Origin of the sequence: Winogradskyella sp. J14-2 (assembly GCF_001971725.1) — a bacterium.
In the GTDB taxonomy this organism is placed as follows: domain Bacteria; phylum Bacteroidota; class Bacteroidia; order Flavobacteriales; family Flavobacteriaceae; genus Winogradskyella.
The window spans coordinates 2076172-2191514 of sequence record NZ_CP019388.1; the positions used below are offsets into that span (position 1 = coordinate 2076172).

Sequence of the window (115343 nt, forward strand, 5' to 3'; positions counted from 1 at the left end):
GGTTTTGAAGCAGGTGCTTCATTAAACGAAGTAGGAACAGTATTAACTGTTGGTGATGGTATTGTACGTGCTTATGGACTTTCTAATGCACAATACGGAGAATTAGTAGAATTCGAAGGTGGCTTAGAAGGTATCGTACTTAACCTTGAAGAAGATAACGTTGGTATCGTATTGTTAGGGCCTTCAAAAGAAATTAAAGAAGGAGCAACAGTAAAACGTACTAATCGTATCGCATCTATTAAAGTAGGTGAAGAAATGGTTGGTAGAGTTGTTGATACACTTGGTAACCCAATAGACGGTAAAGGACCAATCGGTGGTGATTTATACGAAATGCCATTAGAGCGTAAAGCACCTGGTGTAATTTTCCGTCAGCCAGTAGATGAGCCATTACAAACGGGTATAAAGTCTGTAGATGCTATGATTCCTGTTGGTAGAGGCCAGCGTGAGTTGGTTATTGGTGACCGTCAGACAGGTAAGACTACGGTTTGTATCGATACCATCTTAAATCAAAAAGAATTTTATGATGCAGGTGAGCCTGTATTCTGTGTATATGTTGCTGTAGGTCAAAAAGCGTCGACAGTAGCAAACATTGCAAAAACATTAGAAGATAAAGGTGCGCTAGCGTATACAGTTATTGTAGCGGCTAACGCATCAGATCCTGCTCCAATGCAGGTATATGCTCCTTTCGCAGGTGCTGCTATTGGTGAGTACTTTAGAGATACTGGTCGTCCAGCATTAATTGTTTATGATGATTTATCTAAACAAGCCGTCGCGTATCGTGAGGTATCTTTATTATTACGTCGTCCACCAGGACGTGAGGCGTATCCAGGTGACGTTTTCTACTTACACTCTAGATTATTAGAACGTGCTGCAAAAGTGATTGCAGATGATGAAATCGCTAAGAATATGAATGACTTACCAGAGTCATTAAAACCAATCGTAAAAGGTGGTGGTTCTTTAACAGCATTGCCAATTATTGAAACGCAAGCTGGTGACGTATCTGCATATATCCCAACAAACGTAATTTCGATTACAGATGGTCAGATATTCTTAGAGTCAGATTTATTTAACTCTGGTGTACGTCCTGCAATTAACGTAGGTATTTCTGTATCTCGTGTTGGTGGTTCTGCTCAGATTAAATCTATGAAAAAAGTAGCAGGTACATTAAAATTAGACCAAGCACAGTTCCGTGAATTAGAAGCATTTGCTAAGTTTGGTTCAGATTTAGATGCAGCTACTTTAAACGTAATTGAAAAAGGTAAGCGTAACGTAGAGATCTTAAAGCAAGCGCAAAACGATCCATTTACTGTAGAAGATCAGGTAGCTATCATTTATGCAGGTTCTAAGAATTTATTAAGAGATGTTCCTGTAGAGAAGGTAAAAGAATTTGAAAGAGATTACATAGAGTACTTAAATGCTAAGCATAGAGATACTTTAGATACATTAAAAGCTGGTAAATTAACAGATGAGGTTATTGATACTTTAACAAAAGTAGCAAAAGACCTTTCTGCAAAATTCAAAGCATAATAAATAGATTTTAGTATTGAGTAGTGAGATGTTATAGCACTCACTACTGAATACTCAATACTAATTACTAATTATGGCAAACTTAAAAGAAATACGCAATAGAATATCTTCGGTATCTTCAACGATGCAGATTACCAGTGCTATGAAAATGGTATCTGCTGCTAAATTGAAGAAAGCGCAAGATGCCATTACCGCAATGCGTCCTTATTCTAACAAGCTAACAGAATTACTTCAAAGCCTGAGCGCTACTTTAGATGCTGACAGCGGAAGTAAATTTGCCGAACAGCGTGAAGTTAATAAAGTACTTATAATCGCTATTTCTTCTAATAGAGGTTTGGCAGGAGCTTTTAATTCTAATATCATAAAACAAGCCAATACACTGTTGTCAGAAACTTATGCTGGCAAAGATGTATCAATACTTACTATAGGAAAGAAAGTAAATGATGCTTTTAAAAAGAAAACGAATATCGTTGCTAACAAAAGCGAAATTTTTGATGATTTAACTTTTGATAATGTCGCCGAAATCGCTGAAATGGTAATGAAAAAATTCACTGAGGGCGATTTTGATAAGGTTGAATTGGTTTACAATAGCTTTAAAAATGCAGCAACACAAATTGTAATGACCGAACAGTATTTACCAATTGTTCCTGTAGAGAGTGCCGCCAACACAAATCTAGATTATGTTTTTGAACCTGGTAAACAAGAAATAGTTGAAACATTAATTCCTAAGTCTCTCAAAACGCAGTTATACAAAGCAATTAGAGATTCTTTTGCCTCGGAACATGGCGCGCGTATGACAGCAATGCACAAGGCAACAGATAACGCAAAAGAGCTAAGAGATCAATTAAAATTGACCTATAATAAAGCAAGACAGGCCGCAATTACCAATGAAATCCTTGAAATTGTTGGTGGTGCAGAAGCATTAAACAACTAGGACGTATATTTTAAAAATAATACTAACCAGCTCAAAGAGGTGGTTTTTTTAGTATAAATCTTACAGTAAATTGCATTTAGTCGATTATTGTTTAAAATAATCGATATTATACATAGGTTTTAGATATATTGCTTTTCCAAATCTTAACCTACTTAAAATGAAGAATCTAAAAAAGGCAATATATGCCATCGTTTTCACTTTTACATTGTCTTCTTTTTTTCAGTGTGCTAGCCCTAAGGTAGCTACAACCAATTTTGAACAGCAAACACCTTTTACAGTGAAGTCTGTAGTATTTCAAGAGTGGTATGCAGGAATCAAAGTGGGAGGTACAGGAATCAATATTTTTGTTCCGGTTTCTAATGTTAATGACAATGTAGTTTTAAAAGATGTTTATTTTAGAAATCTAAAAGGAAAGCTAATTAAAACTGGAAATAAATACACGGCTGTACTTAAAAATCCTTCACAAAACTATACGTTTCATAAGGCAGAAAAACCTGCTGGTTACCCATTTGATCTTAAGGACAATGAGTGCGTTATTAGCTATTCAGAGAACGGACAAACCAAATATCATAAAATAGTTTCTCTAAGCGAGGTTGCAGGTACATACTATGAAAATGGACCGCCATCTATTTACTCAAGAGGCAATTCAAACAGCATGGCAACTCTAGATGACGATCTAAAAGACAATTAAAATTCAATAAACAATTGTAAAGCCTTACTTTTAGTGAGGCTTTTTTATTTGGGTAACCTTAGAGCCATTTATATTTAATATTTTTGAAATCAATTATAATAATCCAATTTGAGCGGTTTTAAATCACTTTTCAAGCAAACATTCATTTATGGTATTGCAACCGTATTACCTAGAATGTTAAGTTTTCTTTTGGTGCCTCTTTACACAAGTGAAGCTGTTCTCGCAAATCCTGCGGAATATGGAAAGGTATCAGTCATTTTTTCTTATTTCGTGTTATTCAATGTAATACTAGCCTATGGAATGGAAACAGCGTTTTTTCGCTTTTTTAACATGGAAGACGACAAAGAAAACGTAGTAAGCACATCGACCATATCCTTAATGCTTTCATCATTTTTGTTCTTCCTTGTTGCACTATTGCTTCAAAATCAGATTTCTCAATTAATTGATATTGATGCAAAATATGTCAGTACCGTTATTTGGATATTACTATTAGATGCACTAGTCATAATTCCGTTTGCTTGGCTAAGAGCAAATGCAAAACCAATGAAATATGCCATCATCAAGATTATGAACGTGGTCATTAATATTAGTTTGAATTTGTTTTTTCTTCTGGTATTAAAAGATTTAGCACAAAGCAATGGCATATTCAATATAATTTACAGGCCTAATTTTGAAATCAGCTATATTTTCATAGCTAACTTGGTTGCTAGTGCTGTCACGCTGATAGCTATGCTTTCGTTTTATGCAAAAATCAAATATAGTTTCGATAAAGTATTATGGAAAAAGATGATGCGCTACGCTATGCCAATTTTGGTAGGAGGAATTGCTTTTTCCATAAATGAAACATTTGATAGAATTTTACTCAAAGAGCTTTTACCAGCCGATATTGCAGATGGCCAAATAGGAATGTACTCTGCTTGTTATAAACTAGCACTGTTTATGACGCTTTTTGCCACAGCTTACCGCTTAGGCATAGAACCTTACTTTTTTAGCCACGCCAAGACTCAAAACCCACAAAAACATTATGCTAATATTTTAGAATTTTTTGTGGCATTTGGTTCTATTATATTATTAGCAGTAGTTGTATTCGCAGACGTCATAAAACCTCTTATAATTAGAAGTGAAGCTTATTGGGAAGCGATGTGGATAGTACCCGTCATTCTTCTGGCCAATTTTTGTTTGGGCATTTACCACAATCTTTCCGTTTGGTATAAAATTACGGACAGGACCAAATTTGGGGCGTATATTTCTGTTGTAGGTGCATTGGTTACTTTAATAATTAATGTTCTCTTTATAAAAACGTACAGTTATAAAGCCTCAGCAATAGCAACTTTAGTGGCTTATTCTTCAATGATGTTGTTATCTTTTTACTTCGGAAGAAAATACTACCCAATACCATACAACCTCAAAAAAATAGGACTGTACCTTTTTATTTCAATAGCATTATCAATGTTATCATTTTATCAATATAGAGGGCAATATCTTGTAGGTATTACAATGTTAATTGTATTTTTGGGATTCGTTATGTTGTTGGAAAAGAAACAACTAAAAAGAGTATTAAAACGATAAGAATGACCATTAAAATCATAAATAAATCCATTCACGATTTACCGCATTACGAAACTATAGCCTCCGCAGGTATGGACTTAAGAGCCAACCTTACCGAAGATAGAATTCTTAAACCACTTGAACGCACCATAGTAGGCACAGGCTTGTTTATAGAATTGCCAATTGGTTACGAAGCCCAAGTAAGGCCAAGAAGTGGACTGGCGGCAAAAAAAGGAATCACAGTACTCAATGCACCAGGAACAGTAGACGCAGATTACAGAGGTGAAATAGGAGTTATTTTAGTAAATCTTTCTAACGAAGAATTTATAATTCAAAATGGTGAACGCATAGCACAATTGGTAATCGCAAAGCACGAACGTGCAGAGTGGATAGAAGTTGAAGAACTTTCTGAAACAGATAGAGGAAAAGGTGGTTTTGGAAGCACAGGAACAAAATGATTGGAGAATTTCGATTCACGATTTTAGAATTGTTCCCTTGAGGGGACTTTAGGGGTGTTTTAAAAAAAAGAATAAAGAGATTCCTACTTTCGTAGGAATTAGGTTTAACATAAAAAAGATACCTGCTTTCGCAGGCAGTAAAAATGAAAATAATAGTACCAATGGCAGGTCGAGGCTCGCGTCTTAGACCACATAGTTTAACAGTTCCAAAACCATTAATTCCGGTAGCAGGTCAACCCATCGTACATCGTTTGGTAAAAGACATAGCAAAAGTATTAAAGCAACCTATAGAAGAAGTTGCTTTTGTACTCGGAGACCCAGCATTTTTTGGAGAAGATGTTGTTGAAAGTTTAACGGAGTTGGCTGAAGATTTAGGAGCTAAAGCATCGATCTACAGACAAGACCAACCATTGGGAACTGGCCATGCCATTATGAGTGCCAAACCGTCACTTTCAGGTCCTGCGGTAATCGCTTACGCAGATACCTTGATTAGAGCAGAATTCGATTTAGACCCAAGTGCAGATAGCGTGATTTGGACTAAGCAAGTCGATAATCCTGAGGCTTATGGTGTGGTAAAGTTAAACGAGAATCAAGAGATTGTTGAACTTGTTGAAAAACCAGAAACTTTTGTAAGTGACCAAGCTGTAATCGGCATCTATTACTTTAAAGATGTTACCGTTTTAAAAGTGAAGCTTCAAGAAGTTTTAGATGAAAATGTTATGAATGGTGGCGAATACCAAATCAACGATGGTATAAAACGCATGATGGCAGATGGTAAAGTCTTCAAAACAGGTACAGTTGATGAGTGGATGGATTGCGGAAACAAAAACGTAACGCTAGAGACCAATACCAAGATGCTAGGCTTTTTAAAAGCAGATGGCGAAGAGCAATTAGTTGACGATTCTGTCGTTTTAGAGAATTCAAAAGTGATTGAACCGTGTTTCATCGCCAAAGGAACGGTTTTAAAGAACGCTACGGTTGGTCCTAACGTTTCTATAGGTAAAGATTGCGTTATCGAAAATTCAACCGTTAAAAATAGCTTAATTCAGAATCAGACGACTATTAAAAACGCTAATTTAGACGAAGCTATGATTGGTAACCACGTAAAGTATAATGGAGAGTTTACCAAAATTAGTATTGGAGATTATACTGTAATTGAGTAACATTCCTGCGAAAGCAGGAATCTCATTATCAAATGTTTGGGACAACTTTTGAAACTAATATGTCATTCAGAGCGTTAGCGAAGAATCTAAACATGAAATTAAAACAACACATAACAAAACTTCTACTCGTACTATTTTTAGTACCAAGCTTTGCTATGGCTCAAGTTGATTTTAATAAACGACCAGATGACGATTTAGGCAATGTTGAAGACGAATTTCAAGAGCACTTTTTTGAAGCCTTAAAACAAAAAGGGATTGAGAACTATGAGAGAGCTGTTGAAGCACTTCACAAATGCTTAAATCTAGACTCTAAAAAGCCTATTATCTATTTTGAGCTTGGTAAAAACTACAACAAACTCAAAAACTTTGGTGCTGCTGAGGACAATCTAAAAAAAGCCATCAGTATGCAACCAGACAACGAGTGGTTTTTAGATGAGTTGTATGATGTGTATTTTCAGCAAGATGATATAGATAATGCCATTAAAACCATTAAGCAGTTGGTAAAATATCATCCAGATTATAAAGAAGATTTAGCAAGTTTATACATTAGAGAGAAGCGCTACAGACAAGCGTTGAACCTTTTAGATGAGTTAGATGAAGAATTAGGTGTTAGCGAAGCCAGAGATGCAATGCGTAACGAGATTTATAGCATTACAGGCAATGCAGACGACCGAATTGAAAATCTGGAGCAACGCGTAGCCAATAACCCAAATAACGAAGAAAACCATCTTAAACTCATTTACAGATATAGCCAAACGGGAGACAGAAAAAAAGCTTATAAAGCTGCTCAAAATCTGTTGAAGATCAAACCAGACTCGAAGTTTGTGCATTTGGCATTGTATAAATTCTATTTACAAGACGGTAAAGTAGAAGATGCTATAAACTCTGTAAAAATAGCTCTAACTAGTCCAGAAATTAATGCAGATGCTAAGGCAAAAGTTCTGAAGGATTTTGTTGGTTTTGTAGCTAATAACCCAGAATATGAGTCAGATTTAGTCGAGATTACAGCCTTGATAGATGATAATAAAGATGCGCAAACACACAGTGACTTAGGGCAGTATTATTTAAAGTCAGGCGATAAGGCAAAAGCATTAGAAAACTTTAAAGAAGCGCTTAAACAAGACCCAAATGATTTTAAGCTCATAAAAGATGTGTTGTTGTTACAAATAGATCTTCAAGATTATAATGCAGTGATTAAGGGTAGCAAAGAAGCATTGGAGTTGTATCCTGCACAACCTATTTTATATTTAGTAAATGCAGTAGCAAACAATAAACAAGGCAATTTTAAAAACGCAATAGACAACTTAGAAATAGGATTAGATTATTTAATTGAAAACCCTAAAATGGAGTCCGATTTTTATACAGAATTAAGCATAGCTCACAAAGGCCTTAATAATATAAGTAAGTCTGAAGCGTTTGCTAAAAAAGCAAGAGACATAAAAGCACAACAATAAAATTTCCACGAAAGTGGGAATCTCATTAGAGAATGAAAAAACTAAACGACAAAATACATCATACATTCAAAATCGTATTTGCCTTAGCAATGCTGTTATTTGTTACAAACTGTAAATCCACCAAAAGCATTGTGGTTTCAGGTGAAGCAAGTGATAAGCTTTCGGCTAAGCAAGTGATAAAACAGCATCAAAAAAATAATGCAGATTTTAAAACGTTAAGTGGTAAAGTAAAAATAGAACTCATTCAAGACCAAAAAGAACAAGGACACACCTTTAATATTAGAATAGAAAAAGATAAAACCATTTGGTTGAGTGCTTCATTTGGTGTAGCACGTATGATGATAACGCCAGAAAAAGTGCGCTTTTACAATAAAATCGATAACGAATACTTTGATGGAGATTATAAATTGTTAAGTGATTTTGTAGGCGTGGATTTAGATTTCAACAGAGTACAGAATATCTTACTGGGACAGGCTATATTTGATTTAAAAAGTGAACCACACAAGGTTTCTGTTAACGAAAACTCGTATGCTTTGCAACCCAAAGACCAAAACGCATTATTAGAGTTGTTTTATTTAATTAATCCATCGCATTTTAAAATGGATAGTTTGCAATTGTTTCAGCAATTAAAAAAGCGTATTCTTCAGGTAGATTATAAATCGTATCAAGAAGTGAAAAATCAAATCTTACCAAAAGATATTAGAATTATTGCTGTTGAAGATTCAGACCAAGTAACCATTACTATGGAGTTTAAATCGTTAACATTGAATGAAGATGTTAGATTTCCTTTTAAAATACCAGCAGGATATAAAGAAATAGTTATTAAGTAAATTAAATGTCATTTCGACACAGTGAAGCATGAACGACGAGAAACCTCTTAATTTTAAAAAAATGAAAACTTTCATTTGTTTTGCATTTGTATTAGTGATGTTATTTTCGTCTAGCCTATTAATTGCACAGAGCGATAAACAGAAAAAGCTTGAAGCGCAACGTCAACAAATACTCAAAGAAATAAAGCAGTTTAAAGCGTTTTATGCTGGTAAAAAGAAAGAGGAGAAATCTGAAATTTCGTTAATAGAAGATCTTAACTATAAAGTACAACGAAGACAAAATCTCATAAGAATTACCAATGAGCAAGCCAATTTGCTTACCAGAGAAATAAATGCCAATCAGCAAGAAATAACAAGTCTTAGAGGGCAATTGCAAGAATTAAAAGACGATTATGCTGCCATGATTGTAAAGTCTTACAAGAGTAAATCTGAGCAAAGTAAAGTGATGTTTTTGTTGTCTTCAAATAATTTTAAACAAGCTTATAAACGCCTGCAATACATTAGACAATATGCTGATTATCAAAAGGAGCAAGGAGAACTGATAAAGAAGAAAACAAAAGAGTTACAAGACCTGAACTTAGAATTATCTAAGCAAAAAGCAGATAAAGACAAATTAATTCAAGAAAATAGAATTGCGAAACGAGAGCTTGAAAAAGAATTAGAGGATCGCGAAAAGTTAATGGCAATTATAAAGGCAGACATGACAAAGTTTGCCTCTCAAATAAAACAAAAACAACAAGAGGCAGATCGATTAGATAAGGAAATCAACAGATTAATTAGAGAAGCCATTGCTGCATCGAATGCTAAAGCAGGAAAGAATTCTAGTACCGGAAAATTTGTCTTAACTCCAGCCGACAAAATTGTTGGGGAAAGCTTTGAAGCCAATAAAGGAAGATTAGGTTGGCCGGTTGAAAGAGGAATTGTTAAAGGTAAGTTTGGTAAAACAAGATCGCTTACCGACAATACAGTAGAGGTTAATAATTCTGGGATTAAAATAGCAACAACAAATAATGCGGATGTAAAAGCCGTTTTTAATGGCGAAGTCTCAAGAATTATTGTCGTAAAAAATGCCAACCCAGGCATTATGGTACGACACGGAAATTATGTTACTATCTATTACAACCTCTCAAAAGTTTTTGTAAAACCTGGAGATAAAATTACTACAGGACAAGTCATTGGTAAGGTATTTACCAGCAAAGTTACGGGAGAAAGTCTTCTAGATTTTAGGCTGTTTAAGAACGACCAAAAACTAAATCCTGAGTATTGGTTAGCTAAGAATTAAACTCTTACCAGTACAAATCCATTTCTTGTTTTTCGGTAATGGTTGCCGTTAAAGAAATAATAGCGCTTCCCTTTTACTCTAACCACTTTGTATTGTCTTGGTAATTTCTTAACTACAGTTACTGATGCTGGTTGTGCTACAACAACACGTCTTGCACAAGAGCTTAAATTTAAAGCAAATACTAAAACTAAGGCGTAAACTAAATATTTCATCATTAATACATTTGATTGATGATAAGACTATTGGTTTTAGTAAAGGTTTAATAAGAATGAAAATAAGACACTAAAATAAATTCAGCCAGGCAGTTTTTCATTTCAAATCAATTTTGTCATTCTAAACCTGATTCAGAATCTACTACTCAAAAAGCGCCTTTAGTTCTGTTGCTTCAGAAGGTTTCATTTTACCTGCCAATACCAAACTCAATTGCTTACGACGTAGAGCTGCACTAAAGCGTTCTTTTTCTAAATCTGTCTCTGGCACGAGCTCCGGAATTTTTACAGGCCTACCTGTTTCATCAACCGCAACAAAGGTATAGATAGCTTCATTGGCTTTTATACACTCACCAGATTCACGATCTTCAATCCACACGTCCATATAAACTTCCATTGATGAGGTAAAGGCGCGTGATACTTTTGCTTCAATTGTAACGACACTACCTAGTGGTACAGATCTATTAAATGCAACATGATTTACAGATGCGGTTACAACAATACGTCTAGAATGGCGTCTGGCAGCAATACTCGCAGCCCTATCCATTCGTGCCAGTAATTCACCGCCAAAAAGATTATTTATAGGATTGGTTTCGCTAGGTAAAACAAGGTCTGTAACAACAGTTTTAGACTGAAATGCGGTTCTTGGTTGCATAAATTTTTAAAATTTGTGCAAAGATATGCTGATTTAAGTAAATAAAAGGATAAGAAAAGGTTAATCTAATTTTTTAATCAGTAACCAAGCATCTTTGTTGTGCTCATTTCTAATATTATAAAGTGCTTTTTGAGCTTCTGTTCTAGTCTCAAAGCTGGCATAAACAACCTCGTGCAAACCATAACGGTTTTTACCTATCTTTCTGGCCTTATAGCCTTTTTCTCTAAGCTGATTTACCTTTTTATCGGAGTTAGCTTCAACTCTAAAGGCACCGGCAACAATATGGTAATTACCAGTCTGTTTTTCAATAGATAAGGTAGCGGCAGGTAACGGACTACTGATAATAAAAGTGGCTTCTTGTACTTTAGCATCAAGTTGTGCGTTCGCTTCTTCCTGTGCTAATTGATTATGATTTTCAATGGTATTGTTGTAGTATTTAAAGACACCAAAACCGCTTAACCCTAAAACGATTACAGCTGCTGCGGCATATTTTAACCAGTTATTGTTAGCACGCTTTTCGGGTGTAAATGCAATAGGTGTAGTGTCTTCAATAGCTTCAACTACGTCTTTGTATACCTCACGCTTAATATCTGGGGACGTAAAATGCGATAAGCCAAAAGAATCTGTTAAGTAATTTATATGGTTAGAAGGATTAAATACTATTTTACCTTCAGTATTTAGAACAAGCTCTCCAATGTTTTTAAACTGAATAGTTTCACCTTCAACAAGATAAGATTTTATGGCTTTAACTTGTTTAACAATCTTGTCGTTAGCGGTTGCATATGGTACTTTTTCTACTTCGGCAATATAGTTGGCTAACAACCCATCATTATTTTGCAATTGCTCATTAAATGATAACACTTTTTTAGGTGGATAAAACGTGTGTGTAGTATCGTGCACTCTTGCCGAAACACGGTTAGTTAAAAAAGCACCCAATTGCGGTACGGTAATACAGTCGTATCTGTATAGTAGGTCGCTAATGTAAGTTTCTAATTGCATATAAAAACAAAGTTAAAAATTTTTAAAAGTGAAAAAAGTTTAAGTTAGTTTAGTTATTAACATCAGAAATTTTAGTTTCTTGTAAGTTTGTAAATCAATATTTTAAAAATGACGGAACAAGATTTAATTTATGCTCTAGCGCTTCAACACGTTCCTAAAATTGGTGCAACTACCGCAAAAAAATTGATTAATCACTGTGGTTCTGCAGAGGCTGTTTTTAAAGAAAAAAAGACTAACCTTTTAAAGATTGATGGTATTGGTACAGTGACTATAAAAGGGCTTTTTGATGCTATTCATATAGAAGAAGCCAAAAATGAATTACGTTTTATTAAAGAGAATAATATAAAGGTACATTATTTTACTGAAGACGCTTACCCAGAAAGATTAAAACATTGTATTGATGGGCCAATAGTATTGTTTCAATCGGGTAATATTAATATAAAAAATCAACACATCATTAGCATCGTCGGTGCACGAAAGATTACAACAAACGGTGTTGCCTTTTGTGAAAAATTAGTAGAATCTTTAGCGGTTTATAACCCAATTATTGTATCTGGTTTTGCCTACGGAACAGATATTACAGCTCAAAAAGCAGCCATAAAACAAAATTTACAAACCATCGGTTGTTTGGCACATGGTTTAAATCAAATCTACCCTAAAGTTCACAAAAAGTACGTTGCTCAAGTAGAAAATCATGGTGGGTTTTTTACAGACTTCTGGAGTACAGACGTCTTTGATAGAAACAATTTTTTAAAACGTAACAGAATTATTGCAGGGTTGAGTGAAGCCACCATTGTGATAGAATCTGCAGAAAAAGGTGGGAGTTTGGTTACCGCAGATATTGCTAATTCTTACGATCGAGAAGTTTTTGCTGTACCAGGACGAACAACAGATAGCCAAAGCGTTGGTTGTAATAACCTTATAAAATTTCAAAAAGCACATTTGTTATCTAATCCTTTAGATGTACCTTATCTATTGAATTGGCAATTAGAGGGTGATGCTTCGACAGGCTCAGCAAGCAAGCCAGTAGTGCAAAAGCAGCTTTTTGTGGAGTTAGAACCTGATGAGAAAATTGTTTATAACTACTTAAAAGACCACAACAAAGAATTACTTGACGTTATTGCGCATCAATGCGGAATACCAACCTATAAATTAGCGGGAATATTACTAAATATGGAATTAAAAGGTGTGGTAAGACCTTTGCCTGGTAAGCAGTTTGAGGTTATTTAATACCCAACCTTTTCCCTTACACGTTGTAATACCTCATCAGCAACAAGCTTAGCTTTGGCAGCTCCTTTGGCTAATACCTCATCTACCTCGCTGAGATTTTCCATGTAGTAACTATAACGCGATCTTGGCTCTGCAAAGCGCTCTAAAATAAGTTCGTAAAGTGCTTGTTTTGCATGACCATAACCGTAATTACCTCCTTCATAATTGGTTTTCATCTCAGTTATTTGTTCTTTAGAAGCTAGTAAACTATAAATAGCGAAGCAATTACAAGTGTTCCAATCTTTTGGGTCTTCTAAAGGTGTACTGTCCGTTTGTATGGACATAATTTGCTTCCGCAACTGTTTCTCTGGTAAAAATACATTGATAATATTCCCTTTGCTCTTGCTCATTTTTTCGCCATCAGTGCCAGGAATTAGCATTGTTTCTTTTTGTATATCAGCTTTTGGGAGTACAAAAACACCGTCGCCCATTTTTGCATGAAAACGAGATGCGACGTCTCGAGTCATTTCAATATGTTGTTCTTGGTCTTTACCAACAGGTATTATTTCGGCATCATACAATAAAATATCTGCTGCCATTAACATAGGGTAGGTAAATAAACCTCCGTTAACATCATCCAAACGATCAGCCTTGTCCTTAAAGCTATGTGCCAATTCTAAACGTTTAAAAGGAAAAAAACAGTTAAGATACCAAGCGAGCTCAGTAACCTGAGCAACATCACTTTGTCTATAAAAGACGCTTTTGTCTATGTCTAAACCAAAAGCTAACCAGGTTGCCGCTGTAGAGTAGGTGTTGTTTTTTAAAGTTTTGGCATATTTAATTTGGGTTAATGAGTGTAAATCTGCAATGAATAAATACGAATCATTATTTTTACCTTTTGCTTTTTCTATTGCTGGTAATATTGCACCTAAAATATTTCCTAAATGTGGTGTTCCTGTGCTTTGTATACCTGTTAATATTCTTGCCATAATATTACCTGTGTAAGCAGGTATCTTTTTAAAACTACGTTTTTAAATATTGTTCTTGGAAAAGCTGAGCCTGGCAATAAGTAAAAACGTAGCTATTAAACTTAATTTTTAATTAGAAAGCAAAGATAAATTTTTTAGCAGCACTATAAGAAGCTATTTGAATTAAATACTTAGTTTTGATGCCATGGCAGTAATGAAATATCCCTTTTGGCTTTTGTACCGTATCTGGTTCTATATTTTAGTAGCATTGCCAATTATTGTGCTATTTCCTATTCTTTTAATTTCAATATCTAGAGAAAAGTGGTATCCATTCTTTTTTAAGTTGGCGCGCCTTTGGGCTAAGTTTATTTTGGTAGGAATGGGGTTTCATTACAAAATATTGAAAGATCAAAATCTAGATCCCAAAAAAAGTTATATGGTTATAGCCAACCATACGTCTATGACGGATATTATGCTAATGTTGGCTGCTGTAAAAAACCCTTTTGTTTTTGTTGGTAAAAAAGAATTGGCTAATATTCCATTGTTTGGCTTTTTTTATAAACGCACTTGTATTTTGGTTGATAGAAGCAGTGCTAAAAGCAGACAAGCTGTTTTTTTAAGAGCACAAAGGCGATTGAAGCAAGGGTTGAGCATTTGTATTTTTCCTGAAGGAGGAGTGCCAGAAGAACACATTGTACTAGACACGTTTAAAGATGGTGCTTTTAGATTAGCAATAAATCATCAGATACCTGTAGTGCCTTTAACGTTTTACGATAATAAAAAACGGTTTTCATATACTTTTTTTAGTGGTGGTCCAGGAATAATGAGAGCGAAGATTCATCAGTTTCTTCAAACAGAAAACTTAAGGGTAGAAGACACAAAAGCATTAAATCAAAAAGCAAGATCAGTTATTTTAACAGAACTGAATAAAAGCTTGTCTAAAGTTTAATAAAAGAAAAAGCCACTCTAACCAGGAGTAGCTTTTGTCATCATTGCATTCATCATTGCTTTGTTTGTTTGCAATAACCTAACCTAAATATAAACCTAAAACTTATAACTTAATCCCGTATACAAACCAATAAAGAATGGTCTATAGTTACCAGAGGTGTTATTAAATGTGTTTATTTGATACTTGAACTGAGGTTCAAGATTAAAATTCCATTGTTTTGATAAACTATAATTAAGACCTAACCCAAGATTGGCACTAAAACTAGTGGTGTTCATATTGTTAGCTTCACCAATTAATGTAGTAGCACCATCAATATCTGCATACACTTCGTTCTGGTTTAAGAAGAACGTACTGAATCCACCGATAACGTTTACACCAAATTTTTTAGCTACCAAGCGGTATTCTAATTCTAAAGGAACTTCTATAAACCCAAAACGTTGCTCAATATTTCCAGATGCTCTTGAGTTAAATATTTCTGGGGCAGAATTTCTGTCAAACATATTACCGCTCATTAATGAAATATTTTCAAAACCACCTTTAACATCAATGTTTCCTCTGGGTACTTCTGCGTTTCTAGAAGCAAACTCACTGCCACTTAACGCAAATACATTAGAGGTACTTTGACTAAGGTTAACTCTATTAATACCTGCTCTTACCTTTAATTTATTGGTAACTGCATAAGAGCCTGTAATACCATAGCTCATATTAATATTACCACTCTTAGAGTTGTTGTTAAACTGCTGGTCTATTGATGAGCCTTGGCCAAGAGAACTGTAATAAACAGGCGCAACATTTGGTGCAATGCTCCACCTGTTTTGTTCATCTTCTTTTTCTTTTTCATCAATATTTTCTTCATTATTGCTGTTGTCAGCAATAGCATCTAGAATAGATTCTTTTTGGTTATCTTCTATTAATACGGAAGTGTCTTTTTCTAGCTCTTTGTTATTTTCAGTGTCTGAATTGTTTTCACTGTCATTAGGTGATGTATTGTCTGTTACTGCTGAGTTTTTATTATCAATAGTATTCTTGATAACAGATTTTATTTCAGAATCGTTAATGATTTGTTCCTCTTTTTTATTTTCAGAACGTTCATTGCTTGAAGCTATGGCACTGCTGTTATTTTCGTTATTCAGTTGAGTTATACTTTGATGAGCATTAGAAGTTGAATCGGTTTTATTTTCAGTTGAATTAGCAACAGTTTTTGACCTATTGGTTTTAGAAGAAATTAATTCTTTTGTATTGTTTTGTTCTATTAAAGATTGTTCGTTTCCGTTAGGTTTATATGATTCATTCTCGTTAGAATCTGCTACATTTATATCTTGTGAACCGCTATCCAAGCTGTTGTTGTGATCATTAGAACCTTTTAATTCAGTATCTTTTTTAGAGTTGTCTTCTATTTTTTCAGTATCTACAATTATAGGCAATACTTCACTGTCATCAGATGAATTAAATAAAGATACACCTGCCGTTAAAAGTAAGGCAATTACAGCAGCAACACCACCAATTTGCCACCACAGAGCTATAACTCTACGCTTTTTCTTTTTATTAGGCAGACTTTCGCTTATGCGATTCCAAACAGCATCGTTAGGCGTTACTTCAAAGTCTTTAAACTTTTCCTGAAAAAGTCTGTCTATATTTTTCTTCTCGTTCATTTTATAACGATTGCGAATTTATATTCGCTTTGTAATCTTCTATTTTTTCTTTTAAAATCATTCTGGCTCTTGCCAGGTTAGATTTCGAGGTTCCTGTAGAGATATTTATTAATTCGCTTATTTCTACATGAGAGTAGCCATCTAATACGTATAGGTTAAACACCAATCGGTACCTGTCTGGTAATTCTTGTATAATTTTTAATAAAAAATCGATACTTAAATTTTCGTTACTAATATCAACAGTAACATCTTCAATATTACCTTCGTTAACAATATCAAAAACACCAACGTTTTCTCTATAGCGTTGTAAAGAGGTGTTAATTGCTATACGTTTTAACCAACCTTCAAAAGAACCTTTATTTTTATACTGATCTATTTTACTAAATACAGTTATAAATGCGTCGTGCAGATTATCTTCTGCCTCTGCATAATTTTTAGAGTACTTAAGACAAAGCGAAAATAGTTTACTTGCATATTGCTTGTATAATTGGCTTTGAGCTTTAGCATCTTGATTTATACACTTTTTTATGAGTTGTTCTAAACTCACATTTTTAAAGGAATTAATTAATAGTTATTTCTTATTGACAGTTTTGGATGCTCTGTTACTAACAACAGGAACTTCTACTAAATGATACTGATCAATACCAAATTCATCTTTGCCCTGATAAAATTTAAATAAATAAATCTCATCTCCAGAGACCGTTAGGTCAAAACTTACAGTAGTTAATTCGTCTTGAATTGTACAGTTATCATTTTGGTAAACTGTATTTAAAATAGATACAGTTCTTTCGTGCCCTTCAATATCAAAAATAATATTGTTAAAAACATAGCAGGAGCTTGGTTTAAGGTAAGACATTAAAACTTCGTAAGTCTCTCCTTGAACAAAGTGATCTGGGACTGCTACATTAATAATGGGCATGAACTCAGTGCGAACTACTGGATCTTCATTGTCTACGTTGCAAGACGTTGACAAGCCAACAACAAGCACGAGAAGTAAATAAACATACGTTTTCATGACTTTTCATAATTAATTCCGTTTAATAGATGCAAAAAGAGTAAAAGGGTTGCGTCTTAAAACAAAAAAAATCCTGTTTTAGCAGGATTTTTTTTATAATTTACTGATTATCTTTAATTAAGGCTCGAACTTTTTCTTCCAATTCATCCATCAAATCAGGGTTATCTTTAATTAATGACTTAACAGCATCTCGTCCTTGTCCCAGTTTGGTATCTTCGTAACTAAACCATGAACCACTTTTCTTTACAATATCGTGGTCAACGGCCAAATCTAAAATTTCACCAACCTTAGAAACACCTTCTCCATACATAATATCGAATTCTGCAGTTCTAAAAGGTGGAGCAACTTTGTTTTTTACAACTTTAACTCTTGTTTTATTACCCATTACATCACCATTACTATCCTTTATCTGAGTAGAACGTCTAATGTCTAACCGTACTGAAGCGTAGAACTTTAGGGCATTACCACCAGTAGTTGTTTCTGGGTTACCAAACATTACACCAATTTTTTCTCGCAATTGGTTAATAAATACCATGGTACAGTTTGTTTTACTAATAGAAGCTGTTAGCTTTCTTAGGGCTTGAGACATTAAACGTGCGTGTAAGCCCATTTTAGAATCTCCCATTTCTCCTTCTATTTCACTTTTAGGAGTTAATGCAGCTACAGAATCCACGACAACGATGTCAATAGCTCCGGAACGTACAAGATTATCTGCAATTTCTAAAGCCTGCTCGCCATTATCTGGTTGTGAAATGATTAAGTTTTCTAAATCTACACCAAGCTTTTCAGCATAAAAACGGTCAAAGGCATGCTCTGCATCAATAAAAGCAGCTATTCCACCAGCTTTTTGTGCTTCTGCGATAGCATGTAATGTCAGCGTTGTTTTACCAGAAGATTCAGGACCATATATTTCAATAACTCTTCCTCTTGGGTAACCACCAACACCCAAAGCAATATCTAAGCCTAAAGAACCTGAAGATATAGCATCTACATCTACAATAGCTTGATCACTCATTTTCATTACGGTTCCTTTTCCGTAGGCTTTATCTAACTTATCTAAGGTTAATTTTAGCGCTTTTAACTTTGCATCTTTTTCACTACTCATTTCTTTCTATGTTCTAAATTATATTGTTATCAAAAATACCACTTATTTTATTTTTTTAAAGATTTGACGCAACCATTTTACACTTTTTACATCTACTAATTGAAAAAGGAAATAATTGCTATGAATATCTTAAGTTAAAAGTTAGGGATAGGCTGAATAGTTCTTTAATTTTCTATAATAAGGTATAGGTAATGAGGCTACTGGTTTTACCAGTAGCTGAGTGCCTAAGATAGATTTACTTTTTCAGAAAAGTTTTAAGTTAGTGGTTAGTTAAAAAGCATCTTGATAAATTCAAGGTGCTTTTTTATGCTAGTTGTCTAAAAATAATACCTTTGTGCCCAGATACATCATAGATTTAGCGACGATGTACTTTATAATTCTTTAACCTTAAAATTAGTATAGCATGCAACTGTACAATAACTTAAGTGCTAAAGAAAGAGCAGAACTTATCGAAAAAGCGGGAAAAGAACGCTTAACGATCTCTTTCTACAAGTACGCCAAAATTGGCAACACACAGATATTTAGAAACCACATGTTTTTGGCCTGGGATGAGCTCGATGTTTTGGGTAGGATTTATGTAGCTCATGAGGGTATAAATGCCCAACTATCTGTTCCGGCAGAAAATTTTGAAGCCTTTAAAAATCATTTAGATACTATTACATTTTTAGAAAATGTAAGATTAAACATAGCCATAGAGCATGACAATTTTGCTTTTTTGAAATTAAAGGTAAAAGTGCGCCATAAAATTGTAGCTGATGGTCTTAATGATGATACGTTTGATGTAACCAACAAAGGTATTCATGTCAATGCCGAGCAATTTAATGCGCTTATTGAAGATCCAGACACGGTTTTAGTAGATATGCGAAATCATTATGAGAGTGAAATAGGTCATTTTAAAAATGCTATTACACCAGATGTTGACACCTTTAGAGAATCTTTAGATTTAATTGAAGAAGATCTTAGAGAGCACAAGGAAGATAAAAAGTTAGTGATGTATTGTACGGGTGGTATTCGTTGCGAAAAAGCCAGTGCTTATTATAAACACAAAGGATTTAAAAATGTGTTTCAGCTAGAAGGAGGTATTATAAATTATACACGTCAGGTAGAATCTGAAGGTTTAGAAAACAAGTTTATAGGCAAAAACTTTGTGTTCGATCAAAGACGATCAGAACGTATTAGTGATGATGTTATTGCTAGCTGCCACCAATGTGGAAAACCAGCAGACACACATACCAATTGCGCTAATGAAGCTTGTCACCTATTATTTATTCAATGTGATGCGTGTAAAGAAAAAATGGACAACTGTTGTTCTTCACATTGCCAGGAAATCATAAAACTGCCTTACGAAGAACAAAAAGCATTACGTAAAGGACAGGGTAACAGCAATGATATATTTAAAAAGGGTAGAGCAGATCACTTACCATACAAAAAGGATTTGCGAAACATTTTTGAAGCACAAAGTAATACCGCTAAATAAATGAATATTTATAAGCTATTACAGCTCAACAGAAAAATAAAAAGCCATAGAATTAAGTTTTTAGGGCTTTATCTGCTACATAAATTCAACAAGCGCTATTTAGCGGTGAATTTAGATCCTGTATTAGCTTGTAACTTACGCTGCAAAATGTGTTATTTCACAGATGCAGATTATGTAAAAACACTTAAAGGACAGTTTAAAGAAGACGATTTAGAACAGGTTGCAAAAACGATTTTTAATCGTGCTTTAAAACTGCAAATAGGCTGTGGTACCGAGCCAACATTATATAAAAATTTAGTAAGAATTGTAGAACTAGGAAAACAATATAAAGTACCTTATATTTCTATAACTACAAACGCAAACTTACTAACTAAAGAAAACATTGAGCCGCTTTTAAAAGCAGGACTTAATGAGTTTACCATTTCGCTTCATGGAGTAACCAAAGAGAGTTATGAAAGCTTCATGAAAAAAGCCAATTACGAAAAATTTCAGAATGCTTTAAATGCCTTTGTTGCGCTTAAAAAAACCTATGATTTTAAGGTAAGAATAAACTATACCTTTAATAAAGATAACTTTTACGAACTCAAGGATTTCTTTAAGTATTTTAATGGTGAAAGTTTTGATATTCTTCAATTAAGACCAATTCAAAAGATAGGAAATACTGAGTATAATGACTTTGATGTTTCTTCTTTAGAAGATGATTATTTAGACCTTATAAAAAATGTGAGGCAACAGTGCTCTAGTCATCATATTACCTTAATGGCACCAGATAGTTTATCTGTATTAAAAGGAGAAAATAACTCTAGTTTTGTTTTCGATTACACCTTCTGCTATGTCTCGCCTAATAAATTTTGGAAGGAAGGTTTTAATTGGCGCAAAGAATCCTTTAATGATTTTTCCAAAAAGATAGGATGGAGTAAATTATTGTTATCTAATATATTTAAAACGAAGTCTCAACTAAAATCACTGTCTAACAAACTTAATTACGAAATAGAGTTTAATTAAGAGTTAAGGTGTTTGTGTAATATTGGGCTATAGCATAGTACCCGTAATCGTTTTAGTTAGTACTGTCACCATCTCAGATATTAAAGAAAAGTGCTTCAGTTTTAGTACTAAAGCACGCTTTTAATTCATAATATTTTACCTATTTCTTTATGAGTTTAACAGTTTTTTGCTCATTTTGTTTGCTATATAGTGTTACAAAATACAATCCGTTAGATAAATAAGATAAATTAACTTGTTTTATACCTTCAGAAGTGCTCTCTTTTAATTTTAAAACAGATTTACCAGACACATCCACAATTTCCAGTTCTTCAATTTTTATTGCAGAATTGATAGTTATAATGTCATTAAACGGATTAGGATAAATCGAAGTATTTTCAATGGTTACATCTTCAACACTTAATGTTCCTACATTAAAAGTATGCGTTATGGTTTCTCCCAAATACGTAACTTCCCACTTCCATTCGCCTTCGATGTTTGGAAAAGCATTCCACCTCCACCACGAAAACTGATAGTAGTCCGTTAGGCTGTAACTCCAATTAAATAAATCTGTATTATCTGGCTTTATAATTCTAAGATTTAATGAAGAACCTGGTTCTTGATCTCTAAGAAAAACAGTAAAGAAAACCTGATCATTTAGATTAAATTGATTACTAAGATTAGGAACTTCTGTTGTCGGGCAAGCATTAAATACTGGGTCTGCAGTGTGAGTTAATGCTGCATTTACAGCAGGATTTAAATAGGGTTTTTGAGATTGCCACCAAGTATCCATGTTCATGGTATTGCAATTGCCAGCATAAGGGTCTACTAATTGCGTATAGGAGCTGTTTGTATGCACCTCAAAATGCAAATGTGGACCAGTAGAAATACCAGAGCTTCCCATAATTCCTAAAAACTCACCCTGTGCTACCATATCTCCGACAGTCTTTGTGGTTAAAGATCCGTTTTTTAAATGACCATACCAAGCAATACTTCCGTCACTGTGTTGAACATAGACCGCATTCCATGGCGTTGTAGTGTTAAAGTCACAGCTACGATCAAAGTTGCCATCTCCCTTGGCAATTATCTGCCCGGCAGCAGCGGCAATTATTTCTGCCTGATCATTATCCATGGCGTACCAAGTAAATGGCCATGAAAAAATGTCTACGCCTTGGTGGTTATAACCGCTGGCAGTATCGTAAGTTTTGGTTCCACAATTGTAATCAGTAAGCTGGTTTGGTGCACCTGGGTTGTGATCTACATAGTTAGATATTGCCCAAATAGAATTATAGTTTACGTTAGACGCTTTCGTAACAGGCCATGTAAAGAGAGGATGATTTCCTCTTTTAGCACTATTAAAGGCTAGATTATTGTTGCGCTTTAATAATTTTAGATTTTCATTTATTTCTTTAAAAATAGCATTGCGTTGCTCATCTGTTATACATACTGAGTTGTCAGTATTTCTAATAAACTCTCCGCCATAGACTTTAGATGGAGAATTTTGAGAGTAGCCTAGCTTAAAAGCTACAAGTAGAGTTAATAAAGTAGTTTTTATATTCATGATTTTAAATGTTGATTTTAATTACATCGCAAGAATTTAAAAATGTGAGCATTTATACATTAAAATATTTAAAAAAGAGTTTTTTTACTTCTATAAAGTTGGCTTAGTTAACTAAAGAAATAATAGTATCTTTACTCATTAAATATTTTTATGAATCCTTTATTTAAGCACATATTGCTTAAATTCAATATATAGTTTTAATATGGCTTGCAACAGTTGCACAACTGATAAAGACGGTCAACCAAAAGGATGCAAAAATAATGGGACTTGTGGTACAGATAGCTGCAACAAACTCACTGTTTTTGATTGGTTGGCTAACATGTCGCTTCCAAACGGACAAGAACCTTTTATAGGTGTTGAAGTGCGTTTTAAAAACGGAAGAAAACAATACTACAAAAACACTGAAAATCTTACGCTGAGCATTGGTGACATCGTTGCTACACAGGCAAAATCTGGTCACGATGTTGGTATGGTAACCTTAACTGGCGAACTTGTGCGCGTACAGATGAAACGTAAAAAAATTGATATAAAGGACCCAGAAAATGTCTTAAAAATATATCGTAAAGCTTCGCAAAAAGATATAGATATTTGGTCTAAGTCTAGGGACAAAGAAGAAGCCATGAAGGTAAAAGCACGTCAATTTGCCATAGACCTTAATCTTAAAATGAAAATCTCTGATATCGAATACCAAGGAGATGGTAGCAAGGCAACGTTTTATTATACAGCAGAAGAGCGCGTAGATTTTAGAGAGTTAATTAAGGTGTTTGCCAGAGAGTTTAAAACAAGAATTGAAATGCGCCAAGTTGGCTTTAGACAAGAGGCAGCAAGACTCGGCGGAATTGGCTCTTGCGGAAGAGAATTATGTTGTTCTACTTGGTTAACCGATTTTAGATCCGTAAGTACTTCAGCAGCTAGATATCAGCAATTATCTTTAAACCCTTTAAAATTAGCTGGGCAGTGTGGTAAGCTAAAATGTTGCCTAAACTACGAGTTAGATGCCTATTTAGACGCCCTAAAGGCGTTTCCTAAAAACGACACAAAGTTACATACAGAAAAAGGTATTGCGGTGTGCCAAAAGACAGATATTTTTAAGGGTTTAATGTGGTATGCCTACGAAGGTGAATGGATGAATTGGCATGTTATTACAACAGATCAAGCCAATGAAATAATTGCAAAAAATAAGAAAAAAGAAAAAGTAGCTAGTCTCGAAGAGTATGCTGTAGAACACCTACAAGACACTAAAACAGAATTTGAAAACGTTGTTGGTCAAGACAGTTTAACACGTTTCGATAATCCAAAACCTAAAAAGAAACGTAACAAGAACAGGAACAGAAATAAAAACCGGAACAAAAACCGTAATCAAAAACAAAATGCAAAAAAGAACTAACGTCTTACTAGTAGTGCTTGTGAGTTTACTTTTGGCTTCAAGTTGCGACTCTAAAGCGGTGTTTGATGCATATAAATCGGTTCCAAGTAAATGGCATAAAGATTCAATAACAACGTTCAATTTTAAAGCGCCAGACACTACCAATTATTATAATCTTTACGTTAATCTAAGAAACAATAATGATTATGCATTTAGTAATTTGTTTCTTATTGTAGAGTTAAATTACCCTAATGGCAAAGCAATAAAGGACACTTTAGAGTATAAAATGGCTGCGCCAAACGGAGAACTCTTGGGTTCGGGGTTTACAGATATTAAAGAAAACAAACTTTGGTATCGAGGCTATAAAGCCCCATTTAAGTTTGCAGAAGAAGGATATTATAACATAAACATTCAACATGCCATGCGAAAAAACGGAGAGGTCAATGGTGTTGAAAATTTAGAAGGAATTACAGATATAGGTTTTAGGGTAGAATCAGCTCAAAATTAGGTGTTATGGCAAAAAAGAAGACAACAAAATCTAAAACAGAAACGGTAAATTTTTATAAATATATAAGATGGTTTTGGATGCTGTTTGCTGGTGGGATTCTAGTGGTTGTATTACTATTTCTCTTAGCATCTTGGGGACTTTTGGGGGAAATGCCAGACCATACCAGATTAGAAAATCCAGAAACTAATTTAGCCACAGAAATTATTTCTTCAGATGGTGTAACATTAGGTAAATTTTATTTCGATGATAACAGAACACCTGTAGGATATGACGATTTACCAAAGCACTTAGTCGATGCTTTAGTGGCTACTGAAGATATTCGCTTTTATGACCATTCAGGCATTGATGGAAGAGGAACCTTGCGTGCTATATTTACACTCGGTAGCGGAGGTGGTGCTAGTACAATATCACAGCAATTAGCAAAACAATTATTTACGGATCAGGTGTCTCAAAATAAATTAGAACGAGCACTTCAAAAAGTAAGAGAGTGGATTATTGCTATACGTCTAGAACGTCAATATACTAAAGAGGAAATAATAACTCAGTATTTCAATATTTATGACTTTAACAATCATGCAGATGGTATTCGTTCTGCTTCTAGGATTTATTTTGGAAAAGAACCTAAAGATTTAGACATTAAAGAGTCAGCTATGTTGGTTGGGATGTTCAAAAATTCTTCATTATACAACCCTAGATCTCATAAAAACCCTGTAGGTACTAAAAACAGACGTAATGTTGTTTTGGCGCAAATGCATAAGTACGGCTACATTACAGAAGAAGTTAAAGACTCTCTTCAAGCAACCGAACTAGATCTTAATTATACACCAGAATCTCATCGAGAAGGAATTGCAACCTATTTTAGAGAATACCTCAGAGCTTTCATGAAAGATTGGGCTAAAGAAGAAGGCAATAGAAAACCAGATGGCTCTAAATATGATTTGTATAGTGATGGGTTAAAAGTGTTTGTTACCATTGATTCGCGCATGCAAAAATATGCCGAAGATGCTATTGAGTTGCATATGCCAAGACTGCAAGCAGAGTTTGACCACCAAAACACACCAGATAGAAACCCTACGGCACCTTTTCTAGAATTAACAAAATCTGAGGTCAACGATTTGATGAAAGCCGGAATGCGAAGAGGTGAGCGTTGGAGGATTCTAAAACAGCAAGGTAAATCAGATAAAGAAATAGAAGCATCCTTTTATAAGCCTGTTGAAATGACAGTTTTTAAATGGATTGATGGTAAGCCTGGTGAAGTAGATACAGTTATGAAACCCATAGACTCCATGCGTTATTATAAATCCTTTTTACGTCCTGGTATGATGTCCATGGATCCTACTAACGGACATGTAAAAGCTTGGGTTGGTGGTATGAATTACAAGCATTTTAAGTACGATATGGTAAAGCAAGGAAAGCGACAAGTAGGCTCTACCTTTAAACCTTTTGTATATGCCACAGCCATAGATCAGTTACAGGTGTCGCCATGCGATTCTTTTCCAAGAACTCCAATTACTATAGAGGCCAATAAATTTGGAAATCCAGAATCTTGGACAACGAAAAATTCCGACGGAAATTATTCTGGCAAACAAACTCTAAAAGATGCGCTAGCAAGTTCTACAAATACTATTACAGCCCGTTTAATGAATGAAATAGGACCACAACCAGTAGTAGAAATGGCAAAGAAATTAGGAGTAGAACAAGATATTTTACCTGTACCAGCGATAGCTTTAGGCACACCAGATATAAGTGTTTACGAAATGGTTGCAGCATATTCAACCTTTGCAAATAAAGGTGTATATAATACACCCGTAATGGTAACACGTATAGAAGATAAAAACGGAACAGTATTATATCAAGTAGCACCAGAAAGTAAAGATGTATTGAGCGAAGAGGTTGCTTACGTTACAGTCAACCTCATGGAAGGAGTGACTCAAGCAGGTTCAGGAAAACGGCTAAGACATAATTCCGACTGGCTAAAAAAATCTGCAGTCTACAAAGAGATAATGACCGGCTATCCTTACGAATTTAAAAATCCTATTGCAGGTAAAACAGGGACTACTCAAAACCAAAGCGATGGCTGGTTTATGGGTATGGTACCAAACTTAGTTACTGGTGTTTGGGTTGGAGCAGAAGATAGAGCTGCACACTTTAAGTCCATTAACTATGGTCAGGGAGCCTCTATGGCATTACCAATTTGGGGATTATATATGAAAGCCTGTTATGCAGACAAAACATTAGATGTATCAAAAGATGAGTTCGAAAAGCCTTCAGAATTATCAATTAATATAGATTGTACGGCTAAAGACGAAGGAGACCTCAGTGACTATACAGATGAGAGAGAAGATGAAGACATTGAAATAGATTTTGAATAATAACTCCATAGTTATCTCCTTATTTATTTTACCAGAAACTATTAATTTATAGCATTGTTTTGTATTTTTCCAAAAAGGTAAAATACACAATCATGATTAATAAGAAAGTAGCTAATGTTACTGAAGCTTTGCAAGGTGTAAAGGATAATATGACCTTTATGTTTGGTGGTTTTGGATTATCTGGCATTCCTGAAAATGCCATTGCAGAACTCGTAAAGTTAAATGTAAAAGGATTAACCTGTATCTCCAATAATGCAGGCGTAGACCATTTTGGTTTAGGCCTCTTACTTCAACAAAAACAAATAAAAAAAATGATTTCATCTTATGTTGGAGAAAATGATGAATTTGAAAGACAAATGCTATCTGGTGAGTTAGAGGTAGAGTTAATACCTCAAGGCACTTTAGCTGAGAAAGCCAGAGCGGCACAGGCAGGTTTCCCTGCATTTTATACACCTGCTGGTTACGGCACAGAAGTAGCAGAAGGAAAAGAAACCAGAGCATTTAACGGTAAAATGTATGTACTAGAACATGCTTTTAAAGCCGATTTTGGTTTTATAAAGGCCTGGAAGGGCGACGCGGCTGGTAATCTAATTTTTAAAGGCACAGCGCGTAACTTTAATCCAAATATGTGTGGTGCAGCCAACATTACTGTTGCAGAGGTGGAAGAACTTGTTCCTGTTGGTGAGTTAGATCCCAATCAGATACATATTCCAGGAATATTTGTACAACGTATTTTTAAAGGTGCTCACTACGAAAAAAGAATAGAGCAACGAACTGTAAGACAAAGGAGTTAGTTATGTTAGATAAAAACGGAATAGCAAAACGAATTGCAAAAGAAGTAAAGGATGGTTATTATGTTAACCTTGGTATTGGTATACCAACACTAGTAGCTAATTTTGTAAGAGACGATATAGAAGTAGAGTTTCAAAGTGAAAATGGCGTTTTAGGAATGGGACCGTTTCCTTTTGAAGGTGACGAAGATGCTGATATTATAAATGCAGGAAAGCAAACCATTACAACATTACCAGGAGCTTCATTTTTTGACTCCGCAATGAGCTTCTCAATGATTAGAGGACAACATGTAGATTTAACTATACTTGGTGCTATGGAAGTTGCAGAGAATGGTGATATAGCCAATTGGAAAATACCTGGTAAAATGGTAAAAGGAATGGGAGGAGCCATGGATTTAGTTGCGAGCGCCGAAAATATAATTGTAGCCATGATGCATACCAATAGAGCAGGTGCGTCAAAGCTTTTAAAATCGTGCAGTTTGCCCTTAACTGGCGTTGGATGTGTAAAGAAAATAGTAACTAACCTGGCTGTGATTGAGGTTACACAAAAAGGTTTCAAATTATTAGAACGGGCTCCGGGTGTTTCAGTAGAAGATATAAAAAATGCTACAGAGGGACATTTAATTGTTGAAGGTGAAATACCTGAAATGGCGATTTAGTATAATACTTTTATCAAGCTTCATTTAGCCGCGTCATATGATGTGGCTTTTTTGTAAGAAAAATAGACTAAATGAATTGAAAATGTTAAAAATAAATGCATTTCATCGATTTATGATGCATTTAAACTGATATTTTGAAAAATAATTAGATATTAGCCATCCCAAATCAACAACTAAAGTAACCTCAATTTACCATAAACTTAATTTATAGATTTTGCCCCAAATCTAGCATAAACTAAAGCTTATGAAAACCAAATCAAATCTACCAGAACCTACTTTAAATGAAAACGTATTGTTTTCAAACTTAAAAAACACAATGAGAGTAATTACAGGTGTTTTAAAGTTAACTAAGAAAATATTCATGCTATAACCCTTTTGGGATGGCATGAATTAATTTTCTTGTGTATTCTTTTTCGGGAGAATTGTAAATCTTATCTGCATCTCCAATTTCTTCAATTCTTCCTTTATTCATAACAATTAATTGATCTGCCATGTATTTAACAACTGCTAAATCATGAGAGATAAAGATATAGGTAAACCCAAATTGAGATTTTAAATCGTTTAGAAGGTTAAGTACTTGGGCTTGGACTGAAATGTCTAAAGCAGAAACAGATTCGTCACAAACAATAAGTTGAGGTTGTAGCGCAATTGTTCTGGCAATACCAACACGTTGTCGTTGACCACCAGAAAACTCATGAGGGTATTTATAAAAACAGGAAGTTTCTAGACCTACGTTGTTTAAAATCTCTAAAACTTTTTCTTTACGGTCTCTAAAGGAATTACCAATATTATGCACCTTCATGGGCTCCATAATAGCATCTCCAACAGTCATTCTTGGGTTAAGTGAAGCAAATGGGTCTTGAAAGATTATTTGAATATCTTTTCTTAACGCTCTAATTTCAGCTGTGCTCAAATTAGTAATATCCTGTCCTTTATACATAATACTTCCTGAAGTGGCCTTATCTAATTGAAGTATAGCATTGCCTAAAGTAGATTTACCACATCCAGACTCTCCTACCAAGCCCATAGTTTCGCCAGGATATACTTTAAAGCTAACACCATCAACAGCTTTAAATGCCGTATCTTTTGAAAATAACCCCTTTTTAGAAAAATAGGTTTTCTCGAGGTCAATGACTTCGAGAAGTGGTTCTTGAGCGTATAGTTTTTTATGATTAGCAATTCGTTCATTACTCGAGATCATGCTACTATTATCAACATCTCCTTTCATAAAATCGGAAATCGTTGGTAATTTTTTTAATCTAGAGTTTGTAGAGGGTCTTGCATTTATTAGGGCTTTGGTATAATTATTCTTAGGGTGTTTAAAAATCGAAGTAGTATCGGCTTGTTCAACTATTTTACCCTTATACATTACCAGCACTCTATCTGCAATTTCGGAAACTAAAGCTAAATCATGAGAAATAAACAGAATACTCATTTTAGTTTCTTTCTGTAATTCTTTTAGAAGTAATATTATTTCTTTTTGAACGGTAACATCTAGAGCTGTAGTGGGTTCATCAGCTATTAGAATTTGAGGTTTGCACGCAAGCGCCATAGCAATCATAACCCGTTGCTTTTGCCCACCAGAGATTTCGTGTGGATATGATTTATATATTCGTTTAGGATTTGGCAGCTTTACCTTTTTAAAAAGCGAAATGACTTCATCCTTTATTTTGGGTTTAGATAAATAGGTGTGCTGCTGCAAAATTTCTTTAACCTGTCTACCACACTGCATGGATGGATTTAGAGAACTCATAGGTTCTTGAAAGACCATAGCAATTTTTTTTCCTCGGATATTTTGAAATTCTCTATCTGTAATTCTGGTTAAATCTATAGAATTAAACATAATTGAACCCGAAGTTACCCTAAGGACTGATTTTGGGAGTAATCCCATAAGGCTCAAGGACGATATCGATTTCCCTGACCCAGACTCACCAACAACAGCTAGTATTTCGTTTGGGTTTATATAAAATGATATAGAATTAATAAGCTGTTGCTCTTCATCATGACTAAAGGATGATATAGAAAGGTTACTAACTTTAAGTAAATTTTGTTTCGTCATTATGTAAAAATAATCAAAATCAACATCCAAAAATGCTTATAAATTTTCTTTTCAATACCATAGGGTAAATGTATTCTTACTTTGGATTACGGTTTTTCCGCATATTTTATGGTTTTTCATATAAAAATCAAGAAATAGAAATAAAATTTTTTTTAAAAACACTAATTTGAAGCAATGAAAGCTATTAATTAACCCATTTTCCTTAACATTATGAAAATAAAATTAGTGTTTCTCATCACAATGATGGGAATGGCCACGATATGGTCTCAAAACAAAGTCTTTTGGAAAAAGCAAAATTCTAATCCTAGAGAAATTCTAAAACAAAGCCACCAAACATTGAAAGAATTTGAAGTGTTTAGCTTAGATACCCAAGCTCTAAGGCACGCCTTAGACGGTGTTTTACAAAGAAACCAATTCTCAGTAAATTCTAATACAATTCTGTCTTTTCCTAACTCTCAAGGAAAGTTAGAGCGCTTTTTAATTAAGGAAGCATCTGTAATGCATCCAGATTTGCAAGCGCGTTTTCCAGAAATCAGATCTTATGTGGGTCAGGGCGTTGATGACGCATCATCGATTTTAAGATTTAGTATTTCCCCAGAAGGATGTGATGCAATGATTCTATCTGCTAAAGGGAATACTTTTATTGAGTCTCTCGAGAAAAATTCCAATACTTATATTGTTTATAACAGAAAAAATCGAATAAACTATAATGATGATTTTGAGTGTGAAGTATCTGAACAGATGAATAGAAGAATGAACGGAACTGTTACTATGAAAAATGCAGACGACTCAATTTTAAGAACGTACCGCCTTGCAGTATCAACTACAGGCGAATACACTCAGTATCATGGTGGTACAATAGCTCAGGCCTTAGCTGCAATAAATACCACTATGACTAGAGTCAATGGTATTTTTGAGGTAGATTTTAACGTTACTATGGTTCTTATTCCAAACAATGATACACTAATATATACTAACGCCAATACAGATCCATACAGTAATGGTGGTTTTAATAGTCAGCTACAATCTACTCTTACAAGTGTTATTGGTGAGTCTAATTATGATGTAGGTCATCTCTTTGCTCGTGCCTCAAACAATGGAAATGCTGGTTGTATAGGCTGTGTTTGTGTTAACGGACAAAAAGGAAGCGCTTTTACATCTCGTACTACACCAGAAGGTGATCCGTTTGATGTAGATTATGTAGCACATGAACTAGGACATCAATTTGGTGCCAATCACACCTGGACATTTGGAGGAAATGAAGGCACTAATGCGCAAATGGAGCCAGGTAGCGGATCAACTATAATGGGTTATGCTGGTATTACAGGCTCAACAGATGTACAAAATAATAGTGACCCATACTTTCATGCGGTATCAATACAACAGGTTACTAACTATATAAAAACTACAAGTTGCCAAACTAATACAAATACAGGTAATGCCGTGCCAGTAGCAAATGCAGGATCTAACTACACAATACCACGAGGCACACCTTTTATTCTAGAGGGCTCAGCAACAGATGCAAATCCCGGAAATGTATTGACATATTGTTGGGAGCAGTACGATGAAAACAATGCATCAACAACATTACCGAGCACGACCGGAACCTCTGGTGTTGCGTTTAGGTCTTTTGAACCAACAACGAATCCAAATCGTTATTTTCCTAGATTAGAAACTATAAAGGCAGGATTAACGTCGTGGCAATGGGAAGCGATACCAAATGTTGCCAGAGTATTAAATTTTAGACTTACAGTAAGAGATAACGTAGCCGGAGGAGGAACTAATGATAGTGATGATGTGCTTATAACAGTAAACGGCACAGCAGGCCCCTTTGTGGTTAACGCACCAAATACCAATGTCACTTGGAATGCAGGCACTACCCAAACCGTAACCTGGAATGTCGCTGGAACAACAGGTAATGGCGTCAATGCTGCTAATGTTGATATTTTGCTATCTACCGATGGAGGTGATACTTACCCAATAATTTTGGCATCAGGTGTGTTAAACGATGGTTCGCACAGTATTGTAGTACCTAATAATCAAGGTAACCAAAATAGAATCATGGTTAGAGGCTCTAATCATATCTTTTTTGATATTTCTAATACCAATTTTACCATTGGTGCACCAGTAGTATGTAATGCTGCAGTTCCAACAGGCTTAGCTGCATCTAATATAGCGGAAACAACTGCGACTTTAAGTTGGGATGCCGTGCCAGGAGCTACGTATGATTTAAGATATAGACAAACAGGGACCTCAACTTGGAGTACCATCGCAGTAACGGGTATTTCTTCAAATTTAACAGGATTAACGGCATTAACCGAATATGAAGCTCAAGTGAGAAGTAAATGCTCTAGCGGATCAAGTTCAACATACAGTAGTTCAGTGAATTTTACCACCACAGATATTCAACTTAACTATTGTAATTCTGCAAGTACAAATGTTAATGATGAGTATATTAGTAGAGTACAGTTAAATACCATAGACAATAGTTCTGGGGCGCAGTTTTATTCAGACTTCACAAATATTTCAACACCATTAACTAAAGACACACAATACACCATAACAATTACTCCAACATGGACAGGCACAGTTTATAATGAAGCTTATGGTGTGTGGATTGACTTTAATAGAGATGGTGATTTTAATGATGCAGATGAACAAGTTTTTACACAAGGGAATACTCAGGCGACTTCTGTAAGCGGTAGTTTCACTATTCCTCCTAATGCGGTTGAAAGCGCAACACGTATGCGAGTCTCTATGCGTTATAATCAAGTACCAGGTCCTTGCGATAACTTTACCTATGGTGAAGTTGAAGATTACACAGTAATTATAGAGGGTAATGGTCCAGATACTGAGGCGCCAGTAATTACGTTAAATGGATCTTCAATTGTAAATTTAGAACTTGGTGATACGTACACAGAACTTGGAGCTACTGCTATCGATAATGTAGATGGTGATATAACAGGAAATATTGTTGTAGGTGGCGATACTGTAGATACCAATATTGTTGGTTCTTATGTTGTTACGTATAATGTTAGCGATACTTCTGGTAATGCAGCAACAGAAGTTATAAGGACAGTAAACGTGATGCCAGACATTACGCCACCAGTTATTACTTTAATTGGTGCTAATCCTATAAACTTAAATGTTGGCGATACCTATAATGAGCTAGGAGCTACGGCAAACGACAACATAGATGGCGATATAAGTACAAATATTATAACAACAGGTGTTGTCAATACGTCTGTCGCTGGCACATACTTTGTTAATTACAACGTTACTGACAGTTCGGGAAATGCAGCTGCTCAAGTAACGAGAACGGTAAATGTACAAGCGGATACTACACCTCCTATAATTGTTTTAATTGGCTCGCCAATTATTGATTTAATTGTTGGAGATGTTTACATAGAACAAGGAGCCACAGCAACTGATAATTTAGATGGCGACATTACGGCGAATATCGTTATTAATAGCGCAGTTAATACAAGTGTTGCTGGCGCTTACCAAGTAACCTATAATGTAAGTGATGCTGCTGGTAACACGGCAAATGAAGTGATTAGAACGGTGAATGTATCTGACGCATCATTTGGATGTGCTTCAGAAATATCCGGTTACCCATATTCAGAAGACTTTGAAGGCTCAATTGGAGCCTGGTCTCAATCAACTACTGATGATTTAGATTGGTTAGTAGATGCCGCAGGAACTCCATCTAATAATACAGGACCGTCTTCTGCCGCACAAGGATCTGATTATATTTATGTTGAAGCTTCAGGAAATGGCACGGGATATCCTAATAAAAGAGCCATAATAACCTCACCTTGTTTTGATTTGGGCAGTTTGAGTAATCCTGTATTTAGTTTTCAGTATCATATGTTTGGAGCCACAGACATGGGATCTATTGATCTTGAGTTGTCAGATGATGATGGCAATACCTGGACAAGTATTTGGAATCAAACAGGAAATCAAGGTAACCAGTGGTTAGCTGTAGAAGTAGACTTATCGGCTTATGCTGGTAGTAATATTCAGGTTAGATTTAATCGATTTGTTGGTAGCACATGGCAAGCAGATATTGCTATTGACGATATACAGCTATTAGAATCTTTTGTACAACCTTCTGCCTGTACTTCTACTGTTACAATCTTTCCATATACAGAAAGTTTTGAGTCTGGTGATGGATGGATACAAGCAAGTGGAGATGATGGAGATTGGGTAAGAGATGCTAATGGTACACCTTCTTCTAACACAGGTCCAAGTTTTGGCGCAGATGGTTCTTTCTACATGTTCTTAGAAGCCTCAACCAATGGTAGTAACGGACAAATAGGTGCAAATGCAAACGCTATTTTAGAAAGTCCTTGTTTTGATCTTTCGGGAGAGACACAGGCTACATTTAGTTTTCAAAATCATATGTATGGTACAAGTGTAGGTTCAATAACTTTACAAGTATCTCTCGACGAAGGCGACACGTGGTCTACCTTATGGTCCTTATCTGGTAATCAAGGCAATCAGTGGAATTCAGAGTCTGTAGATTTAAGTTCTTTTGTAGGTCAGGTGATAAGTTTACGTTTTGTTGGTACAACAGGTTCAAGCTGGTCTAGTGATCTTGCTTTAGACGACTTACAATTAAGTACAGATGGTTCTGGTGGAGGAATAGAGTGTGATACTATAAACTTTAATGATTTCACGATTAACTCATTCTCTAATCAAGATAATAATGGTGCAAACTCTATTGGCAGCGGAGGCGCATCACTTACATTAACTAATAACACCTGGAAGTATATTGATTTCCCTTACACCGTAACAGCTAATACTGTGATAGAATTAGAGTTTAGCAGTACGATAGAAGGAGAAATACATGGAATAGGATTTGAAAATGATAATTCATTAACGTCTTCGTTCTACTTTAAATTTTACGGAACTCAGAATTATGGTGTTACTAACTATGACAATTATACTAGCGGTACAACTACTTATATAATACCTGTTGGCGATTCTTATACAGGAACAATGGATAGACTTGTGTTTATTAATGACAATGATGCTGGTTCTGGTAATACCTCTACATTCTCTAATGTTAAGGTTTACGAAACTTCTTGCTCTGGAGAAGGAAAAGTAGAATTCGGAACGAGAGTTGATATTTTGGGAGACGAAGATGAAATGGGATTAGTATCACTCACAATTTATCCAAACCCTGCTAATGATGTTTTACACGTAAGGCTTAATGATAATGACAATGTAAAGGCTTCTTACTGTATTGTAAATATGCTAGGCCAGACAGTGCTAAGAGGAAATACCGCAGCGGAAATTAATGTAGGTGCACTTAATCAAGGTGTTTATTTCTTAGAAGTTAGCGTTGGTAATGAAGTAATTTCAAAGAAGTTTATTAAAAACTAGTTTTAAAATACTACTTTCATTAAAAACCCAGAATTTTAGATTCTGGGTTTTTTTATATATGTTTTATTTCATTTTTATGAAGTAATTGGTCCCCTCGTAATCGTAAAAAAATCTGCGCTACAGCAACGGTATCTTTTTCACAATAGGCAATAATCCTGTCAATGTCATTATCTTCATAATATACACGGTAGACCTCACTACCATCTATGTCATCTTTTGGCGAAGGAATACCTAATACATTGGTTAGTAGTTTTAATGAAGTATACGTTTTATAGTCACCAAATTTCCATAACTCTAATGTGTCGAGATGAGGTACTTCCCATGGTTTTTTGCCAAATAGATTGAGTTTATAAGGAAGCTCAATGTTATGTATAATCATACGTCTCGCTATGTAAGGAAAATCGAATTCCTTACCATTATGTGCACAAAGCAAATGCTTGTTTTGACTAAAATGAGAAATAACAAGGTTTTTAAAATCTTTTAGAATTTTAGTTTCTTCACCAAAAAAGGAAGTCACTCTAAAATTTCGGATATCACCTTCCATTTTAAAATAACCAACCGAAATACAGATAATCTTACCAAACTCTGCCCAAATACCTGCTCTATCATAAAAGGCTTCTGCAGAAAATTCTTCTTTACGTTGATATTTAGATTTAGCTTCCCAAAGGCTCTGCTTGGTAGCATCTAGTTCTGAAAACTTTTCTGTCTCCGGAACAGTTTCAATATCTAAGAATAATATGTTTTCTAGATTGAGTTTTGAAATCATAAACCTAGCATTTCATAAGCCTCATCAATATACAAACTAATATCATATGTAAAAGCACCAACACCGGCATCTGGTGACTTTTGATGGCCTAAACGTACAATAATAATGTTGTCTTCTGGTTGTACAATAACGTATTGCCCAAGGTGCCCACGCATCATTTTAAAGCTTTTTCCATTGACATCTTTCATCCACCAACCGTAACCATACTCTGGACTCTCGGTAAAACGAGGCGTAATGGATTTGGCAACAAATGCTGAGTCCAATATTTGTTTACCATTCCATTTACCATGGTCTTTATATAGTTTTCCAAAACGTGCAAAATCTTTAGCATTTCCGGCTATACAGCAATAGGCTTTTACCAAGTCATGATCTTCACTATCGACTTGCCAAAGCACATCGTTTTCGCTTCCAAGAGGCTTCCAGAAACTTTCTTCTAAGTATTTGTACAGTTTTTTACCAGTTGCTTTTTCAATAACCATAGCTAACATTTGTGTATCACCACTAGCGTATTTAAAGGCCTGTCCTGGTTCTTCAACAACTTTTAAACCATTACTAACCTTTGCTAAATCATCATCAAAATAAGCACGTGTTGTAATTGAAAATGGTGAATAATAGCGCTCATCCCAATTAGTGCCAGATGCCATGCTACTTAAATCGCCAACAGTCATCTTTGCGGCTTTACCTTCGCAAAATGCAGGAAGAAAATCACAAACTGGTTGATCTAAACCTTTTATGTAACCTTCCATAATGGCTTTGCCCAACATACCAGAAACATAGCTCTTGGCCATAGAGAACGAGTTAGATTTTGAATCTTCGTTAAAATCATCATAGTATTTTTCAAACCAAATACTGTCATTTTTTATGATGACATAAGCAATTGTTCCCCAATCTTTGTTGGCTTTAGCCAAAACTTCTGTTGGCTTTACAGAGTTATAATCTTTGTGATTTGGCCAAGGCTGAGGGTTCTCACTGGCTTTTATTTCTCTATTATCAAAGTATTTATAGTCCTCTAGAAAGGCTGTGGTATGGCCATTTAAATAAATTGTACGTACTGCTTTTAGTAAGTAATCTGTATCTGTTATGTAAAGTACAGCGATGGTTAGTCCAATAAGTATAACTAAAAATTTGAGTAGCTTTTTTAAGAATTTCATGCGGAAATATTAGTGTTTTTGCGGTTTTTGAGTTTTTCTTTGTAAAACGACTTTTTAGCGATATAAAGTGTTTTATTAAAAGTAGCAATTATATTTTGTTCTTCGTCTACCAAGTGCATGGTTTTTAAGAGGTCTACTTCATTCTCTTGAGCGACTCTATTTTTAAGATCAGCTATTTCGGCTTTTGAAAAATTAAATTCACCATATATTGTTGATTTAGCAGGCTTTCTGTATCTGGCTTCAACAGCTTTATCCCAAACTACATAATCATTTCCTAGGATTTGTATAAGCTGAATCATATAAATAGGATCAGTGGCAGAGAGCATGCTTCCACCAAAAATGGTACCTGCATAATTTCTGTTTTTCCAGTTGAGTTTTATTCTAATTTTTACAAAATGTAAATCGTCACTTACCTCAATGAGTTTAGCAGTAGTTCTGCGATACATTGGCGACCAATTAAAACCATATTTATAAATGGTAGATACTTTAAAAAAACGTTTTAAAAATTCGGTACCAGATTTATACATTAAAAGAGTGTTTGTTGTTTGTATTCACTTTCGTGATTTAGTAGCCACTGTTTTCTATGTAAACCACCAGCATAGCCTGTTAGACTTCCGTCTGTGCCAATAACTCTGTGGCATGGTATAATTATCCAAAGTGGATTTTTTCCGTTTGCACTCGCTGCAGCACGTATGGTTTTTGGATCACCAAGTTGTTTAGCTAGCTCTAGGTAAGAAATAGTTTTACCGTAAGGGATTTTTTTGAGTTGTTTCCACACTTTTTTCTGAAAATCTGTGCCTTCGAGATTTAATTTTAAATCGAAAGTTGTAAGCTGATTGTTGAAATATGCTTTAAGTTGAGATACACAATCTAGTAAAACCTCAGGAATACTATAAGAAGTATTTTGAGGCTTGTCTATTATTGAAACAGAAGAAATGCCTTTGTTGTTACCAACAATTTTGGCAAAACCAATAGGAGTCTCAACATAGCAGGTATCCATTAATTTTCAGGGTTATCATCATCTAATAAGCCCAAACGTTTGGCTCTGGTTTCCCAGCTTTTTCTGGCAAGCATCTGTAAATCTGAAACATTATCGCTTTCGTCCATAATTTCTAGGCCAAGAAGCGTTTCTATAACATCTTCCATAGTAACAATACCACTCACAGATCCATACTCATCTACCACAAGAGCCATATGGTTTCTGCTTTCTACTAATTGCTCAAAAAGTTTTGGTATGGGTAGCGTGCGATTAACAATGATGATACTTCGTTTTATTTCGGCTAGTAATTTGTCACCATTTCCTAATCCCATTTCCTTAAAAACTTCGTCCTTTAAAACTAATCCTGTTATGTTATCAGTATTTTCGGTATACACAGGAATTCGTGAAAAGCGAATGTTAGAATTGGCTTCAAAAAAATCTCTTACTGTCATGGTCTCGTTTTCTGTTTTAAGCACTGTGCGAGGAGTCATGATATCTTTGGCACGCACTTCTTTAAAATTAAGGAGGTTTTTAATAACCTTACTCTCATTTTCTTCAAAAACACCTTCCTCGTGCGCAATGTCGGCCATGGCCGCAAAACCTTCTCTACTTAATACACTGCCATGTCCTTTACCACCAATAAGTTTTGTGGTTAATTGTAACACCCATAATATACCTGTCCATTTTAGCGGAAAGATAAGGATGTTTAATGCTTTTGCTGTAAAGTTTGCCAACTGTTTCCAGAAGGTTGCACCAATGGTTTTTGGGATGATTTCTGAAGCAACCAATATTAATATGGTCATTACAGTAGATACTAAACCTACCATAACATCTTCGGTAAATTGAATACCCAGTACACTTCTCTTAGTATTTCCGTAAAGTTCTGCGTAAGCCACTTTTGCTTGCACGCCTACTAATATGGCACCAACGGTGTGTGCTATGGTATTTAAAGTTAAAATAGCAATTAACGGACGGTCTACATCTTTTTTTAGGTCTTCAAGCTCCGTTGCATAGGCCTTGCCTTCTTTCTTTTTTACATTAATAAAGGTTGGTGTAATACTCAGTAATACAGCTTCTAAAATAGAACACAAGAATGAAAAGAAAATTGAAATGATGGCGTAAAATATGAGTAAGCCCATTAATGTTTTTTGTTTAAGTTTTTACGAATTTACGAAATCAATTTTACAACATCCTTAGCAAAATAGCTTGTTATAATATCTGCACCAGCGCGCTTAATGGCAGTAACCTGTTCTAACATTACAGCATCATGGTCTAACCAACCTTTCTCTGCTGCTGCTTTTAGCATGGCATATTCGCCAGATACTTGGTATACAGCTAATGGTACATCAAAGGTGTTTTTAATATCTCTCACAATATCTAGATAGCAAAGTCCGGGTTTTACCATCACAATATCTGCCCCTTCGTTAATATCCATTTCGGTTTCTCTAAGGGCTTCTTCACGGTTGGCAAAATCCATTTGATAGGTCTTTTTATCCTTTGGCACATCTACCATATCTACAGGTGCAGAATCTAAAGCATCTCTAAAAGGCCCATAAAAAGCCGAGGCATATTTTGCAGAATAACTCATAATCCCAACATCTAAAAAGTTAGATTGGTCTAAAGCCTCACGAATACCAAGAATACGGCCATCCATCATATCACTTGGTGCTACAAAATTGGCTCCAGCTTCAGCATGTGAAATACTCATTTCGGCCAAAACTTCAACGGTAGCGTCATTGATAATTTTTCCATTTTCTACAATACCATCGTGTCCATAAGATGAAAACGGATCTAAAGCCACATCCGTCATTACCAACATGTCTGGGCAAACGGTTTTTACGGTTTGTATGGCACGTTGCATTAATCCATTTGGATTTAATGCTTCAGTACCTTTATTGTCTTTTAATTTATCTTCAACTTTTACAAATAATAAAACCGATTTTAATCCTAAACTCCACAGTGTTTTTACTTCGTCTTTAAGTAAGTCTAGACTAAAACGATAGTAATTAGGCATAGAAGCAATTTCTTCTTTAACACCTTTGCCTTCAACCACAAAAAGAGGTACCAGAAAATCATTTGGTGTTATATAGTTTTCTCTAACTAAACTTCTAATGGCTTCGTTTGTTCTTAATCTTCGGTTTCTTCGTATTGGGAACATGTATCAAGTGTTTTATAATCCGTATTTTTTATTGAAATCATCAGCAAATTTAACCCATTTTTTAGGAGCATTGAAACGATAGCCTATATAGAATTCTAAAAATGTAATTGTATCATCTTGTACTGTGGATGCGTCAATCTTGTGTTCAAGTAATATAATGTTAGAGTTTATTCCGGCGAAGAACGTATCAGAATTATAACCTACTACAACTCTTCCTGAAAAGTCATATAAAATTGAAGTAAAATCTCCTTCTCCTAAATTTGAACTATGATTTAAACCTACACCAGCATGAGCACCTAGGGAGACAATAAAATTCTTAGTCAAACAAAAGTTGTAATAGTATGAAGGTCCGAGAGCAATATCATAAGAATGGGCTACTTCTTCGATACTTTCTAATGATAAATTATACTTGGTGTAATAGTAATAAATTGATGGAATAAAGCTTCCGGCACTTTTAGTTTGCCATTCATTTTGAAATCCAATAGCTCTAAACGAAAAATCTTTATTAAGGATGTATGAGGTCGATCCGCCAATTTTAAAGGTTTTTACACCGTTGAGATTAACTCTTTGATTGTTAGAAGAAAAGTTGAATCCTTTCTGGCTATAAAGATCAATAGTTTGCATCCACTGACCTAAAAACATTCTTAAGTTCAGGTTATAGAGTTTAGAGTTGTCATTATCTTTATTGGCGTTAAAAATTTGAGGAGAAAAGCCATAATCAATTTCAATACTTCTAAAAAGAACGGAAAATCCTAGATATTCCCTTACATTAGGTTTTAGTTTATATGTGGCATTGTTTGCAACATCATTTAAAATAAAACTATTAGACGTATTTACTAATGAAATCCTTGCAGATATTTTGTTGGGGAAAGTTGTTATGTATTGATTTTCTGATAGGCTATCTTGCTGTGAGTTTACGATCTCACAAAAGAGAAATAGCAATATTGTTTTAATTATTAAACCCAATCTCTAGGATTTTGTAATACATCGATCAATTTTTCTTCCTCGCTTCCTTCTTCTGGATGATGGTCGTAAACCCATTGCACGTGTGGTGGTAAACTCATTAAAATACTTTCAATTCTACCATTTGTTTTAAGTCCGAAAAGAGTGCCTTTGTCGTGTACTAAATTGAATTCCACATAACGGCCACGACGTATTTCCTGCCAATCGCGTTGTTCTTGAGTGTATGGCAAATCTTTACGCTTTTCAACAATTGGCACATAGGCCTCTAAGAAACTATTACCAACTTCAGTAACGAAATTGTACCAGTTTTCCATGGTCATCTCATCATTTGCTTTGCAATAATCAAAAAACAAACCACCTATGCCTCGCGCTTCATTACGGTGCGTATTATGGAAGTACTCATCGCAACGTGCTTTGTATTTTGGGTAGAAGTCGGTGTTGTGCTTATCACAAGCCGTTTTACAGGTTTGATGAAAGTGTTTGGCATCTTCTTCAAACAAATAGTAAGGAGTTAAATCTTGTCCACCACCAAACCATTGGTCAATTATTTCCTTCTTTGAACTTGTCCTGAGCGTGTCACGCTGAGCTTCTCGAAGCGCAGTAGAAGGGTACATTTCAAAATAGCGCCAATTAGCATGTACGGTTGGTACCATAGGATTTCTGGGATGCAATACTAAACTCAATCCACAGGCAAAAAAATCAGCATCTTTAACACCAAAATAAGCTTGCATGCTTTTTGGTAGCGCACCATGAACAGCAGAAATATTAACTCCACCTTTTTCAAATACATTACCATTTTCTATAACACGAGTTCGGCCACCACCTCCTTCTGGTCGTTTCCAGAGGTCTTCTTGAAATTTTGCTTTGCCATCAATAGCTTCAAGCTTAGAAGTTATGGTATCTTGTAATTCTTGTATGTAGTTGTAAAATTTATCTTTCATAGGCCTTGCAGGTTTTTCAAACCTAGCAGGTCTTGCGTTTTCTTCGTTATCGATTTGAGTGTCAAAATCAGACATAATTGTTTGATGCGTGTATTTAAAATTATCTAAGTTATCAAATAGAGTTATAATGTAGTCTCTAGATGCCTTAGAAACAAAATCTAAGCTTGATATATAAGAATTATATGATGAAAATTTATAATCTTCAAAATTTGTTACTATTCTATGATTTTCAGGGTTTTGATGTATATATAAAATGAGTTGTTTTAAATATGTTTCATCTTTAACTTCTTTTCTTTTAAATGGTCTTTCAAATAATGCTCCTGTTCGCTGGTTTTGTTTATTGAAGGCTTTGGTGTAGGCATTAAAAAAGTTAGATAGGGCTTGATTAACTTCTTTTGTTTCATCTAAGACTTCAATTGCAAAGTGATAGTGATTGTTTAAAAGGCAAAAGGCAAGTATGTTTATTTTAGAGTCTAAGTGCTTTTGTGCAAGCTGTAAGAAGTAAGACATATTATCGTCATTCTTAAAAACTACAGTACTGTTAATGCCTCTATTGTATATATGATATAATTTTCCTTTTTCTAATTTTTCCATTTTTCAAAATATAGACCTGCTAGGTTTTAAAAACCTGCTAGGTCTAGATATTATAAAGTTCATATAACTCCATATCCAAGGGAGCTTCTCCTGGAGGAGTATATTCATTTAGAAGTGTTTTTTGCCACACAAAATTATTGTTTTTAGCAACATTAGCACTGGCAATATTGTCTTTATGCGTTATAATTTGAAGGGTTTCTAATCTCAGTGTGTTAAATGCATATGTGTTAAGTTCTGCAATGGCTTCAGACATTAACCCTTTGCCCTTTAGGTTGTAGTCAATGCAATAAGCATATTCACCTTGTTTGGCATCCCAATTGAGCTCTTTAATGTAGATAAGACCTACTAGTTTTCGGCTTTCAGAATGTTTTAAAGTAAATAAAAACTCTTCGTTATTTCTAAATTGTTTCACCTTTTTATCGACGAATAACTGTGATAACGCTGGGTTTAAATTCTGCTGCAACGTTAATGGAAAAAAACGTTTTAATCGATCTGAATTGGCAATACAAAAATTACAAATTTTCCAGGCATCGCCTTCGTGTACAGCACTAATTTCAAAATCGTTAAAGCGTAATGTCATTTGCTAAGGTCTATTTTGTCAAAAGGTTCAAAACCAATCTCTTCATCATCATCAAACAATAAATCTACAGCAATTACAGAGGCTGAGGTTACACTAAGTGGCAGCACTAAAATAACACCAACCACAGGAATGAGTAATAATAGTAAAAATCCAATACCATTGCCAATAGCTAAACCTCTATGTTGTCTAATAAATGCCACACTTTCTTTATACTTAAAATGGCGCTCGAGTGTGTAATCCATATTGGCAAAACCTGCATAATACGCCTGAACTAAAAAGAGTAAAACGGTTGAAAAAATATTTACAACTGGAATAAGCTTAAGAACTAATATTGGTAGTGTGTAAAGCAGTTCTTTAGATAGGTTTCTTAAGCCAATTCTAATGCCTCTAACAAGCTGTTTGCTAAAATTAGTACTCACATAATTCTTAGCAGGTTTGCCAGTAAAGTAAGCTTCAATTTTTTCTGAAACAGGGCTCATAAAAGGCGAAGACAATGCCATTATAATGTGCTTATAGAGAATTAGCCCTATGGCAAAAATGACAATGCCACCAATAAAGGTTGAAATGGCTGTAAACGTTGTTTTGCCGGTTTCCCAAATCCAAATACCAGCCAGCCATTCGCCAAGATTATCTGACAATCCGTAAGCCGAAACAAAAATCATAGCAAATACAACAACACTTATTATTACAGGAATAACGAAATATTTCCACAATTTTAATTTTGAAATTAATCCGTAAGCACCTGTATAAACCTGTAGTCCTCTAAAAATGTTTTGTATCATAATACTTCCTGCGAAGGCAGGAATCTTTTTAATTAAACTTTAGCTCTATATAACTAGACGTTTTGAGCTCTATTATGTTACATAAATTAGATCTATCAAATCTTTATTTATAGCCTACAAGATATTTAAAATTTAGTAGTAATAACAGCTTCTTCCCTTAGGGAAGGTTAGGATGGGCTAGCTTCTATATTCCTTCACAGCATCAATAAAAGCCTTGGCGTTATCTAGTGGAATATTTGGTAAAATTCCATGACCTAAATTTACAATGTATTTGTCTTTTCCAAATTCATTAATCATTTGGTGCACCATTTTCTTAATTTCACTAGGTGGTGAAAATAAACGTGTTGGGTCAAAATTACCTTGTAATGTAATATTACCACCAGTCAAGTAACGTGCGTTTTTAGCAGAACACGTCCAATCGATACCTAAAGCAGACGCATTAGAGTTTGCCATTTCACCTAGAGCAAACCAACAGCCTTTACCAAAAGCGATTACAGGAGCATTGTCTTTTAAAGCTTCGATAATTTGATTAATGTATTGCCATGAAAATTCTTGATAATCTACTGGAGATAACATGCCTCCCCAAGAATCAAAAATCTGAACAGCATTACAACCAGCAGCTGCTTTTGCTTTTAAGTAAGCAATAGTAGTGTCTGTTATTTTTTGAAGTAAATTATGAGCTGCAACAGGATTTGTAAAACAAAATTCTTTGGCTTTATCAAAGTTTTTAGAACCTTGCCCTTGTACGCAGTAGCATAAAATAGTCCAAGGCGAACCTGCAAAACCAATAAGAGGAATCTCATTGTTAAGTAATTCTTTGGTAGCTTTTATAGCTTGCATTACATAATCTAGCTCAACATGAACATCTGGAACAATAACATTATCCACGTCTTTCTGAGAACGCAAAGGATTTGGTAAATAAGGACCAAAATTAGGTTTCATCTCTACCTCAATATTCATGGCTTGTGGAATCACCAAAATATCACTGAATAAAATAGCAGCATCCATACCATAACGACGAATAGGTTGTACAGTAATCTCGCTTGCTAATTCTGGAGTACGGCAACGAGTAAAAAAGTCGTATTTAGCCTTAATTTCCATAAACTCTGGAAGGTATCTACCAGCTTGACGCATCATCCAAACAGGTGGACGCTCTACAGTTTCTCCTTTTAATGCTCTTAGATATAGGTCGTTTTTTATCATAGTTATGTCATTCTTGCCTTTCGATTATCGCTCAAGATAAACTTTAGCAAGAATCTAGTTTAATTAGGTCTTAGTTTCAAACATTTTTATAATTGCATTCAAGCTTTTTTAGCATGATTTAGCAATTTATTTTAATCTTAGTTAATCTAAGATTATAGACCTGCAAGGTTTAAAAAACCTGCTAGGTCTGGTCTCCTTCCCAATGTGAACGTTGGGATGGGCTTATACATAGTGCTCATTCACCAACTCAATAACACTCTCAACAGTCGGTACTTTTGCAATGCGAACATCTTCAAAATACTGACTTGCTGCTTTTGCTGTGGTTTCTCCAATACAAAATGCAATACCTGTTGCTTTATTTTGTTTTAAGTAACTTTCTACTGTTGAAGGACTATAAAACATTACTCCATCTACATTAGCTTCAACTTTATCAGCATCAAACTTGGTTTGGTAGGCTTCAACTTCGTTAACTGTAATGTTATTTTCGGACAGAATATTTGGTAAATCATCTAAACGTAAGTCACTACAAAAGTAGGTAACCTCTGTGCCTTCTATATATTCAACCAAATAGTTGGCTAATTTTTTAGCGTTAGACTCTGTATGTGTAACTTTGCCTATTCGTTTTTCAACTAAACGCTTTGTACGTCTGCCAACACAATAAATGTTTTTGAATTGTAATTCTATTGCCGAAAAATTATGAAGCAAAGCTTCAACCGCATTTTTGCTGGTAATGATTACATTTTTAATTTCATTACGAACAACTGTTTTTGGAATACGATTTAGGCTGATTTTAATCGCATCATTGCTATCTGCAACAACGTCATTATGAAATAATAACAATTGGTCGTCTGTTAGCTTTTTTGTGGAATAGATATTAGTTTCTTGCTTGCTTCTATGAAGCTGGTCGATAAGTGTTTTACCACCTTTACCAATAATATACTTGGCGCAAAATTCTGCTAAATCGTTATGCTTTCCTAAAGGCACGACTTTAGCAACTTCTATTTTTTTGGTACCATCTTTACTTAGAAGGATGCCTTTAAAATTGACTTCTTCATTTTTAATAAAAGCTAAGGCGCCAATTGGTGCTGTACAACCACCTTCTAATCGGTTTAAGAATTCGCGCTCAATTGCTGTGCAAATTTGAGTTTCTTCATGATTAATTTCCTGACAAATCTCTAGGATCTCTTCATCTCTTTCTAAAGCAGTAACCATAATGGCACCTTGAGCAGGAGCAGGAATCATCCAATGTAAATTGATAGCGTTTTCTGGTCGAATATTTAATCTACCAATACCAGCAGCAGCGAAAATAGCTCCGTTCCAATGCTCGTTATCCTCAAGTTTTTGCAATCTTGAATTAACGTTGCCACGTATGTTTTCAACCTTATGTGTAGGGTAACGGTTAAGCCATTGCGCTCGTCTGCGAAGACTACCTGTAGCTATAACAGCATCTCTAGCAGATAAAAATTCTTCATTGTTTTTAAATACCAAAGTATCATTAACATTGCCGCGTTTTATAACAGCAGCTTGTACGATGCCTTTTGGTAAAACTGTAGGAACATCTTTTAGTGAGTGTACTGCGATATCAATGCTTTCATTGAGCATAGCAATATCTAAAGTCTTGGTAAAAATACCTGTGATACCTAATTCGTATAACGGTTTATCAAGTACAATATCTCCTGTTGATTTTACAGGTACTAATACGGTTTTGTGGCCTAAGCGTTCTAACTGTGATTGTACAGTTTTAGCTTGCCATAGTGCTAATTGGCTATCGCGTGTGCCAATGCGAATAATTTTAGACATTCTGTGAAGTTTCTTCTAGCTGAAATATTTTTTTGATGAGTTCTAAACTCTCATCAGACGTATCGTTGTCTTCTCTAAAGTGGTGCGCAAACTGATTGGTTATCTTTTGAATAATGTTGTTGGTAATCAGTTCTGCCTGGTCTTCATTAAAATCGGCTATTTTTTTACGCTGTGTATTTAACTCCGAATTTTTTAAATCGGTCAGTTTATGTTTTAAAGCTTGAATAGTTGGCACAAACTTTAAGGTATTAAGCCACGTGTTAAAGTCTGCCATAATTTCCTCTATAATTGCTTCGGCTTTTGGTATAAATGCTTTGCGCTTTTCTAGAGTGTCATCTGTAATTTTAGCCAAATCATCCATATGTACTAAAGATACATTTTTTAATGCTGCTATATCCTCGTTTACATTTTTAGGGATGGATAAATCTAAAACTAATAATGGTTTATCTGTAGTAATTAGATCTTTAAAAACCGTTGGGTGTTGTGCTCCTGTAGCTACAATAACAATATCAGAGTTGTTAATTTCAGTTTCAAGGTTTTCGTAATCTTTTACAATAAGATTGAATTTTCCTGCAACTTCTTCGGCTTTAGTTTTTGTTCTGTTAATAAGCGTGATGTGCGGATTTTTAGTGTGTTTTACTAAATTTTCACAGGTGTTTCGGCCTATTTTACCAGTACCAAAAAGTAGAATGTTTTTTTCAGAAATGTGGTCTACAGTATTCATAATGTACTGAACAGCCGCAAAAGACACTGATGTTGCCCCAGAGGATAATTCGGTTTCGTTTTTAATGCGCTTACTTGCTTGAATTACAGAATTTAAAAGGCGCTCAGTAAATGAGTTTAATAGGTTTTCTTTTTTAGAAGCTCTTGCCGCAAATTTTAACTGGCTTATAATTTCAAAATCACCTAAGATTTGACTGTCTAAACCAGAGCCAACCCTAAACATGTGATGTATAGCACTTTTTCCTTTGTGTATGTAAGCTACATCTTGAAACTCTTCTACAGTACCTCTCGTATTTTCACAAAGTAAATGTATAAGTTGGTATGGATGCTCAGCAAAACCATACAGCTCGGTACGGTTACACGTAGAAATTACAATAAGACTTTCTATGCCATTTTCTTTAGCTTCTACTAACAGGTTTTGTTTAGCAGTATCACTTAAGCTAAAATGACCACGCACCTCGGCATCAGCTTTTTGATAGCTGAGACCAATGGCATAAAAATATGTGTTTTTGTGTTGTTGCATTCGCTCGTTTACCTGACTTGGAAATTAACACAGCAAATTTATGTTTGATGCTACAAAAAAAATAACGCTAAAAGAACTTAAAGTGTCGTTTCTGGTTTTTTAAGTTTATTTTTTAATAAAACATGATTTTTGTCATATTTTTGCAGTAAAATCAAGGGTTTTATTACTCTTTGTTTAGAACGAATCTAAATAACGTTAAAATGAATTTATATAATACAGCTTCAAAAAGTGTCGCTAGAGGTACTTTTGAAGAAACTTTTATTGAAGAGGGCTTTTTTGTCTTAACACACAAAAATGAAGATAATACTGTTGAAATTCTTGAACGTGAGATTGATAGCACATACATACAATTTCATTTTTGTACTAAAGGATCTGCTAAATTTGTATTTAATAATGGCACATACACCCTAAATATTAAAGAGGAAACATCCTTGCTTCTTTACAATCCACAGCGCGATTTACCGATTCATTTAGAAATGCAGCCACACTCATGGTTGGTATCTTTTGTAATGTCTATAAAAAAGTTTCATAGTTTGTTTTCTCAAGATGCTAACTACGTAACCTTTTTATCGGATGAGAATAAAAGCAAAAAGTACTATACAGATGGAACCATTAATCCATCTATGGCTGTAGTGTTAAACCAAATGATAAGTTTTAATCTTAACCAAACGATAAAACCACTGTATTTTAAAGGCAAAGTTTATGAGCTTTTGAGTTTGTATTTTAACAGAAATGAAGATGCAGATGTTGAGCAATGCCCTTTTTTGGTAGATGAGGTTAATGTGGCTAAACTCAAAAAAGCAAAAGATATTATTATTGCCAATATGGCTGAGCCACCAACGTTACAAGAGTTGTCAGATACCATTGGGTTAAGCCTTAAAAAGCTTAAGGAGGGTTTTAAGCAGATTTATGGAGATACGGTTTATGGTTTTTTACTAGACTATAAAATGGAAGTGGCCCGCAAACTTTTAGAGTCTGGCGACTATAACGTCAACGAAGTGGGATTAAAGGTAGGTTACAGTACAGCAAGCCATTTTATTGCAGCGTTTAAAAAGAAATTTGGAACGACGCCTAAGAAGTATATAACGGCTAGTAGTTAAAAGGGTTTTGATTTTAGTTTTTCTTTAAACTATCTGTTCGTTTCTTATAATTTTCAAGCTCTTTTTAATCTCATCGCTAAACTCTACTTTTTTAGAAATAGAATCTTGCTCTAATTTTAATATTTTGTTTTGAGCCTGAAAACTTGAATCTAACTTCTTGAATTTTTCTACTATTTCGTTGGATTTGTAATATGAAAAAATCAGACTCTTTAAATTTTTTACACCATACTTAATCTTAGCTTCATCAAATGAAAGTTTTAAAAACTCAAGTAACTCAATGTGACTTTTGCTCCCTTTAGCGGCGTTTTCGAAAATTAATTTAAGCGCTTTACTATTAGAGTTGATGTGTTGTTTTAATTTCTTAAAATCACCAGATGAATATTCAATGGTGTCTATTTCTTTCTGAAACTTCGTTAATTGTAAGCTATCTAAGTTTTGAGAAAAACCAAGTCCGAAGATCAATAAAAAAAGACTAGCAAAGACGAAGTTTTTCTCATTAAACCTAATAATCATAATACCCATTATAGCCGCGCGAGGTTGGTGTTACCCGTTTTCGGTCTTTGTAAATCGCAAGGTTAATGATTTCTTCAATTTGTTCGTCTAGCTCTTTGGTTTCATCAACAGTAGTTCCATAGCTGTTGCTTATATCATAATAATCGACAATGAGTTTTTTACTGTCTTTTGGTTTTATAAAAGAGATGTAATGTAGTACTTCGGATTTACCAGAGTAGTCATCATCTTTATCTATTTTAAAGAAGTACATAACGGCATCCTTGCTACCTTTGTCAGTTTTAAAATCGCGTTTCAATAAAAAGACAAGGGAATCCTTTTCTTTCTCATAATCTGCATTACCTAAAAGTTTAGATTTTGCAAATTGTTGCTGACTAATATTAAGTGACTTTATAGAATTAAAGAGCTTGGCCTCGTCAAGTTCTTCTAAAAGTTTGTATTGATTTTCTTCATCCTCTACTAACTTCTCCTTTAATTCGCTTGGGATTTTTTCTTTGTTTTTAGCTAATAGAATATAATACCTTGTTAGTGCTGAAGTATCGTCTACGTTGAGCATTTTATCAAAAAAGTCTTTGGCAGTACGTTCATTTCTATAAGGAAAAATTAAATTAACGTAAGTTGATAGATCATCAGAGTAGTAACCATAACCACTGTTACTTAGGCTGCGCTTTACTTCTATCTTACCGTCATTTATTATCTGGTTTTTATATTTTTTGTAATCTTTTGTTTTTATCAAACCAGAATCTTTAACACGAGCCAACAAACCGTATAGCGCTTCTTTGTATTCGCTAATAGTGCTGTACTGTAAAATTTTAGGAAACAAATCGGCTTTTAGCTCTAAAGAATCTTTCTTAGCGTAGCTATAAAAAATGCTACCAATACCACCAAGTGGTAAATCGCGTTCCATTAAATCCATAGCCAACTCAAAGTTTTCTTTCTTCTTGGTGTCAAACAAACCTTCTAATATCGCAGACTGGGTTTGTGGATCTGAGTAGCTGTCGTAGTATAGTTGTTTTATAAAGTCTAGATTGTTTTTAAGATCTATCTCCACAAGTTGACCTACTAAGTGCGACTTTATATTTAAACGTTCTTTATCGAATTCAAAATCTTTTAATACAGAAACAATATCTCTGCTATTGTATTTTTTGAACTTAACAAGATCGTAAGATTCTAAAATTATACTATCCTTGTTTTTTAGTGCTTCAAAAAATTGGTGTGTTTTATCCTTTAGTACGTCTTTACCCATTAAGGTATCTATTGGTGTAAATGAATCGTAAAATTCAGTTACAAATTTAGAGGGTCCACTAATAGAATCTATTAATGTTTTTAGTTCAAAAAGCACACCTTCTTTGAGGATGTTCTTCACCATTACTTGCTTGGCACTATTACTGTCCGTGTAATTAAATGTATAGGAGTAGATACCATCTTTATTGGACTTAGACCTATTGAAAATTCTAAATTTCTTTTTTGGTGTGTAATAACGCGTAGCTCCATTGGCTTTTCGATCAACATCTTTCCAAAGACTATCAACGTTATGAAACATTTGTAAGTCATGAAATTTGGTTCTGGTGATTTCTATTTGCTCATTGGCTTTTGTGGAGTAGGTTGTAGACTTTGTTTTTTCTTCGTAATCTTTATCGTCTTTATCAGAGCCATAGTATCCATAACCATAAGGATTTGGCAACGGAGATTTGGCATTGGTGTTTACCGTAAAATGAAGTGAGGTGTCTACCAATTTTTCAAACCCAGAATAATCTGTTTTATTGAATTTAAAGGATTTGAAAAAATCTGCTTTTTCTTCAACGTTAGTGCCTACATAGCCCAAAAGATAATAGCTGCCATCTTTTACAATTGTCTTTAAGTGTAAATTTTTATTAGACGTTGAGTCTAAAACAGCACGAGACTCATAGGTTTTATAATCACCTCTTTTGAATCCACCTTCAGCTTCTTCAAGTTTATAGTTTAAATAAAGCGCGTGGTGAAAGTATTTAGCTTCAAAACTATCTTCTTCGATATAGCTTAAGTCATGGAGTGTGGATTCTTCAACAAAAAAGTAAGCATCATCTTTATAACCCTCTAATAGCTTTTTTCCTTTATTAGCCATGTTACTTGTAACGTAATATTCAGGAAACTTAACTTGAAATTTTTTGGCTGGGGAGACAAATGATATAATAGAATCCGTAGGTGTTTTTATGTCTATTGAGTTAAATATTTCAGCCTCATGTTTAAGCACAAAATCGCTACGACCAGCGTATTTTATAATAATAATCTCCAAAGGTGTTTGGTAAATATGGTATTTCTGAAATTCACCTTTTTTTGTTTTATTAACGATGCTTATTCCAGGATACGGCTCTCTTAATTCTTCTTTTTTTACAATATCACCAGGAATGTCTTCGTAGAGTAAATCATCTATTTCCTTTAATGTCATGTTCTCTTTTTCGTTTGGCAAATAAGTGAAACGACTAATTCTGTTTATTGTTAAATACGCACCGTTTGTCATATCCGGATCTAAATAATACTTCTGCCCTCCATAAGAGAACTCGCGTAATTCATCATAAGTATTTAGGCTTAAAAAACCGTCTGGTGTACTATGCTTTTTTAGAATAGGTTCTACAAAAAGGCTGTCTAGTTTTGTTTTTTCGGTTTTACTAAAATCAGTTTGCTCAGATGTTAAAGCTCTAACGGTGTAGCCTCTTTCGCGAAGCATATTAATCATTCCTTTGTCTCCTGGTAAATGTGCTGCGCCAACGCCAGCAAAAACGGTTTTAGTTGGCATTAACTCTACAAGAGAATTTACCATGTTTTCGTTTCTAATATAAAGCATATTCTCTCTGTAAAACTCTGTGTTAGAGCCTTCACCTATAGAGTCTAGCAAATCCAGGTTTCTATCTCTGTAAAGGTTTTCTTGTATAAGATAAGGGTTCTCTTTTGTGTAAAGTTTTTGTAACCAAGGATCAATGTCTTTTTTGTTAGCATTGTAAGCTGCTTTTGTGGTTAAATAGCGCGACTCAGCTAAATCTTCAAGCGCATAAATTTCTTTTCCGTTTTTCTTTCCTGCCTGATAAATAAACATATCTAAATACGTTTCCTCTTCAAAATTATCCGAAGCATTATTTTTTCTATATAAATAGGCATTTACAGCACCATTATCCATTCTCACAGATGCTCTAACCGCCATTTCTTCAGGGTGTGTTAGCTTAAATAGATTGGTGTAAAAGGCTACTTTTGGGTTGTTGTAAGAAGCCATTTCATCAATCATCATGTTATAATTAAAACCTGGCCATGTCATTGGGTCAGACTCTAATGCAATACACTCGCTTTTATTTAGTGCCTCGTAGAAAACATCATCTAATCTAAATGCTACTTTTTTACTTACGTGCATGGTACCGTATAGGTATGATGGTTTCTCTAAACCATTACCTGTTATTTCCCAAAGTAAACCCTGATATTGCTGTTGTGAAAAGGCTGTAATTGATAGTATAAATGTTAGGGCAGTAAAAATTTTTTTCATTTTGAATTTTATAATCAGAACAGGTAAAGATATTTAAATCATTGAAATAGCCATAGGCAATCATTAAAACTCGTTTAAAAACGAAAAACATAGTTATTTTTTAATAAAGATAACAACTCAAAAAAAGTAAAAACAGTATTTAACATAGCATTATAAATAAAACCAATACCAGCCATTGTATTGTATAACGAAAGGGTTGTATTTTTGTTTTAGAAATATTGAATAATGAAAAAAGGAGTTTTACTTGTTAACTTAGGTTCACCAGATAGCCCAAACCCAAAAGATGTAAAGAAATATTTGGACGAGTTTTTAATGGATGGACGTGTTATTGATCTCCCACTATGGGCACGTACATTGCTGGTGAAAGGCATTATCCTAAACACAAGACCGAAGGCTTCTGCCAAAGCATACCAGAAAATTTGGTGGGAAGAAGGGTCGCCCTTAATCGTCTTATCAGAACGGTTGCAAGAAAAAGTACAGAGCAAGGTAGATTATCCCGTAGCTTTGGCCATGCGCTATGGTAGCATGAGTATAAAAAAAGGATTGCAGGAGTTAGTTGATAAAGGTTGCACTGAAATTAAGACCATACCGTTGTATCCACAATTTGCCATGGCCACAACAGAGACTATTGATGTTAAAGTAGATGAATTGGTGGCCAAGTACTTTCCGCAAGTAACAATAACAAGAACACCTGCATTTTATAATCGCGAAGACTACATCAATGTTTTAACAAAGAGTATTGCCGAAAAACTTGAAGGTTTAGATTACGAGCACATTCTGTTTAGCTATCATGGTGTGCCAGAACGCCATATAAGAAAAAGCGACATTACCAATGGCAACTGTAAAATGAATGGTAAATGTTGTTTTAAAATGGGCAGCAAACAGCATGAGTTTTGCTACCGTCACCAATGCGAAATTACAACGGTAAATGTAGCCAAGAAATTAAAGCTAAAAAATGGTACGTATTCCACCACATTTCAATCCCGTTTGGGCTTTGATCCTTGGTTAAAACCGTACACAGACCGCACCATTGAGCGTATGGGAAAAGCAGGTACCAAAAAAATGGCAATCGTTACTCCGGCCTTTGTGAGCGATTGTTTAGAAACCTTAGAAGAAATAGCCATGGAAGGTGAGGAGATCTTTCACGAAGTTGGTGGAAAGGAATTTACTGTAATACCTTGTTTGAATGACAGAGACGATTTTGCACAAGTACTTTCTAATATAATTGAAGAATGGGCCGAAGCTAAGAAACCGCTAACCGTTTAATGGCTAAGGTATCTTCAACAGATTTAGGACATCAACCCATTGGTAAATTACTGATTAAGCAAGCTGTTCCTGCCTCAATTGGTATTTTGGTAATGTCTCTTAACATCTTGGTAGATACCATTTTTGTAGGAAATTGGATTGGACCAACAGCCATTGCAGCTATTAATGTTGTACTGCCTGTATCGTTTTTTATTGCAGCTTTAGGTATGGCTATTGGTATTGGTGGTTCTTCCATTATATCAAGGGCTTTGGGTGCCAACAATCAAATAAAAGCATTAAAAACCTTCGGGAATCAGATTACCCTAACCATTACGGTTACCATCATTTTTGTCATTTTTGGTTTGCTCTACATCAATGAGATTGTACCAGCATTTGGCGGTAAGGCAGCTATTTTTCAACCTGCAAGAACGTATTACAGAATTGTACTTTACGGAGTGCCAATTTTGGCGCTTTGCATGATGGGAAATACAGTAATTAGAGCTGAAGGTAAACCAAAATTCGCCATGTATGCCATGCTTTTTCCATCGGTTGGAAATTTGGTATTAGACGTTATCTTTATTAAGATTTTCGATTTTGGAATGGCTGGTGCTGCTTGGGCAACCACAGGTTCTTACATGTTGTGCTTTTTGTTTATTCTTTGGTTTTTCTTGTCTAAAAATTCAGAATTAAAAATTAATATTAAACACTTTGGTTTAGACCTTCCTATTGTTAAGGAAATTGGCTCACTAGGCTTTGTAACCTTGTCACGTCAGGCCATTGTAAGTGTTACTTACCTTTTAATGAACAATATTTTGTTTGATTTGGGTGGCGAAACCTCAGTAACCGCTTATGCCATTGTAGGAAGAATGTTAATGTTTGCCCTGTTTCCTGTGTATGGCATTACGCAAGGCTTTTTACCCATTGCAGGCTTCAATTATGGTGCAGCGCAGTACAAGCGTGTGCGCGAAGTAATTATGACAGCAATTAAATATGGTATTTTACTCTGTGCTATCATCTTTGTGTTCTTAATGGTATTTCCAGATAGTATTACGCGTTTATTTACAACAGATGCCGAAGTGCTCAAAGAAACTCCACCAGCCATGCGCTGGGTATTCGCTGCAACACCTATTATAGTTATTCAACTTATAGGTGCAGCCTATTTTCAGGCTATTGGTAAGGCCATACCAGCGTTATTACTTACATTATTGCGCCAAGGCTTGTTCTTTATTCCTTTGATTTTTATTCTGCCTAAATTTTATGGAGCCTTAGGTGTTTGGATGGCTTTTCCAATTTCAGATGTGTTGGCTACCATTGTAACGGCATACTTTTTACATCGTGAGGTGACATTAAATTTACTTCCAAAGGAGAACGAATAATTTTTAATCCGTAATTTTAGGGTGAAAAGAATATTCTAAATAAAACAACTACTATGCGACTCTCAACCATCCTCACAGTTATATTACTGTCTTTTTTTAGTACAAATTTAGACGCTCAAAACTTTAAGGAAACAGATTATGGAGCTTTAGAATACAGATTACTTGGGCCTTTTAGAGGCGGACGAAGTGCTGCCGTTACTGGTGTACCCAACCAACCCAATCTTTATTACTTTGGTGCAACAGGTGGTGGTATTTGGAAAACTACAAACGGAGGACGCGAATGGGAAAATATTTCTGACGGCTTTTTTGGCGGAAGCATTGGTGCCATTGCAGTGTCTAAAAGCGACCCAAATGTCATCTATGTTGGTGGTGGCGAAAAAACGGTGAGAGGAAACGTATCATCTGGCTATGGCATTTGGAAAAGTGAAGATGCTGGTAAAACTTGGACCGAATCTGGTTTGAAGAATTCCAGACATGTGCCACGTATTACTATTCATCCTACAAACCACAATATTGTTTATGCTGCTGTATTGGGCAATATTTATAAGCCAACCCAAGAACGTGGAATTTATAAAAGTATTGATGGTGGAAAAACATGGCGAAAAACGTTGTTCGCCAATGAACATGCAGGCGTTGTTGACTTAATTATGGATCCTACCAACCCAAGAATTTTATATGCTTCTACATGGCGCGTTCAGCGTACGCCTTACAGTTTGAGTTCTGGTGGTGAGGGTTCTGCGCTTTGGAAAAGTACAGATAGTGGTGAAACATGGACAGAAATTTCAACAAAAAAAGGGTTCCCTAAGGGTATTTTAGGCATTATAGGTGTTACAGTATCACCACTAAATAATCAGCGTATTTGGGCCATTGTAGAAAATAAGGATGATGGTGGTTTGTACCGTAGCGATGATGGTGGCGAAACTTGGACGCAAGTCAATAACGAACGAAAATTACGCCAACGTGCGTGGTATTACACTCGTGTTTATGCAGATACGGAAGATGTTAATACCGTTTATGTTTTAAATGTTCGATACCATAAAAGTACAGATGGCGGAAAAACATTTGGCACCTACAACGCACCACATGGAGACCATCACGATTTATGGATTGCTCCTGAAAATCCCAACCGCATGATTATTGGCGATGATGGTGGCGCGCAAGTTACTTATGATGGTGGTGAAACGTGGAGTACTTACCATAACCAACCAACATCTCAGTTTTATCGTGTTACAACAGACAATGCATTTCCGTATCGTATTTATGCCGCGCAACAGGACAATTCAACCATTAGAATACCACACAGAACCGACGGTTATGCCATAACAGAAGATGATTGGGAATCTACTGCAGGTGGAGAATCAGCGCATATTGCCGTAGATCCAGAAGATAATGATATAGTTTATGGCGGAAGCTATGATGGTTTTCTCACTAGAGTCAATCACAAAACAGGAACGGTTAGAGCCATAAACGTTTGGCCAGATAACCCAATGGGTCATGGCGCAGAAGGCATGAAATATCGCTTTCAGTGGAATTTTCCTATTATATTTTCAAAGCACAATCCCAATCGGTTGTACACCTTTTCGCAACATGTACACGTTACGGAAAATGAAGGGCAGTCTTGGGATATTATTAGTCCAGATTTAACACGAAACGATCCTGAAAAATTAAAATCTTCAGGCGGACCAATAACACAAGATAATACTTCAGTAGAATATTATTGTACCATTTTTGCAGCACAAGAATCACCGCTCAAAGAAGGTTTGCTTTGGGTTGGTAGTGACGATGGATTAATACACATAACGCAAGATGGCGGTAAAACTTGGAATAACGTAACGCCAAAAGGCATGCCAGAATGGATGATGATAAACAGTATTGAGCCAAGTGCTTTTGATGAAGGTACCTGCTATGTGGCTGGCACTAAATACAAAACAGGTGATTTTGCTCCTTACTTATACAAAACCACAGACTACGGAAAAACTTGGAAAAAAATCACCAACGGCATCAACGCAGAACACTTTACAAGAGTGCTCAGAGAAGATCCTAAGCGTAAAGGCTTGTTGTATGCTGGGACAGAAACAGGCATGTACATATCGTTTAACGACGGAAACGATTGGAAACCATTTCAGCTCAACTTACCAATTGTACCTATTACAGATGCAACTATTAAGGACAATAATTTAATTGTGGCTACCCAAGGCCGAAGCCTTTGGATCATTGACGATTTAACCCTTATCCATCAATTGTACGATGCAGATTTAAGTAAAAACGTACTCTTTAAGCCAAAGGCTACTTACAGAATGCGAGGAGGCAGTAGAAAAGGCAGTAAGACTTCGGGAACCAATCATCCAAATGGTGTAATAACCTATTTCAACCTAAAGGATTATAACGAAGACGATAAAGTGTCCTTAACTTATTTTGATACCGAGGGCGATACAATTAAAACCTTTTCTAACAAAGACAAAAAGAATATACTTAAGGTAGAAAAAGGGGCAAATCAATTTGTTTGGGACATGACTTATGATGGTGCAGAGCAATTAAAAGGCATGATTTTGTGGTGGGCGAGTTTGGAAGGTCCTAGGGCAATTCCTGGTGACTATAACGTAAGTTTAAACGTTAATGGTGAAGAACAATCACAACCATTTACCATTTTAGCAGATCCAAGAGCAGAAAGCACTTTGGTAGATATGCAGCAACAATTTGAGTTTATTAAGGATGTGAATAAAACGATGGATGAAGCCCACAAATCCATAAAGAAAATCAGAAACATCAATGCACAACTTAGTGCTTTTCAGACGCAATATAAAGATGACAAAAACGTAAAGGACTTGGTAGAAAAAGCCAAAGCGTTGGAAGAACAATTGTCTAATATTGAAAAAGAATTGTACCAAACTAAAAACCGAAGTGGGCAAGATCCTTTAAATTTCCCAATAAAATTAACCAATAAATTGGGCCACTTAAATTCATTAGTGCGCATGGGAGATTTTGCGCCAACGGAGCAAGATATAGCCGTAAAAAATGAATTATCGGCCAAGATTGAAAAGCAATTAGCAGCATTTAATACTATTTTAACTAATGAGGTGAAAGCCTTTAATGCTGCGTTTAACAAAAAGCAATTAAATTATTTATTTGTTGAAGATTAAATCTAATTTTGTCGTGCTGAATTTATTTCAGCATCCTAGAAGAAGAGATTTAACTATGAGCTAATTAAACGTTAATAATCTGAAACAACACTGCGACAAGTTCTGTGTGACCATTCAGGTTTCGAAGTCCCTCTTACATGGAATACTACAACTACATAAAATCACTTCATCTTATTTTTGTAATCACTTGGTTTGCAGGTCTGTTTTACATTCCAAGGCTGTTTGTATATCAAATTGAAGCGTTTCATAAACCTTCGCCAGAAAAAGAAATTTTGGGAAAGCAACTGAAATTAATGGCAAAACGCTTATGGTTTATTATTACTTGGCCTTCTGCAATTTTAGCAACATTATTTGCGATATGGTTAATGATTTTAATGCCAGCTTGGTTTCAGCAAGGTTGGATGCACGTAAAACTAACCTTTGTACTGCTGCTTTTTATATACCATTACAAAACGCATATATACTACAAACAACTTCAAAAAGATGATGTAAAAGTAACCTCAAACTATATGCGTATTTGGAACGAAGGAGCCACTTTTATCCTCTTTGCAGTGGTGTTTTTGGTGATTCTAAAAAGTACAGTGAATTGGGTTTTTGGTGTAATAGGCATAGTTGTTCTTGGTGTACTTATAATGTTAGGATTTAAGCTATACAAACGTATACGTGAAAAAAATCCAGATGCCTAATTGGCTTGATTATTGCTATATTTAGTCCATTAATAAGCTGATGAAAATTAAAAAACTGTCTCTACGATCTCGAATATTCATTGCTATGATACTCTTGGTATTATTGGCATCTGTATTAATTGCTGCCGTAACAATATATCAGTATAATGAAGAAGCAAGAGATTATCACAGAGAGCGCCTAGAACGAAAAGAAAAAGCAATTAGAAAAAGTATAGAATTTACTATACAAGAAACTACTTATCCTGTAACAACAGAGAACATACCATTGATTTTTAAGGATGCCATTTTTGATATAGATGCCGTTCATAATTTACAGATCAATCTTTATGACTTAGAAGGTGAACTTTTAAAAAGCTCCAAACGTACCATATTAAGAGATTCGTCAGATAGATGCCTTAATGCTGAAGTTCTAAATGCCCTGTCAAATACCGCAGAGCATAGGTATGTTAGTAAGCAAGAAGAAAATGGACAAACCTTCCAATCATCTTACTCTTATATAACAGATGGTAAATTTAAAAACTTAGCCATTCTTAATTTACCATACTTAGAAAATGATGACTTTTTAAATAGAGAGCTTAATGAATTTTTAATGCGTTTGGGTTATGCCTATTTAGCAATGATACTTGCGGCTATTGTATTTGCTTATTTCATTTCAAAATATATTACCAAATCATTAAAAACGATAAGTGATAAAATGAATGAAACTAGGCTTGAAAAACGCAACAAAAAAATTCAAGTTGATGCAACAAGCGAAGAAATAGAAACGCTGGTTAATTCTTACAATAGCATGATAGATGAACTCGAAGCCAGTGCAGTAAAACTGGCCACAAGCGAGCGTGAGCAAGCTTGGAGAGAAATGGCAAAGCAAGTGGCCCATGAGATTAAAAACCCGTTAACACCAATGCGACTGAGTGTGCAGAGTTTTCAACGCAAGTTTAACCCTAATGATGAGAACATTCACCAAAAGGTCAATGAGTACAGTAACACACTCATTCAGCAGATAGACACCATGAGTTCTATTGCATCGGCATTTTCTAATTTTGCTAAAATGCCTGCTCAAAAATCAGAAAATCTCGATGTTGTACATATAGTAAAACTGGCATTAGATATTTTTAATGAAGACTATATCTCTTTTGAAGCAGAAGCAGAAGAAATAATTGCTAAATTCGACCGAACGCAGCTTATTAGAGTAGTAACTAATTTGGTTAAAAACTCCATACAAGCCATACCAGATAACAGCAAAAATCCAAGTATAAAGGTTAAAGTGTTTTCAGACAAGACAGAGGTTAAAATCACCGTAGAAGATAATGGTAACGGAATTGCCGAGGAGACTAAATCTAAAATCTTTGAGCCAAAGTTTACCACAAAGTCAAGCGGAATGGGCTTAGGATTAGCAATGGTGAAAAATATTGTGGAAACCTTTAAAGGAAGTATTACCTTTACATCTCAAGAAGGAAAAGGTACACTATTCACTGTGGCTTTTCCTAAATAATAAATTTGCCATCCTAGATTAGTTTTAGGATATTATAAGTAAAATTAATACAATATTATGTCTTACAACAATATACTTTCAGACTACCAAAACGGTATCACGATCATTACTATTAACCGACCAAAAAAGTTAAATGCTTTAAATAAAGACACAATTCAAGAGCTTCACCATGCTTTCGATGAAGCAAACAAAAATTCAGAAACAAAAGTAATTATCATTACAGGAAGTGGAGAAAAAGCTTTTGTAGCAGGTGCAGATATAAGTGAGTTCGCAGATTTTAATGTTGAAGAAGGAGGGAAGCTAGCAGTGCAAGGGCAGACATTATTATTTGACTTTGTAGAAAACCTAAGTACTCCCGTTATTGCAGCTGTAAATGGATTTGCGCTTGGCGGAGGTTTAGAACTAGCCATGGCATGCCATTTTAGAGTAGCAAGCACCAATGCTAAAATGGGCTTACCAGAAACATCCTTGGGAGTAATTCCCGGTTATGGTGGCACACAGCGCCTACCACAACTAGTTGGTAAGGGAAGAGCGATGGAAATGATAATGACCGCAGGTATGGTTGATGCCAACCAAGCCCTTAACTACGGCCTTGTAAACCATGTTGTTGACCAAGAAGGCTTACTTGGTTTTTGCGAAAGTATTGCCAATAAAATAATGCGAAATTCATCAGTTGCAATATCTGAAGCAATCAAAGCCGTAAACGCCAATTATAAAGATGGTGTTAATGGTTTTGAGGTAGAAATTAGAGCCTTTGGAGATTGTTTTGGCACCGAAGATTTCACCGAGGGAACGACAGCTTTTCTCGAAAAACGTAAAGCCGTTTTTCCTGGGAAATGATTATATATTTTCATTTAGTCAGCATCTTACAATACTCTTCCTACAAAATTTGTGAATAACCAAACCACTTTTCAACAATGTAAAGCGTTGTAAATAGGTAATTTTAATGCGTTGCTTTTTCAAGTTTACGCATTTTAATTAGCTATTATGAAACCGAAAACCATCATTAAGGGACGAGGAGCCCAAGGGAATATTCATAACCGTTTTTTTGAGTTGTCTCATGAAATGCGCAATGATTTTTTAGAGTACTGCCATAAAGAAGGAGAGGTTGCAGATAATAATAAAACACAATATCTTAATGTGTTTCCTAAAACCATAGTCAATAAAGTAAAAAGTCCAGATGTTGGCATGGCCTATTCCATGAATATGTATCAAGGCTGTGAGCATGGATGTGTTTATTGCTATGCTCGTAATAGCCATGAGTTTTGGGGTTACAGTGCTGGCTTAGATTTTGAACGACGAATCTTAGTTAAAAAAGATGCTCCTAAGCTGTTAGAAAATTTATTAAAAACGAAAAGCTGGAAAGCACATACCATTGTAATGTCTGGTAATACAGATTGTTACCAACCAGCGGAACAGAAATTTCAATTAACGCAACAATGCTTAGATGTGTTTTTAAAGTATAGGCATCCTGTAGCAATAATTACAAAAAACTCTCTTATACTTAGGGATATAGAACTTTTAAAAGCACTTGCAAAAGACAATTTAATTGCGGTAAATATATCAATAACATCATTATCAGAGGAAACGAGACGTATTTTAGAGCCACGTACCGCAACTATAAAAAGACGACTTCAAACCGTAAAAGAACTTAGTGATAACGGAATTCCGGTAAATGTAATGTTGGCGACAATAATACCCTCTATCAATAGTCATGAAATATTACCCATGGCAAAGGCAGTTTCTGAAGCTGGAGCGTTGAGCATTGCACACACTATTGTAAGATTAAATGGAGCTATAGGAGGAATTTTTACCGATTGGATTAAAAAAACACTACCAGATAGAGCAGATAAGGTTTTACACCAAATTGAACACTGTCATGGAGGCACTTTAAACGAAAGCAGATATGGTGTAAGAATGCGAGGAGAAGGGCAAATAGCAAAGCAAATAAATGACCTTATTGCTTTAGCAAGACTAAAATATTTTAGGGAGAAATCTATGCCAAAGCTCAATACAGGCTTGCATGAGCATTATAAAGATGGGCAGATGAAGTTATTCTAAAAAACAAAGTGGGCTTTATGCCCACTTTTGAAGTAAAAAAATAACTAATATATAAACAATCAAAATTTATATCCTAAAACTTTTAGAGTAGACTCTACCATTAGACCTAATGATGGCGGTGTAATTCCCAATGATGGTTTTATCTAATTTATATACTCTGTTTAAGATGTCTTTTCCTTCAATTTTTTCAGTGTGGATTAATTCATCTTCAAAGTAAAGCTCAACTTTCATTTTGTTGGTATCTAAGCCAATTTTTGAAATAATCAGTAACTCATCTTCAGGTCTTATAACAGGTTTGTAAATTTTGTTTTGGGTATGTACTAATAGTGTAACCTCCTTGTTTTCAACTTTTAGGTCAACAACGTCAATTTCAAAATCTTTACTGATTTCTACAGTATAAATTCCGTTCTTAAGCTGACTAAAATCAAAGAGTCTAACAAGGTTACCGCTATGTTTAATACGACCGCTAAAAATAACTTCTCCCGAAGCGTTTGTAACAGAAAGATTATGCCCTTCATTAACAAACTTAAAAATCGGTATATCTTTTACAGTCTCACTTGCGTAGCTTATAGATGTTCCCAATATTACTGCTACTACCAAAATACTTTTAATTAGTGTTTTCATTTTTTCTTTTTTTTGGTTAAACGAAATTAACACCACAAATGTATACTGATAAGTAGTAGTCTAAAACAACAACTTTGGCATATTTATATGTTAAATTACCCCTAAAGCAACTATAAATATTATAAGCGGTTAAAATAGCATACAATAGTGATAATTTTATATATAAATGAAGTATATTAAGCAGTAACTTTGTGCCAAAATAGTTAGTCGTGAGTACAAGAAAACCCATTTTAGAAAAAATAAGCCCAGAATTTGGTAGCTCTATTAAAGTTACAAAGCATGACGCATATATAGGAGAAAAAAAACCGTTCTGGCATTTTCATCCCGAAATAGAATTGGTTTATGTTAATAGAGGAAAGGGAAAGCGTCATATAGGTAATCATTTGTCTTATTTTAATAACAGTCAACTCTTACTTATAGGTTCTAATTTACCACACAATGGGTTTACAGATCGTTTTACAGTCAATGGTTCTGAAACCGTAGTGCAGTTTCTTCCTGAGTTTTTAGGCGAACGTTTTTTCAAAATTCCAGAAATGGAAAAAATCAAGAATCTGTTTGAACGTGCAAAGAGCGGAATCCTATTTGGCATCCCTACAAAACAAAAATTAGGAAAAAAGATAGAGAAATTGTCTGAAAAAGAGGGCTTTAAAAAAATATTAATTCTGCTAGAAATTTTACATCATTTAGCAAAAGCAGAAGACTATACGATCCTTAATGCAGATGGTTATAGGTTTGAAACCGAACCACAAGATAGTGCCAAAATAGATACAATTTTTAAGTATGTAAACGAGCATTTTAGAGACCACATAAGTCTTGATGATATAGCTAATAAAGTAAGTATGACTGTGCCAGCATTTTGTAGGTACTTTAAGAAAGTAACAGGAAAAACCTTTACAAAACTTGTTAATGAGTATAGAGTAGTGCATGCTACCAAACTACTTACCGAAAGCCAAATGAGTATAACAGAAATTAGTTTTGAATGCGGATTTAATAACTTTTCGCACTTCAATAAACTTTTTAAAGAATTTACCGGTAAAAGCGCGTCAAAATATAGAAGTGAGGTAAAGTTAATTGTTCAATAAAAAAACTAAAGGAGATGAAAGATAAAATTAATGTTGCCATAGAATATTATACAAAGCAAGGGGATGAAATCTTAAAGAACGTAAATACCAAAACCAATATTACGGCAGATGAACTTATAAAATATGGGGAAGAAATGGCAGTTATTGAATATAAACTAACAGCTCTAGAAGTAGCAAAAGAAAGTTAGTTTATTTTTCGCCATTCCACTCTTCAAAAAACTGCTTTAAATAAGCTTCCATAAAGGCATGGCGATTCTCTGCAATAGACTTTGCAGTTAAAGTATGCATCTGGTCTTTTAGCAATAGTAATTTTTCGTAAAAATGATTAATAGTAGGAGCTTTAGCAGCTTTGTATTCTGCTTTGGTCATATTAAGATTTGGAGCAATATCCGGATTATATAAAGCACGGTTTTTAAATCCGCCATAATTAAAACAGCGCGCAATACCAATGGCTCCAATAGCATCTAACCGATCTGCGTCTTGCACAACGTCCATTTCTCTAGAACTGAACGAAGCATCTAAATCAAAAGAATTTTTAAAAGACATGTTCTCAATAATTTGGGTTACATGCTCAATGACAGCGCTGTCTACATTATGTTGTAATAGAAATTGTGAAGCTTTTTTGGGACCTATAGTTTCATCACCATCATAAAATTTTGGGTCTGCAATATCGTGCAGCAAAGCAGCTAGCTCAACCACTAATAAATCTACATTTTCGCACTTAGAAATTAACTTAGCATTATTGTAAACTCGCAAGGTATGAAACCAATCGTGTCCTCCTTCGGCATTTTTAAGTGTTTCTTTTACAAAGGCTTTTGTAGCGTCTATTAACCCAAGTTGTTTCATTTTAATATACTGTTTTTTACTTGCGCTTCAACGATATTAATTAATTCAAACTTATCCTCATAATGATTAGCTTTTATTGGCTTGTGGACTAAAAAAGAAATATGAGCCCCTAAACCCATAGGAAACTTACCATATTTAAGTGTTTTCCAAGAGTTATTTATTGTAATGGGTACGACTAAAGCATTTGGAGCATGCTCTATCATAGTGAGTAAACCTTTGGTCTTAAAAGGTTTTGGGTTTCCGTCTCTACTTCTTGTACCTTCCGGAAAAATAACTGCAGCCCATTTGTTTTGTTCAATACGTTTTGCAAAATTTTCAATCGCTTTTATAGAACCCACGGCGTCTTTTCTATCTATAAGTACAGAGCCACCATGACGTAAATTATAAGAAACGCTTGGTATGCCTTTGCCTAGTTCTTTTTTACTAATAAATTTTACATGGTGTTTGCGCAAATACCAAATTAAGGGTGGTATATCGTACATACTTTGATGATTGCTAACTATTATAAGTGGTACATTTTTTTCTATGGTATAAGGGTTGGTAAAAGAGAATGTGGTGCCCAGTACATTTAAGCTACGCATGATAAAAAATTGCAACCAATCCACACTTACTTTGTGCGCTCTGTAACCAAACATATTTTTACAAAACCATTGTATAGGATGAAATATGACCAAGGTTAATCCAAAGCAAATAAAATATAAAATGGTTAAGGGATAGGCTAATAGTTTTTGCATACTACAAAAGTATAGTAATGCCAATGAAGCACAAAAAAACCACGAATTAATTCGTGGTTTTTAAAAGTATAGACTTTAATTTTTAGCAATGCTCATTATAAGCATCCATAAGATTTTCGGCAATTAATTCTGCAGGACGGCCCTCAATGTGGTGGCGCTCTAACATGTGTACCAATTCTCCATCTTTAAATAATGCCATACTTGGCGAGCTTGGTGGAAATGGAATCATAAACTCTCTAGCTTTATCAGTGGCTTCTTTATCTACACCTGCAAAAACGGTTACTAAATTGTCTGGGCGTTTTGCGTTGCTTAAGCTTATTCGAGCACCTGGTCTTGCATTGGCTGCAGCACATCCACATACCGAATTAACAACCACTAAAGTTGTGCCTTCTTTTGCTATGGCTTGTTCTACAGCTTCACTTGTATGTAATTCTTCAAACCCAACGTTTGTTAAATCTTCACGCATTGGTTTTACTAATTCTGCTGGATACATATTTTATTATTTTTTAATTATCGATTGTAAAGTGCAAAGATACCAAATGTGTAACAATTAATATCAGTAATGTACTAACTAATAGTATATTTACACATTCATAAAATCTATAGTTAATATATGAGTTTTGCAAAATGGATAGGCGGAGCAATAGGTTGGTCTTTTGGTGGGCCAATAGGTGCCATTATTGGTGTAGCCTTGGGTAGTTTTATAGATAATCTGTCTGAAAATGGAACACCATTATTAGGCGATAGACAGACTGGTAGAGAGCGTAATCGCGATCCGTACCGTCAACGGCCAAAACAGACTCGAAGGGACCAAAGACCTAAAACACAATCTGGTGATTTTGAAGTGAGTTTACTGATTCTAGCCTCTATCATTATAAAGGCAGATGGCAAACAAGATCAACGAGAGTTAGACTTTGTACGTCAGCAATTTAGAAATATGTATGGCAAAGAACGTGCTAATCATGCTTTTGAATTATTTAAGCGTATTTCAAAGCAAAACATCTCCATGCGCCAAGTATGTTTACAGATTAAACAGATGATGGATCACGCATCGCGTTTACAATTACTTCATTTTTTGTTTGGTATCGCAAAGGCAGATGGTCATGTGGCAGAAGTGGAGATTAAACAAATCTATACCATGTCTGGCTATTTAGGCATTAGCAGAAAGGATTTTGAAAGTATCAAAGCCATGTTCTATGATATGACTAATAACGCCTATAAAATTCTCGAAGTTGATAAAGCGGCCTCAGATGATGCAGTTAAAAGGGCATACCGTAAAATGGCTAAAAAATACCATCCAGATCGTGTGGGTCATTTAGGAAAAGAACACCAGGAAGGTGCCGAAGAAAAATTTAGACAGGTACAAGAAGCCTACGAGCATATTCAGAATGAACGTGGGTTTAAGTGATTATTAAACAGTTTTTAGCAGTAGTCCGTAGATTCAAAGACTTAACTAAAGCAGAATAAGTTTACCCTCTAAACAAAAAGAAATCATCTTTCATATCCTCAATTTGGGTGTCTTCGTTTGTTATAATGTAGTCTATTGCTTTTGTAGTAAACTCATGGCCTTTTTGAGTAAGTGAAACTATTTTGTTTTCAATAGTAATCATATTGTTTTTTTGAGCTAAATCTAATACTGTTTTAGAACGTACTTTTTGCCAGTTAATATGCTCGTTGAGGTGTTTTACGTGACGCTCAGAAAGCTCATCATGGTTTTTTAAGTGTAGCAGAAATGTTAATAACAAAACTTCTGTACGTTGTTGTTTCTCTCTATACATCACGGCGATAATACCTTTTGAAGGCGCAAAAAGATATATCATAAGAAAAACTAAACCTAAAACCGTAGTTATTGAGCCAGCAATTGAGGCATCTAACCAATGCGCAACCCAATAGCCTATAATGGCACTCAATACACTAAAACCTATAGCCATGGCCAACATCTTTTTTAAATCTGTAGTTAAAAGATAAGCCGCAGCAGCAGGTGCAATCATTAAAGCCACTACCAAAATGGCACCTACAGCATCAAACGCACCAACGGTTGTTATTGACGAAACTGACATTAGTCCGTAATGTATAATTGCAGGTGAAAAACCTAGAGAAGCTGCTAAGCTTTTGTCAAAGGTGCTAAGTTTTAATTCTTTATAAAACGTTAATAGCAATACAACTGTAACGAGAAGAATAGAGCCAATAACCCAAAGTGATTTTGGGCCAACATCAGTTCCACCAATAATTAGCCTATCAAAAGGGGCAAAAGCGAGTTCGCCAAGTAAAACCGCATCGATATCTAAGTGCACATCATTAGCATTTTTAGCTATGAGTATAACTCCAATACTAAACAGCGCAGGAAATACTAAACCAATGGCTGTGTCTTCCTTTACCAAACCAGTTTTCTGTATATATTCAACCATTACAACGGTTATAATTCCGGTTAGAGCCGCTAGTAAGATGAGTAAAGGCGAATTTAGATTGTGTGTAATAAAAAAACCAATAACAATACCAGGTAAAATAGAATGGCTTATAGCATCACTAATCATTGCCATTTTTCTAAGTACTAAAAACGTTCCTGGAATAGCACAAGCAATGGCTACCAAACTTGCAATAATCTGTATTTCTAGTTGCGCATTACTCATTGTCTGTAGTTTGTTTGGTGTAAAGATTTGCTGCGGTTTCAAAACCTTTTTTAGTTAGATTCCACATGTTTCCGTTGAGTTCTACGTACTGTTTATCTACCAATTTTTGAAGGGTAGATTTGGTGTATCCTTGAAAGTTATTAAGCAGTTTTATAGTATGTGGATGCGACACATCGTCGTGCGATTCTGCAATATGATACATAAATGCCAAGGTTTTGTGCAATTCTAAATCTCTTCGGTTTTTAATCAACCGAATTTGTTTGAAGAGCAACCCTCGACTTGGGGAAAACACAAATGAAAATACTACAAAAACACTAGCTACTAGGACAATTATAGGTCCTGTAGAAAGGTTATTTTGTGTGGCACTTAGAGCTGTACCAAAAACACCAGAGAGTGCACCAAAGATGGCAGCTAAAAATACCATTACAGACAGACTGTTGGTCCATTGTCTCGCAGCAGCAGCAGGTGCTAAAAGCATTGCACTCATTAAAACCACACCTACAGTTTGAAGCCCAAGCACAATTGCCAACACTATGAAACTTGTAATCAAAATATCAATAGTTTTGGTGTTAAACCCAAGCGTTTTGGTGTAATCAGCATCAAAAAGCAATATTTTAAATTCCTTCCAGAAGGTGAGCATTACAATGAGACATATGCTTGTAACAATAGCCATCATCCAAACGTCATGTTCTACCAATGTCGCGGCTTGTCCAAAAAGGTACTTATCCAATCCTGCTTGGTTAGCATTGGGTTGCTTTTGAATAAAGGTTAATAACAACATGCCAAATCCAAAAAACACGGAGAGAATTAACCCTAAGGCTGTATCTGATTTTAAATGTGTTTTTGTGATGATGCCTCTAATCCAGAATGTTCCGATTAGTCCACTAACTAAGGCACCAAGCAGTAAAGTATTAGTGTCTTTTGCACCAGTAATTAAAAACGCAATGGCAATACCAGGCAAAGCCGCGTGAGATATAGCATCACCAAGTAAACTTTGTTTTCTTAGTACAGCAAAACTGCCCAGCATTCCCGTTACTGCGCCAAGAATTGCTGTACCAAGGGTTATGGTTCTGAGTGTGTAGTCTGTGAAGACAAGTTTTATGTATTCTGTTAAGTCTATAATTGTCTTTTTTTATTCTGCAATGTCACACTAAGCCTGTCGAAGTGTTTATGCAGATTCTTTTTAATTTTGAATCTCATATTTAAAGAGATTGCCAAACTAAATTCGCAATGGCAGTTACCGATATTTGTCCATGTGCTAACTGCGACTGTATATTGCTTACCTTGCAATTTATCATTCCTGTATACTCACTTTATAATTAATACCATACGTTTTGGTAAGGTTATCATCATTAAAGATATCCTTAACAGGTCCTGTGGCAATTTTCTTTACGTTCAAAAAGGTCACCCAATCAAAATATTCTGGCACGGTTTGTAAGTCGTGATGAACAACAATGACCGTTTTTCCTGCCTTACGTAGCGCTTTTAAAATGTTAATAATGGCTATTTCTGTTGAAGCATCTACACCTTGAAAAGGTTCGTCCATAAAGTAGATTGAAGCATCTTGCACTAGTGCTCTCGCTAAGAAAATACGTTGTTGTTGCCCACCAGAAAGCTGACTGATTTGTCTGTTTTTAAAAGGGAGCATTCCTACTTTTTCTAGAGCTTCGAGAGCCGCTTTTTTCTGTTTTTGCCCAGGGCGCTTTATCCAGCCCAAACTACCGTAAGTTCCCATCGTTACAACATCTAAAGCCGTAGTTGGGAAATCCCAATCCACACTGCCTTTTTGAGGTACGTAGGCGACTAATTTACGTTGGTCTTCATAGGGTTTCCCATAGATACTTACGCTCCCGGCAATAGGTTTTAAGATGCCCAGAATAGCTTTTACTAAGGTAGACTTCCCTGCACCATTCGGTCCAACAATAGCCATAAGCACACCTTCCGGAATTTCTAAATCAATATCCCAAAGTACAGGTTTGTAGTTGTAAGCTACAGTTAAGTCATCTATTTTAACCGCTATTTCTTGTTTCATAATATTTTTTTCACTCTTTAACCAAAGCACCAACAATGGTCTTAATATTATACCTATACATACCAATATAAGTGCCTTCAATAGTGCCAGCATCTCCTAGTGCATCAGAATAAAGTGTTCCACCTATTGTAACATCATGGCCTTTCGATTTTACAGCCTTTTGAAGGGCTTCAATTGTACGTTTAGGTACTGAGCTTTCAACAAAAATAGCTTTAACCTTATGCTCTATTATAAAAGCAGCTAACTTTTGTACATCTTGAACGCCAGCTTCAGTAGCAGTAGATAGCCCTTGTAAACCAACGACCTTAAAACCATACGCCTCACCAAAATAGTTAAAGGCATCATGAGCGGTTATCAAAATACGCTCTTCTTTAGGAAGCACATCTACAACACCTTGAACATCCTTTTTTAGGAAATTCAATTCTTCCATATATTTTTCTTCATTTTCAATGTAGATTTTAGCATTATCAGGATCTTTTTCTGATAAAACTTGGGTGACTTTTCGAGCAAAAAGTTTAAAAAAGTCAATATTTAACCAAACGTGTGGGTCGTAGTTAGACCCAAAGTACTCCGAAGCTATTAATTTGCCCTTATCAATAGATTCTGCAAGAGCTACCTGAGTTTTGTTTTGTCCTTCCATTTTTTCAAAAATGTCAACCAACTTACCTTCTAAGTGCAACCCATTATAGAATATGATATCTGCATTTACTAATTTGTTAACATCACCTTCACTCGCTTTATATAAATGAGGGTCAACACCACTTCCCATTAAACTCTCGATATTTATGGCGTCACCTCCAATGTTTTTTACCAAATCTGTAATCATTGTTGTTGTAGTAACCACGTTGAGTTTACCGTTGGTTTTTGCTTCGTTTTTGCACGATAAGGTTACTATGAGAGTTAACAGAAATATAATTTTTTTCATTGCTTTAAAATTTTTATGAAAGTACTAAAATGTAAGGGTTTAGTTAAATTAAAAATTACCAATTTTCAGTCCGAAAAAGAAGGTTCTAGGTCTATTAGGACCATAGATAAAGTCTGAATCTCGTGTAGGACCAGTATCAAAATCATCTTGATAACTATTAAATATATTTTGTACACCTCCACTGATCTCAATGTGAAATTCTTTCTTAAGATCAAAATGATACGTTAGTTTCGTTGTTAAATCAAAAAAGGAATTTGTTTCTATTAAATTTATAAATCCAGATTCACTAATAACAAAAGGAACTGTCATTGGGCCTGTGTAATTTCCTGTAAAATCTAATTTAAGAGCGTTATTAACATTCCAGTATGAAGTTATAAAGCCATAAACATTTGGTGTGCGCACAAACGCATCAATAACCACATCGGTTTCGTTTGGTACAGTACCATCAGCTTCAAACAAAATTTGGTCTTCTTTGTAATTGGCATTCTGAACGGTTAATCCTGCCTGAAAGGCTAAAGTTGGACTTGGTACAACACTGAATTCAATATTGGCACCTGAGACATAAGCACCATTTCCGTTTCGGGTTTCTTCTAAAATAGAACCATTAGGAAGTGATGTACCTGTACTCACAATAGTAAAGGGATTTTGAAGTGATGTGTAAAAGCCTTCAATAAGTAGGTTGGTTTGGGTTTTGCCAAAACTTTTGGTATAATCTAAGGAGGCAGTATACGCATTTGAAAACTCATTTTTTAAGCCTTCACCTAAAATTACAAAACGCTGTTCGCCACCTACAGAAGATATATGAAGATCTTCATTAAATGCTTGTGGCGCTCTAAAACCTCTTGCATATCCTCCTCTTAGCTGAAGCTGATCAGTTATATTGTAAAGCAGTGTAACGCGAGGACTTAAGATGGATTGCGATACCTTTGAAGTTCTTGATATATTTTGAATACTATACAGCCCATCAACTGTTACATGATCTAGTCTTGCACCTAAAAGCGCTGTAAATGCTTTAAAAGGTTTCCATTCGTATTGGCCGTACAAGGCAAAGCTATTAACACGTTGGTCAATCACCTTATTATAGCCTAAAATTTCATCATTAGTTGCATTCATTAAGTATTCTAGCCCTGTGGTGAGAACATCGTTGTTTTCAAAATCATGACTAAATTTTGCGCCACTTACAAAAGCTAAGTCTTTTGTGTTTCCAAAGGCGTTATTGGCTAATTCAAAATCTTCAGGAGTAGTTCCACCTCCTAAACCACCATAGTAGCTATCTCTATTGGTGTGTTGTACAGAAGCATAAACAGATAAGTTGTTGGTACGTTTATCATTATAGAGTTCATAATCCAAACCTGAAAAAATAGTATTGTGGTCAAGCGCTTCGGTAATATTGGTGAACTGTGGAGCCAAATGAAGTTGGTCGCCACCACGTCTGTATTCTTTTATTGCAGTGAAGTCAAATCCAATACGACTATTATCGTTAGGTCTTAAAAATGCTTTGGCACCAAACGAATTGTTTTCTAAAACAGTTATTTCTGTAAATCCGTCATTGTTTGCATCATAAGCATCTCTGTTTCTATAAATACCATAAAGGGTTACTCCATTACTTAAATCGTCGCTAACAATAGATGCGTTAAGGTTAACATTTCTATCTGCTGTGTTTCCGTCAATTAAAGCCAGTGTAGAATTTATTTCCCAATGGTTGTCCATCGGTTCTTTAGTAATAACATTAATGGTACCTGCAATAGCGTTAGATCCAAAAAGAGCAGAGCCACCACTGCGTACTACTTCGACACGGTCTATGATATTAACAGGTATTTGCTCTAACCCATAAACACCATTTAAGGCACTAAAAACGGGTCTGCTATTCACTAAAATTTGGGTGTACTGACCTTCGAGACCATTCATACGAACTTGAGTAAAACCACAGTTTTGACAATTAGTTTCCATTCGCACACCAGGTTGAAAGTTAAGACCATCGGCAAGCGTAAAAGATTGGGCAGCATTAAAAACTTTTGGAGTAAGAACTTTAACGATAACAGGAGCTTCTTTCTTGCCGATTTTATTTCTGGTAGCACTTACTACTACCTGATCGAGACCAAGTGCATCTTCTTCCAGCTCAAAATTGATTGTTCTTGTTTCATTATCTTTTAAAGTAAACGTTCTCTGTAGCGTTTGAAAACCTTGTGACCTCACAGTTAAAACTATGGTTCCTGGATTGACTGATAGTTGGTAATTACCATTATTGTCTGTTATTGTGCCTGTACTACTGTTTTTTACGTAAACTGAGGCATAAGCAACAGGATTATTGTTCGATGTAACAGTTCCTGTTAAGAGAACCTCTTTTTTTTGAGCAAAAAGTATTTGTAAAGAAATAAGAAGTACAATAATAATTTGCCGTAGCATAGAAATAATATTTTTAGCAAATATAAAAAAACAAATTTAGACAAGTCTAAAAATTATTTAAGAATAATAACTTTACTATATTTGTCTATACCGAAAAAAGATGATTACTCTTACCGAAGAAAATTACATTAAAGCCATATACCATTTAAGTAACAATGGTACACTAACCGTAAATACAAATGCTATTGCAGAGGCGATGAAAACAAAAGCGTCTTCTGCGACAGATATGATAAAAAAGTTATCTGAAAAAAATTATGCCGACTATAAAAAGTATCAAGGAGTAAGGCTTACAGAAAACGGAAAACGTGTTGCTGTTAATATTATAAGGAAACACAGGCTTTGGGAAGTTTTTTTGGTTGAAAAACTTAATTTTACATGGGATGAGGTACACGAAGTTGCAGAGCATTTAGAACACATAAAATCTGATAAACTTATCAACGAGCTCGATGCATTTTTAGACCACCCTACGCACGATCCACATGGTGACCCAATACCAGATAAGGATGGAAATTTTCAGCATATAGATAAAATAGTTTTGGCAAAAGCCAATATTGGTGTTGCATATAAGTGCGTTGGTGTGGATGATACTTCTACTTCATTTCTTCAATATTTAGATAGCAATGGAATTGGGCTAGGCACTATAATTATGGTAAAGTATAGAGAGCCTTACGACAATTCGATGCGGATACAGCTAAAGAACTCAGAAATTATAGTCTCTAATAGCGTTGCAAAAAATTTATATCTAAAGAAAGTCTAGGATTTTCTTTTAATACATTATAAGCTTATGATCTTTAATTTTAGAGGTTATTATTAATGATCGTGTCCGCCTTCACCACCTTCTTCCAATAGTATTCCTATGCCTTTAACCAATATTTGTTTGTTTTGTATAGCTTCAGGATTTAAAATTTCTGTAGCATTTTCATCCTGTTGTCCTGTATTGACTTCTAGCTTTTTAAATTGATAGCCATCAGCAGTTGTTTCATCTAAAACAAGTACATAATTGCTTTTGTCTTCACTTACAATAGCTTCGTTTGGCAAGCCAATACCTTTTTTACTGTCTGTAATAACGTTAGCTTCTACAAACATACCAACAATAAAATTAGCTAAATCTTTATCTACGTGTCCGTGAACTTTAACACGTCTTGTTGTTTCATCAATGTTAGTGCCAACTAAATGTACATCTGCCTCAAAGGTTTTTTCTGAAGCTTCAGGAATTTTAAACTGTATTTTTTGTCCTTTTTTGATGTGCATAATATCTTTTTCAAATACGGATAATTCTAAATGAATATGGTCAATATCCACGATTTCTAATATCACATCGTTTGGCGCAACATAAGCGCCATTACTTACATTTACTTTAGTGACATTTCCGTTAATTGGTGCGTACAAATTAATGGTTGAGGTTATGTTTCCTTGTTCTACAGCAGCTGGACTAATATTCATCATTTGTAATTTTTTCTTTAATCCATTGTAAGTAGCCAAACTACTTTTGTAAGTACTTTGCGCTTTTAGATAGTTTTTTTCTGAAGTTATTTCTTCATCAAACAACGTTTTTTGTCTGTTAAATTCGGCTTTTAGATAATTGAGTTGTTCTGCGATTTCTAAATAGTTTTGCTGAATTTCGACATACTCAGGATTTTTTAAGCTCACCAATAGTTGATCTTTTTTAACTTCGTCACCAACTAAAAGTGGTGTGTTTGTAATATATCCACCAATAAAAGTTGTGATACTCGATTTGTTTTTTGGTGGTACGTCTATCATTCCAGTAACGGCAATACCTGTTGAAAAATCAAGTGTTTTCAACGTATCTAAAACCATGTTTTCACTTTCAAATTGCACTTTAGTTACAGTTATAATATTGCTTTTGGTTGCAGTATTTTCAACCGTTTCTGTGTTATTTTCTTTATTTCCGCAGGCTAAAAATAAAAGCGAAAAAAGAAGTATATATATGTTTTTCATCTTAAAAAATATTTAGAGTAAGGTGATTAATTTGTATTACGGTTTGATTGTAAGCGTTTAAATTTTCTAGGTACGATAATTGAATTTCGCTAGCAGTTTCAAGACTTTGTATGTATTGAAAAAAGTCAATTTCACCTTCTTTAAACGTGCGATTTGCTGTTTTTATAATTTGATTTTTTAGATTTTCACCTTCATTATCATAATAATTTATTGCTTCTTCGTATTGCGCTAACGTCGCTAAAAGTCCATTGTACTTAGTGTTTAACTTGGTTGTGTAATCTTGTTGCTGCTCTGTGATAATGTCTTCGGCAATTTTTGAAGCTTTTATTTTTGAAGTATTGCCAGAAAACAACAATGGAATCTTTAAACCTATTTGATAGCCTTTTAAATTAGTATTTAATTGATCATTTGTACCTTGAAAATACTCAACACTAATATCTGGTAACAGGATTTGCTTTTCTTGTTGATAGATAGCGTTTTGATAGTTTTTTGCTTGTTCAAAGTATTGTAAACCAACGTTGTTTTTTGTTGAAATAGTTTCAATTTGTAACTGTTCAAGCGGTTGATCAAGGATATCTAAACTATCTACTTGCACAACACTTTTTAATTGCTCTTTGGAAAATACAACTTCTTTAAGTGCTTGTTTGTACAAGGTTTCCAGCTGTTTTTGTTTGGATTTAGCTGTAATCATATCTAAATAATTGGTTTCGCCAAGTTCAAAACGGCGTTCAGATTTATTAGCAAAATCTTGATACAAACTATCTAAATATCTGTAGGTTTTCGCTTTGTTTTTAGCATAGCTCAACTGATAATAGTTGGCGTAAACCGCTTGTTGTAATTGCTTAAAACGTAGATTATAATATGTTTCTTCTAAATTAGCTTTAGCTTTATTGGTCTTCTTTTGGGAAAAATATACCGTCGGAAACTTAAAATCTTGCGAAATTCCAAAAACCCTAATAGGTTCATTATTTATAGCTAGGTTATTTTCGTCATAACTGTAATAAATTGACGTTTTATCAAAACTAAAAGCGCTTCCTATTAAAGCCTTACTTTCGTCTACCTTAAGATTTGACGCTTTTAAACCTGAGTTATTTTCAATAGCTAGAGCTAAAGTTTCTTCAATGGTTAATGGATTTTGTGCGTTAGCATGCATCATAAAAAAGAAACCGAGAATGGTAACAATTGCAGTTTTATTCATTTTAATTTCTTTTTTAGTTTCAAACCACGCGTATAAAACGGGTAACACGATTAGGGTTAATACGGTTGCAGTGACTAAACCACCAACAACTACCGTTGCTAACGGACGTTGAACTTCGGCACCAGCATTGGTGGAAACCGCCATAGGTAAAAACCCTAAAGCTGCAGCTGCTGCGGTTAGTAAAACAGGTCGCAAACGCTCTGAAGTACCACGTTTTATACGTTCTTCAATATCATCCATACCGTGTTCTTTTAGTTCTTTAAAATGCTCGATAAGTACAATTCCATTAAGTACCGCAATTCCAAAAAGCGCAATAAAACCAACACCTGCCGAGATACTAAACGGTAAATCGCGTAACCATAAAAGCAGTACGCCACCAACAGCAGATAATGGTATAGCCGAGTACACTAATAAGGCTTCTTTTGCTGAGCCAAACGCAAAATACAACAGTAAGAAAATTAAGGCTAAAGCAATTGGTACCGCAATCATTAAACGTGCTTTGGCACTTTGTAAGTTTTCAAATTGTCCGCCATATGTTACGTTATAACCAACAGGTAATTTTAGTTGTTGATCAAGAATGTCTTTGACATCATCTACTACCGATTGCAAATCGCGATTACGCACATTAATCCCAACGACTATTCGACGTTTGGTGTCGTCTCTTGAAATTTTTGCAGGTCCAGTGGTGTATGTGATCTCTGCTAATTCGTTAAGCGGAATTTTCGTTCCACTAGGTGTATCGACATATAAATTTTGAAGGCTGGCTAGATTTTTTCTATTGTTTTGGTCTAAACGCATCACTAAATCAAAACGTTTTTCGCCTTCAAAAACTTGACCAACAGTTCCGCCAGCAAATCCCATTGAAATTACTTGATTAACATCAGAAATATTCAGTCCGTAACGCGCAATTTTACTTCGGTTGAAAGACACGCTCATTTGAGGTAAACCTTCAACTTTTTCAATGATAATATCTGAAGCGCCTTTAACATCTTTAATGAGTTCTTTGACTTCGTCTGCTTTATTGGCTAAAATGGATAAATCTTCGCCAAAAATTTTAATAGCCACATCGGCTCTAACACCTGTGATTAGCTCATTAAAACGCATTTCGATAGGTTGTGTAAATTCCACTTCCATACCAGGAATGATGCTTAATGCTTCTTTAAATTTATCTGCTAGTTCGTCTTTACTTTTCGCGCTTACCCATTCGTTTTTTGGTTTTAGTTTTATGATGACATCACTTTCTTCCATAGACATTGGATCTGTTGGGACTTCGGCAGCACCAATACGACTAACAACTTGGTCAACTTCTGGGAAATTTTCTAATAGAATATTCTCAATTTTAGTCGTGATTTCGATGGTTTTTCCAAGTGATGTTCCTGTTTTTAAAACAGGTTGAATTACGAAGTCGCCTTCGTCTAAAGTTGGTACAAATTCACCACCCATTTTACTAAATAAAAAGATGCTGATAGCGAGTAGAATTCCGGCTATACTTACTACTGTTTTTTTACGATGTAAAGCCCAATTAATAGTAGGTCTGTACCAAGAGTTAAGCACTTTCATTAACCTAACGGAAACATTTTTTTCGCTTGGTGCTTTAGGTTTCAAAAACAATGATGATACTACTGGAACATAAGTGAGACAAAGTAACATTGCACCAACTAACGCAAAACTGAATGTTAATGCCATAGGCTTAAACATTTTACCTTCTACACCACTTAATGATAAAATAGGAATGAATACAATTAAGATGATTAATTGCCCAAAAATGGCAGAATTCATCATTTTTGAGGCGCTTTTTAACGTAATTTGATCAATTTCGGATTGTTTTGCCTCTTTTTTAAGTGATTTTAGTTTTTCACTTTCGGTCATAATTCTAAAAGCAATAAACTCTACAATGATGACAGCACCATCAATAATAATCCCAAAATCTATCGCGCCAAGACTCATTAAATTGGCATCAACACCAAAGATATTCATCATTGAAATGGCAAATAATAAACTCAACGGAATAACAGAAGCAACGACAAGACCAGAGCGTAAATTACCAAGTAATAAAACCACGACAAATATGACGATTAATGATCCTAAAATTAGATTTTCGGATACGGTAAAAGTGGTTTTTCCTATCAGTTCGCTACGTTCTAAAAATCCGTTGATGTAAACACCTTCAGGTAAGCTTTTTTGAATGCTTTTTACGCGTTCTTTCACAGCGTCAATAATAGCTTTAGAGTTGCCGTCTTTTAGCATCATAATTTGCCCAAGGACTTTTTCGCCTTCACCGTTACCAGTAATGGCACCAAAACGTGTAGCGCTTCCAAAACCTACTTTAGCAACGTCTTTAATATAAATTGGCGCGCCTTCATTTTTTACTACGATTTGCTCTATATCTTCAAGGTTTTTAATCAAACCTTCGCCACGAATAAAATAGGCTTCATTAGTTTTTTCAATATATCCACCACCCGCAACACTATTGTTTTTTTCTAATGCATCGTAAATTTCGGACACCGAAATATTCATAGCATTTAACTTATTCGGGTTAATGGCAACTTCGTATTGCTTTAAAAATCCGCCCCAAGTATTCACTTCAACAACACCTGGAATGCCAGATAATTGGCGTCTTACAATCCAATCTTGAATGGTACGCAAATCGGTAATAGAATATTGATCTTTATATTCAGGTTTTACATCCAAAATATATTGGTAAATTTCACCCAAACCTGTAGTAATTGGTCCCATTTCTGGTGATCCAAAACCCTCAGGTATTTTCTCTGAAGCAGATTTTATTTTTTCGGAAATAAGTTGTCTAGGCAGATATGTGCCCATGTCATCCTCAAACACAATAGTCACTACTGAAAGACCAAATTTTGAAACTGACCTAATCTCTTCTACACCCGGTAAATTAGCCATTTCTAGCTCTACAGGATAGGTAATAAATTGCTCAATATCTTGGGTGGATAGATTGCGTGACGTAGTAATTACTTGAACTTGGTTATTGGTAATATCTGGTACAGCACCAATAGGAATTTGGGTCAAAGAGAACATTCCGAAACCAATAATAAATGTGGTAAATATGAAAATGATGAGCTTATTTTTTAAGCTCAACCTGATAATGTTTTCTAACATAATACATAATACTAAAATTGAAAAAATGCCTGTTTATGATTCATAAACAGTGAAAAATTTTAAAATGAATTATGCTTGCCGAGGTGGTTGTAAAAGTTGGGTATTGCTTATGGAAGCGTATAGGTTTAGATAATGAAAGTTAGCTTCAGTAGTTGGGCTTATTTCAAAAGTATCTGATGAAGGTTGAAAAGGCGATTGAACAATAGCCAAAAGCGAGACATAATGTCCTTGGCATTGAAACGGTAATTGTTCGTGGTCACTTTGCTCTTTATGATTGTGCTCGGTATGCTCGGCCTTTAATTCGCCATAATGTTTAGAAAGGAACACAAAGAAATTATCACCATATTCTTGTTTGTGAAACTGAGCGTGCTCAATGAGCTCATCTAGTTGCATAATATCATCTATACTTATCTGAAAACTCTGTATAAGTATAAAACTTGATAATAGTATGGCAGTCAGTTTATTCACGGAAACAAAGTTAGTGAATTTTTAAAAAGAAAATTTGATATATGTCAGTTATGGTAGATTAGTTACATCCACAACCATCAGAGCCACAAGATTTGTTTGATGTTCTTTTAGGTTTCCAGATGAATTTTCTGATTAGAAACCCTATAGAAACGAGTAGTGCCGAGAAAACTAGTATGTTTTGAATAATATCGTTCATCTATTTTAATATCTGGAATGCAACTAATGCTACAATATAAGCAAAAGCACTCATTACTACTAATTGATATAAGGGCCATTTCCAAGAATTGGTTTCGCGTTTTACAATGGCAAGTGTACTCATGCATTGCATTGCAAAGGCGTAAAACAGTAGCAAGGAAATCCCAGAGGCAAAGTTAAATAATGGTCCACCAAGAATAGGGTTGACTTCGCCAGCCATTCGGTTTTTTATTGTCTCTTCTTCATCACTACCTACACTGTAAATTGTGGCAAGTGTACCCACAAATACTTCTCGTGCTGCAAATGATGATACTATTGCAATACCTATCTTCCAATCGTAGCCTAATGGTCTAATAGCTGGTTCTATGGCTCTTCCTGTGATGCCAATAAACGAATGTTCTAATTTATGAGATGCTATTTTTTGTTGTAATTCTTCGTCTGAAAGGTTATTAGAGGCCAATTGTTCTGTTACAATTTCTTCAGCATTATTAAAATCGTCTCCTGGTCCATAAGAGGCTAAAAACCACAAAATTATAGAAATGGCTAAAATAATTTTACCAGCGCCAAACACAAAGGCTTTTGTTTTTTCTAGAACTGTAAGCGCAACGTTTTTTACGAGTGGTACTTTGTAATTTGGCATTTCTATTACAAAAAAGGTTTTGCTTTTAATTTTTAGCACTTTACTCAGTATCCATGCGGCTCCTACTGCAGCACCAAAACCGATTAAATACAAGAGCATTAAAGTCAATGCTTGGTAACTTAGTCCAAAAAATCTACCTTCTGGAATTACTAATGCAATGATAATAAGGTACACTGGTAATCTTGCCGAACAAGTTGTAAACGGTGTTACTAAAATGGTGATAAGGCGCTCTTTCCAGCTTTCAATATTACGTGTGGCCATAATTGCTGGGATTGCACAAGCAGTACCAGAAATTAATGGAACTATACTTTTGCCGCTGAGTCCAAAACGTCGCATAATACGGTCCATTAAAAAAACCACACGACTCATATATCCACTTTCTTCTAAAATTGAAATAAAGAGAAACAAGAAGGCAATTTGCGGTATAAAAATAACAATACCACCTAAACCTGGAATAATTCCCTCTGTTATTAAGTTAGTGAATGCACCTGCTGGCAAAACACTTTTGGACCATTCGCTTAATGCGGCAAAAGATTCGTCTATAAAATCCATTGGTACACTAGACCAATCGTATATTGCTTGAAAAATGGTAAGTAAGATGATTCCAAAAATAAGATAACCCCAAACCTTATGCGTCAAAATTCTATCGAGTTTAATTCTTAAATCTTTAGCAGATTTTAAATCGATAGTTTGCCCTTTTTTGAGAGTATTGTTTATAAATTGATAGCGTTTTATGGTTTCTTTTTGTTGAAGACGTTTTAAATCGGCTTTAGTTTTTGTTTTAAAGTTGGTAACGTCTTCAATAATTTTTCTGTCTGTTTTACCAAAGTTAACGTCTTGTGTAATGACCAGCCATAACTTGTAAAGTAACTGGTTTGGGAATGCCTTTCTTAGGTTATTAAAGTAAGTTTCGTCTATGGAAGAGGCATTCATACAAGGCTCTGTAGAAAGCTCTTTGTAGCTAGTTATGAGTTCTTTAAGTTCAGAAATTCCGTTGTTTTTTCTGGTGCTTACAAGGGCAATTTTGGTGTTTAACTGTTTTTCTAAATAAGGAATATCGAGAGTGATACCTTTGTAAGCCATTCTATCAGACATATTAATAACTAATATGCACGGGATTTCCAGGTCTTTAATCTGTGTAAAGAGCAAAAGGTTACGTTTAAGATGCTCTACATCGCTAACTACTACAGCAACATCTGGGAAATCTTTATCGTTTTTGTTGAGCAATAACTCAATAACTACATTTTCATCTAGCGAAGAGGCGTTAAGACTATAAGTTCCGGGTAAATCTATAATATGTGCTTTAACACCACGAGGTAGTTTGCAAATGCCTTCTTTTTTTTCAACAGTTATACCAGGATAATTACCAACTTTTTGGTTTAAACCCGTTAAAGCATTAAATACTGAGGTTTTACCAGTATTAGGATTTCCTATTAGTGCAACGTTAATCTGCTTACCCATTTAAAATGTCGATTAAGATGTACATTGCAGTTTCTTTTCTAATAGCCAGATGTGTACCGTTTATGTTAAGATACATTGGGTCTGCAAAAGGGGCGACTTGAACAAGTTCTACAGAATTACCAGGCAAACATCCCATTTCTAATAGTTTTAACGGAATATGAATAGAGGAAACATCTTTAATGATGCCTTGTTCGCCGCGTTTTAGATCTGCAAGTGTCAAACTTATCCTTATTTAGATTGAATTTAAAGAAGCAAAAATAAGCTAAATATTCAAGTGTGTAAAGCGCTTTTAGAAGAATTTAATCTTCTTGCTTTAAGATTTTAATGTCTTCAAGAATTTTTTCGATATCTTCAGGATTGGTACCATCATAGAAACCTCTTATTTGGCGCTTCTTGTCAATAAGCATAAAGTTCTCGGTATGGATCATATCGTACTCGTCACCATTGCCATCTGTTTTTACGGCCAAGTAGCTTTTTCTTGCTAACTCATAGATTTGTTTTTTATCGCCTGTTACTAAATTCCATTTACGGTCAATGACACCTTTTTTCTTAGCATATTTTTTAAGCTGAGCAACGCTATCAATTTTTGGTGTTACAGAGTGCGAAAGTAGCATTACCTCGTCATCACTAATAATTTCTTTTTGTATTTGGTACATGTGGTCTGTCATTATCGGACAGATGGTTTGGCAGGTTGTAAAGAAGAAATCAGCCACATAAATTTTATCCTTGTAGGTGTTTTGCGTAATGGTTTCGCCATTTTGATTAATTAGACTAAAATCCGCAATCTTATGGTATTTTGCCTTATGTTGTATTGCGCTATCTACCAATTCTTCGCTGACCATTGCAGGTTGATAAATAGGGAGAGGTGCAGGTACATTGAGTACATTATAGATGATTGCAAGGATGATAAGAGACAATACGGTAAAGAAAATTCCAAATTTTTTATATTCTTTAAAAAAAGAGAGGAAAGACATAGATTAAGCTTCAAAACATTATGAATTACAAAGATACGATTAAGGTAAATTTTCTTTAATTTTTTTAACAGAAATATAATACTGTAAGACAGGGATTTATAAATCCTTGTTAAAAATATTCTGATTGGAAATACAATTATTTTCTAAATGCCTTTAAAACGTTACTTTTGTCAATCGAAATTTTGAAAAAAACTACATGGAATTTGTAATTAAGATATCCCAATTCTTATTGAGTTTATCTCTTCTTATTGTGTTGCACGAGTTGGGCCACTTTATACCAGCAAAACTGTTTAAAACTAAGGTTGAAAAATTCTACCTCTTTTTTGATGTAAAGTATTCACTTTTTAAAAAGAAAATTGGCGATACGGTTTACGGTATTGGTTGGTTGCCTTTGGGAGGTTATGTAAAAATCGCCGGAATGATAGATGAAAGTATGGATAAGGAACAAATGGCACAGCCACCAAAGCCTTGGGAATTTAGATCTAAACCTGCTTGGCAACGTTTAATTATTATGCTCGGTGGTGTAACTGTAAACTTTATTTTGGCGTACGTTATATATGTTGCTATATCTTTTGTTTATGGCGACTCTGATGTTAAAGTGGAAAGTTTAAAAGACGGTTATTCTATAGAAAACCCCTTGCTAAGTGATTTAGGATTTGAGACAGGAGATAAGGTTTTAGCTATAAACGATGAGCCAATTATTAATGATTCTGACATTGGTTTTAATCTCATTAAAGCACAATCTATTACAATAAGCAGAGATGGTAAGAAACAAACCATTGACTTACCAGAGGACTTTTTAGGGCAATACTCGGCAAGTGGAGTAAAAACCAATTTTGAATATCGTATACCTTTTATGGTGGGTAAAGTTGCAGACTCTTCAGTAAATAAAGGGAAAGGTTTAAAGCAAGGAGATGTTATAACGAGTATTAACGGAAAACCATTAAAGTATTACGATCAACTAGATGAAGTTAAAGGAGATTTAAAAAATACAAGCATTACCGCTGAAGTTTTACATGAAAACGGTACAAAATCTACTATGGATCTAGAACTTGATAAAGATGGTAAATTTGGAATTATACCTTACAATAACCCTAAACGATTTGAAGAATTGGGTTACTATGACATCTTTAGGAAAGAGTATAGCTTTGGTGAAAGTTTTGGTGCAGGATGGAGAAAGTTTACCAAAACCATTAGTAATTACGGAGACCAATTAATGGCAATTTTTAATCCAAGTACAGGCGCTTATAAAGGTTTAGGAGGGTTTAAAGCAATTTACGATCAATTCTCACCGGTTTGGAGTTGGCCTTATTTTTGGGGATTAACAGCCTTTTTATCCATAATGTTAGCCATACTTAACTTACTGCCAATACCAGCATTAGACGGTGGCCATGTAATGTTTTTACTTTACGAAATGGTGTCTGGTCGTAAACCAAGTGAAAAATTCTTAGAGCGTGCGCAAATTGTTGGATTCTTTATTTTAATTGCCTTGGTATTGTTTGCAAACGGTAACGATATATTTAAAGCAATTACACAATAAAAAAATAAGTTTTCATATTGCAGAGATTAAAAAATAATTTATATTTGCGCTCGCAAAAGCGAAAAAAACACCTTCCTCAGTAGCTCAGTTGGTTAGAGCATCTGACTGTTAATCAGAGGGTCGTTGGTTCGAGCCCAACCTGAGGAGCAAAAAAAGCCTGATAATTTTATCAGGCTTTTTTGTTTATTTATGTTGTTGCTTTACTATTTTAAGAATTATATTTCTTCTTCAATTCTTCTAGCATCACAGCCGTCATAGCATCTAAGTTAAAACTATGTTGCCAGTTCCAATCATTTCTTGCTACAGAATCATCAATTGATGATGGCCAACTATCAGCAATAGCCTGTCTAAAATCTGGTTTATATGTAATTTCAAAGTCCGGAATGTGGTGTTTTATACTTTCAAAAATTTCTTTTGGTGTAAAGGATATCGCCGAAAGGTTATAAGAAGATCTAATACTTAAATTATCAGCAGGTGCTTCCATTAAATCTACCGTTGCTTTTATCGCATCGTCCATAAACATCATGGGTAAACTTGTGTTTTCAGAAAGAAAACATTCGTATTTACTAGATTTGATGGCTTCATGATAAATCTCAACAGCATAATCTGTTGTACCACCTCCAGGCATAGCTTTGTGACTAATAATACCAGGATAACGAATACTCCTAACATCAACACCATATTTTTTATGGTAATACTCGCACCAACGCTCACCAACCTGTTTGGTAATGCCGTATACAGTGGTTGGTTCGCAAATGGTATGCTGAGGTGTATGATCTCTTGGAGTTGTTGGTCCAAAGACAGCAATACTACTCGGCCAATATACTTTTTTAATAGTGCCACCCTTGGCTAGGTTCAAAACATGAAAAAGCGAATTCATGTTAAGATCCCAAGCTTCCATCGGATATTTTTCGCCAGTAGCACTTAAAAGTGCAGCCATAAGATAAACCGTATCAATTTTGTAGTTGATACAACAATCTTTAATGGCATTAAAATTTTTGGCATCAATAATTTCAAAAGGCCCAGAGTTTACTAAATCTAACTTTCTGGTATTAATATCGCTGGCAATAACATTCTCAACACCATGTATTTCTCTTAACTTGGTGGTTAGTTCTGTGCCTATTTGTCCGCAGGCACCAATAATTAATATTTTAGAAGGCATAAGTGTAATTAAAGTATTCTCAAAAATATGAAGAATTTAGGTGTTCAAAAATTAAAATTTTCAAAAAAAATGATGTTTAAGTAAAAAGTTGATAATCTATATTTTAAGAGGATACTATGAAATCAAAATAATAGTTTAAGTATATTTACAGCAAACAAAGCACGTTATGAGAATTGGGTTTTGCCTCCTTAATTTATGTTTTATTCTATTTATAAACTGTGGTGACGATAAGGGATCTGAAAAAACTAATACTGAACAAAATACTAATCAACAACCAGTGATTACGGCTAAAGTTATAGAGGGCTTTAAGTACAAGGACTACGCCTTAAGCCCAAGAGCCGAAAATGCAGTTGCCGATTGGGAAAAATACAAAGAATTAGATATACAAATTAACTATCTCAAAAAAGCAGATTTATCATTTTTTAATGGAGACAAAGAGCTTTTAAAAAAATTTATAGAAGAATTTAAGGCGCAAATGCCAGACACACTAAAAACAAATCCCATAATATCGAGAGGTGCAATTATCGAAACAACACTTTTACGATTGAACGAAAGTTTAACCCTCAATAATATTGAAAACCAACTAAAGCTAGAAAGCATAAAAGAGGTGTTGGTTGCATTTTCTAATCTTAACTACCAAGTAAATAAAAAATTAGAACGCGATTTATATGAGAAAATAAAATCGGAATTCTAGAATTTTATTTGTGTTAAAGTTTTTTAAAGTTGTAACATTTATCTGTTCTATAGGTCTTATTATTAATTACGTTTAATTAGAATTAACTAAAATCAAATTATGACACGAGCACAGTCAAAACATAGTCGTTCTCTAGAATGATTTATTGCGGTTTGCTGTGAGCATAATAAAACAAACAATTAAAAACAAATGAAATCCAATCTTAGTCGCGTTCTAGCGCTATCAGGCTTGGCATTCTTTACTGTATTAGCATGTAAGGAGGATGCCAAAAAAGACACTGCCATGGCAGAAGAAAAGATTCCAGGTATTATTTTGGAAAACATGGACACAAGTATTAGTCCAAAAGAAGATTTTTATAAATATGTAAACGGAAAATGGTTAGAAACCAATACCATTCCAGATGACGAAACACGTTGGGGAGGATTTGGTGTATTGCGAAAATCTACAAGAAAAGATGTGTTGGAGATCTTAAATACATCTAAAGAATTAGGGACTTATAAAGAAGGCTCAGACCAGCAAAAAGCATTATTAATTTTTGAATCGGAGTTAGATACCGTTGCGAGAGATGAAGCGGGTATTAAACCAATAGAGCCATTATTAGACAAAATAGATGGAATTAAGAACCTAAACGATATGCAGACAGTTTATGCTACAACACTAGGAGTAGGAGCACCATTTGCTGGTATAGGTTCTAATCCAAGGCTTAATGACAGTAGCATAAATATGGCTTGGTTATTTCCAGCTGGTTTAGGTTTACAACGCGATTATTACTTAGATCAAGATGCAAAGACCGAAGAAATCAGAGGTCAGTATGTAGACCATGTAGCAAGAATGCTTCAATACATAAATTACTCTGAAGCTGATGCTCAAGTTGCAGCTGAGAAAATCCTTGCTATGGAAACACAACTTGCTGAACCTCGTTTAGATAAAGTTGCAAGTAGAGATATTAGAAATTTCAACAACCCAACATCAGTTGCTGATTTACAGAAAATGACACCATCTATCAATTGGCAAAAGTTTATGGACGATATGGGAATTGAAAAGAAAGTAGATACGCTTTTGGTAATGCAGCCAAAGTATATGAAGGCTATGGATGTGTTTTTAAGATCAACTTCAATAGAAGATATTAAGACGTTGATGGACTGGAGTACTTTAAACGGAGCCGCAGGTTATTTAACTACAGAAATTGAAAAAGCCAATTGGGAGTTTTATGGAAAAACTTTAAACGGTTCTAAAGCTATGCGTCCTGCAGATGAGCGAGCTCTCGGTACGGTAGATGGAAGTGTTGGTGAAGCTGTGGGCCAACTTTACGTGCAGGCAAAATTTCCACCAGAAGCAAAAGAGAAAGCTGAAAAAATGATTGAAAATGTTATAACAGCATTTCAAAACAGAATTACCAATTTAGATTGGATGAGTGATGAAACTAAAAAGAAAGCTATTGAAAAGCTGGATAAGTTTACCGTTAAAATTGCCTATCCAGATGAATGGGAAGATTACTCTGACTTACAAGTAAAAGAAGGAAATTCTTATGCTGAAAACATGTTGGCTGTTAGTGCATGGTCTCAAAACAAAAACTTAAGCGAAATCAACGAGCCTGTGGACAAAACAAAATGGGGAATGCCACCACAAATGGTAAATGCTTACCACAATCCATTAAACAATGAGATTGTTTTTCCAGCAGCAATTTTACAACCTCCTTTTTACAACTACACAGCAGATGAAGCTGTAAATTATGGTGGAATAGGTGCTGTCATTGGCCATGAAATCTCTCATGCCTTTGATGATTCTGGTGCGCGTTTTGATGGTGATGGCAATGTAAACAATTGGTGGACACAAGAAGATTTAGAAGAGTTTGAAAAAAGAGGAAAAGCTTTGGCAGACCAATACTCTGCAATAGAAGTTTTGGATAGTGTTTATGTTAATGGCCCTTTTACCTTGGGCGAAAATATTGGTGATTTAGGAGGTGTTCTCGGTGCCTATGATGGTTTACAGTTATATTTTAAAGAAAACGGAAGACCAGGTAATATTGATGGGTTTACACCAGAGCAACGTTTCTTTATGTCTTGGGCAACAGTCTGGAGAATGCTAATTAGGGATGAAGCCTTAAGAACACAGATTAATACTGATCCGCACTCGCCAGGTCATATTAGAGCCACACAACCTTTAAAGAACGTTGATGCTTTTTATGAAGCATTTGATATTAAAGAAGGAGATGCCATGTACTTGCCACCAGAAGAGCGTGTAAGAATTTGGTAAACAATAAATATATCAATAAAACTAAAAATGCTGCCAATTGGCAGCATTTTTAGTTTTATGGTCTTGGTACGTTTAATTCTTTTTATTTGTAGCAGCAGCCTGTTGCGCTTTTTGGTTTTCTAAACCTTGTCTGCTAACTTTTGCTAGATTAAAATTTGGATCTATAGCCAAGGCGTCGTTCATAAGTTTAATTGCCGCGTCAATGTTTGCTGTTCTGTTTTCGGTAAATGTGAGTAAACCTTTAAGACACAAAAGAGCAGCTTTCATAGATGTTTCGTAAGGTTGTTGTGTTTCGTAAAAGGCACGTTTCATATCGTCTTTTACATTTGCTAAACCATATTCAATATTAGTCTTAGCACCTGCTAAATCATTCACTTGAATTTTCATATCAGCCATTTCATAGGCTAAATATACGTTGGGCTCTCTTTTAAATAGAATTTCATAGTGCTCTAAAGCTAGTTTTGGCTGATTAAGATTTTTCAGTGCTAGAGCTTTTACTTCAACATTCATATCTGAGTCTGAGGCATTCTTTTCAACACCAATAGTGTTAAGGGCTTGCATGTACTTACCTTCAGAAAGATATAAATACGCTAAAGTGTCTTTTCTTGCTACTGAAGGCTCTAATACATTAAGGTGCGTTAAGGCACTAATAATACCTTGTACATCACCTTGCTTTTTCATCTCCTTGTAATAAGCCTCGTAGTGTGCTTTTAAATCTGCATTAGTCTGGGCAAAAACACTTACCGAGAAAAGCATAACAACTGCAATTGTAATCTGTTTCATTTTATAAAAAATTTTAGGGGCTAAAACTATAAAATTTTGAGAATATAGCTCTTAATAAACTATTAATTTCTATAGTGCCTGTTTAAAGCTGTAGTTCAAAAGTTGTTCCATTTTGGTGCTATCAATAATTTTTCCTTTACTTTTTTTTGAAGTATTGAATTGCGGCAGGTCTAATTGATGGTGTTTACAAAAAGACGAGTAGTATTCTTTTTTGGAAGGATGCTTTGGAAATGCCGCATTAAATACGTGATTCCAAATATTAGCTTTTAAGATTAAAGATATAATGTTAATACAATCTTCTTTGTGAATAAGATTAACGGGAGCATTTGGGTTTGAAAGGTCTGTTCTACCAGCTAAGTACTTGGCAGGATGTCTATGCGTATCAAACAAACCACCAAAACGAACGACTGTAGTATTGAAGTTTGTGTTTTCCTTAAGCATGTTTTCAATAGTAATGAGTTGTTTACTACTGTTGGATATTGCATTTGGCGCAGAATCGGTATTGTAGATTGGAAAATTGAGATCGTCCTTAAAAACAGAAGTTGAGCTTATGTAAAGCGTGTTTTTAATATCTTGAGACACAACGGCATTAACTAAATGTTGTATCTCGGCCACATGATTTTTATTGGGATGTTTTCTTAAACCTGGTGGAATATTAATGATGATCGACTCGCTTCCCTTTAAAAAATCAATATAATTTCCTGTAATATTATCTTCATTTAAAGCAACGAGATAAGCATCAATGCCAGCATTATGGAGTGTTTTTAGTTTGTCAGTTGATGTTGTAGATCCCTTTACGGTATAACCATTTTTAATAAGCGTTTTAGCAAGCGGAAAACCAAGCCAACCACAACCAATAATGCTAATCTGTTTTTTCAAGAGGTCTTAATAATTTTAGACATAAAAATACATAAGAATTACTTAGCAATTTTTCATTTTGCTAACTAATTAATTTTCAGTAACTTTAAAATAAACACTAAAATTAAATGTTATGGGAATAAAAAGTTTTCAGGGTGCGCGTAAGCAACAACAGAATTTAGCACCAGCAACAGCGCTTAAAGTAAGAGATTACATGACCACCAATCTTATAACGTTTAAACCAGACCAAACGGTACAAGAAGTAGTAGAATCTTTAATAAAGTACAAAATTTCTGGTGGACCAGTAGTTAACGACAGACAAGAATTGGTTGGAATTATCTCAGAGGGAGACTGCCTTAAACAGTTGAGCGAAAGCCGTTATTACAACATGCCCTTAGAGCATGATAATGTAGAAAAGCGCATGGCAAAAGATGTTGAAACTATTGATGGCAATATGGATGTTTTTGATGCTGCCAATAAATTTTTAAACTCTAAACGTAGACGTTTTCCTATTGTAGAAAATGGCAAGTTGATTGGCCAGATTAGCCAGAAAGATATTCTTAAAGCAGCGCTACAACTTAAAGGAGAAAACTGGAATAGATCTAATAAAGGTTAATCATCTCGTTTTACTAACGCATAGTAATCGCTTTCTAAAGGCAGGTAGCCTTGGTCGTACACAAAATAGTATATTGTGCCTGCTTTTGTGGTGTATGTACTTGTAAAATAGTTAAAGTCAAATCCTTTTTCTATAAGTTTTGCTCTAGAGCATTTAGTCTTTTTATTTGGATTTAATGTCTCTAAGATTCTATAATTTTTTCTGAGGCGATTATTGGTGTTTCGTATTAAGTTTTTAGAATCTTTATTGATGCGATTATTATGCGCATTTCTACAACTATCACTGCAAAACTTCTTGTCAATTCTGCCAATAATTCTATCACCGCACTCAGGACATTTTTTATGCATGGGCTGATTTTTTATGAGTTTAATTTACAAAATATTCGCTTACAAACGTTTACATAAAAACTAAAAGATTTATTATACAAATATTTTATGTAGTTGTACAAATAATTATTTATTTTTGAATTGTTAGGATTTAAAAGGGAAATCTTAATGTAATCCACTGAATTTTTAAAATTAATAGCTCACCCAAAGCACCTCCTTTTTGGAGGTGCTTTTTTATTTTCTAATACTTGGATAAGATCATCGACTACTTCTAAGCAGTGCTGCCCTTTTTTAGCGATTTTAATACATGTAAATAAATCATTAAAATTTTTAGTTAAGCCATTACAAGTTTTAGAGCAGAGACAGAAAACCTAAATATTAAGCTAACCTATTTTGGGCGTAGAGCGCCTTACGGCGAATTTATTGGCGACCCAAGTTATTCTTTTAATCGTTGTGGCTTTTTTTTGTTATAGACATAATGGGTGAGTAAACAATAATTAATACCATCCGTTGAAGCTAGGTCTTTATCGTTTTTTGAATGGAAATAACATTTAGTCACAGCAGCAATTTTTATCACTTTTTGCTTTTTCGAAACATTCGTACCCCTCTTTAAATGCAAAATAAGACAACCCAAGTGTTCCGATACTGTCGATATAAGAAATTCCGAATAACTCGTATATTCCACTACTTATTAGTAAAATAATAGACATGTAGACACAGACCATTGTACAGTTTGCATCTGCTAAAATTGGCGTTGAATTTAATTGGTTTCCGACTCTCCTTTTCCAAAGAACTAAAAACCACATAATTAGAATTGAGGTTATAGAAATTACAACTCCCCAAAACGTGGTTAAAGGTTTATGGCCAGTCCAAATATTATAGATACTCGTGATTACAAGTCCAAAAACTAAAATATAGAACGCAGCTCCAGTAATTCTTAATGCCGTTCGTTCAAAATCATCACGTTGGCTATTCGGATTATTTTTAATTCTCAAAACCATATGTGCTATTCCAAATCCAGAGATGACTTCTATAAAACTGTCGGATCCAAAACCAAAAAGCGCCAGACTTTCATCTTCAAATCCGAGGTAAGTAGAAATTAGACCCTCAACAATATTATAGACTATTGTAAAAACGGCAAGACCGAATGCAGTTTTGTACAATGCTTTTATATCTTTTGTGATATCATTTTTCATTACATTTTTAAGTTTTGCTACCGTTTTGTTACCGTTTTGGTAATGGGTTGTTAGGTACAATAGCACCTCATCTTGTAAGGCTAGAGGTAGGTATATGTTAAACCAAAATGTGCCACAATTTTTTAAATTTACAGAAGTAAAATACCCAATCACGTCTACGTTTTTTATGTTTTTGTTTTTGGCTTGTAACTATTGTTTAAATGACTTGCAGCCATTTTTTCCCTGTATTGTTGTACTATAATCTTTGTAAATTCTGCTTTATTACTTCTTAATAATTCTATACCACCTTCATTCACGATAGTTGGATTAAAATCCCTTAAATGATTGTCGCTCCAAATTCCCAATTCTACAATTATGGGTGTCATTGCCAAGCCTTTCTCGGTTAAAAGGTAGATGTTAGATTTCTTATTGTTTGGAAGTTTTGTTTTAGTAATAATTCCAAATGCTTCAAGCTGTTTCAATTTTGTGGTCAGTATGTTGGTCGCAATGCCTTCATCACTTTCTGTAAAGTCCTTAAAGGTCTGCTTATTTTCCATAAGCATTTGTTTTACAATTACCAACATCCATTTATCACCCAAAATATCAAGTGCTGTTGTAAATGGACAATTACATCTAAATTTTGTTTCCATTTTTTCTATTCTCATCAATTGCAAAGGTATTAAAAAAAATATCACTTGCATTTTGCAATTTATTTACATTATTACTTGCAAAATAAAAGTATTATTGTAATTTTGATTGCATAATACAAGTAATAAAAACTCATAACATGAAAAACGTATTCATAGTATTAGTGATCGCTAGTGCATTTGCAAGTTGTAATTCAACTAAAACAAATTCAAATAGCGACAAATCAACACAAACTTCTAATTCAAAAACATTAAAAATGAACAAAAAAGAAACCGCTGTGGCTTTTGTACAAGCCGTAACCTCGCAAGATGTGGATAAAGTAAGAGCACTAGGCAATCCAGATTACATTCAACACAATCCATTTCTTCCCACAGGATTAGAACCTTTTATTCAACTGTTTCCTATGCTAAAAGAAAATGGAACCAAAGCCGAAGCAGTTCGTGTTATTGAAGATGGAAATTTTGTAGTACTACATCAATTATGGACAGGTGCCAAGCCTTTTGGTGCAGATAAAATGGTGTCTTTCGATATTTTACGATTTGATGAAAATGGCAAAATAGCCGAACATTGGGATGCTCTGCAACCTTTTGTAGAACAAACAGCAAGCGGAAGAACTCAAGTAGATGGTGCAACTGATATTGTAGATTTAGACAAAACCGAAGCGAACAAATCCTTGGCAAAATCTATGGTAGAAGATATTTTGATGGGCAAAAATCCGAATAAAATTTCCGATTACATCAGTACCGAGCAATACGACCAACACAATCCTAACATCAAAGATGGACTAAATGGAATAGTGGAAGCTGTCCAGTACCTCACTTCGCAAAACAATATGTTTCAGTACACTAAAATCCATAAAGTATTAGGTGAAGGTAATTTTGTACTCACCGTGAGTGAAGGTAAATGGAATGGAACAACAAATGTTTTCTACGATTTACTACGTTTTGAAAATGGAAAAGCCGTAGAGCATTGGGACGTTATACAAGAGATTCCTACCGAAAATTTAGCGAATGATAATGGAATGTTTGGATTTTAAAAACGAAAATAATTATGAAAAAAGCACTGATTATAAACGCGCATCAAGAATATCCTTTTGCCAAAGGGGAATTGAATAAAGAAATCGCCAAGCGTATTGGAAACTATCTAAAAAGTATTGGCTACGAAATTAAAACTACTACAATGAAAGACGAATGGAATACAGATGAAGAAGTGGATAAACATACTTGGGCAGATGTCGTTGTTTTACAATCACCTACCAATTGGATGGGTTTTCCTTGGATTTTTAAGAAATATATGGATGAAGTTTACACCGCTGGTATGTTTGGTAAAATGAGCCAGAATGATGGAAGAACAGCAGAAAACCCAAAGAAAAATTATGGGGCTGGTGGATTAATGCAAGACACCAAATATATGTTATCCTTAACGTTTAATGCTCCAGAAGAGTCTTTTAACGACCCAGATGAATTTCTATTTGCAGGTAAATCGGTGGATGATTTATACTTTGCACAGCATATGAATTTCAAGTTTTTTGGTATGCAACCATTGCCAACCTTCGCTTGCTTTGATGTAATGAAAAACCCAAATATTGAGAATGATTTTAAAAGGCTAGAATCGCATCTTGAGACTAATTTTAAAGGGTAGTTAAGATTTCATTTGATTAAAATACAAAATCACAAGGGTCTAGGTTCTTGTGATTTTTTTGTTCGAAATTTTTGTTCAAATGTCACGTATAACCGTCAGTTACGGGTTAAAGTACGCAAATTTTTCGGTTAAGAACTGGTGTTAGCAATTCTGAGTGGATTTGGGCATAGTCGAATGCGCCGTAATTACGGTTATACATTGTTGTGTAACGTCTTTATTTCTTTTTCAATTCGGTTTGTTTCCGCTTCGACCAATGGTTTTAATTTAAGTTGCCTTACTTTTTTAATATATTAATCGCTTTATTATAATCTTTTCGCAATAGTTCGACATTAGCTAAATTCAATAAAACGATTGATTTATCATTTTTAGTTCTTAAACCCATATGCAATGCTTGAGTCAAATCAGAATGGCTTTTTTCAAAGTCCTTTTTCTCTAAAGCAATAATTCCAGTTGTAAAGTAGTAATAACTCTTATGTCCTTTAGTCAGTTTATCTGGATTTTTGATTTTAGAAATCAATTCTTCTGCTTTTTTTATGTTGGCTTTTTTTATTTGTTGAAAAGCAGCATAAACAGTACCGTATTTGAAATATCCATAAATAATTAGTCCACCTGCTATTAGCATCATTGACATATTTGCAAAATCCTCTTTTGAGTAAAAATATGCAGCCGTAATTAAGCTAAATATAACAAGTACAATTCTTATAATTGGTGTAAACATATTTTTCAGAAGTAAGCGAGAACAAGCAATTACTTATAGCCATTGTTGTAGCACGTTATTTTATTCTTTAATATATCTTATACTAAATCCATTTCTTATATCTATTTCTTCAAAGGATATCTCACCATTATTAAAAAACGTTGCTACGGTTCGCTGGTTTAAAGTTGTGTTTGTATTTGACGTGCAAAGACGAGCTAACAATTCTGAAAAATCTGGTGTTCCGTTATTAATTGTGTTTCCAGCTGGTTTAACTGTAAAATCGTAGAGGTCTGTTCCATTTTCAATAGCCCAACCTGTTTGGGTCTTTAAAACTGTTGCTTCATTTCCAATATGTCCTTCACTAACCAAAAAACTAATGAGTTCTTCAAAATCTTGTATGGTAGGTAACCTCCAACCATCAATATCTAGTTTTCCCGATTGTATAGCTTCATTGTTGTAGTGAGCACCATAAAAATCTATCGGTAAGTCCTCCGGATAAATATCATTTAGGTCTTCGGTAAAAGCCCATTGAAAAAGTTCTCGTGGATTGCTTGTTTCAAACCAGTCAAATGGTGACTGATTAGGCATAAAGTGTCTGTATTCAGTAATCGAACTACCGTCATTAAATGTTGTTGTTTTCAAATTTTCAGCCATCCAGACTTGATTTCCCAAAGTAATCGTTTCATAGACATTTCCGTCTGCATCCATTAAGGTGATATCTGGATTCTGATTATCAGTATTGTCTTCATCTTTATTGCAAGAGATTAGTCCTAATCCAAAAAAGATTAGAAATAAAAGATTAAATAGTTTGTGCATATTTCATTTTGTTTTAATGTGCTACGGTAAAGTGTATGATTTCATTGTGTGATTAAGCAACTAATTTAGCAAATACAGACTGAATAGAAAATCCGCGAGGATTTTCGTAAGTAAGCCTTTAATAGCAATGAATTATACACATTGTTGCCGGCTGGTTTTTTTACTTTTTTCTATATAAAAACCTTTCTCCAGAATCTGGGTCTCCGATAAAATCCCAGATTATAATTCCGTCATCTTGTAAATATAAATCATAATATGTTGACATTCCTTTTTCATACAAGTTGCTTTTGTCAAATCGAATATTTAGAACCCATTTTTCTCCTTTAAAGTCCTTTCCAATTTTCCAAGTTCCGCTTGTATTCACATATTTATCTTCGGTTTTGTCAAATACGTTTACATAATTCGGCAAGTTCGAGATTGAGAAAGTTCCATCTTTCTTGAGATTCAGTTCAATTTTTTTCTTTTCGTAACCTTTGTGCTCGTTCAGTTCATAACTGAATTTATCAACTTCCCAAGTTCCAACCATTTCTGCTCGAGTCGGCTTTTTAGTCAGATTTTTTGTTGTAATCCCATTTACTGGGCTAACATTGAAATATCTGCAACCTATGAAAGTCGTTAAAATTAGCAGGCATATAATTCTTTTCATTTCAGATTTTCAATTCGTGCGTGGTTTTGTTTAACCTGCTGCCAACGGTCTAGTGTATGATTTCGTTGCGTGTTTCAGCACTAAAGTTAGTAAATAAATCACGGATAGAAAGTCCGCGAGGACTTTCGTAAGTAGGCTATTACCAGCAATGAATTATACACGTTGTTGTACGCTGGCTTTTATCTTAAAAATTTAAATTTGGGATTGTAAATTATATCATTTCCATTACTAATTCTTAATGTATTTAGTAATATGAAAATTAAATTGATAAAGTACATAACTCCAATAATAATGAAAATCCTACTTAGAGTAAAACTTTCTAATATTCCAATTTTTGAAAAGAGAAACCATAAAAAAGGAATAAAAAACAGAAGTAATGTCCAAGTTATCTCAAAATTGATTAGATCTTTTCCTAATTTATTGATGTTTTTGATTTTTCCTTTTCGTGATGTCCATAATATGAATGGTATTAAAATTCCAAGTAGAGGAAAGAATAGAAAAGTTAGGGCTGAGAGATTTAGAAACGTCAAATATCTTTTGTCTTCTTTTATAGACCAATCAATTAATTCATCTGGATTTACATTCAATGCATTTGATAATCGTTTGAGTGATTCACCAGTTGGATTTGTCTCTCCATTTTCAATTCGTTGAATAGTTCTCAAACTCAGTCCTGATTCTTCGGATAGAAACTCTTGAGACATCCCTTTTTGTTTTCTTAATTCTTTTATTCTTAGTCCTAAGAGATTCTTATTCATCTTCTAAAGTATTAGTTTTTTGTATCTCATTTTTTCTATTGCTCATAAATGCAATTGTTATTGAGCCTAATATAAATCCAGGTATGATTTGTACCAGAGATCCATAACCTATATGATTTAATAGAGCTTGTCCAAAATTATTAAAATATAATCCATAATGTGTGCCTATTTCATAGTTAGTGTCAATCCACCAAAACAACGCAACAGGAAACCTTGAAATTGGTGAATAAATTAGCAAACTCAACAATAGTAAAAGATAGGCATGTTTTGTTTTATATAACTTTGTTCCCCAATAAATTGCAAATGCTAATGTTAGCCAAAGCAATCCAACAATAAAAATAGCACTATCAGGTAATCCAATAAGTTCAAGTGAGAATCGAATTGGTGTTAAAATTAATGCAATTATTATTGGAATTTTGGCGAGATGAAAAGCTCGATAAACTGTTGATTTTTGATTGATGTCTAATTCTGTTTCCATTAATATAACTATGATTAAATGTTTGAAACAAAAGTAAAACAGTAGTGCGGACATTGATGTCGTCATGTTTATGACATTATTACGTCATCTATGTTCAATATGAGAAGGATTAAAAAACCAGAACTTATTTTTCAGCTTGCGTACAACTACCGTATAAATGCATGTTTTTCTATCAAAATTAAATCTACGATAAATGCCTATAAAAACAAAGCTTAATCATTTACAAACGGTTACAAGCGTTTACAAACGAAATTAAGCATGTAACTACCGACTAAAATTTGATGGCCATCTCATCTTTGCAGTGTTGAATCATTTAGGGTTCAATTGTATTAACTGTTTAACATATTAAATTTAAAACACATGAACACACTAAAAAACAAAGTACAGTTGATTGGTAACTTAGGAAAAGACCCAGAAATAATTAACCTTGAGTCTGGTAAAATGCTTGCAAAATTTTCTGTAGCCACAAACGAAAGCTATAAAAATGCTAATGGCGAAAAAGTAACAGATACGCAATGGCATAATATTATTGCTTGGGGGAAAACAGCTCAGATTGTTGAAAAGTTTGTAACCAAAGGTAAAGAAGTAGCCATAGAAGGTAAGTTAACAACACGCTCTTGGGAAGACAAAGACGGTATAAAACGTTACACTACCGAAGTGGTTTGTAGCGAGCTTTTAATGCTTGGAAAATAATAACTAAATAGATTATAAATACTAACTAGCCTTAAAAAAATTTGTTTTTTAAGGCTAGTTTTATTTTTGAACTTTGCTAAACGTGTTTACTCAACAATGAGTGTATATTGTGGAGTTGGGTTCATAGGGCAGAAATAAATATATTCTCCTTTTTTCAATGTGGTTATATTAGTTTTTTCTTTACTATTGTTATCTACCGCTTTTGTAACATAAGCGGTTTTAATATGCGCATTTGGGTTTGATTTGGGAGCCAAAACAAATCCTACCTGGTGGCCTACATCATTATTTTTTATTTCAAAAATATAGTTGCCTTCTTCTAAGGTGATTGCTTTTTGCGTAAATGCACCTTTAGTTTGTTCTAAAGACACAACCGTTGCTTTTTCAGCTGCCATTTGGGTGTCTTTTTTAATGTTGTCTTGTGCATAGCTTGTTAAGGATAAGCTTAATGCTATAACTAATGTTGAAATGATTTTTTTCATAATTCTAAAATTTAAACGTTATTTATTTAGGTTTTATACTGTGGCTGCTGCTAAAGGTTGCGCCACAGGAAAATCTACAGGAACCTGCGTTGTACTGTGGATATAATTAGAGATGGTTTTGTCTCCAACCAAAGCAATGGTATCTATTAGATTTCCTTTAGTATAACCAGCATTAAAGAAATTCTCTAGAACATCTGCATCTGTACGACCTCTATTTTCCGTAATGTTCTTAGCCAATTTGGCTAAAGCATTAAGTTTGTTGTTTACGGTAGAGTAACCAGCTCTTAGTTCTAAAATTTGTTCTTCAGTAAAACCATTCATTTTACCAATTGCAGTGTGTGCAGATAGGCAATAGATACAATTGTTAACTTGACTAACCGCTAAGTTTACAACTTCTTTTTCTTTGGCAGAAAGTGAGGTTTTTGCATTAGCAAAATTTAGGTAGTTTTCTAAAGCAGTATCGCTATGTGCATATGTTGCGTATAAGTTTGGTACAAATCCCAAAGCTTTTTTTAGATTGTCAAAAATTGCTTTGTTGTTTTCACTAACGTTTTCTCTTGTTGGTACATTAAATGTGTTCATAATTTTAGTTTTTTATGCTGAATATATCAGCGATTGTTATTTAATTTTTGATGGTACAAAGTTGCCATAGTAAAGGAGGTCATAGAATAGAAATACTTCCCTTATACGTGTCAATATGTCCTTAATGATTAATGTGTGGTTTTTCAGCGTCACAATAATAATCGTGTAATTGTTCATGCTCGCAATGCGTATGAGATAATGTGTTGGTTGCAATACGTCTAGGACTGTTTGCAAATATTTCAATAAGATTGAATATTGATTTAATGGAATGTTTCATCTGTTATAGTTTTAAAAATTATACTACAAAGATGAGGTAGTAGATAAGCAAATGGAATGTAGAATTTACCCTTAAGCTTGTCAATTTTTCCTAATCTATAGGTTTAAGCGACTTTTTAAACTCAGAGGGAGATTTTGATGTGTATTTTTTAAATAAACGGCTAAGGTGAGAGGCATCTTCAAAACCAATATCGTGAGCAATTTCTTTTGCAGATTTATCTGTGTAGGTTAATAATCGTTTTGCTTCTAATATAATACGCTCGTGGATAATTTGTAGTGGGCTTCGGTTTAGCTTGGCAAAATTATTAGAAAGTGTTTTAGGAGATTTAAAAAGTTGTTGGGCATAAAACGAAACACTATGTTCTGTTTTAAAATGTTGTTCTACTAAAAAATTAAAAGATCTAAGCAGATCTATCTTTGTGTTTTTGGGCGTTTCAATAATGCCTTCTTTTGCTTTTAGAAGTCGCGTACTTTTTATGATAAACCTAGCCATAAGCATTCTCAGCATTTCGGCCTGTATATTGTCTTTTGTTTCGAGCTCATCAATAAATACTTCGTGTAATATTTTAAATTTGTGCTGCTCTATTGTATTGAGTTTTATTATAGGAATATTTATGTTACCAAAAAACAATATACCAACACAGCTCACTTGCTTATCATGATCTTTAATGCAGTAAAACTCACGGTTAAACTGATAGATTAGTGCATCGGCACCAGTTCTATATTGCAGATATTGTATGGGTGTGAGGGCTAAGATATGATTTGGTGGAAGTGTTACCGGAACGCTATCTATAACAAGTTCTATAGCGTGTTGGTTTGCCCAAATAAAGGTATAGAAATCGACCTGCTTTGGTGTTACAAATGCTTGTAGATCTTTTGTGTTACCGATATTGAAGACTGCACCAGTAGAAAATTCTTTAAAAAAATACATCATGTGTATGTATGTCTACAAACCAAACTAAACATTACAAAAAAGAACTAAGCCACTTTCTTAAGCAAATCAAAACAAGGGCATTTTTTACACCGTTTGTGCTCTGCTTTTTTGTATTTCTTACAGCATTTGGATTTTACTTTACCCAAGCCCTCCATTCCATAAGATTCAAGAACTTTAATGCGTTCTCTTTTTAGTTTTTTATCTTTTTTCTTTTTTGCCATATTGATGCCTAAATCAATATGGCAAAAGTAATTATTTTAATTTATTCTAAATAAATTTTAACATTAAATACCAGGTCCAGGAGTCTGAGCTGCAGAGCTTACGGTTAACTGTTGTATGTCTCTGTCAAATAAATAAAGCCCTCCTTTATCATCTCCAATCATGTTAATTTTATCAAGAATAGTTCTTGCCACTGCTTCTTCTTCAATTTGTTCAGCAACATACCACTGAAGGAAATTGTGTGTTGCGTAATCTTTTTCTTGTAAAGAAATATGAACTAATTCGTTAATACTTTCTGAGACAAATACCTCATGCTTTAGAAGTTTTTGGAACATTTCCTGAAACGAATTAAAGGTAACGTTTGGTGCGTTTAATTCTGAGATATGTGCATGTCCTCCGCGTTCATTGACAAATTTTACAAGCTTTAACATATGCTCTCGTTCTTCATCTGACTGGTCGTACATAAAATTAGATATACCTTCTAGCCCTTTTACTTCGGCCCAAACAGCCATGGCTAGGTAAACTTGAGATGACTCAGCTTCAATTCTTATTTGTTTATTTAATGCAGCTTCAATTGATTTTGATAACATAATTTTAAGTATTTCTTATAAAAATAGGAACTTTTAAATCAATTAAAAGTTAATGAGGTGTTATAATGATAATTCATATTTAATCTAATTTGAAAGATGGTATATATAGCTCTTTTTAGAAGAAAATGTCTTGTGCTAACCGAAATGTGTTGGCATGCGCATTTACTATAATTTTAATATCTGCAGAATACCCTCCACCCATACTACACATAACTGGAATGTTGAGGTCTTTGCAGGTTTGTAGGACAAAACGGTCACGTTCTTTGCAGCCTTTAACCGTCATGCCTAGTTTTCCTAATTTGTCAGAAGCTACTACATCTACGCCACAGAGGTAGTAAATAAAATCGGGTTGTTGTTTGTCAATGAGTTTGGTTAAGGTATTTTTTAATAAGTTAAGGTAGGTATTGTCATCTGTGCCATTATTAAGCGCAATATCTAAATCGCTTTGTTCTTTTCTAAAAGGATAGTTGCTTTTGCCATGCATAGAAAAGGTAAAAACAGAATCGTCGTATTTAAAAATTTCTGCAGTTCCATTGCCTTGATGCACGTCTAAATCCACAATAAGAACTTTGTTTACTAATCCTTTGTTTTGAAGATATCGAGCTCCAATTGCTTGGTCATTTAGTAAGCAAAACGCTTCACCACGATTGGTATAGGCGTGGTGTGTGCCGCCAGCTATATTCATAGCAATACCATGTTTTAGGGCATGTTCACTTGCTTTTATGGTGCCATCTGCAATGATGACCTCGCGCTCAACTAAAACCTCACTAAGCGGAAACCCTATTTTTCGTGCAGCACGTTGGTCTAAAGTAATATTTACCAAATCGTAATAATATTCTGGTGTGTGCACTGCCAAAATATATTTATCGTTTGGTTTTTCTGGTTCAAAAAAATTGTTGTCCTCACAGGTGCCTTCATGCAACAATTGCTGAGGTAACAATTCGTATTTCTCCATAGGGAAACGATGCCCTACAGGCAAAGGATGCTTGTAGATAGGGTGGTATGCTATTTTGAGCATATACTAGACAATTTTTTGTCTAATTTAATGATATCGATTTTTCCTCAAAAATAAATGTACCATCATTTGTAATGCCTTCAATAAAAAGTGTAACTGGTACTTGTGGCTGTGCTATTTTAAATACAAGTTGTCCATTGTTATTTAACGTTAGATTAGGTTTCCAATCAATAACTCCATACTCTTTAAAGAAATCATCTTCATAGTATTTGTACTTAGGTGTATAGAACTTTTTCCTTTTGTTAAAAGTTAGAGGAAACTCATAAGTTCTGGTAATATTTTTAGGGGCTTTGGCTCTTGCTGGGTCTTTGGTGTAAATCTTAATAGCGCCTCGAGGGCTTCGCATACCTTCTCCCAAACCAAATCGGTTAATCTCTATAAAATCTACATCTTCAATTAGTATTGGGTCTAAAATAGAAAGGTCTACTAGTAATACATCGTTTAAGAAAAAATTAACGGAACCAGGACTTTGCATACCCATGCTATCTATTACACCTAAATTATTTCTGGGACCATTAGGGCCATATACATCTGGATCTAACAGAAGCCATGCTTTAAAAGACAAATAATTCCAAAGAGAGAAAAATTGCTTTTCATCCTCTTCGCTAACCACACTGATTTTTCCATATCTTCCTCTGCTCAATTCAGCTCTTCGCTTTAGTTGCTCTTGCCATGGACTAGATTTTACGACAACCTCATCGAGCTTTTCAACTTTTTCTGAATTATCGAAAATAACGTTACTTGAGTAAGCAGAATCGCGCTCTATTTTAAAAGTAGGTTTAATTTCTTCAATGAAGTTTGTTTTGAAGTTTGGAATTTTTTGAGGAAAAAACTGCGTGTAAAGATTTGCAGGTTTTAGACCTTTTGAATTGGTAACTTCAGTGAGTTTTATGGTTTGGTCTTCTTCGGGATATAGATTTTTTATTATATAACTCTTGCTTTTAGTATTCCCTTCTGCAATGAGGAATCCCTTATCGTCAAAATAGTACATTAAGTCATTAGGCTGGCCACTCTCATTGATATTACTGGAGACGTAGTTTGCTTTTAGAATAATACCTTGTTCAAAATCGAAATTTATATCGGGCGGATTATGAAAAATAATATTCCAGTCGTAACTGCTCCATCCTTGTGTGAGCAATAAATTATCGAGTTCAAACTTTTTCTTTTCCGTGATGTCGGTAAAATAATATTTTGCATTTTCTACAGGACCATTGAGGTAGGGTTGTAAATAATTATAACTGATGATGTTATGGGATCTGTTGTATGATTGTGTTTCTTGAGGTAGTACGGATATGCTAATATTATGGGTGCTTAAAGTATCTGGTGCTTTAAAGTTTAGCGTAACGTTTACCGAATCTAATTCTTTGGTTACTGTTGGTGAGTTTTTGGAAGAAATGATGTTAATTCCGTTGTAATTAAAAGTTAAACGTTCGGCTATAGGTGTGTTGTTTTCGTCAAAAAGTGTAAGAATATTTATGCCAGGATTATTATCTAGCTCTAAAACTTTTGTAATAACAGGTTGGTCTGTAAAATAAATGTCCATTAGGTCATAATTATCACCATTATGCAAGAATAGCGAATAGCGTTTGTGCTTAATAGTATCGAGAGTTTCTTCATTAGTTATAACACTGATTAAGAACCTATTTTTAAAACGCTTTAACGAAAGGATAACACCTTGTTTTTTAATAGTTTGATTGAGCTGCAACTTATAGACGTTATCTTTATGGCTAATATTTATGGAATATGTAGTACCATATTGAGGGATTAATGGAAATCTACCTATACCAAACTGATTGGTTTTAAATGTAGTGATAACTGTACCGTTATTATCTACAACTTCTCCAAGTGCCAAATCTAAACCATAGCCATTACGGCCTTTTATAACCACACCTATGGTATTTTCTACACCGTGGAGCAAATGCCCACTTTCGGGCAGAAACTGAGCGTCGATATCAATAGTAGTTGCCACGTTGTCTTTAGGTTGGTAGGTTTCAATACTTTCAACTTTAAAACTTTCGACGAAGAAATTATTTTCGTTGAAGTTTCTCATCCAGTTGGTGTAGGCCTTTATGGTGTAAGTGTTGTTAGAAAAAAGGGAGTCTATTTCAAAAATATTAGATGCTACACCGTTATCTACCATCAACATTTTTTGTTTTATTATTTTTTCATTCTTGTCTTCAATAGTTACATATAAGTTTTTGGTGGTTGTTGACAGTTTTTTATCATTTTTATTTAAGACATAAGCTGTAAAGCCCAAGGTCTCACCGACAAACAAGGTAGACTTATTAAGGTGCAGGTATACAACCTCTCGAGGAAGATGTGTATAGTCCTCGTAAGCATCTGAGATAATATCGATTTCGTTCTGAGAGGCAACGGATTTTGTTGCAAGTAGTAATATAGTAACGCAAACACTTATTTGAACAAGAGCTATCTTCATAATGAATTAGGTATAGAATAGTGAATACTAAAAATCCTTCTTAATTTAACAATAAATAGTATAATTATGAAACAACTTTAACTTCAATTTAGACTTGTCGATCTTCCAGCGCACCCATGCAGTGATTGGAGGTTTTATAGTCCAATCTAAAAAAAGGATTTTTAAATTAAGATTAAAAGGTATTTAAAACCTAATTAAACTAAATTGTTTTTCTTTTAGGTTAAAGTATGCGTAGTAAGGTGTATTGTTATGAAAAAAAATATCTTCACCTGTGATGCCTTTGTAATCTACCATATATGAATCGATCATGTTACTCAATCCAGGCTCGAATTCTTTTTTAATATGCTCGAAATTTTCCGAAAGCACGGTATCAAAAAAAGTTGCTTTTGTAGTACTGTAAGAGTAGAAGTTACTAAAAGTAGGGTTAAAAGCAGGGACAAAAGTGTTTGTGTTCGAGTCAAAAGTGGTAGTGGGTGTCATTCCAAAGCCAGTATTACTTGTTGGTACCAACTTATATCCTCCGATTGTGATTTCATATAAATCATCAACTTTTATTACGGAAACACCAATTTTACCAGAACTAACTTTTCTCAAAAATTTAGATGTCGCCTCTAGTTGCCGAGTGGTTTTAAATGGTATTGCTGTTTGCCCTTCTTGAATTATTGGGCCATTTTTAAATGTAATAGGTTTATCTTTGTGCAAATAAAATTCCTTTAAAACGGTATTGTTTAAATCTTTGATGTTAAAGCTCATTTCTTTGCGCGAACTGGCAATTTGGAAAACCTTATCATCGCAGATAAAAGAATTAAACTTTTCAAAATCATCTATTTTTCCTTTAGGATAGGCGTAGGCATGTTGTTCAACCTCAAAGGTGTTTAAATCTACACTATAGGTTATTGTGCCTTTTTTCTCAATGTCTATTGATACAATAAGCTGGTTGTAAAACTTAAAAATCTTATTAGGAGAAGATGCTTGTTCAATAGATGTGGGTATTCTATGATCAATTTTTACAAAATTAGATGCTTCGATTTGATTTCTAAAAAGAGAAAACGTATTTGTTGCTTTAAGGACAAACCCTTTTTTTTCTTGTTGCTTAATAGAAATCGTTTTTATGACTTTTAAACTTTTGTCTTTTTGTAACTTTCTAATTATTAAATCATTATCCTTAATGGTTATAAATAATAATTCATTGTTATAGATTAGAGTATCAATATAAAGTTCATCATCATCTAACTTAAACTCTAGATCGTGGGTTGTTGATACTGTATTATCAAAGTCTACAGAAACCAAGGCTATTTGAGAAATATAGTCATTGGCGTACAATAAATGATAAGTGTTACGGTCTATAGCATAACCTATTGGGTCGCTGAATTTCTTCTTCGGAGCTTTAAAAGTAAAAGAGGATATTGCATTAAAGTTTTCATCAAACAGATTGGCATGAATCTCTTTTCGGTCTAATATTAGAAAAGCGAAATTATTATTGTCTGAATTAACAAGGGAATAGGTTGTTTTTTTAGTGCGTGAATTTTTAGTATTTATGGTATAGTTTAGTACATTGATTTGGCCAAAACTAAACTGTATGATTAAAGAAATTATAAATACAAAACTTAATTTCATTTAACTTATTTTCAAGCCGTTAGCAACCCCTTCGGTATTAGGATTTACAAACACTAAATTACCACGCTTATCTTCGGTCATTAAAATCATACCTTGACTTTCTACACCTCGCAGTTTTCTTGGTGCTAAGTTGACTAAAACTGTTACACGTTTGCCAATGACGTCTTCTGGCGAAAAGCTTTCCGCAATACCAGAAACAATAGTACGTGTGTCTATACCAGTATCAACTTTAAGCACTAATAATTTTTTAGTTTTTGGCATTTTTTCAGCCTCTAAAATGGTACCAACGCGAAGGTCTAATTTTGTAAAATCATCAAAAGTTATTTCCTCCTTTTGAGGTTCTACTTTTTTATTAGCTGCTTCGTTAGCTTTTTTACTAGCCTCAAGCTTATCTAATTGTTTTTGAATAGTCTCATCTTCAATCTTAGAAAATAATAATTCTGGTTTTCCGGATTGAATGCTGTGACCAGAAGGAAGTAAAACGTCTTTGATTGAAATGTCTTCCCAATTAGATTCTGAAACAAGTTCAGAATGACAAAGAATAGATTTCAATTTATCAGACGTAAACGGTAAAAACGGTTCGCTTAATACTGCTAATGCCGAAGCAATTTGTAAAGCCACAAACATTACGGTTTTTGTACGTTCTTCGTCTGTTTTTATAGTTTTCCAAGGCTCTTCGTCCGCTAAATACTTGTTGCCGAGACGTGCCAAATTCATAAGTTCTTGGCTGCCTTCTCTAAAACGGTAACGCTCAATGGAACTTGCAATTACCGCAGGATATGCTTTTACAGCTGCCAAGGTTGCCTCGTCTATAGGTTTAAATGCTGATGGTTGCGGAATTTCGCCATTGTAATATTTGTTGGTGAGTACAGCAACACGATTAATGAAATTACCAAAAATAGCCACTAGTTCATTGTTGTTTCTGGCTTGGAAATCTTTCCAAGTAAAATCATTGTCTTTAGTTTCTGGTGCATTAGCTGTTAAGGCATAACGCAACACATCTTGCTGATTTGGAAAGTCTTCTAAATACTCTGGTAACCAAACTGCCCAGTTTTTTGATGTTGAAAGTTTGTTGCCTTCCAAATTTAAAAACTCGTTGGCTGGTACATTTTCTGGTAAAATGTAAGAGCCTTCAGCCTTTAACATCGATGGAAAAATGATACAGTGAAATACAATATTGTCCTTACCAATAAAGTGCACAAGTTTAGTGTCTTCATCTTTCCAGTAATCTTCCCAGTTTTTGCTTGCACGTGCTGCCCATTCTTTGGTAGCAGAGATGTAGCCAATTGGTGCATCGAACCAAACATAAAGCACTTTGCCTTCTCCACCTTCTACAGGTACAGGAATTCCCCAATCTAAATCTCTGGTTACGGCCCTTGGGCGTAATCCGTCGTCTATCCAAGATTTTACCTGGCCGTAAACATTAGGTTTCCAGTCTTTTTTATGACCTTTTAGGATCCATTCACGTAAAAATTCTTCGTGTTTATTTAAAGGTAAAAACCAGTGTTTGGTTTCTTTTAACGTTGGTGTGTTGCCTGTAATTGCAGACTTAGGATTAATTAAATCCGTTGCGTTATGGCTGGTTCCACAGTTTTCGCATTGGTCGCCATAGGCTTCTTCATAACCACATTTTGGGCAAGTGCCAATCACAAAACGATCTGCCAAAAACTGATTCGCTTCAGCATCGTATAATTGTTCAGACACTTCTTCAACAAATTCGTTTTTATTGTAAAGCGTTTTAAAGAATTCTGAAGCTGTATCGTGGTGAATCTTAGCTGATGTGCGTGAATAATTATCAAAAGAAATACCAAAATCTTCAAATGAAGTTTTGATGATAGCATGATACTTATCTACAATATCTTGTGGTGTTACACCTTCTTTTTTTGCTTTGATGGTAATCGGCACACCATGCTCATCACTACCGCAAATAAAAGCAACGTCATTACCTGTTAATCTTAAATATCTCGAATAAATATCTGCGGGTACATAAACACCAGCTAAATGACCAATATGAATTGGACCATTAGTATATGGTAAAGCAGCCGTAATGGTATATCTTTTTGGCATAAGATTAATTTTGTGAAGCCACAAAAGTACGTAATATATAAACAGTTCTAAAAAAAATGTACATTTACCAAAAGCAGTTTTTATGGATTTAAAAAACGCAATGTTACGTCTTTATTTTTTGCTGGGTTTTGGTTTAGTTCAATATGCCTTTGCTCAGAATCACATAGATAATTCATTCAAAATGAACAGTAAACTCATAACGCCAAAATATCTAAAAATGGGTGATACCGTCGCTATTGTAGCACCATCAGGTATATTAAATAACAGAGAGCGAGAAGTGCAACAAGCCATAGACTTGCTAAACGATTGGGGATTAAATACCATTTTAGGTGAGCATGTATTTAGTAAGGCTGACCATTTTGCAGGTACGGATGCAGAACGTTGTGAAGATCTGCAAAAGGCTATGGATGATCCAACAGTTAGTGCTATCTGGTGTGCAAGAGGTGGTTACGGTACAGTGAGAATCTTGGATAAGTTGGATTATACAAAGTTTAAAGAAAAGCCCAAATGGGTTATAGGCTATAGTGATATTACAGCATTACATAATCAGTTGCATAATGAAGGTTTTGAATCTTTACATGCGTTAATGTGTGTGAGTCTAACTCAAGATATTGCTGAAGTACAAGCATCTGTAGATACCTTTAAAGCTGCTCTGTTCGGTAATCCTGAAAATTATGTTTTAGAAGGTTCTGAATATAACCGAGTAGGTGAAGCAACAGGTCAATTAATTGGTGGAAATTTAACCATGTTACATACTATGCTGGGCTCTGATACAAGTTTAGATACCTCTGGAAAAATCTTGTTTATTGAAGAAATAGGTGAATACAAATATCATATAGATCGTATGCTACAAAGTATGAAGCGTGCAGGCTATTTTGAAAAACTTAAAGGATTAGTTATAGGAGATATGTCTAAATTGAGAAAAAACACAACACTTTGGGGCACATCGATAGAGCAACTTATACTAGATGCCTTGTCGGATTATGATTTCCCCATAGCTTTTAATATGCCAGCCGGCCATGAAAAAGATAATAGAGCATTGGTGTTGGGACGGACAGTTGAGTTAAAAGTCGGGATGGAAAAGTCTAGTCTTAAATTTATAAACAACTAAAAACTAATTACTAACTATCATATTCTATTTTGGCACAGCACAACGAACTAGGTAAAAAAGGCGAACAACTTGCTGTAGCCTTTCTAATTGAGAATAGCTACGATATTGTTGAGCGCAATTACCGTTTTGATAAAGCCGAAGTAGATATTATTGCACAAAAAGATAATGTTTTGGCGATTGTTGAAGTAAAAACCAGAAGTTCTTTAGACTTTGGTAATCCTCAAGATTTTGTAAAACCAAAACAAATAAAAAACCTCGTAAAAGCGGTTGACGAATATGTAACCGAAAACGACTTAGATGTTGAAGTTAGATTCGATATTATTGCAATTGTAAAAACTAAAAAGCATTTTGAAATTGAGCATTTAGAAAATGCGTTTTATCATTTTTAAAGATAGATATTAGTTACAACTACAATAAGACTGTAAAAAAGAATATTAATAATCTTCTCTTTAGTTTTTAGAGACAAAAACCGTTTAAACTCCCGTTTAATAACACTAAAGGAAAGCACTAAGCATGTAAAAAGAATACCAATACCTATAAACCAATATAGAGACTCAGGGTAGGGTAAGGTAGAGCTTGTAACCAAGAAGAGGATAAGTAGAAAACTACCGATTAGCAATCGTTTTTCTCTTTTTGGATTTAAGTTGTTTCTTAAAATAATATCTCTAGTTTTTGATACTATGAGAGCTATAATTGTAGTTAAAAACACTGTAGTGAATGTCATTCTTTTTCTTTGCTTTTTTCAATAATAAAAATAAATAAACTTTTAAAAAAGTTAAAGTTTCAAGTAGTTAAGATTCTAAAAATGTTTATAAAAATTCATTTCGTCTATGTATTGCCACACTTTATCGGGTAACATTGGGCGTACGTTCCTTTCTGCTTTAATTTCTTTTCTTATAAACGTAGAAGATAGCTCCATTATTGGCGCAGAAATGTTAAAAATTTTTGGATGATTTTTAAATTGTAGATCTACCTCACCTTTAGACATCCGAGGGTATACATAAATCCTATAATTTTCTAAGATTAACTCGTGGTTTTTCCACTTATGAAAGCTCTTTAAGTTGTCTTCTCCCATAATTAGGGCAAATTCATAATCAGGGAATTTTTCTTCGAGATAGGTAAGTGTGTCTATGGTATAGTTAGGCTGTTTTAATCCAAATTCTATATCGCTAGGTTTTAATTTTAAATAGCTTTCAGTTGCTCGATAAACCATTTCATAGCGCTGCCTGTTATCTAGCAGGCTACTCTTTTTCTTAAATGGACTTTGAGGTGTTACTACAAACCAAATTTGGTCGAGATCGCTATGCTCTGCTAGATGATTAGCTATGGTTAAATGACCAATGTGTATTGGATTAAATGTGCCAAAGTAAAGACCTATTTTCATAATATTTTGTCATACTGAGCTGGTTACAGCATCTGTTTTTCAATACATTTAGATCCTGAAACAACACTTCTACTGTGCTCAGTGTAGCTGTTCAGGATGGCCAGATGGCTATTTATTTTTTAATAAACTCTGATACTAATTTATAAGCATTTTCTAGAGCTTCGTCTAAATTAGAGTTCACAACAATCTCATCAAAAAGTGGAGCTGTTGCTAACTCTGCAGGTGCTTTTGCAACACGCATACTTATTTTCTCAGGGCTTTCTTCTCCACGATCTTTTAAACGTCTTACCAATTCATTTAAATCTGGTGGCTTTACAAAAATGGCTAAAGTTTGTTCTGGGAATTTACGCTTTATACGTAAACCACCTGAGACATCAATATCAAAAATAACATGCTTTCCTTTTGCCCAAATACGCTCAACTTCAGCTTTTAATGTACCATAAAAATTATCTCTGTAAACTTCTTCCCATTCTAAAAACTCATCGTTTTTAATCTTGTTTTTAAACTCTGATAATGATAGATAATAATAGTCCTTACCATGCGTTTCATTGCCACGAGCCTCACGTGATGTAGCAGAAATTGAAAACTCTAAATTTAAATCTGGTTGTTTTAAAAGGTGACGTACAATTGTGGTTTTACCAGAACCTGAAGGTGCTGAAAATACAATAAGCTTGCCTTGTTTTTTTAATTCTTCTTTAGACACGTAATTTGTTTTAGTTAAAGCACATTCAATAATTGTTCCTTTATTTTTTCAAGCTCATCTTTCATTTGCACCACGAGCTTTTGCATAGGTGCATAATTAGATTTTGAACCAATAGTATTGATTTCTCTACCAATTTCTTGAGAGATAAAACCAAGTTTTTTTCCGTTAGAATCGTCAGAATTCAAAGCTTTAATGAAATAATCTAAATGGTTGTCTAACCTTACTTTTTCTTCTGTGATGTCAAACTTTTCTATATAGTAAACAAGCTCTTGTTCAAAACGATTTTCATCGACTTTTTCCTTAATATCTGCAATGCCTTTTTCTAGTCGCGTTCTTACGCCTTCTATACGTTCTGGATCCATTGCAATGACTTGCTCTAGCAATTCTCTAAGCGTAGCAATTCTATCGGTAAAATCTTGTTTTAAAATAGCACCTTCGTCTTCTCTGTAGTTTACAATTTTAGAGATGGCTTCATTAATACTATCTGCTATTTTTAACCATTCGTCTTCGTCAATATCGTCGCGCTCTGTCGTCACTGCATCTGGTAAACGAACAGCCATTTTTAATAGTTCTGTATCATCACCATCAACCACATCCTTAAGTTGTTTAATATATTCTTTTACAACAGTTTTATTGATTTTAGAGCTGGTGTCTTCACCAGTAATTTCAACATAAAGCGAAAAATCTACTTTTCCTCTAACTAAATGTTTGGCCAGAAGTTTTCTTATGTCTAATTCTTTAGCACGATACA

Annotated in this window: 106 protein-coding genes and 1 tRNA gene (2 of these 107 only partly in view); 41 read left to right on the forward strand and 66 right to left on the reverse strand. The window is 34.5% G+C overall.

Going from position 1 to position 115343, the window contains the following annotated elements; all coding sequences use genetic code 11:
• The 9 genes from atpA to BWZ20_RS09515 all read left to right on the forward strand — a co-directional run.
• A protein-coding gene (gene atpA / locus BWZ20_RS09475) for a F0F1 ATP synthase subunit alpha (protein ID WP_076619385.1) crosses the window boundary here: on the forward strand, window positions 1-1527 show its 3' portion. 54 nt of this gene lie to the left of the window's left edge; the window shows 1527 of its 1581 coding nt (coding positions 55-1581); its start codon lies beyond the left edge, outside the window; the stop codon is at window positions 1525-1527.
• A gap of 73 nt (window positions 1528-1600) precedes the next feature.
• Window positions 1601-2461 (forward strand): ATP synthase F1 subunit gamma, encoded by an 861-nt coding sequence (atpG, locus tag BWZ20_RS09480; protein ID WP_076619387.1) that lies wholly within the window; start codon window positions 1601-1603, stop codon window positions 2459-2461.
• A gap of 157 nt (window positions 2462-2618) precedes the next feature.
• Window positions 2619-3152 carry a hypothetical protein gene (locus tag BWZ20_RS09485; RefSeq protein WP_076619389.1) on the forward strand — a complete coding sequence of 178 codons (534 nt, stop codon included), beginning with the start codon at window positions 2619-2621 and terminating at the stop codon, window positions 3150-3152.
• Window positions 3153-3260: 108 nt separating this feature from the next.
• Complete coding sequence (locus BWZ20_RS09490) at window positions 3261-4721, forward strand: oligosaccharide flippase family protein (RefSeq protein ID WP_076619391.1); 1461 nt, start codon at window positions 3261-3263, stop codon at window positions 4719-4721.
• 2 nt (window positions 4722-4723) lie between these two features.
• Complete coding sequence (gene dut / locus BWZ20_RS09495) at window positions 4724-5158, forward strand: dUTP diphosphatase (RefSeq protein WP_076619393.1); 435 nt, start codon at window positions 4724-4726, stop codon at window positions 5156-5158.
• A 143-nt stretch (window positions 5159-5301) separates the two neighbouring features.
• The gene (locus BWZ20_RS09500; protein ID WP_076619395.1) at window positions 5302-6321 is read left to right on the forward strand and encodes a sugar phosphate nucleotidyltransferase; all 1020 of its coding nucleotides are present in this window, start codon (window positions 5302-5304) and stop codon (window positions 6319-6321) included.
• Window positions 6322-6413: 92 nt separating this feature from the next.
• Window positions 6414-7775: a tetratricopeptide repeat protein gene (locus BWZ20_RS09505; RefSeq protein WP_076619397.1), complete on the forward strand. Its 1362-nt coding sequence runs from the start codon at window positions 6414-6416 to the stop codon at window positions 7773-7775.
• A 32-nt stretch (window positions 7776-7807) separates the two neighbouring features.
• A complete protein-coding gene (locus BWZ20_RS09510; RefSeq protein WP_083677200.1) occupies window positions 7808-8605 on the forward strand; it encodes a DUF4292 domain-containing protein in 798 nt (265 codons plus the stop codon).
• Window positions 8606-8666: 61 nt separating this feature from the next.
• Window positions 8667-9887, forward strand: a complete 1221-nt coding sequence (locus BWZ20_RS09515; protein ID WP_076621320.1) for a murein hydrolase activator EnvC family protein — start codon at window positions 8667-8669, stop codon at window positions 9885-9887.
• On the opposite strand, the gene BWZ20_RS09520 is transcribed toward BWZ20_RS09515, so the two are convergent.
• The 3 genes from BWZ20_RS09520 to BWZ20_RS09530 form a co-directional block, all read right to left on the reverse strand.
• Window positions 9884-10102 (reverse strand): DUF6515 family protein, encoded by a 219-nt coding sequence (locus tag BWZ20_RS09520; RefSeq protein ID WP_076619399.1) that lies wholly within the window; start codon window positions 10100-10102, stop codon window positions 9884-9886. The genes BWZ20_RS09515 and BWZ20_RS09520 overlap by 4 nt on opposite strands.
• 139 nt (window positions 10103-10241) lie before the next feature.
• Complete coding sequence (locus tag BWZ20_RS09525) at window positions 10242-10751, reverse strand: acyl-CoA thioesterase (protein WP_076619401.1); 510 nt, start codon at window positions 10749-10751, stop codon at window positions 10242-10244.
• A 60-nt stretch (window positions 10752-10811) separates the two neighbouring features.
• Window positions 10812-11750 (reverse strand): SPOR domain-containing protein, encoded by a 939-nt coding sequence (locus BWZ20_RS09530; protein ID WP_076619403.1) that lies wholly within the window; start codon window positions 11748-11750, stop codon window positions 10812-10814.
• 108 nt (window positions 11751-11858) lie between these two features.
• Here BWZ20_RS09530 and dprA point away from each other — a divergent pair, with 108 nt between their 5' ends.
• Window positions 11859-12980 (forward strand): DNA-processing protein DprA, encoded by a 1122-nt coding sequence (gene dprA, locus BWZ20_RS09535; protein ID WP_076619406.1) that lies wholly within the window; start codon window positions 11859-11861, stop codon window positions 12978-12980.
• On the opposite strand, the gene trpS is transcribed toward dprA, so the two are convergent.
• A complete protein-coding gene (gene trpS / locus BWZ20_RS09540; RefSeq protein WP_076619410.1) occupies window positions 12977-13948 on the reverse strand; it encodes a tryptophan--tRNA ligase in 972 nt (323 codons plus the stop codon). The genes dprA and trpS overlap by 4 nt on opposite strands.
• A gap of 184 nt (window positions 13949-14132) precedes the next feature.
• Between trpS and BWZ20_RS09545 the strand changes: the two genes are divergently transcribed.
• Window positions 14133-14876 (forward strand): lysophospholipid acyltransferase family protein, encoded by a 744-nt coding sequence (locus tag BWZ20_RS09545; protein WP_076619413.1) that lies wholly within the window; start codon window positions 14133-14135, stop codon window positions 14874-14876.
• Window positions 14877-14971: 95 nt separating this feature from the next.
• Here BWZ20_RS09545 and BWZ20_RS09550 read toward each other — a convergent pair whose 3' ends face one another.
• The 4 genes from BWZ20_RS09550 to recA all read right to left on the reverse strand — a co-directional run bounded on the left by BWZ20_RS09550 (window position 14972) and on the right by recA (window position 18648).
• Window positions 14972-16528 (reverse strand): hypothetical protein, encoded by a 1557-nt coding sequence (locus tag BWZ20_RS09550; protein ID WP_076619416.1) that lies wholly within the window; start codon window positions 16526-16528, stop codon window positions 14972-14974.
• Window position 16529: 1 nt separating this feature from the next.
• Window positions 16530-17075 carry an RNA polymerase sigma factor gene (locus BWZ20_RS09555; protein ID WP_076619418.1) on the reverse strand — a complete coding sequence of 182 codons (546 nt, stop codon included), beginning with the start codon at window positions 17073-17075 and terminating at the stop codon, window positions 16530-16532.
• A gap of 24 nt (window positions 17076-17099) precedes the next feature.
• Window positions 17100-17543, reverse strand: coding sequence for a hypothetical protein (locus tag BWZ20_RS09560; protein WP_076619420.1), 444 nt, complete (start codon window positions 17541-17543; stop codon window positions 17100-17102).
• Window positions 17544-17643: 100 nt separating this feature from the next.
• Entirely contained in the window at window positions 17644-18648 is a 1005-nt protein-coding gene (gene recA / locus BWZ20_RS09565; protein ID WP_076619422.1) for a recombinase RecA, read from the reverse strand.
• Between the two features lie 403 nt (window positions 18649-19051).
• Here recA and BWZ20_RS09570 point away from each other — a divergent pair, with 403 nt between their 5' ends.
• Window positions 19052-20125, forward strand: coding sequence for a rhodanese-related sulfurtransferase (locus tag BWZ20_RS09570; RefSeq protein ID WP_076619424.1), 1074 nt, complete (start codon window positions 19052-19054; stop codon window positions 20123-20125).
• Entirely contained in the window at window positions 20126-21130 is a 1005-nt protein-coding gene (locus BWZ20_RS09575; protein WP_076619426.1) for a radical SAM protein, read from the forward strand.
• Window positions 21131-21269: 139 nt separating this feature from the next.
• On the opposite strand, the gene BWZ20_RS09580 is transcribed toward BWZ20_RS09575, so the two are convergent.
• Window positions 21270-22667 (reverse strand): peptidoglycan DD-metalloendopeptidase family protein, encoded by a 1398-nt coding sequence (locus tag BWZ20_RS09580; RefSeq protein WP_076619428.1) that lies wholly within the window; start codon window positions 22665-22667, stop codon window positions 21270-21272.
• 202 nt (window positions 22668-22869) lie between these two features.
• On the opposite strand from BWZ20_RS09580, the gene BWZ20_RS09585 reads away from it, so the two are divergent.
• The 5 genes from BWZ20_RS09585 (at window position 22870) to BWZ20_RS09605 (ending at window position 28363) form a co-directional block, all read left to right on the forward strand.
• Entirely contained in the window at window positions 22870-24054 is a 1185-nt protein-coding gene (locus BWZ20_RS09585; RefSeq protein ID WP_076619430.1) for a stage 0 sporulation family protein, read from the forward strand.
• The gene (locus BWZ20_RS09590) at window positions 24038-24541 is read left to right on the forward strand and encodes a gliding motility lipoprotein GldH (protein WP_076619432.1); all 504 of its coding nucleotides are present in this window, start codon (window positions 24038-24040) and stop codon (window positions 24539-24541) included. Before BWZ20_RS09585 ends, BWZ20_RS09590 begins: the two co-directional genes overlap by 17 nt.
• Before the next feature lie 5 nt (window positions 24542-24546).
• Window positions 24547-26913 (forward strand): penicillin-binding protein 1A, encoded by a 2367-nt coding sequence (locus BWZ20_RS09595; protein WP_076619435.1) that lies wholly within the window; start codon window positions 24547-24549, stop codon window positions 26911-26913.
• Between the two features lie 92 nt (window positions 26914-27005).
• Entirely contained in the window at window positions 27006-27707 is a 702-nt protein-coding gene (locus BWZ20_RS09600) for a CoA transferase subunit A (RefSeq protein WP_076619437.1), read from the forward strand.
• Window positions 27708-27709: 2 nt separating this feature from the next.
• Complete coding sequence (locus tag BWZ20_RS09605; RefSeq protein WP_076619439.1) at window positions 27710-28363, forward strand: 3-oxoacid CoA-transferase subunit B; 654 nt, start codon at window positions 27710-27712, stop codon at window positions 28361-28363.
• A gap of 225 nt (window positions 28364-28588) precedes the next feature.
• On the opposite strand, the gene BWZ20_RS15475 is transcribed toward BWZ20_RS09605, so the two are convergent.
• Window positions 28589-28726 carry a hypothetical protein gene (locus BWZ20_RS15475; protein WP_157358376.1) on the reverse strand — a complete coding sequence of 46 codons (138 nt, stop codon included), beginning with the start codon at window positions 28724-28726 and terminating at the stop codon, window positions 28589-28591.
• A gap of 1 nt (window position 28727) precedes the next feature.
• Window positions 28728-30422, reverse strand: coding sequence for an ABC transporter ATP-binding protein (locus BWZ20_RS09610; protein ID WP_076619441.1), 1695 nt, complete (start codon window positions 30420-30422; stop codon window positions 28728-28730).
• Between the two features lie 210 nt (window positions 30423-30632).
• On the opposite strand from BWZ20_RS09610, the gene BWZ20_RS09615 reads away from it, so the two are divergent.
• Window positions 30633-35813 carry an immunoglobulin-like domain-containing protein gene (locus tag BWZ20_RS09615; protein ID WP_083677202.1) on the forward strand — a complete coding sequence of 1727 codons (5181 nt, stop codon included), beginning with the start codon at window positions 30633-30635 and terminating at the stop codon, window positions 35811-35813.
• 52 nt (window positions 35814-35865) lie between these two features.
• Here the strand turns inward: BWZ20_RS09615 and BWZ20_RS09620 are convergent, their stop codons facing one another.
• From BWZ20_RS09620 to hemA, 13 genes are all read right to left on the reverse strand, one after another.
• Window positions 35866-36579 carry a 3'-5' exonuclease gene (locus tag BWZ20_RS09620; RefSeq protein WP_076619445.1) on the reverse strand — a complete coding sequence of 238 codons (714 nt, stop codon included), beginning with the start codon at window positions 36577-36579 and terminating at the stop codon, window positions 35866-35868.
• Window positions 36576-37730, reverse strand: coding sequence for a serine hydrolase domain-containing protein (locus BWZ20_RS09625; RefSeq protein WP_076619447.1), 1155 nt, complete (start codon window positions 37728-37730; stop codon window positions 36576-36578). Before BWZ20_RS09625 ends, BWZ20_RS09620 begins: the two co-directional genes overlap by 4 nt.
• Complete coding sequence (locus BWZ20_RS09630) at window positions 37727-38257, reverse strand: PaaI family thioesterase (protein WP_076619449.1); 531 nt, start codon at window positions 38255-38257, stop codon at window positions 37727-37729. The genes BWZ20_RS09625 and BWZ20_RS09630 overlap by 4 nt, the downstream gene beginning before the upstream one ends.
• Window positions 38257-38730 (reverse strand): methylated-DNA--[protein]-cysteine S-methyltransferase, encoded by a 474-nt coding sequence (locus tag BWZ20_RS09635; protein WP_076619451.1) that lies wholly within the window; start codon window positions 38728-38730, stop codon window positions 38257-38259. Before BWZ20_RS09635 ends, BWZ20_RS09630 begins: the two co-directional genes overlap by 1 nt.
• Window positions 38730-39848: a CNNM domain-containing protein gene (locus tag BWZ20_RS09640; protein WP_076619453.1), complete on the reverse strand. Its 1119-nt coding sequence runs from the start codon at window positions 39846-39848 to the stop codon at window positions 38730-38732. The genes BWZ20_RS09635 and BWZ20_RS09640 overlap by 1 nt, the downstream gene beginning before the upstream one ends.
• 29 nt (window positions 39849-39877) lie before the next feature.
• On the reverse strand, window positions 39878-40867 hold the full coding sequence (gene hemB / locus BWZ20_RS09645) for a porphobilinogen synthase (RefSeq protein ID WP_076619455.1): 990 nt from the start codon (window positions 40865-40867) through the stop codon (window positions 39878-39880).
• A gap of 12 nt (window positions 40868-40879) precedes the next feature.
• A complete protein-coding gene (locus BWZ20_RS09650; RefSeq protein WP_076619457.1) occupies window positions 40880-41833 on the reverse strand; it encodes a DUF4421 family protein in 954 nt (317 codons plus the stop codon).
• Window positions 41824-42771, reverse strand: coding sequence for an oxygen-dependent coproporphyrinogen oxidase (hemF, locus tag BWZ20_RS15480; protein ID WP_076621321.1), 948 nt, complete (start codon window positions 42769-42771; stop codon window positions 41824-41826). Before hemF ends, BWZ20_RS09650 begins: the two co-directional genes overlap by 10 nt.
• Before the next feature lie 637 nt (window positions 42772-43408).
• Window positions 43409-43945 (reverse strand): GNAT family N-acetyltransferase, encoded by a 537-nt coding sequence (locus BWZ20_RS09665; RefSeq protein WP_076619459.1) that lies wholly within the window; start codon window positions 43943-43945, stop codon window positions 43409-43411.
• Window positions 43942-44727 carry an EI24 domain-containing protein gene (locus tag BWZ20_RS09670; RefSeq protein ID WP_076619461.1) on the reverse strand — a complete coding sequence of 262 codons (786 nt, stop codon included), beginning with the start codon at window positions 44725-44727 and terminating at the stop codon, window positions 43942-43944. Before BWZ20_RS09670 ends, BWZ20_RS09665 begins: the two co-directional genes overlap by 4 nt.
• 177 nt (window positions 44728-44904) lie before the next feature.
• Window positions 44905-45930: a uroporphyrinogen decarboxylase gene (gene hemE / locus BWZ20_RS09675; protein WP_076619464.1), complete on the reverse strand. Its 1026-nt coding sequence runs from the start codon at window positions 45928-45930 to the stop codon at window positions 44905-44907.
• Between the two features lie 222 nt (window positions 45931-46152).
• Complete coding sequence (gene hemC, locus BWZ20_RS09680; RefSeq protein ID WP_076619467.1) at window positions 46153-47730, reverse strand: hydroxymethylbilane synthase; 1578 nt, start codon at window positions 47728-47730, stop codon at window positions 46153-46155.
• Window positions 47723-48976 carry a glutamyl-tRNA reductase gene (hemA, locus tag BWZ20_RS09685; RefSeq protein ID WP_076619470.1) on the reverse strand — a complete coding sequence of 418 codons (1254 nt, stop codon included), beginning with the start codon at window positions 48974-48976 and terminating at the stop codon, window positions 47723-47725. The genes hemC and hemA overlap by 8 nt, the downstream gene beginning before the upstream one ends.
• A gap of 200 nt (window positions 48977-49176) precedes the next feature.
• Between hemA and BWZ20_RS09690 the strand changes: the two genes are divergently transcribed.
• Window positions 49177-50076 carry a helix-turn-helix transcriptional regulator gene (locus BWZ20_RS09690; RefSeq protein WP_076619473.1) on the forward strand — a complete coding sequence of 300 codons (900 nt, stop codon included), beginning with the start codon at window positions 49177-49179 and terminating at the stop codon, window positions 50074-50076.
• A 24-nt stretch (window positions 50077-50100) separates the two neighbouring features.
• Here BWZ20_RS09690 and BWZ20_RS09695 read toward each other — a convergent pair whose 3' ends face one another.
• Both BWZ20_RS09695 and BWZ20_RS09700 read right to left on the reverse strand, forming a co-directional pair.
• Window positions 50101-50598: a hypothetical protein gene (locus BWZ20_RS09695; RefSeq protein WP_157358378.1), complete on the reverse strand. Its 498-nt coding sequence runs from the start codon at window positions 50596-50598 to the stop codon at window positions 50101-50103.
• Window positions 50579-54097: a TraB/GumN family protein gene (locus BWZ20_RS09700; protein ID WP_076619478.1), complete on the reverse strand. Its 3519-nt coding sequence runs from the start codon at window positions 54095-54097 to the stop codon at window positions 50579-50581. Before BWZ20_RS09700 ends, BWZ20_RS09695 begins: the two co-directional genes overlap by 20 nt.
• A 225-nt stretch (window positions 54098-54322) precedes the next feature.
• On the opposite strand from BWZ20_RS09700, the gene hemH reads away from it, so the two are divergent.
• The 7 genes from hemH (at window position 54323) to BWZ20_RS09735 (ending at window position 64097) form a co-directional block, all read left to right on the forward strand.
• The gene (gene hemH / locus BWZ20_RS09705; protein WP_076619480.1) at window positions 54323-55363 is read left to right on the forward strand and encodes a ferrochelatase; all 1041 of its coding nucleotides are present in this window, start codon (window positions 54323-54325) and stop codon (window positions 55361-55363) included.
• Complete coding sequence (locus BWZ20_RS09710; protein WP_076619482.1) at window positions 55363-56718, forward strand: MATE family efflux transporter; 1356 nt, start codon at window positions 55363-55365, stop codon at window positions 56716-56718. The genes hemH and BWZ20_RS09710 overlap by 1 nt, the downstream gene beginning before the upstream one ends.
• Before the next feature lie 53 nt (window positions 56719-56771).
• Complete coding sequence (locus BWZ20_RS09715) at window positions 56772-59858, forward strand: VPS10 domain-containing protein (protein ID WP_076619484.1); 3087 nt, start codon at window positions 56772-56774, stop codon at window positions 59856-59858.
• A 137-nt stretch (window positions 59859-59995) separates the two neighbouring features.
• On the forward strand, window positions 59996-60544 hold the full coding sequence (locus BWZ20_RS09720; protein WP_076619487.1) for a CopD family protein: 549 nt from the start codon (window positions 59996-59998) through the stop codon (window positions 60542-60544).
• 85 nt (window positions 60545-60629) lie between these two features.
• Window positions 60630-62036, forward strand: a complete 1407-nt coding sequence (locus tag BWZ20_RS09725; RefSeq protein ID WP_083677204.1) for a sensor histidine kinase — start codon at window positions 60630-60632, stop codon at window positions 62034-62036.
• A 57-nt stretch (window positions 62037-62093) separates the two neighbouring features.
• Window positions 62094-62876 carry an enoyl-CoA hydratase/isomerase family protein gene (locus BWZ20_RS09730; RefSeq protein ID WP_076619491.1) on the forward strand — a complete coding sequence of 261 codons (783 nt, stop codon included), beginning with the start codon at window positions 62094-62096 and terminating at the stop codon, window positions 62874-62876.
• Window positions 62877-63023: 147 nt separating this feature from the next.
• Window positions 63024-64097: a PA0069 family radical SAM protein gene (locus BWZ20_RS09735; RefSeq protein WP_076619493.1), complete on the forward strand. Its 1074-nt coding sequence runs from the start codon at window positions 63024-63026 to the stop codon at window positions 64095-64097.
• A gap of 66 nt (window positions 64098-64163) precedes the next feature.
• On the opposite strand, the gene BWZ20_RS09740 is transcribed toward BWZ20_RS09735, so the two are convergent.
• Window positions 64164-64721: a hypothetical protein gene (locus BWZ20_RS09740; protein WP_076621322.1), complete on the reverse strand. Its 558-nt coding sequence runs from the start codon at window positions 64719-64721 to the stop codon at window positions 64164-64166.
• 209 nt (window positions 64722-64930) lie between these two features.
• Here BWZ20_RS09740 and BWZ20_RS09745 point away from each other — a divergent pair, with 209 nt between their 5' ends.
• Window positions 64931-65803: an AraC family transcriptional regulator gene (locus BWZ20_RS09745; protein WP_076619495.1), complete on the forward strand. Its 873-nt coding sequence runs from the start codon at window positions 64931-64933 to the stop codon at window positions 65801-65803.
• A 14-nt stretch (window positions 65804-65817) separates the two neighbouring features.
• A complete protein-coding gene (locus BWZ20_RS15400) occupies window positions 65818-65991 on the forward strand; it encodes a hypothetical protein (RefSeq protein ID WP_198034948.1) in 174 nt (57 codons plus the stop codon).
• 1 nt (window position 65992) lies between these two features.
• Here the strand turns inward: BWZ20_RS15400 and BWZ20_RS09750 are convergent, their stop codons facing one another.
• The 3 genes from BWZ20_RS09750 to BWZ20_RS09760 form a co-directional block, all read right to left on the reverse strand.
• Window positions 65993-66649 carry an HD domain-containing protein gene (locus BWZ20_RS09750; protein ID WP_076619497.1) on the reverse strand — a complete coding sequence of 219 codons (657 nt, stop codon included), beginning with the start codon at window positions 66647-66649 and terminating at the stop codon, window positions 65993-65995.
• Window positions 66646-67383 carry a lysophospholipid acyltransferase family protein gene (locus BWZ20_RS09755; RefSeq protein WP_076619498.1) on the reverse strand — a complete coding sequence of 246 codons (738 nt, stop codon included), beginning with the start codon at window positions 67381-67383 and terminating at the stop codon, window positions 66646-66648. The genes BWZ20_RS09750 and BWZ20_RS09755 overlap by 4 nt, the downstream gene beginning before the upstream one ends.
• Window positions 67384-67465: 82 nt before the next feature.
• Entirely contained in the window at window positions 67466-67876 is a 411-nt protein-coding gene (locus BWZ20_RS09760) for a BrxA/BrxB family bacilliredoxin (RefSeq protein ID WP_076619500.1), read from the reverse strand.
• Window positions 67877-67996: 120 nt separating this feature from the next.
• Here BWZ20_RS09760 and BWZ20_RS09765 point away from each other — a divergent pair, with 120 nt between their 5' ends.
• Complete coding sequence (locus BWZ20_RS09765) at window positions 67997-68791, forward strand: TerB family tellurite resistance protein (RefSeq protein ID WP_076619502.1); 795 nt, start codon at window positions 67997-67999, stop codon at window positions 68789-68791.
• Between the two features lie 61 nt (window positions 68792-68852).
• On the opposite strand, the gene BWZ20_RS09770 is transcribed toward BWZ20_RS09765, so the two are convergent.
• From BWZ20_RS09770 to BWZ20_RS09790, 5 genes are all read right to left on the reverse strand, one after another.
• On the reverse strand, window positions 68853-70013 hold the full coding sequence (locus BWZ20_RS09770) for a metal ABC transporter permease (RefSeq protein ID WP_076619503.1): 1161 nt from the start codon (window positions 70011-70013) through the stop codon (window positions 68853-68855).
• Window positions 70006-71133, reverse strand: coding sequence for a metal ABC transporter permease (locus tag BWZ20_RS09775; RefSeq protein ID WP_076619505.1), 1128 nt, complete (start codon window positions 71131-71133; stop codon window positions 70006-70008). Before BWZ20_RS09775 ends, BWZ20_RS09770 begins: the two co-directional genes overlap by 8 nt.
• A 174-nt stretch (window positions 71134-71307) precedes the next feature.
• Window positions 71308-72045 carry a metal ABC transporter ATP-binding protein gene (locus BWZ20_RS09780; RefSeq protein ID WP_076619507.1) on the reverse strand — a complete coding sequence of 246 codons (738 nt, stop codon included), beginning with the start codon at window positions 72043-72045 and terminating at the stop codon, window positions 71308-71310.
• Window positions 72046-72055: 10 nt separating this feature from the next.
• Window positions 72056-72970, reverse strand: coding sequence for a metal ABC transporter solute-binding protein, Zn/Mn family (locus BWZ20_RS09785; protein ID WP_076619508.1), 915 nt, complete (start codon window positions 72968-72970; stop codon window positions 72056-72058).
• Window positions 72971-73018: 48 nt separating this feature from the next.
• A complete protein-coding gene (locus BWZ20_RS09790) occupies window positions 73019-75376 on the reverse strand; it encodes a TonB-dependent receptor (RefSeq protein WP_076619510.1) in 2358 nt (785 codons plus the stop codon).
• Between the two features lie 100 nt (window positions 75377-75476).
• On the opposite strand from BWZ20_RS09790, the gene BWZ20_RS09795 reads away from it, so the two are divergent.
• Window positions 75477-76133, forward strand: coding sequence for a metal-dependent transcriptional regulator (locus BWZ20_RS09795; RefSeq protein ID WP_076619512.1), 657 nt, complete (start codon window positions 75477-75479; stop codon window positions 76131-76133).
• Window positions 76134-76186: 53 nt separating this feature from the next.
• Here BWZ20_RS09795 and BWZ20_RS09800 read toward each other — a convergent pair whose 3' ends face one another.
• The 7 genes from BWZ20_RS09800 to BWZ20_RS09830 form a co-directional block, all read right to left on the reverse strand.
• Window positions 76187-77335 (reverse strand): efflux RND transporter periplasmic adaptor subunit, encoded by a 1149-nt coding sequence (locus BWZ20_RS09800; protein WP_076619513.1) that lies wholly within the window; start codon window positions 77333-77335, stop codon window positions 76187-76189.
• Between the two features lies 1 nt (window position 77336).
• Window positions 77337-81656, reverse strand: coding sequence for a CusA/CzcA family heavy metal efflux RND transporter (locus tag BWZ20_RS09805; RefSeq protein WP_076619515.1), 4320 nt, complete (start codon window positions 81654-81656; stop codon window positions 77337-77339).
• A 69-nt stretch (window positions 81657-81725) separates the two neighbouring features.
• Window positions 81726-82124 (reverse strand): hypothetical protein, encoded by a 399-nt coding sequence (locus tag BWZ20_RS09810; RefSeq protein WP_076619516.1) that lies wholly within the window; start codon window positions 82122-82124, stop codon window positions 81726-81728.
• A gap of 58 nt (window positions 82125-82182) precedes the next feature.
• Complete coding sequence (locus tag BWZ20_RS09815) at window positions 82183-82320, reverse strand: FeoB-associated Cys-rich membrane protein (protein WP_076619518.1); 138 nt, start codon at window positions 82318-82320, stop codon at window positions 82183-82185.
• Entirely contained in the window at window positions 82321-84420 is a 2100-nt protein-coding gene (feoB, locus tag BWZ20_RS09820) for a ferrous iron transport protein B (protein WP_076619520.1), read from the reverse strand. It lies immediately after the preceding gene.
• On the reverse strand, window positions 84413-84646 hold the full coding sequence (locus BWZ20_RS09825) for a ferrous iron transport protein A (protein ID WP_076619522.1): 234 nt from the start codon (window positions 84644-84646) through the stop codon (window positions 84413-84415). The genes feoB and BWZ20_RS09825 overlap by 8 nt, the downstream gene beginning before the upstream one ends.
• A 73-nt stretch (window positions 84647-84719) precedes the next feature.
• Window positions 84720-85394 carry an SCO family protein gene (locus tag BWZ20_RS09830; RefSeq protein ID WP_076619524.1) on the reverse strand — a complete coding sequence of 225 codons (675 nt, stop codon included), beginning with the start codon at window positions 85392-85394 and terminating at the stop codon, window positions 84720-84722.
• 196 nt (window positions 85395-85590) lie between these two features.
• On the opposite strand from BWZ20_RS09830, the gene rseP reads away from it, so the two are divergent.
• Window positions 85591-86934 carry an RIP metalloprotease RseP gene (rseP, locus tag BWZ20_RS09835; protein ID WP_076619525.1) on the forward strand — a complete coding sequence of 448 codons (1344 nt, stop codon included), beginning with the start codon at window positions 85591-85593 and terminating at the stop codon, window positions 86932-86934.
• Window positions 86935-87007: 73 nt separating this feature from the next.
• A tRNA-Asn gene (locus BWZ20_RS09840) sits at window positions 87008-87081 on the forward strand.
• Between the two features lie 61 nt (window positions 87082-87142).
• On the opposite strand, the gene BWZ20_RS09845 is transcribed toward BWZ20_RS09840, so the two are convergent.
• The gene (locus BWZ20_RS09845; protein ID WP_076619527.1) at window positions 87143-88096 is read right to left on the reverse strand and encodes an NAD-dependent epimerase/dehydratase family protein; all 954 of its coding nucleotides are present in this window, start codon (window positions 88094-88096) and stop codon (window positions 87143-87145) included.
• A 166-nt stretch (window positions 88097-88262) separates the two neighbouring features.
• Between BWZ20_RS09845 and BWZ20_RS09850 the strand changes: the two genes are divergently transcribed.
• On the forward strand, window positions 88263-88790 hold the full coding sequence (locus BWZ20_RS09850; protein ID WP_076619529.1) for a hypothetical protein: 528 nt from the start codon (window positions 88263-88265) through the stop codon (window positions 88788-88790).
• A gap of 189 nt (window positions 88791-88979) precedes the next feature.
• Complete coding sequence (locus tag BWZ20_RS09855) at window positions 88980-91046, forward strand: M13 family metallopeptidase (protein WP_076619531.1); 2067 nt, start codon at window positions 88980-88982, stop codon at window positions 91044-91046.
• 72 nt (window positions 91047-91118) lie between these two features.
• On the opposite strand, the gene BWZ20_RS09860 is transcribed toward BWZ20_RS09855, so the two are convergent.
• Window positions 91119-91829 carry a hypothetical protein gene (locus tag BWZ20_RS09860; RefSeq protein ID WP_076619534.1) on the reverse strand — a complete coding sequence of 237 codons (711 nt, stop codon included), beginning with the start codon at window positions 91827-91829 and terminating at the stop codon, window positions 91119-91121.
• 69 nt (window positions 91830-91898) lie between these two features.
• Window positions 91899-92708: an NAD(P)-binding domain-containing protein gene (locus tag BWZ20_RS09865; protein ID WP_076619537.1), complete on the reverse strand. Its 810-nt coding sequence runs from the start codon at window positions 92706-92708 to the stop codon at window positions 91899-91901.
• A 112-nt stretch (window positions 92709-92820) separates the two neighbouring features.
• On the opposite strand from BWZ20_RS09865, the gene BWZ20_RS09870 reads away from it, so the two are divergent.
• Entirely contained in the window at window positions 92821-93303 is a 483-nt protein-coding gene (locus BWZ20_RS09870) for a CBS domain-containing protein (RefSeq protein ID WP_076619539.1), read from the forward strand.
• Here BWZ20_RS09870 and BWZ20_RS09875 read toward each other — a convergent pair.
• From BWZ20_RS09875 to BWZ20_RS09885, 3 genes are all read right to left on the reverse strand, one after another.
• Complete coding sequence (locus tag BWZ20_RS09875) at window positions 93300-93650, reverse strand: hypothetical protein (RefSeq protein ID WP_076619541.1); 351 nt, start codon at window positions 93648-93650, stop codon at window positions 93300-93302. The genes BWZ20_RS09870 and BWZ20_RS09875 overlap by 4 nt on opposite strands.
• 530 nt (window positions 93651-94180) lie before the next feature.
• The gene (locus BWZ20_RS09880; protein ID WP_232217096.1) at window positions 94181-94978 is read right to left on the reverse strand and encodes a cation transporter; all 798 of its coding nucleotides are present in this window, start codon (window positions 94976-94978) and stop codon (window positions 94181-94183) included.
• 11 nt (window positions 94979-94989) lie between these two features.
• The gene (locus tag BWZ20_RS09885) at window positions 94990-95454 is read right to left on the reverse strand and encodes a winged helix-turn-helix transcriptional regulator (RefSeq protein WP_076621324.1); all 465 of its coding nucleotides are present in this window, start codon (window positions 95452-95454) and stop codon (window positions 94990-94992) included.
• Window positions 95455-95591: 137 nt separating this feature from the next.
• Here BWZ20_RS09885 and BWZ20_RS09890 point away from each other — a divergent pair, with 137 nt between their 5' ends.
• Window positions 95592-96488: a nuclear transport factor 2 family protein gene (locus BWZ20_RS09890; RefSeq protein WP_076619545.1), complete on the forward strand. Its 897-nt coding sequence runs from the start codon at window positions 95592-95594 to the stop codon at window positions 96486-96488.
• A gap of 14 nt (window positions 96489-96502) precedes the next feature.
• Window positions 96503-97093, forward strand: coding sequence for an NAD(P)H-dependent oxidoreductase (locus tag BWZ20_RS09895; protein ID WP_076619547.1), 591 nt, complete (start codon window positions 96503-96505; stop codon window positions 97091-97093).
• Window positions 97094-97367: 274 nt separating this feature from the next.
• On the opposite strand, the gene BWZ20_RS09900 is transcribed toward BWZ20_RS09895, so the two are convergent.
• The 5 genes from BWZ20_RS09900 to BWZ20_RS09920 form a co-directional block, all read right to left on the reverse strand.
• Complete coding sequence (locus BWZ20_RS09900) at window positions 97368-97811, reverse strand: hypothetical protein (protein WP_076619549.1); 444 nt, start codon at window positions 97809-97811, stop codon at window positions 97368-97370.
• A 60-nt stretch (window positions 97812-97871) separates the two neighbouring features.
• A complete protein-coding gene (locus tag BWZ20_RS09905; RefSeq protein ID WP_076619551.1) occupies window positions 97872-98606 on the reverse strand; it encodes an FISUMP domain-containing protein in 735 nt (244 codons plus the stop codon).
• 160 nt (window positions 98607-98766) lie between these two features.
• Window positions 98767-99252: a hypothetical protein gene (locus tag BWZ20_RS09910; RefSeq protein ID WP_076619553.1), complete on the reverse strand. Its 486-nt coding sequence runs from the start codon at window positions 99250-99252 to the stop codon at window positions 98767-98769.
• Window positions 99253-99431: 179 nt separating this feature from the next.
• The gene (locus tag BWZ20_RS09915; RefSeq protein ID WP_076619555.1) at window positions 99432-100007 is read right to left on the reverse strand and encodes a helix-turn-helix domain-containing protein; all 576 of its coding nucleotides are present in this window, start codon (window positions 100005-100007) and stop codon (window positions 99432-99434) included.
• Window positions 100000-100485, reverse strand: coding sequence for a hypothetical protein (locus BWZ20_RS09920; RefSeq protein ID WP_076619558.1), 486 nt, complete (start codon window positions 100483-100485; stop codon window positions 100000-100002). Before BWZ20_RS09920 ends, BWZ20_RS09915 begins: the two co-directional genes overlap by 8 nt.
• 360 nt (window positions 100486-100845) lie before the next feature.
• Here BWZ20_RS09920 and BWZ20_RS09925 point away from each other — a divergent pair, with 360 nt between their 5' ends.
• Window positions 100846-101178, forward strand: coding sequence for a single-stranded DNA-binding protein (locus BWZ20_RS09925; RefSeq protein ID WP_076619560.1), 333 nt, complete (start codon window positions 100846-100848; stop codon window positions 101176-101178).
• An 86-nt stretch (window positions 101179-101264) separates the two neighbouring features.
• Here BWZ20_RS09925 and BWZ20_RS09930 read toward each other — a convergent pair whose 3' ends face one another.
• The 10 genes from BWZ20_RS09930 to metG all read right to left on the reverse strand — a co-directional run bounded on the left by BWZ20_RS09930 (window position 101265) and on the right by metG (window position 111394).
• The gene (locus tag BWZ20_RS09930) at window positions 101265-101657 is read right to left on the reverse strand and encodes a cupredoxin domain-containing protein (RefSeq protein WP_076619562.1); all 393 of its coding nucleotides are present in this window, start codon (window positions 101655-101657) and stop codon (window positions 101265-101267) included.
• 33 nt (window positions 101658-101690) lie between these two features.
• The gene (locus tag BWZ20_RS09935; RefSeq protein ID WP_076619564.1) at window positions 101691-102239 is read right to left on the reverse strand and encodes a carboxymuconolactone decarboxylase family protein; all 549 of its coding nucleotides are present in this window, start codon (window positions 102237-102239) and stop codon (window positions 101691-101693) included.
• A gap of 121 nt (window positions 102240-102360) precedes the next feature.
• On the reverse strand, window positions 102361-102516 hold the full coding sequence (locus tag BWZ20_RS15295; RefSeq protein ID WP_157358380.1) for a hypothetical protein: 156 nt from the start codon (window positions 102514-102516) through the stop codon (window positions 102361-102363).
• 90 nt (window positions 102517-102606) lie between these two features.
• The gene (locus BWZ20_RS09940; protein WP_076619566.1) at window positions 102607-103449 is read right to left on the reverse strand and encodes a helix-turn-helix domain-containing protein; all 843 of its coding nucleotides are present in this window, start codon (window positions 103447-103449) and stop codon (window positions 102607-102609) included.
• 44 nt (window positions 103450-103493) lie between these two features.
• Complete coding sequence (locus BWZ20_RS15405; RefSeq protein ID WP_198034949.1) at window positions 103494-103670, reverse strand: hypothetical protein; 177 nt, start codon at window positions 103668-103670, stop codon at window positions 103494-103496.
• Between the two features lie 63 nt (window positions 103671-103733).
• Window positions 103734-104258 (reverse strand): ferritin, encoded by a 525-nt coding sequence (locus BWZ20_RS09945; RefSeq protein WP_076619569.1) that lies wholly within the window; start codon window positions 104256-104258, stop codon window positions 103734-103736.
• Between the two features lie 115 nt (window positions 104259-104373).
• Window positions 104374-105276: a histone deacetylase gene (locus tag BWZ20_RS09950; protein ID WP_076619571.1), complete on the reverse strand. Its 903-nt coding sequence runs from the start codon at window positions 105274-105276 to the stop codon at window positions 104374-104376.
• Between the two features lie 19 nt (window positions 105277-105295).
• Window positions 105296-107710, reverse strand: a complete 2415-nt coding sequence (locus BWZ20_RS09955) for a hypothetical protein (RefSeq protein ID WP_076619573.1) — start codon at window positions 107708-107710, stop codon at window positions 105296-105298.
• 183 nt (window positions 107711-107893) lie between these two features.
• Window positions 107894-109327, reverse strand: coding sequence for a hypothetical protein (locus BWZ20_RS09960; protein ID WP_076619575.1), 1434 nt, complete (start codon window positions 109325-109327; stop codon window positions 107894-107896).
• Window positions 109328-111394 carry a methionine--tRNA ligase gene (gene metG / locus BWZ20_RS09965; protein ID WP_076619577.1) on the reverse strand — a complete coding sequence of 689 codons (2067 nt, stop codon included), beginning with the start codon at window positions 111392-111394 and terminating at the stop codon, window positions 109328-109330.
• Between the two features lie 181 nt (window positions 111395-111575).
• On the opposite strand from metG, the gene BWZ20_RS09970 reads away from it, so the two are divergent.
• Both BWZ20_RS09970 and BWZ20_RS09975 read left to right on the forward strand, forming a co-directional pair.
• Entirely contained in the window at window positions 111576-112505 is a 930-nt protein-coding gene (locus BWZ20_RS09970) for an LD-carboxypeptidase (RefSeq protein ID WP_076621325.1), read from the forward strand.
• Between the two features lie 29 nt (window positions 112506-112534).
• On the forward strand, window positions 112535-112894 hold the full coding sequence (locus BWZ20_RS09975; RefSeq protein WP_076619579.1) for a YraN family protein: 360 nt from the start codon (window positions 112535-112537) through the stop codon (window positions 112892-112894).
• Between the two features lie 410 nt (window positions 112895-113304).
• Here BWZ20_RS09975 and nadD read toward each other — a convergent pair whose 3' ends face one another.
• The 3 genes from nadD to BWZ20_RS09995 all read right to left on the reverse strand — a co-directional run.
• Window positions 113305-113889, reverse strand: coding sequence for a nicotinate (nicotinamide) nucleotide adenylyltransferase (gene nadD / locus BWZ20_RS09985; RefSeq protein ID WP_076619583.1), 585 nt, complete (start codon window positions 113887-113889; stop codon window positions 113305-113307).
• 112 nt (window positions 113890-114001) lie between these two features.
• The gene (gene gmk, locus BWZ20_RS09990; protein ID WP_076619584.1) at window positions 114002-114592 is read right to left on the reverse strand and encodes a guanylate kinase; all 591 of its coding nucleotides are present in this window, start codon (window positions 114590-114592) and stop codon (window positions 114002-114004) included.
• 14 nt (window positions 114593-114606) lie between these two features.
• Window positions 114607-115343, reverse strand: partial view of a YicC/YloC family endoribonuclease gene (locus tag BWZ20_RS09995; protein WP_076619586.1) — the 3' portion only. 121 nt of this gene lie beyond the right edge of the window; only the last 737 of its 858 coding nucleotides appear in the window; its start codon lies off the right edge, out of view; it ends in the stop codon at window positions 114607-114609.

Coding starts and splice junctions, on each gene's coding strand:
- atpG (WP_076619387.1), top strand. CDS start 1,601: ATGGCAAACTTAAAAGAAATACGCAATAGAATATCTTCGGTATCTTCA.
- BWZ20_RS09485 (WP_076619389.1), top strand. CDS start 2,619: ATGAAGAATCTAAAAAAGGCAATATATGCCATCGTTTTCACTTTTACA.
- dut (WP_076619393.1), top strand. CDS start 4,724: ATGACCATTAAAATCATAAATAAATCCATTCACGATTTACCGCATTAC.
- BWZ20_RS09500 (WP_076619395.1), top strand. CDS start 5,302: ATGAAAATAATAGTACCAATGGCAGGTCGAGGCTCGCGTCTTAGACCA.
- BWZ20_RS09505 (WP_076619397.1), top strand. CDS start 6,414: ATGAAATTAAAACAACACATAACAAAACTTCTACTCGTACTATTTTTA.
- BWZ20_RS09510 (WP_083677200.1), top strand. CDS start 7,808: ATGAAAAAACTAAACGACAAAATACATCATACATTCAAAATCGTATTT.
- BWZ20_RS09515 (WP_076621320.1), top strand. CDS start 8,667: ATGAAAACTTTCATTTGTTTTGCATTTGTATTAGTGATGTTATTTTCG.
- BWZ20_RS09520 (WP_076619399.1), bottom strand. CDS start 10,102: ATGATGAAATATTTAGTTTACGCCTTAGTTTTAGTATTTGCTTTAAAT.
- BWZ20_RS09525 (WP_076619401.1), bottom strand. CDS start 10,751: ATGCAACCAAGAACCGCATTTCAGTCTAAAACTGTTGTTACAGACCTT.
- BWZ20_RS09530 (WP_076619403.1), bottom strand. CDS start 11,750: ATGCAATTAGAAACTTACATTAGCGACCTACTATACAGATACGACTGT.
- dprA (WP_076619406.1), top strand. CDS start 11,859: ATGACGGAACAAGATTTAATTTATGCTCTAGCGCTTCAACACGTTCCT.
- trpS (WP_076619410.1), bottom strand. CDS start 13,948: ATGGCAAGAATATTAACAGGTATACAAAGCACAGGAACACCACATTTA.
- BWZ20_RS09545 (WP_076619413.1), top strand. CDS start 14,133: ATGGCAGTAATGAAATATCCCTTTTGGCTTTTGTACCGTATCTGGTTC.
- BWZ20_RS09550 (WP_076619416.1), bottom strand. CDS start 16,528: ATGAACGAGAAGAAAAATATAGACAGACTTTTTCAGGAAAAGTTTAAA.
- BWZ20_RS09560 (WP_076619420.1), bottom strand. CDS start 17,543: ATGAAAACGTATGTTTATTTACTTCTCGTGCTTGTTGTTGGCTTGTCA.
- recA (WP_076619422.1), bottom strand. CDS start 18,648: ATGAGTAGTGAAAAAGATGCAAAGTTAAAAGCGCTAAAATTAACCTTA.
- BWZ20_RS09570 (WP_076619424.1), top strand. CDS start 19,052: ATGCAACTGTACAATAACTTAAGTGCTAAAGAAAGAGCAGAACTTATC.
- BWZ20_RS09575 (WP_076619426.1), top strand. CDS start 20,126: ATGAATATTTATAAGCTATTACAGCTCAACAGAAAAATAAAAAGCCAT.
- BWZ20_RS09580 (WP_076619428.1), bottom strand. CDS start 22,667: ATGAATATAAAAACTACTTTATTAACTCTACTTGTAGCTTTTAAGCTA.
- BWZ20_RS09585 (WP_076619430.1), top strand. CDS start 22,870: ATGGCTTGCAACAGTTGCACAACTGATAAAGACGGTCAACCAAAAGGA.
- BWZ20_RS09590 (WP_076619432.1), top strand. CDS start 24,038: ATGCAAAAAAGAACTAACGTCTTACTAGTAGTGCTTGTGAGTTTACTT.
- BWZ20_RS09595 (WP_076619435.1), top strand. CDS start 24,547: ATGGCAAAAAAGAAGACAACAAAATCTAAAACAGAAACGGTAAATTTT.
- BWZ20_RS09600 (WP_076619437.1), top strand. CDS start 27,006: ATGATTAATAAGAAAGTAGCTAATGTTACTGAAGCTTTGCAAGGTGTA.
- BWZ20_RS09605 (WP_076619439.1), top strand. CDS start 27,710: ATGTTAGATAAAAACGGAATAGCAAAACGAATTGCAAAAGAAGTAAAG.
- BWZ20_RS15475 (WP_157358376.1), bottom strand. CDS start 28,726: ATGAATATTTTCTTAGTTAACTTTAAAACACCTGTAATTACTCTCATT.
- BWZ20_RS09610 (WP_076619441.1), bottom strand. CDS start 30,422: ATGACGAAACAAAATTTACTTAAAGTTAGTAACCTTTCTATATCATCC.
- BWZ20_RS09615 (WP_083677202.1), top strand. CDS start 30,633: ATGAAAATAAAATTAGTGTTTCTCATCACAATGATGGGAATGGCCACG.
- BWZ20_RS09620 (WP_076619445.1), bottom strand. CDS start 36,579: ATGATTTCAAAACTCAATCTAGAAAACATATTATTCTTAGATATTGAA.
- BWZ20_RS09625 (WP_076619447.1), bottom strand. CDS start 37,730: ATGAAATTCTTAAAAAAGCTACTCAAATTTTTAGTTATACTTATTGGA.
- BWZ20_RS09630 (WP_076619449.1), bottom strand. CDS start 38,257: ATGTATAAATCTGGTACCGAATTTTTAAAACGTTTTTTTAAAGTATCT.
- BWZ20_RS09635 (WP_076619451.1), bottom strand. CDS start 38,730: ATGGATACCTGCTATGTTGAGACTCCTATTGGTTTTGCCAAAATTGTT.
- BWZ20_RS09640 (WP_076619453.1), bottom strand. CDS start 39,848: ATGGGCTTACTCATATTTTACGCCATCATTTCAATTTTCTTTTCATTC.
- hemB (WP_076619455.1), bottom strand. CDS start 40,867: ATGTTCCCAATACGAAGAAACCGAAGATTAAGAACAAACGAAGCCATT.
- hemF (WP_076621321.1), bottom strand. CDS start 42,771: ATGAAAGATAAATTTTACAACTACATACAAGAATTACAAGATACCATA.
- BWZ20_RS09665 (WP_076619459.1), bottom strand. CDS start 43,945: ATGACATTACGCTTTAACGATTTTGAAATTAGTGCTGTACACGAAGGC.
- BWZ20_RS09670 (WP_076619461.1), bottom strand. CDS start 44,727: ATGATACAAAACATTTTTAGAGGACTACAGGTTTATACAGGTGCTTAC.
- hemE (WP_076619464.1), bottom strand. CDS start 45,930: ATGATAAAAAACGACCTATATCTAAGAGCATTAAAAGGAGAAACTGTA.
- hemC (WP_076619467.1), bottom strand. CDS start 47,730: ATGTCTAAAATTATTCGCATTGGCACACGCGATAGCCAATTAGCACTA.
- hemA (WP_076619470.1), bottom strand. CDS start 48,976: ATGCAACAACACAAAAACACATATTTTTATGCCATTGGTCTCAGCTAT.
- BWZ20_RS09690 (WP_076619473.1), top strand. CDS start 49,177: ATGAATTTATATAATACAGCTTCAAAAAGTGTCGCTAGAGGTACTTTT.
- BWZ20_RS09695 (WP_157358378.1), bottom strand. CDS start 50,598: ATGGGTATTATGATTATTAGGTTTAATGAGAAAAACTTCGTCTTTGCT.
- BWZ20_RS09700 (WP_076619478.1), bottom strand. CDS start 54,097: ATGAAAAAAATTTTTACTGCCCTAACATTTATACTATCAATTACAGCC.
- hemH (WP_076619480.1), top strand. CDS start 54,323: ATGAAAAAAGGAGTTTTACTTGTTAACTTAGGTTCACCAGATAGCCCA.
- BWZ20_RS09710 (WP_076619482.1), top strand. CDS start 55,363: ATGGCTAAGGTATCTTCAACAGATTTAGGACATCAACCCATTGGTAAA.
- BWZ20_RS09715 (WP_076619484.1), top strand. CDS start 56,772: ATGCGACTCTCAACCATCCTCACAGTTATATTACTGTCTTTTTTTAGT.
- BWZ20_RS09720 (WP_076619487.1), top strand. CDS start 59,996: ATGGAATACTACAACTACATAAAATCACTTCATCTTATTTTTGTAATC.
- BWZ20_RS09725 (WP_083677204.1), top strand. CDS start 60,630: ATGATACTCTTGGTATTATTGGCATCTGTATTAATTGCTGCCGTAACA.
- BWZ20_RS09730 (WP_076619491.1), top strand. CDS start 62,094: ATGTCTTACAACAATATACTTTCAGACTACCAAAACGGTATCACGATC.
- BWZ20_RS09735 (WP_076619493.1), top strand. CDS start 63,024: ATGAAACCGAAAACCATCATTAAGGGACGAGGAGCCCAAGGGAATATT.
- BWZ20_RS09740 (WP_076621322.1), bottom strand. CDS start 64,721: ATGAAAACACTAATTAAAAGTATTTTGGTAGTAGCAGTAATATTGGGA.
- BWZ20_RS15400 (WP_198034948.1), top strand. CDS start 65,818: ATGAAAGATAAAATTAATGTTGCCATAGAATATTATACAAAGCAAGGG.
- BWZ20_RS09750 (WP_076619497.1), bottom strand. CDS start 66,649: ATGAAACAACTTGGGTTAATAGACGCTACAAAAGCCTTTGTAAAAGAA.
- BWZ20_RS09755 (WP_076619498.1), bottom strand. CDS start 67,383: ATGCAAAAACTATTAGCCTATCCCTTAACCATTTTATATTTTATTTGC.
- BWZ20_RS09760 (WP_076619500.1), bottom strand. CDS start 67,876: ATGTATCCAGCAGAATTAGTAAAACCAATGCGTGAAGATTTAACAAAC.
- BWZ20_RS09765 (WP_076619502.1), top strand. CDS start 67,997: ATGAGTTTTGCAAAATGGATAGGCGGAGCAATAGGTTGGTCTTTTGGT.
- BWZ20_RS09770 (WP_076619503.1), bottom strand. CDS start 70,013: ATGAGTAATGCGCAACTAGAAATACAGATTATTGCAAGTTTGGTAGCC.
- BWZ20_RS09780 (WP_076619507.1), bottom strand. CDS start 72,045: ATGAAACAAGAAATAGCGGTTAAAATAGATGACTTAACTGTAGCTTAC.
- BWZ20_RS09785 (WP_076619508.1), bottom strand. CDS start 72,970: ATGAAAAAAATTATATTTCTGTTAACTCTCATAGTAACCTTATCGTGC.
- BWZ20_RS09790 (WP_076619510.1), bottom strand. CDS start 75,376: ATGCTACGGCAAATTATTATTGTACTTCTTATTTCTTTACAAATACTT.
- BWZ20_RS09795 (WP_076619512.1), top strand. CDS start 75,477: ATGATTACTCTTACCGAAGAAAATTACATTAAAGCCATATACCATTTA.
- BWZ20_RS09800 (WP_076619513.1), bottom strand. CDS start 77,335: ATGAAAAACATATATATACTTCTTTTTTCGCTTTTATTTTTAGCCTGC.
- BWZ20_RS09805 (WP_076619515.1), bottom strand. CDS start 81,656: ATGTTAGAAAACATTATCAGGTTGAGCTTAAAAAATAAGCTCATCATT.
- BWZ20_RS09815 (WP_076619518.1), bottom strand. CDS start 82,320: ATGAACGATATTATTCAAAACATACTAGTTTTCTCGGCACTACTCGTT.
- feoB (WP_076619520.1), bottom strand. CDS start 84,420: ATGGGTAAGCAGATTAACGTTGCACTAATAGGAAATCCTAATACTGGT.
- BWZ20_RS09830 (WP_076619524.1), bottom strand. CDS start 85,394: ATGTCTTTCCTCTCTTTTTTTAAAGAATATAAAAAATTTGGAATTTTC.
- rseP (WP_076619525.1), top strand. CDS start 85,591: ATGGAATTTGTAATTAAGATATCCCAATTCTTATTGAGTTTATCTCTT.
- BWZ20_RS09845 (WP_076619527.1), bottom strand. CDS start 88,096: ATGCCTTCTAAAATATTAATTATTGGTGCCTGCGGACAAATAGGCACA.
- BWZ20_RS09850 (WP_076619529.1), top strand. CDS start 88,263: ATGAGAATTGGGTTTTGCCTCCTTAATTTATGTTTTATTCTATTTATA.
- BWZ20_RS09855 (WP_076619531.1), top strand. CDS start 88,980: ATGAAATCCAATCTTAGTCGCGTTCTAGCGCTATCAGGCTTGGCATTC.
- BWZ20_RS09860 (WP_076619534.1), bottom strand. CDS start 91,829: ATGAAACAGATTACAATTGCAGTTGTTATGCTTTTCTCGGTAAGTGTT.
- BWZ20_RS09870 (WP_076619539.1), top strand. CDS start 92,821: ATGGGAATAAAAAGTTTTCAGGGTGCGCGTAAGCAACAACAGAATTTA.
- BWZ20_RS09875 (WP_076619541.1), bottom strand. CDS start 93,650: ATGCATAAAAAATGTCCTGAGTGCGGTGATAGAATTATTGGCAGAATT.
- BWZ20_RS09885 (WP_076621324.1), bottom strand. CDS start 95,454: ATGGAAACAAAATTTAGATGTAATTGTCCATTTACAACAGCACTTGAT.
- BWZ20_RS09890 (WP_076619545.1), top strand. CDS start 95,592: ATGAAAAACGTATTCATAGTATTAGTGATCGCTAGTGCATTTGCAAGT.
- BWZ20_RS09895 (WP_076619547.1), top strand. CDS start 96,503: ATGAAAAAAGCACTGATTATAAACGCGCATCAAGAATATCCTTTTGCC.
- BWZ20_RS09900 (WP_076619549.1), bottom strand. CDS start 97,811: ATGTTTACACCAATTATAAGAATTGTACTTGTTATATTTAGCTTAATT.
- BWZ20_RS09905 (WP_076619551.1), bottom strand. CDS start 98,606: ATGCACAAACTATTTAATCTTTTATTTCTAATCTTTTTTGGATTAGGA.
- BWZ20_RS09910 (WP_076619553.1), bottom strand. CDS start 99,252: ATGAAAAGAATTATATGCCTGCTAATTTTAACGACTTTCATAGGTTGC.
- BWZ20_RS09915 (WP_076619555.1), bottom strand. CDS start 100,007: ATGAATAAGAATCTCTTAGGACTAAGAATAAAAGAATTAAGAAAACAA.
- BWZ20_RS09920 (WP_076619558.1), bottom strand. CDS start 100,485: ATGGAAACAGAATTAGACATCAATCAAAAATCAACAGTTTATCGAGCT.
- BWZ20_RS09925 (WP_076619560.1), top strand. CDS start 100,846: ATGAACACACTAAAAAACAAAGTACAGTTGATTGGTAACTTAGGAAAA.
- BWZ20_RS09930 (WP_076619562.1), bottom strand. CDS start 101,657: ATGAAAAAAATCATTTCAACATTAGTTATAGCATTAAGCTTATCCTTA.
- BWZ20_RS09935 (WP_076619564.1), bottom strand. CDS start 102,239: ATGAACACATTTAATGTACCAACAAGAGAAAACGTTAGTGAAAACAAC.
- BWZ20_RS15295 (WP_157358380.1), bottom strand. CDS start 102,516: ATGAAACATTCCATTAAATCAATATTCAATCTTATTGAAATATTTGCA.
- BWZ20_RS09940 (WP_076619566.1), bottom strand. CDS start 103,449: ATGATGTATTTTTTTAAAGAATTTTCTACTGGTGCAGTCTTCAATATC.
- BWZ20_RS15405 (WP_198034949.1), bottom strand. CDS start 103,670: ATGGCAAAAAAGAAAAAAGATAAAAAACTAAAAAGAGAACGCATTAAA.
- BWZ20_RS09945 (WP_076619569.1), bottom strand. CDS start 104,258: ATGTTATCAAAATCAATTGAAGCTGCATTAAATAAACAAATAAGAATT.
- BWZ20_RS09950 (WP_076619571.1), bottom strand. CDS start 105,276: ATGCTCAAAATAGCATACCACCCTATCTACAAGCATCCTTTGCCTGTA.
- BWZ20_RS09955 (WP_076619573.1), bottom strand. CDS start 107,710: ATGAAGATAGCTCTTGTTCAAATAAGTGTTTGCGTTACTATATTACTA.
- BWZ20_RS09960 (WP_076619575.1), bottom strand. CDS start 109,327: ATGAAATTAAGTTTTGTATTTATAATTTCTTTAATCATACAGTTTAGT.
- metG (WP_076619577.1), bottom strand. CDS start 111,394: ATGCCAAAAAGATATACCATTACGGCTGCTTTACCATATACTAATGGT.
- BWZ20_RS09970 (WP_076621325.1), top strand. CDS start 111,576: ATGAACAGTAAACTCATAACGCCAAAATATCTAAAAATGGGTGATACC.
- nadD (WP_076619583.1), bottom strand. CDS start 113,889: ATGAAAATAGGTCTTTACTTTGGCACATTTAATCCAATACACATTGGT.